We start from the raw sequence: 112,803 nt of genomic DNA, 5'->3' as shown, positions 1-112,803 counted from the left end.
CCGCCGCGGTTGCGCTAGATCGCATGGGCGGCAAGGCGCGGGCTGAAGGCGTGACTGCCAAGCGCCGGAAAGAAATCGCAAAGAAAGCGGCTTCGAAACGGTAGGGAAAGTAGCGACCCTGCTTGTAATGTCGATTTTTTATCCCTACAAGTAGGTAAAGAAAATCGACATTGAGATGATTCATGGAATTTGTTCATACCACCTTGCTGAAAGAGCCGTGGGATGTAGACCGGCGGCTCAACGCGATGACGCTCGTTCACTCGAAGCTGCTGCAAATCCGCGACGTTGCTGTCAATGAGGCTGCAAACGCCACGCCATTTCATGCTGCCAACGCCGCTGGGACCTTCTCGTACCATCACGGCACATGGGCCTTGCGTGATCAGTTCGCTGGCCCGGATTGGGTCGTTGACCGTTCCGAAGGCGTCGAAGCAATCCGGAACGATAAGGCCAAGATAAAGGTGGCGTTCTGTAACGTCGATTTGGCGTGCGATGAGTTTCATATTCCTCAGCCACGGACCAAGAAAGGTGCTGGCGTGGAGCGCGCAACCAGCGGCAGTCTCTTCGATGATCTCCCTCAAATCGCGCCTAAGCCGACGGGAGAGTGGCAGTTCTATTATTTGATGGTCGATGAATGCGGCGCGGCGGAATTGACCAGACCGATCGTAAAAGGCGGAACCTTCACCGATCCGTTGGAACGGATTTTTCTCTCAAATGGTGTGGACGATGACAGCGGCAAACCGCTCGAAGATACAACCGATACCGCCATTGAGTTTGAGCCACAGATCGCGCGTAAGTAAGTAGAAGTCGACATGTTTAACCCACGAAGGCTTAGCCTTGCGCGGATGCGACGGCGCAAGACCGCTAGAGCGCTTGCTGAAGAAACCGGGCTGGCCGCGGATACGATTTCGCGGCTTGAGGCGGGCAGTAATGCGCCTGACGAAACGACAATTGAAAAGCTCTCTAAAGCTCTTGGTTTCCCTGTTGCGTTTTTCATGGACGCCGATCCGGAAGACATAGATACGGGTGCCGTCAGTTTCCGCAGCTTTTCCAAAATGAGCGCGCGGGAGCGAGATGCGGCGATCTCGGCTGGTTCGCTTGGGTTGCAGTTGAGTTTCTGGGTTGAGGCGAAATTTAGCCTGCCAAAGCCGAATTTGCTGGACCTTAGCTATGAAACAAACCCAGAAGCTGCGGCTATCTCTCTCAGACAGTATTGGGGATTAGGCGAGCGACCAATTGGTAACATGTTGGCATTGCTGGAAACCCAAGGTGTGCGCCTTTTCTCTCTTTCGGAAGATACGGCTTCGGTGAATGCGTTTTCCTTCTGGAGAGACGATAAGCCGTTTGTCTTCTTGAACAACTTCAAAACCGCCGAAAGCAGCATCTACGACTCGGCTCACGAGCTTGGCCATCTCGTTTTGCATAAGCACGGCGACCCAAAGGAGACGCGTTCAGCAGAAAGGGAGGCTAACGCTTTTGCGTCAGCATTTTTGATGCCCGCAAAGGACGTTAAGGCAAGGGTGCGGCGGCCGACTATCGAAACGGTTTTGACCGATAAAGCCCGCTGGCGCGTGTCAGCGATGGCGTTCGCTTATCGTTTAAACAAGCTCGGTCTTCTCTCCGAGTGGCACTACAAATCGACGTGTATTGAACTCGGTAAGAGGGGCTATCGGCTAGGCGAGCCAGTTGGAATTGAGCGCGAAACCTCAATCATTTGGAAGAAAGTTCTATCGCAACTTTGGTCCGAGCGAACCACGAAAAATGACATCGCTCTTAGCCTAAATCTCCCATTGGATGAGTTGGAAGGCCTTATTTGGAATCTAGCTGGTCCGGAAGTCAGACCGAAAATCGGCGGAGAACTGCGGGCGATTAAGTAATGAACTTTTGCTTGACGCTAAGTATAAAAGCTCAGTGCCAAATAACCCCGCTCCGGCGGGGTTTTCTATTCCGGGAGCTACAGCTCTTTCGACTTTGCCCATCGATCGATATCGGCCGTCTCGTCGGCCTGACTTGGGCGCTTGCGACCGACGTCACCTATCGACGTTTACGATCGCGCCGGTGCGCGCATCAACATCGACTTCCATATAGCTTCCGGCAATGTCATAGCCCTCGACCTGCCACTCGTTGCCCCATTTGTTCGTGTTTGACACGGAAACCAGCCCGATCCCGTTGGCGATATCGACTGCCGCCTGAAGCGGCAGCGGTCCAGCCCGGGTGTAGATCTCGGACACCGGTTCCTGAACGTAGCCGATGTCGGCTGCCGACGCGGGAACAGTGAATCCGATCACGACCAAAGCGACGGCGGGAATCAGATTATTTCGCATGATCGTTCTCCAAATCGCGTTCAGACATTGTTGACAGACCTCAGCAAAACGCATGTGGCGGAAAGCCGTTCCGCATTCATCGCTTCCCGGGTCGAGGGGCGGTTCCGGATAGCTGATGAGATTGATCTGGGTTGGCCGCGGCTCAGCACAGAATCCCGCTCCGGCGGGGTTTTCTATGTGAGCTATCGAATTACCGAATTCGCCGCGTCTGTCAGGATCGGCTGGCCGTTATCCATCGTGATCAAACCGCGCTGTCCGAGCAGAGCCAGATCGTCGCTAGCCGGTGCCGTCAGCTTTACGCGCCCCGCACGAATGTCCCGCAGCACCCAACGAAGCCTGATCGCGGTGTCAAGGTTCAAGTCGTGGAGCGGGTTTGAATCGCTTCGACTTTCTCTTTGGCTGCCGTCCTCATCCATTAAATCCCCCTGCGCCGCAGCTTCATCTATCATCATCCGGCGCCTGCCGACTTCACCCCAGCAAATCCCGCGGCTTCAGCACCCGGTAGATTTCCTTCACTTCCCCGGTATCGAATTCCAACTCTTTCGGCGGGTTTAGCTGGCTGCACGTCACGCGCCGCCCGGTGCGACGAACTAGTTTCTTCAAAAAGCTCTTGCCGGCCTGACCTTCTATTTCCGGGTACAGTTCCACCACAACATAGTCGCCGATGACAGGGTTCGCCCGCTGCACATAGATCGGCTCTCCCGGCTCGTATCTCGGCATCATGCTATCGCCCGCGACATTGAGGGCAAAAACATTTTTCGCCCGCAGAATCCCCGGTGGCCGCCGAAGATGGTCGATCACGTCGCCATTGAAGTAAAACTCATCATCGCCCCCGCCGACGCTTATGCCGCGGACTTCGACGTCAAAATCGCCGAACTCGGAAAGGCGAGGGGCGTTCGGGGCGTCAACGACGGTTGACCGTTCGGGGCCGGCAGGCCGAATAACCTGAGGTTTCCCTGGCTCGCCAGACCCACTCATAAGCCAATCAAGCGGGACCTGTAGGTATTCCGCCAAGGCCGACAGCGTCTTACCGGAAGCCCCCTTCAGTTTGATTTCGCCCTTTGCGCCCCGCTGGAGATTGCGGATCGCGCCCGGACTTAAGCCAGCCGCCCGTGATGCTGCGGCGGGGTTGGTCCCCATTTCTTCCAGCCTAGCTTCAATGCGGGCGACGATCGTTTTGAGGTCATCCATCACCGGTAATTTGACCGGTCAACGCTCAACAACAAACCGGTAAGATTACTCTTGACGTAAGCAGTAAAATTACCGATTGTGCTCAATATGAGCAGCATCGACCATCTCCTTTCCGTAGCTCGCGCTTACGCCTGTGCAGAAGACCTTGATCTTTCGACGGTGAGCTGGCGTGCGCTGGGTGACACCAAAAAGCTTCCGGCGATCGAGCAGGGCAGGGACATTCAGGTTCGTCGTCTTGAAAAGACGATGCAGTGGTTCTCCGACAACTGGCCAACCGGAGCCGTCTGGCCGTCTAGCGTTCTCCGCCCCGCTCCCTCCAAGACAGGGGAAGCGGCATGACCGAGTTGCTTCAATCCTTTGCGGCCTTGGTCGCGGCCGGAAGCTCCCTGACGATATCTATCGTCGTTCTCCGCTGGTCCGCCTCGCTTGAGGCGAGGCTTAAGCGGATGGACAGCCTCTTGGGAAACGCCCAGCGCGGCAGCGAGACCAAGAGGGTTTCGGAATGACGATCTCCAGACCCATTCATCAGTCCTCGCGCTTCCTTTCCCGCCGGAGCGACTCGCAGGTACATCTTCGCGCGTCGCGCAAGGGTGACATTCCCGATCGCCGCAACGTCGGTTCCCGAGTTGCCGTAGCCGTCGTCGACCTTCGGCATATCGAACTCGCTTATGAGTTTTGCTCCGAGTGGAAGGCGTGCCGTTGCCTGCTCGGCGCCCCATCCGCACGGCGAACGGTTGGTCATCGTCACGTCCACGAAACAGACAGAACGCTCGCCGCGAACCACCACCTCTACAGCCGGCATCTCGGCCTGAGCCTGTCTGGCAAGGACGCGGTAGGCAATGATTGCACTCGCAATGGATGCCAACGCGCTCAGCGCGGAAATGATTATCGCGATCTCTGCCATCTAGCCCGGCCCCAAAAAAACTCAATCATATCGGCGGCTCCCGGCCCCGGCCAGCGCCCCTCCAAGACTGGAGAGGCGGCATGATGGCGGCATCCATCAATGCACCGTGTATCCCATCTTCCGATGATACAGCGGCCCATAGCGGCGGATCATCGACTCATCCCATTCGCGAAACCGGCGAACCGCGCGGTTGCGGACGGAAGCGGGAAGCGGGGGTCGCGCAGTGATCTTCGCCAGCATCAATTCCTTCCTTTCCTGTGACAGGCAAACCCGTTTTTCATTTTCCATTTTTGTATCCAGCCGCCGCCGTGGTTCTGCGTCGACGGCGGCTGCTTGTTCAGTAGCGTAACCGCGTAGACCGGCGCCGCTCCTGCTCCATCAAAGGAGCACGGGTAGTGTCGGAAATCCGGGAAAATCAGTCGGAAGCCATGAGTACGGCATCATTGGACGAGGCGGCGGACCTGCTGCGTGAATTGGCAGGCAACCGCCGCGCAGATGAAAGCATGAAAGCCGTTCTGCGCCGCGTGCGCCGAAGGCTTGCGGACTGGAAGCCCTCCCGTGTTCGGGACATTTGGTACCGCGATCCTCGGGTCAAGCTGCGAGCAGGTGAAATCGAACAACTCCGGTCGCTGGTCGACCGAAAGGCGGAAACCAAGGCTGCTGTTGATGAACTCGCCGAACTACGAAACCGAATCTCAAGGCTCGAAACGCTCCTGGAGCGCAGCGATCCGACGTTCCATCGCGAGGCGATTGATACGCTTCGGAGCCAAAGGCGGGCGCTGGGCTGAAGCGCTCGCGCTCTGGATCGACCCGACGATTACCGGAGAAACGCCATGATGCTCGTTGCAGAGCAAGTGAAGCGTCTCGAGACACGCGTGGAACGGCTTTGGTCGGAGTGGTTGGCCGCGCGCGCGAAAGCGCTCGAAACACTGAACATCGACGACGGTATCGCCGCCGGGCGCGCATGGTCAGCGTTCTTGGCGGAATTCGTTGAGGACCGAGACGTCAGACGGTCCGTGCATGGACACGTCGGGAGTATTCGATGAGTGAGCGCGGGTCGATCTTCATTAGCCAGGACATCACCGATGGCGTGGCGGCAGGGCGCGCCTGGTCGCGGTGGCTAGCCGAGTTCGAGCCGGCCGGTAGCAACCACTCATCAGTGCGGGAGGCCTCGCTTTGACCGAGCCCCTGACGCCGCCGGACCTCGACCTGCGCGATTTTCAGTACATGCCGATCGAAATCACGCGGCTTTTTGGTTCGCAGTTTCACTCGCTTGCGACGGACGCGGAGTGGCGCGCAGGGATGATCCTCTGGCTCAAGAGCTTTCATCAGGTGCCGGCAGCCAGCATTCCGGATGACGATGCCGCGCTGGCGCGCCTGGCAGAATTTGGCCGCGACGTTCGTGGCTGGCACAAGGTGCGAGACGTTGCGCTCCGCGGCTGGATCAAATGTTCGGACGGGCGTCTGTATCATCCGGTGGTCGCGGACAAGGCACTGATTGCTTGGATAGAAAAGCTCGGGAAACGCAAATCGAGTGAGGCCGGCAACGCCAAGCGGTGGGGGACGACATTCGATAGCACCCTGATCGATAACGCAATCTCGCATGCAGCAGGACTGCTGTCGGCGCTCAATCCTCAATCCCGAACGCTTTCGAAGAAGTTTGTTGTTGCATCCCGATGCGATCCCGGTGGGACAAAAAATGATCCCGGTGGGACTCCCGCCGACAGTCCCGGTGGGAATCCAGAAATCATCCTCGTGGGATCGCAAGAGAAAGATAAGGGTAATGGTAATGGTAAGGGTAAGGGAGTAAATATAGCTAGAGGCGCTCCTGCGGAGCGCCCCGCCCGAGCCGAGGCTTCGAAGCCCAAGCGGAGCAAGCCGGCGACGGCGCCGATGCCGGATCGTGCCAGTCCCGAGTTCGCGGCGCTCAAGGCGGCGTTTTGCGACTACGGGCGCACCAAGCAGCTTCCCGATCAGATTATCGCTGACGAGTTCGAAGGCTTCACCGGGCACCATCAGGCGAAGGGCAGCGTTTTCGCGGATTGGGCGGCGGCCGGGCAAAACTGGTTGCGGCGCGCGCGGCAGTTCAGTCAGCCCCGTAGCGGCGCTCCGAACGGGAGGCCGCAGATTTGAGAACGGCGTCCGACATCCTGCGCGAGTTCGGCATCCGGCTTCGCACCGAGCGGCACGGCAATCAGAAAACCGTCTGCCCGAACTGTTCTCATCTGCGCAAACACAAGCGCGACCCTTGCCTGTCGGTGCTGATCGACGGCGAGGGTGTTTTCTTCAATTGCAAGAACTGCAGCTGGAAAGGCGGCAAAAGCTATGACGCTCAGTCGAAGGGCGGAGGAATGGTTCGCGGCGCGGGCGATCGATCTGGAGATCGTGTCTCGTATGGGGATCTACAGCGCGAAGCGCGACGCCACTGGCGATAGCGGCGCGGTCATTCCAGATCCGAGCGGCGACATCCTTGTCTTTCCCTATCTCGAAAACGAAACCGAGATTGCTGCCAAGTATCGCGGAAAACCAAGGCCGGACGGCTCAAAAGTCATATGGCAGCGCGCCAACGGACGGCGAACATTCTACAACGCCGACGTTCTCGATGATCCGAAACTCTCCGATGGCTCGGCCGCGCTCGTCATCACCGAGGGCGAGCCGGATTGTCTTGCGGTGCTCTCGGCGGGTTATCCGTTTGCGGTATCGGTCCCGGATGGAGCGCCGCCGGACAAGGATGCCCACGGCAATAAGCTCCCACCGGTGCCTGAGACCGCGGACGACGTCGACCCGAATAACGACGACAAGTATCGCTTCCTCGTCAACAACTGGGAGCGTTTGAAGAAGATCAAGCGGTTTATCCTGATGACGGATGACGACGGCCCAGGTCATCGCTTGCGAGATGAGCTTGCGCGACGGCTGGGCCGCGTCCGCTGCTCATTCGTGAGTTATCCGGACTGCGGCGACAGGAAGCCCGACGCAAACGAGGTGTTGATCCGTCACGGCGCATCGACAGTCGTCGATATGATCGCCAATGCCACACCGTATCCGGTGAAGGGCATCTATCGGATGAGTGAATTTCCCGACCCGCCGGCAATGCAACCGGTAACGACTGGTTGGGGTCGGCTCGACCTGCCGGTGCAGGAGGGTATGGCGGGACTGATGATGGAACTGGGGCTGTTTATGACGGTCCTTGGTATTCCGGGGTCGGGTAAGTCTACCTGGACGACTCAGCTTGCCGCCAACATAGCCCGCGTTCATGGCTGGAATATCGGGATCGCGACCTTCGAAATGAAGGTCAAGCCTTACATGCAGAAATTGCTTCGTAACGCATACCTCGGACAGCCAGCATCCGAGGTACATCCGCTCGACCCTCGTCTCAAGGCGGCAGATCAGTTCATCGAGCAACGCTTCATGTTCATGAGCTGTGAGATCGATGATGACGCTGAAGATCCGACCATCGATTGGGTTCTCGACCGCGCCAGCGATGCCGTGATCCGCTTTGGTCTCAATGTTCTGATCATCGATCCATGGAATGAACTGGAACACCACCGACGGCGAGATGAAAGCCTGACGGAATACGTCGGCCGCGCCATCAAGAAGCTGAAACGGTTCGCGCGGGTAAACAACGTGCTGGTGATCGTCGTCATCCACCCGACGAAGGAAGGCGGTCTGAAAGGTGCTGGGTCGCTTTCGCTCTACGACGCGGCGGACAGTTCTCATTGGGTTAACAAGGCGGATTACGGAATCAAGATCGAGAGCGATCATCAGAACCAGCAGTTGACCGTTGAAGTCGGGAAAATTCGGCATCGGCCAACTGGCCGGCGTGGCCGCACGATCTTTCAATACATCCCCGAGATGGAATTGATCAGCGAATGAGGTTTGCCATGAACGATTACGAGGCTCGTTTGGGAAACGCCCTTGCAGCCCTTCTGGCTGCGATTGAGCGTCACGATGCCCAACCATCGATGAAGGTCGATCTGCCCGCCAGGTTCAGCGGCGCGATGAATCTGCCAACCTTCGAGGAATACATCGACACCGGCCACTGTTTTATGGCCAACCCCATACGAAATGCGCTTTGCAACGGTGTTCGAGAGATTGGGAAAATCATGGCGCGAAACGGACTTAGTTCCGATGACGCGATGCGCGTGGTGGATATCGCCACCCGCAATAGCCCAAACAACTCCATCTATTGGGAGGTCATCTGCGACAAGCACTTCGACGGCATCAAGTTCGCGAACGAGGAGTGGGTGGCGTGACCCATCGACCTATTGCTCCCATCGACGTCTCCTGTGTTGATTGCGCCTACGGATGCATGAAGGCGGTGCGCGCATGAATAATATCGTTCTTTTTCCACGTCGTCAGATCGTTATTCAGGTGACGCGGGCATGGGTGCATCCGCCGGGGGAGCCTCTCAATCGGGAGCGATCCCTTGTCGTTGTGCTGGCCGAGCCAGACGGTGGTGAAATCTGCGTTTGGTCGGGCCATGACTGGCGAGAAGCTATCGAAGCCGCGGAGGTGTGGCGGCAGGATTATTCCGGTTCGCGCGTCGTCGTTTCCTGTGATCCCGACGATGATGATGACCCGGACGACCCGGGTGATGGTGAGCGGATGGCGGCATGAGCGTGCAGAATTGTGCTCTGACTGAGAAGCAACAGAGCGTTTGCGACCTGATCGCGCTCGGGCTTTCCAGCAAAGCAATCTCGGCGCGTCTCGGCATCAGTCATAGGACCGTAGAAGCTCACCGGGCTGAGATATTCCGGAAGATGGGCGTTCGAAACGCGGTTGAACTGGTCCGAACCTTACTTTCAAACGAAGAGGCTAAAGCTCATGGCTGAGCGATATTGGGGTGCGTGTCGGACATTTACCGGGCGCGAGCACTTGGTCCGGGCCAAGATCGAAGAGATGGACCGTGGCGCGTTCCTGCCGACCTTTGTGCGGTCGTGGATCGCGGGTGGCAAATTGTCAGTTGCCGAGCGGCCGGCTGTGCCTGGCTATGTATTCTTTCGGGCCAGCCAGGATGATTGGTCTCCGGTGCAGGACATTGATGGCGTTATCGGCGTTCTGGCGAACGGAGGTCGTGCGATGCGCATTTCGAATGATGACATGGCCAGTTTGGTGATTGGTCATGCCGCCGGCGCTCACAATCGGTTCGAAGATTGCATATCGAGCCCGAGCCGTGGCTCGCGTAGGAAAAGCCGCAAGCCCCGTCCAAGTAAGCGCGCAAGGTTGCGTAGTTTTACGGTACCGTAGTGTTACGAATATACAGCAAGGCAAATCGTGGTCATTGTGTCGCTCCAACAGCGACGTGGTTCATCCTTCCCGCTGGGCAACAAAACGGTGTTGCCACAATGGATAACTATGCCCGGAATTCCTTACCCACTGCGTTGAGCAGCGTAAGCGCCGACGCCGCTAGTTTAGCGCCATCGGAATACACTGATCATCACCGGTGAACTTCATTTCACGTTTTAGCTGGAACCTAATAGTTCTGCGGCGGTTGAAACATCCCAATTCACCGCACGGATCGGATGCGATGTTGAGTAACGACGAGCGCCAACCAAAGCAATCTGGCCGTGCGGCCAAGATTTTCGGCAATATTGCAAATCGGGCGTCATGGGCGGCCGGACGGGCCTCAACGTTCATGATCGCGGCTGCTGTTGTAGTAGTCTGGGCTGTGACGGGGCCGATATTCAAGTTCTCAGATACGTGGCAACTCGTGATTAACACGGGCACCACCATCGTGACTTTTCTCATGGTGTTCTTGATTCAGAATTCTCAAAACCGTGATGGTGCAGCCATCCAGGTGAAGCTCGATGAGCTTATCCGGGTAAGTAAGGCTCATAATTCGTTTGTAGGCATTGAGCATTTGACCGATGAAGAGCTCGAAGATATCCGCGAGAAGTGTGAACTCCGTGCGGAGGCCGAAAAGGCCGGCGAGCAGTCCGTCGCGCGAACCGGGAAAGAAGCTAAGTTAGCGGCCGGCAAAGCGGTAGCGTGAAGCTACGACCAGTTTCCACCTCGTTGAGGAATCTCGCCACGCCAAGCCGCCGGTTGCAATTCCGGCTGGGCTCCAGTTCCGTCAGTCCTTTTTCTTTGCAAGCGCGTCCCGTTTGCTGGCCAACAGTTCCAGTTCTTCCGATTGTTGAGCAATCCTGTCCGACACCAAGGCGTCGATTTCAGCCCCCGACGCCGCTGCGGCGTGCTCGATCAATTGCCGGATATTGCCCCGAATGATTCTCATCCGGGCCTCGATCTCTGCGATGGCATGCGTTCTGACCATCGGCGTCTCGAATCGTCCACGATATCGCTAAACGGAGCTACTTAATTCTAAGCGCGGATGACCCTTGCGCCCCCGATAAGAATGCACGCTCCGATAAAGCCGGCAATGAGATAGCCGAGCCATCCGCCAAACGAAACGCCGACCAAGCCTAACAATCCGCTGGCGATGGCAGCGCCAACGATGCCGAGAAGGACATTCATAAGGATGCCCGTATCGCTCTTCATGAAGTTAGAAGCGATCCAACCAGCCAAGCCGCCAATTATAACGGCCCCGATCCAACCAATACTCGCGCTATCCATTTCCGCAATCTCCGCCTGTTAAAGTTGTAGGTGCCGCAATGGTCAGCGGGAATCTGGAAACCGTTTTGGCTTGCTTCGGTTCCACCCCGCCGCAGCAAAAGAAATCGTAAATGGGCCGAATAGCTCAACAGGTAGAGCAGCCGATCTGTAATGGTGATTGCGTCCGATGACCGCCAGTGTCGTTAAGGTCCGTTGGGCTGACCAAAACCTGAAGCACTTCGGCAAGAAGCTGGTCGATCTCAACACGCGGTTTCCGAAGGTGTTACCGCGCATCGTCAACCAGGTCGGCGACCGCGCCAAGACGCAGGTCATTCGCAACCTGACGCGCCAGACCGGGTTGCCGCGCAAGACGATCGTAAATGCGGTCGGCGATCCGGGTAGGGCGCATGCCCGCCGGCTGTCCTACGAGATGGTCACGCGCGGCGGAAACATTCGCCTAAAATTCCTCGCACCGCGCGAAACGCGGCCCGGTGTGACGGCAAAGCCTTGGGGCAAGCGCCAGCTCTTTCCCGGCACCTTCATGAAGGGTGGTCGGTTTCCCCACCGCAAGGTGGTCGAGAAGTTCAACGGTCATGTCTATCGACGGCTCAACACGTCAGGCACCAGGATCACGCAGGCGAGATCAGGAATGTTCATTCCGACCGAGATGACGACGGGCGCGACCAAGGCCGCATTCGAACGCATTGCCGGACCGCTGCTGAAGCAGCGTCGAGGCCGCGATCCACAAGCTGCTCGGATGACGTGATGGATCGGCAACATCGTTGCTGATGGGCAATGGTGCCCCCCGGTTGGGTCCTTCCTGGGTCCGGTGGGGTTAGCGGGGACGGGTACCTGCGGGATTTCAGCCTATGCAAAAAATCCTAATGGGGCTCCGCCGCCATTGATAAATAAGGGGAATTTCGACGGTCTATTTTGGGTCGTCGATTGAGCGTTCGAAATGGTCAAAACTCAGTCGTTGAAAGGCGAGGTTTCAGCGAAGGAACTGGCTGAATTATTTGGGATTTCTGACCGTTCCGTCCGCGAGTTGTACGACCGCGGGATCGCCAAGAAGTCGGGCCGCGGGCGCTATCTGCTCACCGAGAGCGTCCAGCTTTACACGGCGCATCTGCGCGGCGTTGCGGCGGGGCGCGGTGGTGAGGACGGTGTCCTTGATCTGACGGCGGAGCGTGCGCGGCTTGCGAAGGAGCAGGCCGACGGTCAGGCGCTCAAGAATGCAGTTCAGCGCGATGAAATGGTCCCGGCGGTCGAGGTAGAGCGCGGCTGGACGACCGTGTGTCGGCGTGTTCGAAACGCCATGCTGGCGGTGCCGTCCCGTGTTCGCCAATCGCTGCCGCATCTCACAGCCTACGACGCAGGTGTCATCGACCGTGAGGTTCGCGACGCGCTTTCAGAATTAGGAACCGATGACGGCGATCGCGAAACTGATCTCGGCGGCGTGGGGCAGCATGGTCCCGCCTCCGAGGATGAAGCTGTCGGAATGGATTGAGCGTGAGCTTGTTCTGCCTTCCGATGTCGCTGCTCTAGCCGGGAAGGTTCGTCTCTACCCGTTTCAGCGCGAGATTGCTGACGCCATCGGCGACCCCACGATCGAGCGGGTCACGCTGGTCAAGCCGGTGCGCGTCGGATTCACGACGCTGCTCACCGGCGCCATGGCCGGGTTCTGCGCCAACGATCCGGCGCCGATCCTTTCGCTGCTGCCAACGGAATCGGACTGCCGCGATTATATGGTTTCCGACGTCGAGCCGATTTTCGCGGCGTCGCCGTCGATCAGCAATCTGCTCTCGGGCGATCTGGATGAGGCCGGCCGCAACACGCTGGTGTCGCGGAGATTTCCCGGCGGCTCGTTAAAGGTGGTCGCGGCGAAAGCGCCGCGCAATCTGCGTCGGCACAACGTTCGGGTGCTTTTCATCGACGAAGCCGATGCGATGGAGCCGACGGCGGACGGCTCGCCGGTCGTTCTCGCTGAAGACCGCACGATCTCTTTCCCGGATCGCAAGATCATCATGGGGTCGACGCCGCGCTTCATGGAGACGAGCTACGTTCTTGCGGCTTACGCAAAATCGGATCAGCGCATCTACGAGGTGCGATGTCCGGAGTGCGATGAGTTTCACGAAATCCAGTGGAAGGACATCCACTGGCCGGAAAACGAGCCGGACAAAGCGGCGTGGTGCTGTCCTGGCTGCGGTGTTGAGATCGGGGAAAAACACAAGGCCGCGATGGTTGCCGCCGGGCGCTGGCGGGCATTGGCGCCGGAGGTTAAAGGCCACGCCGGTTTCAAGCTGAATGCGCTGATCTCGCCGCTGTCGAATGTGGCATGGGGTGCGCTGGCGGCGCGCTTCGTCCAGGATAAAAATGATCCGGCTACCTTGCAGCCCTTCGTCAACACCGTGCTGGCCGAGGGTTGGCGTGAGGAGGGCGAGGAACTCGACGAAGCAGAACTCTCAACCCGAGCGGAGCCGTTCAGTCTGGTTGCCAACGAAGAAGCCGGCACCACGGGCATCCCCGATCTGGTGATGGTCATCACCGCCGGCGTCGACGTGCAGCGCAAGGATCGACTGGAGGTTACCTTCATCGGCTGGGATGAGGCGGGCAACGCTTACATCCTCGGCCACACCGTCATCTGGGGCATGTGGGATGACGACACGACCTGGGCCGAACTCGATGCGGTTCTTGCAACAAAATGGGATCACCCGTTTGGCGGCAAGATCGGGATCGACGCGGCCTGCGTCGACAGTTCGGACGGCGTGACCATGGAGACGGTCTACCGGTTTGCCTTCCCGCGCTTCCGCAGGAAGGTGCTGGCAATCAAGGGTGTTCAAGGGACGCGGCCGTGGATCGAAAAATCGAAGTCGAAGACGAAGGGCGGCTCGCTCTGGATCGTCGGCATCGACGGCATCAAGGGTACGATCTATTCGCGTCTGAGGCGCTCGAACATGATCCGGTTCTCGATGGACTTGCCGGTCGATTGGTACGAGCAGCTCGCCTCGGAGCGTGTCGTCATCAAGTACAACCGCGGCCAACCGACACGCCGTTTTGAACGCATCACAGGCCGACTCGCCGAGGCGCTCGACTGTACGGTCTACGCCTTCGCCGCAAGGCAAGAGGTCGTATGGACGACCGGCGCGTCCGTTCGCCGCCGGGATTGGCGCACCGGCGTCTATTACAACGAGATTCTGGATCTGCGGCAGGGCGCCGTCCTGCTGGATCGCCTCAATGCCGGAGCGCCGCTGCTCGACACACATGACGATTGGTCACTGCGATCGGTGATCGGAAACGTAGTGCCGGGCTCTGCGAAGATCGAAGGCGGCAAGGGTCTTGCTCGGGTCCGGCTTTCGAATGCGCCAGGTGACGCCGACACGGTGATCAAGATTCGCGATGGCAACATTCGAAACATCAGTGTCGGCTACGCGATCCACAAAGTCGAGAAGACCGATAACGGCGAGGGCGCCGACGAAGATTGGCGCGTGGTCGATTGGGAGCCTTTGGAAATATCCGCTGTTCCCATACCCGCCGACCCCGGATCCGGCTTTCGCAGTGCCGACAAGGCCGAGCAGTTCCCATGCGTTTTCGTTTCAACCCGCTCGAACAAGGAGGCTTCCATGCCCGAGAGCACCACTGTCGTAGCGGGAGATGACCCCGCGACCATCGAAACGCGTCAGCGGCCTGATCCGGCTCCTGCTCCAGTCCAGCAGCGCCAGGCGCCGTCCCCGACGGAAGCGGCCGATGCCGCTGTGCGTGCCGAGCGCGAACGCGTTTCCACGATCACCGATCTTGCGCGTCGCGCCGCGGCGGTCGACCTGGGCGAGCAGCACGTCCGCTCCGGCACTGCCGTGGATGCATTCCGCACTGCGCTGCTCGACCACATGGTCAGCAGGGAAGCCGCAACCCCGACCGACAGCAATGTCCGGGCGCACGTAGGGACCGAGGAATCGGAAACGCGCCGCGGCCTGATGATCGAGGCGCTGGCCTATGGCCTCGGCGCTCCGCTTCCGCAGGCCGGCCCGAGCGAGGGCGCGCGCCAATATATGGGGCGCGGCCTGGTCGATCTCGCCGCCGACAGCGTGAACTTCCGCGGTGGCCGCATGCTCAATGCCCGCCAGATCGACGATATCTTCACCCGTGCATCGCACACCACGTCCGACTTCCCGATTATCTTCGAGGGCGCCATCAACCGCACCCTGGAACAGCGCTTTGCCCTGGCACAGCCGACGTTCCGGCGTTTTGCCCGCAAGCGGAATTTCCGTGACTTCCGGCCGGACACGACCGTGAAGATCGGCGACTTCCCGATGCTGCAGAAGGTGCTGCAAAGCGGCGAGATCAAGTACGGCAGCTTCGTCGAAGGCAAGGAGCAGGTGCAGGCATTCAGCTACGCCATCGCTCTGCGCGTTACCCGGCAAATGCTGATCAACGACGATCTCGGTGCAATCTCCGAGTTGCTGTCGAGCTATGGCTCGTCTGTCGCGCTGTTCGAAGAGGTCACATTCTACTCCACCGCGTTCAACAGCAAGCTGGCCGATGGGAAGACCGTGTTCCACGCCGATCACGCCAACCTTGCTGCGGCGGGCACCGGGATCGATGTCGACAACGTCGGCAAGGCGCGAGCGGCCATGTCCAAGCAAAAGAGCACCGAAGGCAACCCTCTGCTGGCGAATTCGCCGAAGATCCTGCTCGTTGGTCCCGACAAGCTGACCGATGCCGAAAAGCTGCTGGCCTCGATCACGCCGGCCACGGTCTCCAACGTCAACATCTTCTCCGGCCGGCTGGAGCCGCTGGAAAGCTCGCAGCTGTCGGGCAACGCCTGGCATCTGCTGACCGACCCGGCGGCCGGCTCGAATTATCGCTGGGGCTATCTGGAAGGCTACGAGGCTCCTCGCGTTCGCATGGACGAGCCGTTCGGCCAGCAGGGCTTTGCGATGTCGGTCGAGCACGACTTCGGCTGCGGCGCGACCGACTTCCGCTTCGGCTACAAAAACCCCGGCGCGTAACAGCGCCGGACCTTCCTCGCCGTTCCCTGAAATTATAGGAGGCCACCATGGCCAAGAACTTCATTCAGCCCGGTGATACAATCACCGTTCCGGCACCCGCCGATGTGGTTTCGGGCGCCGTCGTGCTCGTCGGCAAGTTGTTCGGCGTTGCCAACTTCGACGCCAAGAGCGGCGAGGATGTCGAGATTTCGACCAAGGGCGTGTTCACCCTGCCGAAGACCAGCGCCCAGGCATGGACCGTTGGCGCCGCCGTCTATTGGGACGCTACGAATAGCGAGGTCACGACTACCTCGACGAGCAACACCTTGATCGGTCATGCCGTTGCCGCCGCCGCCAATCCATCGGCGACCGGCACCGTGCGGCTGTCGATCTAAGGAGCGTGACAGGTGGTCCGGTGGCAGGATTTGGAAGCGCGGGTGGACCGCATCGAAGCACGCCGCTTCGGTGAATCTGTCCGTCTGTCGTTCCTGAAAAATGGGACAGCCGATCCAGCCCGACCTCTGATCAACATCGTCGCCATCCTGCACTCGGGTGGCGATGACAGCTTCGCGGCCGGCACCGGGATGCGCACGCGGCTATCTGCGTCGCAGTCCGAGCTTCTCATCGATCGCTCGACATACACCGGCTCAATGCCGCGGCAAGGGGACAAGGTGCGGGCGAATGATCGGACCGGCCTGCCATGGTTCGAGGTCTTGGCGGTGTCGGATCGCTATTCCAACCTGATCGTGCTGACATTGGGTGAAGTCTGATGCTCGGGCGGACCGCATTGCGCATGGCGGCGATCGAGGCGCTGAAGGGCAACACGCTGGTTGGCGGCAACGTGCTGGACAGCGAGATCGGCGCGCTTGACGTCGGCGCCGATGGCAACCTGCGCACCGACCAGGAAAAGCCGTTCATCTCGGTCTACGTCGAGGGAGCGAAGCTCGAAGGCGGCGCAGATATCCGCGCGCTGCACAGGTCCGGGCCAACCGAGCTGGTTATCGAAATCGGCATTACCGCCGCGATGGTCGAGACCAATGCCGAGACCGGCGAGTCGTCGATCGTCGGGCTTCAGATCCCGCCGACCGATCCCGCATTCGAATTCTTTCTCGAATGCACGGCGCGGCAGGTGGTCAACGCGCTGACCGATCCCGGCAATGCCTGGGCGGAAATCTGGCGTGGTTTGTCCTCTGGTGTCGCCAGGATCGAGCGCCGCCGCACCGCTGACGCGACCCATGGCGTGCGCATCGCCGCACATCAGATCATCATCACCGTCGATCTGTTGCCCGATCCGGTCTACGGCGAGCCGGTGGCGGCGACGTCGATCTGGCAGAAATTCTTCGACAAGCTCGCGACCTCGACCGATCCGGTCACCGTCAAGAAGCGCGCCGCGATGCTGGCGCTGCTCGGCGACCCGGACGCGACCTTGAATAGCGAGGCGCGCGGCGACGGTTCGGCATGACGCTGGAAGAGGTGCGGGCGCTGTTCGATAGCGCGGTGCCCGCGGCTGAGGCGACGGAGCCCAATATCGCGTCGGTCTCGATCGAGGGCTGAACCGTGTCCAGCAGCATCGTTGATCACGTCGTCGAGCTGGGGCGGCGGATCGCGGATCTCGAGCGACGCAATCGGAACCGGCGTCGCACCGGGGTCGTTACCGAAGTCGATCACGCCAAGGGCCTGGCACGGGTCAAATTCTCGGAAAAGCCGAAGCCGTATCTTTCGCCATGGGTGCCCTGGCAGGAGATCGCCGCCGGAGGCATCAAAACACACATTCCGCCGACCGTGGGCGAGCAGGTCGATGTCGTCTCGGAAAGCGGGGACCTGACGGACGGCATCATCGAGATGTCGACGCCGTCCGACAAAAACCCGCGCCCGCATGACGGTCCGGAGCTGGTCATCGTCAGGGGCGATGCCCGTTTTGAAATGGGCGATACGTTCGTCCGCGGCAAATTCAAGGATGCCCGGTTCGTTGCCTCCGACAAGGCCGCGAAGATTCGCAAAGGCGACTCGTGGGTCGTGGCCGACGGAAACGGGGTGATCGTGTCTCACGAGCCTGTCGTCGGCGCCGATCCCGATCCAAACTGAAGGAAAACGACATGAAGGTTATCGTCAAGGTTTCTGGCTTCTACGCTGGCACGTGGCACGAGGCCGGGTCGCGTGAGGTCGAGATGGCCGACCGCGTCGCCAAGCCGTTCCTGCCGCCCTATGGCGACCAGCTCGCTCGGCCGCCGGAGAAGGCGGCCGACAAGCCATCCGTCAAGAAGGCCGTCTGATTTGTCCTCAACCGGCATCGACCGCGTCACCGGCAAGCTGCTGCGCGACTTCGACCACGTGCGGCAGTCGATCGGCGTCATTCTGACGACGCCAATTGGCTCGCGCGTGATGCGTCGCGACTTCGGCTCCGAGCTGTTCGACTTAATCGACCGGCCGATGACCGATCGTGTCATTCTCGCGATCTATGCGGCTGCGGTAATCGCTATTGCGCGATGGGAGCCGCGTTATGCGGTGACCGGGTGCCGAGTGCTGGCGGCAGATGCCGGCGGCGGTTTGTCGCTCGAGTTCACCGGCACCTATTTTCCGCGCGGCCATCTCGGCGACTTCACGCCGGACGCGGCGAACGCGCGCGTCATCATCCCGATTCGAGGAACTGCCTGATGCGCGGCCTGCCGTCAATCAATCTGGCTGATCTACCGCTGCCGCCGGTATTGCAGCCGCTCGATTATGAAGCGCTGCTGGCCGACATTATCGCCGAGTTCAAGACGCGGTGGGAAGCGGTGCGGGCGCTGCATCCGGAACTGCCGTCCTACGATCAGCAGATGCTGGAAACGGACCCGGCCAAGATCGTGCTGGAAAGCGCGGCCTATATCTACATGCTGACGCTGGCGCGCGTGAATGACGCTGCAAAGGCGCTGATGTTGGCGACGACGTCCGGCGGCGATCTCGACAGCTTCGCCGCCGACTTCGACCTGCCGCGCCTGGTCGTGACACCAGCGACGGACGATGCGCCGGCTGTGATGGAGTCAGACGCCGACTATCGCCGACGACGATGGTTGGCAACCGAGGGTTATGCGGCCGCCGGCCCAGAGGATGCCTATCGGTTCTTTGCAATGTCAGCCGATCCTTCGATCAAGGAGGCATTGGCCATCAAGGGCGACGACAATCGCGTGGATCTGGTGCTGCTGTCCCGGGACGGCAATGGCGCGGTTTCGGGCCAGATTGTCAGCAAGGTGCATGCGGCGCTGTCGCCGTTGAAAACCCGACCGCTGACCGATTCGCTTTATACGCGATCAGCCTCGATCATTGCGCAACCGATCAGCGTGCTGATCACGGTGCCATATGGGCCGGATCGCGAGACGGTCCGCGCCAAGGCGCTTTCGAATATCGCCGCCTATGCCGGCAGCCGCAACGCGCTCGGCATGGTGTTGCGCGTCGACGGCATCATCGGTGCGGCCCGCGAGGGTAACGCGGTCGAGACCATGCAGGTCGTTTCGCCGGCGGCTGATGTCGATCCGGGTCCGTTCGGCGCGGTTTACGTCGACGGCATCACCGTGGCTGTCGCGACATGATTCCGTCGATCCTGCCATCGCTGCGCCCGGATTATGAGCGCGAGACGGAACGGCTGCTGCACCTGGTCGGTGCGACCGACGTGGATGCACTGCGGCGCATGCGCGACCCGTTTCAGTGTTCGCTTTCGCATCTACCCTTCCTCGCCTGGGGCCGCGGTGTCGATCTCTGGTACGACGACTGGCCGGAATGGAAGATGCGCCGGATCACCGCCGAGATTTACGGCATGAAGGGCCTCAAAGGCACTCGGCCCGGCATGGCGAAGTATCTCAGCTTCGTCGACGCCGAGATCATCGAAAGCTTCATCCCGCCGCGTGGCGTGATCGCACGGCAGCAAGACGCCTCGCTGTTGACCGCGTGGCGCGAGCGCTTCGCCGAAATCCGGCTCTATCCGTTCGCAATTCGCGGCCGGCGGGCGGGCTACATGGCGACAGGGCAGGGCAAGACGACTCTGACGATCGCTGGCCGCATGGCGGCGCTGCCCGATCTGGCACACCTTTATTATGGTCGTCGCGCCGTGCTGGTCGACGACGGCGTCGAGACCACGCTGCGATCGTTGGATCAGATCCAGATCGACGGCGGCGATATCGCTGTTCCGACGACGACCTTTGCCATCACGGCGACCGGCCGCAGTTATGATGCTTCGGTCGGGCGCGCGGCAGTCGGCTTGATGGCGGCGACCGCGAAAGGCCGTGGCCGGCTGATCGTGATCAATGCCGCAGGTAACATTGGCGGCGCTGTAATTCCTGCCGGCTTCGAAGGCGTCGCGCCGCTCGATATGGCGCCCCAGCGGATCTATCAGCGGCATCCGGCGCGCATGCGGGAAGCGACGGTTGCCGTCCGATATCGCGCCGCGGTTGGCAGGATGGTGGCTTATTCCTCGCAGGCGTCGCGTTTCATCTACGACAGTTGGCGATTGATGGACGAGGCGCGCGCGGGTAGCGACACTCACCGCGCGATCGGCCCGATCGTCGGCCGCATGATGCCATTACTTCTGCCGTTCAATGCGCTGTTGCGCATCAATGCGCGGTTTCGCGCCACCGGGAGGCCGGCGGTCGCTGGAATGTGGGGCGTCGGCCATATGACGGCGGGCCGGGCATCTGATCGCATCGATCGCGTCGGCGCTGCGATCTACCGTTCGCGGTCGGTGCGCGACACCGTGAAATTCACGACCGCAACTTACCGGCCCCGTACCGTGGCCGATCTCTCTTTCGATCATCCCGTCGAATGGGGCGGCATGGTTCCAATTAACCGGAGCACACTATGACCAAGATCGCGCGCATTTCGGATAACCAAACGGTTACGCTGGGTGACTTCGACAATCTGGCGAAGCTGCCGCGCGCGGCGCAAGATGCGCTGATCGCAAGCGCGATCAATGGCGGCGTCTCTTCCTGCTACTTCGGCGCCGATGTGACGAAGACCGGAACGACGCAGGTGACGGCCGCAAGCCCATGGCTACTCTACAAGGACGGCAAGCTGTTCGGTGACGATACCGGCGCGGCTGTGCTGGATCTGCTGCCACATATGCCGACCAGTGGCAACCGCCGCATCATTGCCGTACTGTTGCAGGCACAGACCGTTGATGATTCGACGCAGCCGCGCGACTTCGTTGTCGATGGTTCAGTTTATCCGCCGGTGATGGACCCACAGGGCACCGCAACGATTACGTGGCGCCACGCCTCGGTGAACATCCAGATCGGCGATCAGGCGCCGTCGCCGGTCAAGCCGGTTGTCGATCTCGCCAACACCGTTGTCGCCTGGGTGACGCTGTCCTCGACCGAAGTCGTGCTGGTTGAGCAATCGATCACCAACCGCATCAATTCGCTGCGGGTTGTCGACGGCCGTCTGGTGCTGGTTGAGGAGTGGCGCAAGACGGCAGAGCCGGCGATCGAGGGCTTGAAGACGGATGTATCGAAGTTGCTCGCGTCCGGCAGCCAGAAGCTGGACCGCAATATGTTCGGCTACGTCATGGAGCAGCTTGCGCGGCTCAATGAGAAGACCGGCATGGCGGAAGGCTATTCCTACTCGAAGACCGATTACTTCCTTGACCTCACGGACAGCGACACCGATCACATCAACTACGTCGCCAACGTCGAGGAAGGCATTCGGTTCGCGGCGGACAATACCGACACCAAGGCGCTATCGCTGCTGACGCCGGGCGATACGCTGATCCAGACTTCGCCCGCCGGCGTGGTGCTGCCGAAGTATGATAGCAAGGCGCTTTTGTCGGTTGTTGGCCGCGACAGTGAGGTTGCGCTGTCGAATGGCGGATCGCAGACAATCAATTACACCCTCAAAACGATCAGCAAGACGCGCATCCGTTACGGCAACGCATTTTTGGTCTGCACAAACGCTCAATGGTGGCAGACCGGGCGCTACGACAGCGTCGAAGGCGTATTCTACAAGGATGGCGTTGGCTACAGCGTCGAGTTCGCGGAGCAGCATCCGAGTGGCGCTCCGAACCATTCGATCAAGCGCCTTCGCCAGATCTTCATCGACACATATCAGGAGCCCTACTGGGATGCATCGGTAGTTGCCGCTTCTTACACCGGGCAAGTCGGCGGCAACACGTTCATGATGCCGAGATCCGGCTGGGTCACGGCAGTAAACCTCGGCTTCTCGCGCATCGACGCCGGCGGCGGCGATATCCGCCTTGCCTTGTGCGAACTGTTCGAAAACGGCGAGCCGAACTATCAGAAGTGCCTCGCCGCCACGACTATTGCCCACGCCAACCTGAAAGTCTGGCCGGATCTGACGACGTTCTTGATCGAGCCAACATATCTTGAGGGCGGCAAGCGTTACGGCTGGTTCGTTATCACGGCGGGCAATCACTGGCTGGCGATGGTCGAAGGCAACAAGTACGCGCAAGGCTCGTTCTTTGTTTCGACCGATGGAGTCTGGTCGCAGGGCAACATTGCGCTAGACGCCTGCTTTGAGGTGCTGGTCGCCGACTTCATCACCTCGCGCATGGTGGTCAACCTCAATAACTGGAACCTGTCGGGCGGCATCACAGACATCGATCTGCTGACGAAGCAGGTTGTGCCGATGGGCACCAGCATCACCTATGAGGTGCAGATCGGCTCTGCATGGGTGGCACTGGCAGAAGTGGCGAGCGGCAACTCGCCGCTGTTTGGGCTGCCGGCGGCACTGAATGCGCGGATGGTGCTGAATGGCACCACGGACCTGATGCCGGCGATCAAGCTCAATGAAAGCCACGTCACGGTATCGCGGCCGCGCACCAACGGCGTCCACATCACCGAGGCCCGCACCGCGCCGGCCAACGTCGATGAGGTCCACGCGATCCTGGTGCTGGAGCACTACATTGAAGCCAATCACGACCTGTCCTGCACCCTGTTGGTAGGCGTCGATTATGCCACGGAAGTCGCGGCAACATCGGTTTCCGATGAATTGCTGCCAGACGGCTCGGTGCGTCGTACCTTCGTCTGGACCGGGCTGACGCCGACTACGACGTGGAAGCGCAAGACGTCGTTCTTAACTTCATCGGCACTGTCCATTTTCCTTGTGTCGTCGGCGACCGACGTTTCCTTCCCGGCACTCTAATCCCCCGCGCGTTGTGCGCTCGTCCGCTATGCGCGGGCGTTACCCGTTGGAGAATATTATGGCAAAGCAGATCACGATCAAGGATGAGGCGGCCTACAAGGTCGCGTTAACCAAGTCGATCCGGGTGGGTCGATCCGTGGTCAATCCGGGACCGAACACCCGGCTGCGAGGCGACCTGTTGAAGAAATTGCAGGCCGATGATCCTGTCGCCGTTGCGAGTTACGAGGCCGTCTAAATGAGCAGTTTGAGCCGGTTCAAATCCAGCGTCGCTAACGGCTGGAGCAAAACGCTTTGGGACGGCCTGATCGACGCGATGGAAGGTCGGCTGGCACCGCTTGAGGAAAACCTGGGGCTTGATAGGACAACCCGCGATGCGATTATTGCGCGCGGGCTGACTGTAATTGAGTTGCAGATCGCGCCTGTCGTTCAGCAGGCCGAAGATAAGCTGTCCACGATCGAGCAGATGCGGGTTGATTCCATCGCCGCTTATGCCGTTATCCAAGCGCTCGCGGATCAAGACTTGGGCGCTGTTATTGAGCCGCTGTTGATTGAATCGCGAAGCACGCTTGATGATATCAATCAGTTGCTTTCCGATATCGAGGCGGCTGTTGCGGATATACAGCGCAAGTCTGAAAAAGACGCGCCGGCCGGTTACGCTGGCTTAGATGCTAGCGGCAAGCTACCATTCGACAAGTTGAGCGGCGTCCCGGCCGCGGCCGAAGGGACGGCTGGCGTTGCGAAGTTGGCGACAGGCGCAGAAGTAAATACTGGATCGGATGCGGCGAAGGTTATTACGCCGGCGGCCCTGATTTCGAGGACGGCAACGACAGATCGCACGGGCCTTGTTGAGTTGGCGACGGGCACTGAGGCGGCCGCCGGTATCGATACCGATCGGGCTGTTACTGCGGCTGGCTTGAGGGCTACCCTGGACGGTCAAGCTGTGCGGATCGATGCAGCGCAGATGTTATTGGCGAGCCAAAAAGGACGGGCGCGCGCCAACATTGACGCCGGTATCCTCTCCGGCTTCCGCAACAAGATCATCAACGGTAACTTTGATGTGTGGCAACGAGGCACCACACAAACTTCGTTGGGTTATGGCTCAGATGATAGGTGGCTCAACGACGTATTCGAGTCAACCCAGTCGCACTCCCAACAAAATTTCACGCTGGGCCAGACGGACGTTCCGGGCAACCCGAAATACTTCTCCCGCACAGTCGTAACCAGCGGTGTTACTAGCACGTGTGCTGTGGTTAAAAAGCAAAGAATTGAAGATGTTCGGACTCTATCTGGCCGCGTCGCGACTCTTACATTTTATGCGAAGGCTGATGCCTCAAAGAGTATAGCGTTCTCGATAGAGCAAGGATTTGGAACCGGCGGGGCACCATCAAGCAATGTCAATCCCGCAGGAACAAAGGTCAACTTAACCACGTCTTGGCAGAAGTTTACGCAAACCGTCAGCATTCCATCTATCTCAGGCAAAACGCTCGGGACGGATGAGAATAGTTGGTTGCAGGTATCATTCTGGTTTAACGCGGGATCGTCTTTTGATAGCCGAACTGGCGCTTTAGGCCTGCAATCGGGGACGTTTGATATTGCTCGCGTGTCCCTTGTAGAAGGCGACGCAACTGCCGAAGCTGACCCGTTTTCGCCTCGTCATATTCAACAAGAAGTTGCGCTTTGTCAGAGATATTTTTGCATTCAGGACGCAAGCGTGCGTGGCTATAGTCGATCAGGGGTCATGACCGAAACACCGGTGTACTGGCCGGTTATGATGCGGGCCAGTCCAACTGTTTCCCTTGTCAGCGCTGGCACGGTCTCAAATTGCACAGCCGTCGTCGCTGCAAAAGTTACGCCAACGAGTGCCAGATTCGGCGCGCAAGCTAACAGTGACGGTGAATTTTATGCAATTAACGCGATTCTCACAGCAGACGCGGAGCTTTGATTGTGCATAAATATCAACTCACCACAACCGACGCTGTTATCCGTATCGTAGACGGCGCGCAAATACCAAACGATCCAGCCAACCGCGACCGCGCTGAATACGAGGCATGGCTTGCTGCTGGCGGCGTTCCTGACGCCTATGTAGCGCCGCAGATCGATTTAGTCGCCTATGCGGCTGACCAGCGCTGGCGAAAAGAGACGAGAGGCATCGAGATCGCCGGCGTGCCGGTAGCGACCGATGACCGCTCAAAGCAGATGATCATCGGCGCACGGTTGGCTGCGAATTATGACCCGGATTGGTCCACGCAATGGGTCGGCGCCGACGGTTCAATCTACCCGATCGACGCCACTGCCATCGTTGCGATCAGCGACACCGTGCAAGCGCACGTCAACGATTGCTTCACAACGTATGCAGTGGTGAAGGCCGATATCGACGCCGGCACCATAACCACGACCGCCGAAATCGACGCAGCGTTCGCCGCGTAAAAATCTCCGCAACATCCAGTCCCCAACCCAAGGAGAGCCGATATGGCTTCTGTGTCCTTTCACCACGGCGCGCGCGTCTTCCAGTCCGGCGAAACCCCGGTGCTGGTGCGCACCGCGCAGACCGCCGTCATCGGCCTGATCGGCACCGCCGAAGATGCCGATGCGGTCAAGTTCCCGCTCAACAAGCCGATCCAGCTGTTGCGGCCTTCCGATGCCGAAGGACTCGGGGCTGACGGCACCTTGATGGAGGCGATCGACTCGATTTTCGATCAGGTCGGTTGCCCGATCATCCTGGTGCGGGTCGAGGAGGGCGCGACCACGCCGGAGTCATGGGCTAACGCGGTCGGCAATCAGGTGGCCTTCACCGGGGTCCATGCCTTCCGCCGCGCCAAGCCGGATGGCCTCTACAAGCCGAAGCTGTTGCTGGCGCCGGGCCTGACCCAGACCAGTCCGGCCGATGGCATCGCGTCGGTTGCGGTCACCGTCGGCGGCGCCGGCTATGTCGCCGACACCACGACGGTCACGATCGCGGGCACTGGCGGCGTCGGGTCGGGCGCCGAGGCCAAGGCTGTGGTTGAGGCGGGTATCATCACCTCGATCCTCGTGACCAAGCCGGGTTATGGCTACACCGGCGCCGTCACCGTCACCATCACTGGCGACGGCGCGGATGCGACCGCGACCGCCGCCAAGGGCTCGGTGATCAACCCCGTCGTCGCCGAGCTGATGGGCGTGGCCGAAACCTTGAAGGCGATGGCCTATGTCGATGCTCCGGATACCACCGACCAGGCGGCGGTGCAGTATCGCGGCCTGATCAACTCCGGCCGTATCTTCGTGTGCGACCCGAAGGTGTTGAAATTCGACACCGCCCAAGCGCTCAACGTGCCGCAGCCGTCGTCGCCGATCTTCGCCGCGCGCCAGGCCAAGATGGATCTGGAGCAGGGCTTCTGGTGGGCGGGCTCGAATACCGAGATCGCCGGCATCGTCGGCACCAACCGGCCGATCGAATACGGGCCGCAGTCGAACTATCTCAACGAAAACCGCGTCAACACCATCGTCAACATCGACAACACCGGGTTCCGGCTGTGGGGTGTGTGGACCTGCGATAGCGAACTGCTCTGGCAGTTTGTATCGGTGCGGCGCACCGCCGACGCGATCAACGAGGCGCTCGAGGTGGCCTATCTCGAATTTGTCGACCGGCCGTTCTCGAAGGCTAACCTCAAGTTCATGATCGAGGCCGGCCGTGCCTTCCTGCGCACCATGGAATTGGAAGGCGCGATTCTGCCCGGTCATGACGTCTGGCTGCTCGACAGTAACACCGACAACGATCTGGCGCAGGGCATCGTCAAGCTCGGCGTCAAGTTCGAGCCGCCGGCGCCGATGGTCGATATCCGCATCACCAGCTATCGCAACATCGCCAGCTACACCCTGCTGCTCAATCAGGTGGCGCAGGAAATCAGCTCCGGGTCGCTGGCCGCGTAAGCGCGGCCTTCGCTCCCGCATCCATTCATCAGCGAGCTTTTAAGGAGGGCATCAAATGCCGTCGAGTTCCGATATGCCGCGCTACATCCTGCGCAACTGCACCATCTTCGCCGATCGGGTGTCCAAGATCGGTCAGGCCAGCGAGATCACGCTGCCGGTCCCGACCGAGAAGGTCGAGGAAATGCGCAACGCCGGCATGGTGATGCCGATCGACGTCCCGATGGGCTATGAGAAGGCCGAGTCCTCGTTCAAGCTCACCGGCTTCGATCCGCAGGTGATCACGTTGTTCGGCCTCGCCGTCGGTCAGGAGCGCGAATTCATGGTCACTGGCGCCCTGGCGCACGAGGACGGCACCATCATCAACGCCACGGCCTACATCCGCGGCCGGCTGATCAAGAATGACCATGGCTCGTGGAAGCCGGGCGAGGCCGGCGAAAACGACTTCCAGATCACGCTGCGGTATTACCGCCTCGAGGTCGACGGCCGCACGCTGATTGAAATGACGCCGTTTGACGTCTCGATCGGCGGGCAATCGCAAACCAGCAGCATCCGCGCAGCGTTGCTGGCGTAACGGCCTAGTAGCGCATCAGTGCGCCATCCACCGCAGACGGTCCTGCCTGGATTGACGGCGTCCCTCAACCTCTTCGCAGGCTGCTTCATTGCTTTGCCTGCAAGCAGGTGATCGATAATCAGGCTGGAGGCTTTTTGCATGTCCAAAGAGAACCGCGTTTCCATCGATCCCCCTCCCGCATTTCACCCTTTATCGGAGCGGCGATGGCGGACGGAGTCAAGGTTTCTGTTCGTTCGCATGGCTACAGCAGCGGAGGCATGGCGACCGGATGATGATGCCGAGGAAAAGATCGAACTTGAATTCAGCGCCGGTCGCGGCGGCGTCTATTCCGCGACGGTAGACCTTATCCCAAGCGACTATGCCCGCGAGATGGCCGAAGCCGTCGCCGGCACTATCAACGAAATAAACCGTCGCTGGGGTCTGCCACAGAGCGCCATCGACGGGACATTCACCGGAAATAAGGAAGTAGCGCAATGACCAACCAGACCACCACATTCACGCCGACCGAACCGATCGCCTATAACGACAAGACCTATCCGGCGCTGACGCTGCACAAGATGAAAGCCAAGGACCTGGTCGCCGCCGATCTCGTCACCGGCGAGACGCGTAAATCATTCGCCATCATCGCGTCGATGGCCGGCGTGCCGATAGGCGTGGTCGAGGATCTCGATATCGACGACTTCGAGCGGTTGAGCGAGGTCGCTGCGCCGCTGATGGGAAAGTCGGCGAGGGCCGCGATCAAGGCGGCCAAGGAAAAGACCGCGGAGTAGATGAGGGCGGCAGCGTCATAGTCGCTGTCGCGGCCCTTGCGCGGCACCTGCACACGCCGATCAGCGAGATCGAAGAGATGGAGATGGATCGGTTCAACGCTTATTCTGACGCGTTGAACGTCCTTCTCCAGGCTGAGGCCGGCAGGCCGACACAGCGGAAACTCAATCGTCGCGGAGGCCGCCAAACCGTTGCAGAGCAGGCCGCCGCCGCACTGGACGATGCGTTCGCGCAGCAGCGTGAGAGGGGATAAGTTAAGTGGCAACTCTCACCTCCAAGCTCATCGTTGAGCTGATCGACCGGGCGTCGGCGCCATCGCGCGCCATCGCCGGGGCGGTCAATCGGTTGACAGCGATGCAGTCGCGCAACGCCGCGGCGCTGGCGTCGGCGCAGACGCAGATGTTTGGCGCGGTGGCCGTTGCCTATGGCTTGGCGAAGGCGATCGGAGCGCCAATCAAGGCGGCGGTCGATTTCGAGACCAAGCTGGAAGACATCGGGCAGAAGATCAACGCACCGGTCTCCGAGCTTCCAAAACTGGGCGAGGAGCTGCGCGCCGTGGCGCGTCAGACGACGCAGACGGCGTCGCAGATGGCCGAAGGCATGGACGTGCTCGCCGGCATGGGTGCGAACCGTGAAGATGCGCTCGGCCTGCTGCCGGCGATCGGCAGGGCCGCGACGGCGTATAATGCGGACGTGAAGGAATTGTCACAGGCCGGCTATGCCGCGCTCGATAATCTGAAAGTGCCGGCCGATCAGTTCGCGCGCGCGCTTGACGCCATGGCGCAAGCCGGCAAGGCTGGTGCCTTCGAACTGAAGGATATGGCGAGATATTTTCCGGGGCTCGGCGCTGCCTATCAGGGCCTCAAGCAATCCGGCGTGCCGGCCGTCGCCGATCTGGCGGCCGCGCTGCAGATCGTGCGGAAGGGCACCGGCGAAAGCGCAGAGGCCGCGACGAATCTGCAGAACGTTCTGCAAAAGATCAACTCACCGCTGACCCGCAAGAATTTCGAGAAAATGGGCGTTAATCTCGAAAAGGAGATGGCGCGAGCGGCGAAGGCCGGCGCCACGCCGATCGAGGCGATCGCGGTGCTGACGAATAAAGTGCTGAAGGGCAACCTCGGGCGGCTTGGTGATCTGTTCAACGATTCTGAAGTTCAGAAGGCGTTGCGACCGTTGATTCAGAACATCGATGAGTATCGGCGCATTCGGAAAGAGGCACTGGCGGCGCAGGGTGTGGTCGAGGAAGATTATCAGCGGCGGCTGAAAACGGGCGCGGCGGCGGTCCAGCGGTTTCGGATCGCGATTGAAAATATCAACCTGGCGGTCGGCGCAGCGCTGTTGCCCGGCCTAACCACGTTGGCCGATGCCCTGGTGCCGATCTCCAACCGCATGGCAGCGTTCGGCGAGAAACACCCGGCAGTGACGCGCGCTGTGGTGGCGACCGCTGCGGGGCTGATCGGACTGCGCATCGCCGGCTTCGCGGCCGCGTTCGGTCTCCGGTGGATGTGGGGCGGAGCATTGGCCGTTGGCATTGCCAGCATGAAGGCGCTGGGCGTCGCGGTAAAGGTGGCGTCGGTCGCGCTCTGGCCCTTCGGCGCAGCCTTCCGGGCTGCGCGTTCTGCGATACTGGCGACACGCGCAGCCATTCTGGCATTTGCGGTATCCGCAGCGATGCTGGGCACTGGCGGCGCTCTTAGGGCTGCAGCGGCGTCCATTTTCAGCATGGCGACTGCCATGCGGGTGCTCAAGTTCGCCGTGATCGGTACCGGAATCGGCGCCGCTTTGGTTGGCCTCGCCGCAATCGGAATGGCCGTCTACAATAATTGGGCGGGCATAAAGGCGCTATTTGTCGGCATTGGCGAGGGCCTTATGGCTGGACTTGCGCCGGTGATGCCGACAATCCAGCCCATCATCGATGGCTTCAATTGGTTGTCAAACACCCTGTCGTCGATATTCGAGCCGATCGATGCATCGAAGGAAGGCTGGCGGTCGCTTGGCGTCACGATCGGCACCAGTATTGGCGGCGCGATCACCAGCGTGATCGAGAAAATCAAATCGTTGATCGGGTGGATCACGTCGGTGCCCGGCAAGATTGCCGGCATGTTGGGCTTTGGCGGCTCTGGTAAGACGCCTGCTGGTGCGGCCGCGACCGTGGCCGCACCCGTCATCGCCGGCACTCGTGCGGCCGGCGGGCCGGTGAGGGCGGGCAGCACCTATCTCGTCGGCGAGAACGGTCCCGAGCTTTTCCGGGCGCGGGCAAGTGGCGCGATCTCCAACACGCTCGACACCGTGCGGGCCATCAAGGCGCAGGCCATGGCTGGCGCGGTGAAGGCAGGCGGTGGCGGTGCGACGGTCACCAACACCGTCACAATCCATGTGCAGGCAGCGCCGGGTCAGTCGCCCGAGGCAATCGCCTCAGCCGTCGAGAAACAGCTTAGTTCAAAGCTGAATGCGCTCTCGCGTGGCGCCTATAGCGACGGGGTGTATTGATGCCGACGCCGATGGCTCTTGGACCGTTCGGGTTTGAATCGTTGCGCTTCGGCTACGATGGCGTTTCGCGCGACCTGTCCACGTCGTGGGCGGATATCCAGACGGTTGGCGGTCTGGATCGCCTGCAATGGCTGGGCGGCGAATCCGACCGGGTGAAGATCGAGGGCGTCGTTTTCCCGGAAGAGTTCGGCGGGCTCGAAAGCCTCGAGGGTGTTCGCTCGGCCGCACGCGACGGCGCTGTCCTGCCGCTGGTGACCCTCGGCGGTAATGTCTTCGGCATGTACGTGATCGAGGTCGTCTCGGAATCGCAGCGTTTTCACGATGCGGCAGGCCGGCCGCGCAAAGATGTCTACATAATTGGGCTAAAGCGGTACGTCGGCAACGACTTCTCGCCGATCTCGATCATTCAATCGTTGTTCGGGTGAAGCGCGATGGCGACGGTCTACACCACAATGCAGGGCGAGATGGTCGACATGATCTGCCGACGTGTCTACGGCGACGAAAGCGGCTATGTCGAACTGGTGCTCGATCTCAACCCCGGCCTCGCGGCAGCGGCGATTCCGCTACCGATCGGCACAACGATCATGCTGCCGGATCTGCCGCGTGCGGCTCCGGAGCGGAAGATCGTCAGCCTTTGGGATTAGCGCGAGCCGATCTTTGCAATCAATCTAGCGGACTGTGCCGCGGCTGCTTGTCGATCTATGTCGTCCAATTTACCGCAGTCGCGCTTCATGTTGAGTGTGTCGCTTTGGTCCACATCTTTCGATCCTGTCGCGACGATCAATAATCGCCAAGCGCATCCGGCGAGAGGGCGCATAGTCACAGCACCATCACAGCCGGTGCTAAGGCAGAATGCCACGTTACGTTGTCCCTGGTAGTCGCCGCGCATCGCACGGGGAAACCATTTTTTGAACTGCGCGAGAGACGCTCGGCAATCGTCGGCCCCATCGTCACACTGGTTTGTGTAATCGCTTGCGGTTTGCGCGCTGGCGGACGTTGTCATGCCAGTAAAAACAAAAGCAAGAAATAGGACGATCGTTCGCATGTGCCCCTCCCGTAACCCTGCTCAGCAAGCTACCTCCGGTTCCCGCCCATGAAAACCCCCCGCGCTGAAATCTCGGTCAATGGCCGGCCGGTCGCCTCGATCTTCAACGAGCGGCTGATCTCGGTGACGATCGTCGACAAGGAAGGCGTCACCAGCGACACCATTTCCTGCGAACTGAACGATGGCAACCCCTTCGCCGAGATCCCGCGCAAGGGCGACATCATCACCGCGAAGCTGGGCTATCTCGAAACGGGAGTGCTCGATTTCGGCCGCTACGTCGCCGACGATCCCGAGGTGCAATGCCTGCCTTACAAGCTATCGGTCAACGGCAAGGGCACCGACATGCGCGAGAAGCTGAAGCAGCACGGCGCGCGCCATTGGGACAAGAAGACGGTCAAGGATATCGTCTCGGACATCGCCAAGGATCAGGGGCTCACCGCCAAGGTGGATGGCAAGGTCGGCGGCTACACCTATGAGTGGTTCGGGCAGGAAGATGAAAGCGACATCCACGTCGTCGAGCGCCTGGCACGACGTCACGATGCTCTGTTTTCCATCAAAAATGGCAACCTGATCTTCGCCGCGAAGGGCAGCGGACAATCGGCCAGCGGGGCTGCGCTGACGCCGGTGATCGCGACGCCCGACAATATTGTCGCGGAAACCTGCAAGACGACGTTCGCGCACCGCAACAGCTTCGCCAAGGTCAAAGCACACGCGCAGAATCGCAAGACGGCCGCGCGCGATGAGGTCGAGGAAGACAGCGACAGTAATGGCGAGGCCGATTTCACGCTGCCGGAGCCCTATGCCGACAAGGATGAGGCCCAGCGCGCGGCCGGCGCCAAGGCCAAGGACCTGAAAGCCGAGACGATCAGGACCTCGGTGACGCTGTTCGGCGATCCGGCGATCCGCGCCGGCGCACCGCTGGTCTATGCCGGTGTGCGGCCTGAGATCGACGGCATCGAGTTCATCATCGAGACCGCAACGCATACGCTGTCCAAGAGCGGCTACACGACGCAGGTCGAAGCCAAGCTCGGCGGCAAGGGCGAGGCTGGCGCGAAGGGTGGCACCGGAAAGGGTGAAGCCGGCGGCGATGGCGGCGGCGCAGATATCGACTGGCAGAAAGAATTGGGCAGTTAGCCCGATTCAAAGGACCAATCCAATGCCCGCCTCATGCCTGCGTAAAATGACACGATGATCTGATCGGCGTCAGTCCCGGTTTTGGCCTGCACAGCTGTATATTGCTGGTATCAGTGGCGAACGCAAACTGGCAGGCGCTCAAGAGCTGAGAGCTACAAAGATATCAACTTGTTCACCATCGCCAGTGCCGCTCGGAGGTTAAGGCCCCTAAGAAAGCCATGCCACTGGTCCGGGCCCATAAAGCCAGTTCTCCCGCCGCCCGCGTCCCAAACTGCAACAGCATGTCCGGCAAGTCCGGCCGCGTGCGCTTGATACTCTAGCGCTGCCAGCTCCTCTTCTTGGGCTGCCACAGGCTGGCTTCCAAAGTTGCTGCTCAGTGGGAAAATGATCATGTCCTGCCCCTGATGACGGATATGAGCCGCGGCCTTGAAACTCGGCATTATGTCCTCCCAGTGTTTAGCCGGGATCGTTTCAGGCCATAGGCGCCGAGTCCAGTAATCCTGAATTTCCAAATGCCCAACCTCGATTTCGGGAACGCTGGCGTGAGGCCCGGGCATTGATCATCCGTCGCGGCGCGTAGCCGACCGCAATTCCACAAAAACCTGAACCGACCCACCCAGCTTCCGGGAGCGCGAACCTATGACCAAGTGGCCGAAAGACAATCAAGCCGATCTGCTGGCGTTTTACGGGACACCAGGTCCCGATGTGGAGAGGCAGCTTGTCGACGTCATTCCGCCGTTCCAGATGTATTACGACGGCAAGCCGGTCGCTCGCATTCGGTTTCACCGCAAGGCGGCAGGTGCGCTCACGGCGGCGCTGAACGAAATCTGGGAGCACTACGGCCGCGATCAAAAGAAGATCGATGCCCTCGGCATCTCGAAATATGCCGGGGCCTATAACCCACGCAAGGTGAGGGGCAGCGCCACCAAGTGGTCCAACCATGCCTATGCCGCGGCGATCGATTTGAACGCCGCGGAAAACGGTTTCGGAGCGGGCCACGGCACCATGCCGCAGCCCGTCATCGATGCCTTCAAGCGACAGGGCGCGCGCTGGGGTGGCGACTATCGCGGCCGCACCGACCCCATGCATTTCGAGTTCTGCGATGCCTCGGGCTATCCAGGCCCGGTCGCATTGATGGACGTGCCACAGGTCGATGGCGACAGCGATCAGGGTGGCGGCAACACCGACTTCAGCGCCCAGAGCAAGCCATCATTCGGCAAGCGGGTTCGCAACTGGCTGGTCGGCCTCACCTCAAGCGGCGGCGGTCTCGGCTTCCTCGGCTATCTGACGAGCTGGGAGGTGGTCGCCATTCTGTGCGGCTTCTCACTGCTCATGACCGTGCTGATCGTCTGGTTTTTCGGACCGGACAGGGTGCGGGCTTGGGTCGCACGGCAGGTGAACTGATGGTCGATCTGTTCTGGTCGGTCGCGACCTCCTACGCCGTTCTTTCGATCGTCGGCATCGTCCTCGCCGCCGCGTTGGTTGTTGGCCATTTGCCGCTGATCGGCCGTATCCCGGCCGTCGCCCCTTATGTCGTGGCGGCCCGGCTCTTGGCCTATCCGATGCTAGCCCTGCTGGCCTTTCTAATCGGCGTAAGGATCACAGACGAGCGGGCCGATCTGAAACAGGCCCAGCGCGATCTAGCGTTCTCGCAACTCCAACTCGACGCCCAAAAGCAATCCACAGAAGCGGCGCAGCGGCTTCGCGCCGAGGCCGAAGCCAAGGCTGATCAAGCAAATCAGAAGGTATCCGACTATGAGAAACGGCTTGCGAAACAGCCTGCGGGCGACGGCTGCAATCTCGATGACGCTGACGTGCGCAGCCTGCGCGACATCGCCAGGTAGCCCAACGGTGGCGTCGGTGCAGATTCCGCGCGACTGCGAGTTGCTGGCGGCGACGGTGCCGTATCCGGCCGTCACCAAGGGTCAACCGGCCAGGTGGCCGTAGCGCGTCACAGGGCGGCGCTGGGGCAGGCCAACGGCAATCTCGTTGCAACGCGCACCTGTCAGGAACAGCAGCGTCAGCGCTTCGCGGGAGGCCGGTAATGAGCGAAGCCCACAGATTCGACGACCTCCCGACCCGCACCAAAGACTTCCTAACCAATCTCCGGGACGACGAAATCGACACGCTCAATGACGGCATCCGTCTCGTCGGGGCGATTCGCACGGTCGGCACGTTCATGAAATGGCTGATCGTCGGCCTGATCGGCATCCTTGCCGGCTTCGTGATGGTCGGGGAATCGATCGTCAAGATCGCCGCCTGGATACGCGGCTAGATCCCACCGCGCCGATAGGGACTGCCGGTCCTCTTGTAGTGGGGGGGGGGGGGCCGAAAGACCGGCAGTCCCGCGCCGGGCGTATCCACCCCAGCACCCTGACTTATATCCGAAAGTACCCCGGAGAATCCATGATCAGAACCGTCCTTCTGGCGGCGCTTTGCGCTGTCCTGTTCGCGTCGAATGCCGATGCAAGGCCACGACATCCTTCTTTGCAGAAAATGCAAAGAACGCTTCATATTCCCGACGCCGGGAAGATGGTCGGCTGCTCCGATCCGGTCATGCGGCCGTGCGGCAGGGGTGTGAATCCACTCGATGTTTTTGGAGAGGGAATCAACAGGAAGTCGCTGCGGCACAGGCATTTCTTACGTGTGAATCGGCATAAGGAAATCACCCACTCCAATACCGTCAAGCCCGTGCCCACCGACCTCCGCCGCGTCATGGCCGAAGGAGCGGGGAGGGTGGTCAACTGGGCCAAGCCTCGCGCTTGGTGCGGCTGGTGGATGCGCCACCATCTCGGGGTTGCCAACCCTGCCGGCAATCGTGCGCGCTGGTGGGCCGGTTACGGTAGGCCTGCGCATGGCCCGCATGTCGGCGCAATCGTCGTTTGGCGTCATCACGTCGGGAAGATCACCGGACGGACAAAGGATGGCCGCTGGATCGTCAAATCCGGCAATGATGGGCATCGGGTGAGAGAGCGTCCGCGCTCCGTTGCCGGCACCATCGCGTTCAGGTGGCCAGCATGAAACTCGTCCTCAAGCTCATCTTCGCGCTCTACATCACAGGCACGCTAAGCATCTTCGCTCTTCACACGGTGAGCCCAGTAACGCTCGGTTTGGCCGCCGCCCGATCCGTCTTATGGCCGCTCTGGGTTACGACGGGCCACCCGCAAGGCGAACCGACGTGGAGAGATTGATAACCTCGTTCGCCTCCATCCTCCAACCACTAGGCGCCATGACCGCCTTGCTGGCGATCTGGATCGCGCTCTTGGATATCCACAACGAGTTTCTGCCCGTGCTGTTCGTTGCTGCGCTGTTGCTGCTGGGAGTTGGCTTGGTGGTGGAATGAAGCGCGCCCAAAAAGGCCCGCCGGGGAGAAGCCATATGCGGGCCTGATCGGGTTCGGCAAAGCGGCGCGAAAAAGCGCTCCAGCGCCGTTATGCGACCTCGTTTTCCTGTTTCACGACCTTGAGACCGCTATATCCCGCCTGTATCCGCTGGGCAGCGCGGACGGCATCAGCCTTGTCCATGACTAGCAACAGGTCTTCCACCAGTCCCGGGTTCCTGCTCTTGCCCACGCAATTCAACTCGTCCGTCAGCACCTTCTCGATATCCAGGATTGCCTTGATATCCATGATCACCTTGGCGAGGATTTCGGCGTTGTTGCTCATGGTTCTTCTCCCGCTATGTCTGCCCTCCCTACGCAACTGTCAGTAATAACCGACGCAATCGGCCGACGTTCCTGGCAAAAGGCATGCCCTTAACATTTGAAAACCGAATTTAGTTGCATAAGACGCGCGGCAAGTTCAGTCGCCGGTTATCCATACCCGGCAATGCTCGGCCCTATCAGGTGCCACCGCTATAATCAGTATCTTGTTGGCCCTGAGGATGTTTCGGGTCGATCATATCTGCTCTTACGGCCTTCCTGATTTCGGCCTTCCTGATTTCGTCCTCCTTCCTAGTATCGGCTTGCTGGCCCGGCTTTTGATTTTGGTTCTGCTGCTGCTGGTTCGGTTTTTTTTGGTTCTGATTGGACATCAGGACCTCCTTTGTTGTCCCTACGATTGAACGTATGGGGACAACCGGTACGCTCTCGATGCGTTCCGATGACAGCAGCGTCGGCCCTTTTTTGGCCCTCGCCAGCTTCGAGAGAGCGCCGCCAAAAGGCCCGCCGGAAGGGGCGCCACGGCGGGCCTAATCGGGTTTGAGAAATTGGACCTGCGGGAGTTAACTTCCGTTCCGGTCGGATAATGCGGGGAGCGGCGGGGCTGGAGCATTTCACCGCTCCTCTCTCAATATGGCCGTTTTCGCACCAATTGATCGCGCGCGGCTCGAATCAAGTACTTCAGCGCCTCGGGCGTCACCGCTCGCACATGATCCAACCAATCCACACGCTCTATCGAGCGATCGTCCTCGGGACGGGCGGCCCAATAGCGGGTTCGGCGTTCACCCGCTACTGCGGGCCGGCGTTCCTTGGTATAGTAATACGAGGCGACCGACAGACGCATTCGATCTGGAGGGCAAGTCACAGGATCGGGCAGGCCATGCAGTGTCGCGCCGTGGGTTTCCCATAGGACAATGGTGTTAAATCGCGGAAAGATGCGACGGCCGATGGCAGACATGTCCGATGGCCATAGTTCGAGGCTGCCGCCATACGAGTCAGGCCAGTCACGATTCAGGTAGACTAATAGGTTCACCCGATGAAACAGACCTGTGGCCGGGTGCACCTCAAAGTCGCGGTGGATTTTAGTGAAGCCGCCGGATGGCGTCCTGTGGGCGCCCGCAAATTTGTGCGTTGGATCCGACAGCAGGTTGTCAACTCCTGTCACGGTCGAGATGAACTCGCGGAAGCGGGCACTATCGACGAGTTCCAAAAAGTATTGGGTGGCTGGTCCTAAGCCGTCTGAGGCTTCCTGCTTGATTTGACGATCATCGAGGCTCGAGATGAGGTGCGCTGGATCGATCTTGGCGATTTCAGCCGCAATCGCATCCAAAAGCTCTTCGGAAAAGCCGTTGTCGATAACGACGTGGGGCCAAGGCTTGGCGTTGAGATAGTCGTGTCGCAACGCCTGAGCTCGACTGAAAAGATCAGTTGCAGGTGGGAGCCTATTCACCAAGACCCTCAGCGACTGAGCGGCTGTTCCCTAGTAGCCCGTACAACGCGTAGGGCGCCGGGAGGTTCCGGGCGCCAAGACCCCGCTGGTTCCTTTGATGTCGCGCTTCGGCTTGCCGGTCCAGTACCACAATGAGGATGCAGGTTTCTTCCGCCATGGTTTTCGGCCGGTCATAGCCCGAATTTAGGAGCGGCTGGCAGGAATCCTAGTCCCTCCGTTTCACCGGCCTACGTTTCGACCCATGCTCTGCCACGAAGCCAATGCGGCGCTCGTTGAGGATCTTGGAAGGGAGGGGAGGGAGCGGAACATCTCTCCATCCTAGCCTGACTGCCGAAGGGCGGCCGGGCTTTTCCGTTTGCCGTTAGTGGATCGCAGCGGAAGGTCGAGAGGATGGAATGCTTCCGAACTCACGCAGGAAACTCAACACTGGACGATTCGCGTCCGTAGCGGGGAAGCCGGGAAGATTTCGAATGAGGGCTCCAGCCGCGTCTGCTGGGGGTAAATTCCCTCGCCACATCCGCCAACGGAGCGCATCGAATTTGTCAGCATCGGCGCCTCGGGGAACGTTTCGATCCACCTGCCACTTCGAAACGAAGGCGCGTTCTTCCTCGGTCAGATCGTCGAAATAGTGGTCGGTTATCCGACCATCCGCATCGAGGCGATACCGATGGGGCAGAATATTGTAGAGCGTCCCGTCATTGTCGACGATGCAAACGACAAAATAGTGATCACCGGATTTCACCCCGTTTAAGGGCCGAAAGTCGCCGCGGAGCGCTCGGAAATGCATCCATGCGTCCCAGAGGATCGGGGCCCATTCGGACGTCGCGGGGTTCCAGTGAAAGACCATCGGCCCGTCGTCATCTTTGTATAGGATGTGCTCCACCACTATGGTCCTTTTCAACCACCGAATAACCACCGGTACAGCGTGAACGAAGCTGGAAGATCGTCTATGATCGGTGACGAAAAACCCAAGTATTATGAGGTTTTCTAGGATAGGCAAGGCCGCTCATAACGGTCTGGTTGGGGGTTCGAGTCCCTCCGGGCCCACCAATAAAATCAGTTACTTCCAGTGTTATCTATTTCCTGAACGGCACAACCGCACCAGTTACCGCACCAGAAACGTCCTTCTTCTGTTCATCCTTTGGATCGCGCGCGGCGATCTTCTTCACCGCGTCCTCGAGGTAATCGGGGTGATGGTGGCCGTAAGTGTCCATCAGCATCTTGAACGACATGCCGAGGTAGCCAGACGCTTGCCACGGATCGGCTCCGCGCTGCATCAGCCAGGTCGCGGCGGTGTGTCGTAGTGTGTGGGGCGACACGTTACCGTCCTCCACCGACAGCTTCGCGAGAGTCGCGGCGCGCTTGAAGCCGGTCTTGACCGACGTCACCGGCTTTCCGTTGAACTCAACGAAGTGCTTCGAGTCCGGATCGATGCGGTGCCAGCGCCGCATATGGGCCAGTAAGCGCTCGGGGAGGGGTACGGTCGGCTGACGTTTGTTGGTCGCTATGGCGCCGCGTGGCAGACGATAGAAACGACCGCGCTCAAGGTCGACATAGGACCGCCCGATTGCCGGGATCGGTGAGGCCGCCGCGATCGATGCTGCGCGCGTACCGGTGTAGACGCCTATCAGGATGAAGCGAGTTACGTGCCTCAGCGGGCCACGGTGGACCGTCTGAATTTCGCGGTAACGCCAGCAGGTCCAGATCATCTTGGCCGCCTCGGAGCGCGTCAGCCAACGATCCCGGGCCTTGCCCTTTGCCGGCAGCGTCACCTTGACGACGCCGCGGTGATAGCCTTCGCCAGCGTGATGGTTGATCGCAGCGCGCAGGTCTTCAAGGTCGCGGCGGGCACCGCCCTTGTTCCCACGGTGCTTGGCATAGGACCGGCATTCCTCGCCATCGACTGCCGAGAGCATCTTGGCTCCCCACCAGTCGTTCAACCTGCCGATGCGGGTCTTGAACTTGCGGATCTGCGCAATCGTATCCTCGTCAGCCTCAGTGACCTTGAAGCGTTCACGGAGCGCTGCCAACTCGGCATCGAGGTAAATCGATAGAACGTCTCCGATCGGTAATTTCTCGATATCCTGGACCTTGCGCTTCGGCGCGTACTTGCTGGCTATGTATTCTGCGAGAGCCCGCTCAGCCTTTGCAGTTTCCTCCTCAGCGCATCCTGTGAAGAAGTCCCGTCCATTGTCGCGGATGATCCAGGTTGCCCGGTGGGTGATACTCCCGGTTTCATCTCGCCGGGCAGCTTTAAGATGGAGTCGGGCACCTTTGGACTTGCGCGGCATAGCTCTCGCATCCGTTCGATGTGGGCCAGCGAGGTATACTCCTTGCCGGCGATGATTTCAGTGACCAATCGGCCACGGTCGCGCTCCCGCCGCAAGCCCGGCACGGTCATAGAGCCGTCAGGAAACGCGATCCTGGCAGCCTCCGCAAGGCGGAGAGGGGCCTCGGGGTCGACCGCGTGGCCGCGCACGCTCATCGTCGGTCCGCCACCTGGAATCGATACTCGGGACTCTCAAGCCCCGAATATCGATCGATGCTTCGCTGGTCAGTCCCAGAGACCATGAGCCACCGTGTCGACCAGCCGCATCGGGCCGTCGTCGTAGACCTGCTGGTCGAGCGACTGCATCACGCCGCCGCCGTGCGGGACGTATTTCGAGTACTGGCGATTGTGCGCGGCGATAAACTCGCGGACGCGTGACGCGGCGGCGCCGGGGTTCAAACGTCCTTCCGCGACCGCGAGGAACATTGCTGATCGCACGTCGTCTCGAATATGATCAGGGAGGCCCGCCGTCGCCATGGTGATTGCCGCAAACCCGAAAGCATTTCGGTACCCCAGAGGGGTAGGCTAATGCTCAGCCGCTTTTGAGGCTCACCGTATCCGCAGGAATTGGTCTTGGGTTGACCACCCAACAACAGCCTTAGCGGGCTGATTGCTTGATCAGCGATAAAGGCCCGGTTGATCACCGGGCTTTTTTGTTGCCTGATTCAAATTAGGCCACTCCCATTTTCTAACTAGGCCGACTGAGGTCGGAAACAGGCCAGTACCAAAGCCGTAGACGTCTGCGGCGATCTTTCCTTGGCTTTGCGAGCGCTGAATCAGCCGTACATGTAAACGAGCGCTATAACGAGAACTGTAGCGGCGATCAGTATATTTCTAGTGAGAGGCGTCATGACAAATCGCTCCTCCGAAAGGAGCCCCCTCTCTCTCCATCCTAGTCCGAAGCGGAGGCGGTGTCAGGGGGCTGGATAATCGCCTCAGGAGGGCGCGGGGTGAGATTGCGAGACTGCCAACCTGAGTTCTGGCCTGCCAAGTACGGGCGGAGATAAGGCGAGGGAGCAAGCACCCTAATTCGACCCCAACACGGGGCCGTCACGAATCATCAGTAAGCCGCTGCCTGGACGCTAGGCCCGCCCTGGACTAGCTCCGCTCCTCAACTTGCCCGGCGCTTCATGGCGTCGGGCCTTTTCGTTTGTCTCTCGCCAGCTTCCGTTTCGCCCAGCCGAGGGCGCTAATGCGCGAGCCCTTTTGCCGCATAGCGTGATCGACGTAGGGTACCACATAAGCTAGGCCCCATTGGGCAAACCTCAGACCGGCCCGACATCGAACGATGTCGAGCCTTTTTCTTGTCACGGAGGGGATATGTCGAGAAACGCGAAGCCAATGCGGCTTGCCTATATTGTCGGTTGGGGACTGGTTTTGGCGGCCCTTTGCGGTGTCCTTGTTTTGAAGGTGGCCATCTGATGGTGGCGACGCAGCCCGTCACCAGTCGGCCCGAAGGCCCTCGACAAGAACCCGCCGGAGCCTGAGGACCATGAGCCGCCGGCGGATCCGGCCGGAGACCGCAATCCATCGGACGCTAAAACATGGATTGGGCTACAGACCCGTCCCGGGCGGTAACGCATAGAGGCGGAGGCGCGTTCCGGCGGCGGCGGCTACACCAAAAAGGCCCGCTGGAACGGAGACGCAGCGGACCTAATCGGGGGTTCGGGGAATCAGGGCTGGGGGATCAACCCGTCCCGGCGGGGCTTCCTATTGGTCAGCACCAGCCTGGCCGCCGCGGGCATGACGCCCCGCTACAGACATAGCGATGAGAGAGACCTTCGCCGATCAGAACGTCGCCAACACGCGATGCGTGGCGGAAAGGCTTCCCACGTAATGTCGAACCGCTCCGTGGATCAGCGAAACCCGCCGGGAAATCCCGGCGGGTACCAACTATCAGTGCTTAGCCTGGATGTACCACGAACTCGTTATTGCGGGGGTGGAGCGTGGCATATCGAGCGTTCAAGTCAAAGATGGTCTCCATGCCGTGCTTCGGACGGCCTTTCAACCGGCTCTCACTGATGTCGGAGCTGTACGCGCCAAGATCGGCATCGTATCTCAGCACGTTCCAAGGCACCATGTAGTGAGCGCCGCCGCCAAAGAATCCGCCGATACCCAGTACGGCGTGGGCAATCTTTCCCTTCTTCTCGTCAACCAACACGTGCTTGATTGAACCAATCTTCTTCCCCTTGGCTCCATAGACAGCCTTTCCAGACAGTTTCCTACTAGGGCTCAGGTGCGAAGTTTTTCTTTTCACAGCCATTAGCTTATCCTTTCCTGGTTAAACGACCCGCGCACGGAACGCGTCCCGCCGAATTGCGGTTCGCGACGCGAGTCAGGGTTTTGGGACAGATTTGAGCGAGGCCGGCATGAGCCCGCCGCCGATGAGATGCAGCGGTCTGCGGCGTCATGATTTCGCGAAAGCTAGCGATTTAGAATCGCACCGCTCGAGCGACGCAGCCTCGCTGGTGAGCGCGCGACAGTCAGTACATCCGTGATCTGCCGCGTCGCTCGTCAGATGAGCAATATTCGGTTAGGGGACGCGATCATTCGCAACAACGCCGCCCTCACATTCGAGCCGCGCTATCTGCGCTGCCTCGACATTATTGAATTTCAACCTCACGCCGCAACCGAATCCATTCTCCGGGATGAAAACTGCGCCAAGTTCTTCCAAAGCAAGTCGAACTGCCTCGATCTCGTCACGCTTGAGAGATCTAGAAATATTCTCGAAATGCTCAATAGCGCCAAGGTCGACTCCGGAGCGTCTGGCCAGCATGGGGCGTGAAATCTCAACAAGGGCACGGGCAGCCCGACATTGTGGTCCAGTTATCATCGATCGATCTCCTAGTAATATCTCCATTCTTCGTCAGTACGCGACGGCGGGTGTCCATGTGAGCGCTTACGAATGCCGTCAGGGTCGTACAGCCAAATGAAGGCCACCCAAACCAAGAGAATTGCTCCCACGCTAATCAGCATCATTCTGTACACCTCGCAGAATCTTGTGCTGTCCCCGACGCAATTTAAGCGTCGGAACGGCGATCCAGTTTCAAAAAAGGGGATTCGGCTCTTTGTCTTCGCAAAATCGAAGATCGTCGCAAATTAGAGAATTTGACGTTGCCAGAGCATGGCTCTTATGTAGTGGCGAGTCGCCAAAATTCAATCGACTGTGACAAAAGGTCGGGTAGGTAGGCTCGCCGCTGCGGCTGGGCTTTTTGTTTCCAGAAACTGTCGTGCGGAGGAGAACTCAATTTTGAGGGCTTCGATTTCGACAGAGAGCATCATCGAAAAGCCCAATAGAAATGGGCATAAGTCGCGCGTTTGGCTCGTTTTGAGCATCACCCACCAAAATGCCATCATCGGTGCCCGCCCGCCCGGTTGCCCTCGCGCCTACTGCGGCTGCGGTGCGTCGCTCTACCTGTTCGGCAAGATCATTCCGAAGCTCAATCTGGCGGCGAACTGGCTGCGGAGATTCCCCCGCGCGGTCAGTCATTCGAGCCGATCAATGACGCTGTTCGGGAGATTACGCGTCTACTACTCGCTTCACCGAGGGCCTGCATCCGGCGGCCATTTTTTATAAGCAATGATCCAGAGGTAGAGGATCGAAACGAAAGGCACGATGGCAAAGACCGAAAGAATGCGCGGGATACGAAGTCGCCCGAATATTTTCCAGAACGGCGTCACGATTGCGATGGTCAGTAAAATCGCGATGAGCCAATGCCAGAGACTGAATGTTCCCATATTCAACGGTGCTCATCGGGATTGAGGTCGATGATTTTCTGCGCTTTCTGCATTAGGAGGTCATATGGAGCCTGGGATTAACGGCTTCATTGAGGTCGGAATCGAAGGCCACTTTGCAGAAAATGCAAATCGCTCAGGACAAGGGCTCCTGATTCAGCCGTGCTTTGACTGACTGTACCTGACTTCATACGGTAGTGAAGGTAAGTGTGACAATTTGCAATGAGGGTTTCTATGCGAGGGATGGTAGCGGCAATCGCTGTCGCAATGGTTTTTCTCGGCTTCACGCTTGAGGCGCACTCGGAGACAGAAAAACATTTCCACCAGCAAGCTGGTGACGCCGCTCCTTCATTTTCTGACAGCACGAGCGATGCGCTCAAGGTGGCAGGCCCGTTCCGCTTGCTCTCAGAAGACACCCGGACTTCCGTTTTTATGACGTCGGGATCTCTCCCCAGAATGCGCCCCGATACGCCGGTCGAACACTGGATGTGGGTTTTTATGAAGAAGCCGCGAGAGGATGAAGGGATACGACACGACACGGTCGCAGTTCTATCCCGGATCGATTGCAGCGCTTCCAGCGCAAAGGTGCTGAGGAGAGAAATGTTTCGGAGTGGGCAGTTCCAGAAAACTATATCGGTGTCAGATCCGGCATACCAAAGCGAGGAAGGCACGATTGGTAACGCCTTTATCAAATCTGTCTGCGATCCGGAGTATGGAGCGAATTTGCGCCACTTCACGAGCCTTTCCGCTGCCAGCGGGGCCGCTATTGAAATCTTTTCTCGTGGCACCAAGGCGACGAGCGCTCGCGAAAAACCACTGACGCCGGATCTGAGTTCCAGCCGTGAAAAGCTTCCGATTAGGCTAACCGACTCCGGTTTCAAAGAGAACACCTTCATGGTGATGATGACCGAGGGGCCCGCGCCGAAGCAGAGGCCGAATGGGGCTGTCGATGTATGGGAATGGTTGTTTCTAGGCCGCCCGTTGACTACCGTAGGCAAGACAGTTTTGGTTGCTAGGGCAACGCTTCAACGGGTGGATTGTGATAAGCAGACCAGCCAGCCGCTAGCCGTGGAACACTATGCGGGTGATAAACTTACGTCGACCAAAAAGTCCTCGGAAGAACCGGCTGCTGCGAAGCCTGCAGTCAAGCGGTTGCTCGATTCTGCGTGCGATCCGACTTACAAGCCGGATGCGCCAACCTTTCCCGATTTTCGAGCCGCGCAGGCTGAAGCTGTCAAGATCCTAGCTGATCGAAAGAAGAAATTAGCCGATCGTAAGAAAGACAGTTCCGAAGCAAGTTCGGGCAAGAGAGAAGGCTTGGCCTCCACGGATTCAAATTCAGCGACTTCCGGTGAGGCGGAACGTGTTGTTGCCCCCCTTCGTCTGGTTGCTCTGAACAGGAAAACGAGATCCTTCCATATGGCAGCTAATGCTGCACCCAAAGATCGTCCTGCCCAGCCTCTCGAAATCTGGATCTGGGAGTTTACTCAAAAGGCTCGTCAGCTCGACGGAGAGCCTTCATACGATACCTGGGCCACGCGCATGAGGGTTGATTGCCGTGCGGAGACGGTTCGACCTCAGTTGCGAGAGGGGTATCGGGATGGCCGTTTCGACAAGTCGTGGGAACTGATGGGGAAAGCGCGTAAAGCGGTACGAGGCTCATTGGATGACGCTGCCTTGCGCGCGGCCTGCGATCCCCACTACAGAACAGAGGGACAACGCTTCAACAATCATCGAGCCGCACGTAGAGCTGCGTTGAACACCGCGATCACGCCGGGTCGCAAGTAGCTTGGGGGGCCTTGTCTTGTTCCAGCAACTTCGCCAGTTCTGCAATATCCTGCTCATCGTCAGGCCGCGCCAGGTAGGCTGCTAATTCATCCGTGCGGGTATCGACGCCACGCAGCTCGCGAACGTAGTGCCTACGGTCGCCGCCTGAGAGCGGAAGCTGGATCACGCGCGGCGACATCACTCACCTGTCAGCAGCTTACCGATACGCTCCAGATCCTCGGGAGTCGGATCGTCCTTTTTCATCAGTCCCGCGAGTTCGTCGATCGGGTCGGACTCGATAATTCCTGTCTGCTCGACCACGCGCTCAAACCCATCCACGGCTTTGTCATCGGCATACTTGGACTTGGTGCGGCGGTGGGTGAACTGTGTCTCGGCGAGGGTAGCGTACTTCGCACGCTGTATCGCTCGATTGGTGATCGATGCTCGGGCCTGATTTAGGATTGCCACTCAACCTTCGCCGCGTCTGCCCGCTCCAGGACTTGCCTCTCCTCGATCGTGAGGAAGTCCCGCCACGGCCATTTGGTCTTGCGCGCCCATCCGCCTGCCATCACTTCACCTCCTGAATCGGCCGATCTCTCGACCCATGCTCTGCCACAAAGCCAAGGCGACGCTCGTCGATGATTTTGGAGGAGGTGAGGTCATGGTAGCGGCCTCAGAAATCCGATGCGGGTTTCGCTGCCAAGTTCGACGTCGACATTTCGGTGTGGCGGCGCGTCCTCTTCCCGGGGGGGGGGGGGCAACACTGTCATCTTGCACCACGGCATCGTGTCCTGATCGACGTCGCTTATAGCAGGCGGGGACTACCGCCCCAGTTTCGCACCAGAAACGATGTGAATAGTGGGGGGCAGACAGCAATGGAGCAGAACGGAAATGCTGAAAAATCAAATAGATAAATCGAACCCCCGCCGCTCATAACGGTCTGGTTGGGGGTTCGAGTCCCTCCGGGCCCACCATGTGATCACTATAATAGTTGCGTATTTTAATTCATACTCGCAATAGTCGCACTATCTCAAAGGCTTGCTCGTCGGACTGCCTCGTTTGCGCATCATGCTGGACCGGCAGGGCATCGTGATGAACCAGAAGAAGCTGGGGCGCCAGATCGCGTTTTCACAGTGCGGGGGTCCATCTGTTACGATGGCGGTAAAGTTTTGACAGGCTGAAGTTTCCGACCTCTTGTCCGCCCTTGCGAAAAATGGCGATCGCCTTTTGAACACTCATTTCTGATATGATATCGGGCCTGCTCCCACAGAGCATGACGAGCTCGAAAATAAGGTTGGTAAGTGCCGGCATATCAGCCCAGAGCTGCGTCTGATAGGGCTCCTCCCAATGAGCCCAGGCCCAATCTTCTATGAGATAGAGACCTTCATTCTTGAGATAATGGAAGGACGCCTCAAAGCTTGCTCGGGAGAGTTCGTATTGATGAGAGGCGTCGTCGATAATCATATCTATTCGTTTTCCGGGAAACTCCGTCTTAATGATTGTCTGGACACGCGCGGTGTCGCCTTGTGATGTATTATAATATAACTTTATGCGGTCCGTTAGACCATGGTCCCGTATTAGTCCAAGGACCGCCGGGCTGGGGGGTCTAATATCGATACCAACGAATTTGACACGTTCGTCGATTGCGGCAAGAAGCAAAGCTGAGCCACCTTCGAAGATGCCAAATTCCAGGATATTGGTAACCGCGTTCTCGCGAATTAGGCTCTTATATCGGTCAATCATCCCGCGGTTCTTGATGATCGCTATGGAGTCCTTTGTCGTCCTGGCGTCATTGAAGTTCTGCCTGATCAGACAAAACTTCATACCGTTCATCACGAAGGTATTCTCATCACTCCAAACTTCATCCATTGGATCCCCCTATCGATATAGAATCGTCGCTGTTATCTGCCCTGTGGAGCACAAAGCCTTTCTTGCCAGATAAGCGATATTTTCCCCCCTTCCTCTGAAGGTCCTTTGCGCAATTTCTCTCCGGCGATCTGCATGCCTGGCGGACATGGCCACGCACTCGTCATCGAATCATTGGCCGATTTGCATCCAGCATCTGCCGTTGTAGTTGATATGGATGACGAACCAACGGGGCACGTCTTTGGATCGATCCGGGTCGGCCATACGAGCTTGAAGGGCGGAATTGTCGGGTGTCGGCCCACCGCGTTAGCTATCACTTTGAGCCGTCGCACGCCTTCAGATAGCGTTGGCTGAATCCAGCCACCTTCGGAGCTTTCATTCCAAGCATATATCACAACGCTCTGGAAGCGATCGTTGCGCGGATTGTTAGCCGCCTCATTGATTGCACCACGGATTTGCCGTGTCCATTCCTCATCGGTGGCAGGTTGACACCAATCAGGATTCGGCTTGCGATTTTTCTTCTCCTGAGGATCGCGCAAAGCCGGACGATAATCCCACCCAAGCGTAACGGTTGGTAGAAAGCCTCCCGAGCCATCTTTGGCTTCCACTCGCCATGCGTTCTGTGCAAGGGCGGCGCAACTGCCATACGACAGAGATTTTCCATTCGACCCAAGGGCGGTCGCATATGTACTAACCGCATCAAATCCCAGCCTGTGAGCAACTGGCTCTGTCTCTGACAGGTTAAAGAGTAAGGCAACCAGATAGAGATCTCGGCCAGTAGCGGCCTTAACACGGTTCCTCATATCGTTCAGGGCTGCTTTTGCGCCCTGCTCGCCTCCCAGACCTTTTAACCAGGTAGCCATTGTATTAACTAAAAAAAACACAGGGGCCGAGCCGTCGCTCGTACGCATGTAATCGGGCCCAAGTAGCGCCTTGGTGATTGCAGCACTAACCATCGGCACATCACGAGAGGGGAATGATAGGTTAAAGTTTAGAGCGTACTTGATGCCAAGTTTGTCCGGAAGGAGAACAAAATTTGTTAGCGCCCGATTGAGCGCTGCGGCATGACTTGGATTACGTCCCCAAGCAGCACTCTCCAGATAATAGCCAAATATGAAATAATCCAAGCCTGCAGCCTTCGCGTAGTGTACGTCCGCATTAAGTGCTCTTTTGGTGTTTCCGGGAAAACCCAGTTTTCCATTCGGCAGACGTTCTGTGTAATATGGAACGCGCTCTCGCAATCCAGGGTCGGCCAGGACCTGCCCATAGGGACTGTCGAGACTCCAATTATCCCACCGAATGGCACCTAACGTGACCTTAGTTGACGCGGCGGGTGCCGCGGCGGACGGACTTCTTTTGCTCACCTGAGCAGTGGCAGGGAACGAGGAGACTGCCGTCGCGAGCACAACAAGCAGACGTATTGACCGGTATGGAGCTGTCCACATCGTCGCTTTCCCTTAGTCCTCAGCCACCATTATGCGGCTCGAGATCCGGCCGCGGTCTCGACCCCATTCAAGGAGTAACTGAGGGCGCTTATGTGGCGGCGGACTGCAATCGTAACCGTTTTGCTTGTGGCGGTGACCTCGGCGTAACAGCGCGACTTCAGACCGTCTCCTGCAAACATCGTGCAGGAGGTCCGTGTCGCCTGAAAGCCGCGCATGCGCCAAGCGATGTTGGCTTTTCAACGTCGACGCTGGCGAGTTCAACGAGGAGCGCAGTGGCCTGTGGACGCGCGGCCTGCTGATCCGGCGGCGCCATATCGCTGATGGCGAACTCGCCTACTTCACCACCCGGTGTCCCGCCGGAACTTCCATCAAGCAACTGGTCGATGTTGAAGGACGTCGCTGGCTGACGCTACGTCGATCATGCCGAGATCTACAAGTGTGCGGTGGAAACGGCGTTTCCGTTCCGAAGACGATATGAAGTAAGCGTCACCGCAATGTTCAATAAGGCTCGCGCGCGTGGCAAAGATCTCATCTAGTGGCAGGCCCGCCTGCTGCAAAGCGACGGTCCCAAGAAAAGCAATATCCAAGTCTTGGCCCCGCCCAGAGATAAGTCGATCAGAACAGTCATTTAGAGTTTCTATGGCATAGAACGTACGGAACTGGCGCCGCGGGTCTATGGGGAGCTTCAGTTTTGCCTCGATTCGCCGTGTCATTACGGGTTGATGATCTCCGTAGTGTACAATCAGTACCGGACGGCTCGGAAAACGGGTTGAAAGCTCGGACTTGAGTCGATTCCAGGTGACAGCGGTCTCTACGAGGCGGGCGTAGTATTCAGCATAGTAGGCATCGGGGAGGCTTGCGGCAGCGAAGGCGCGCTCTCTCTCAAAACGTCCAGGCGCGACCAGCCTTCGGTTATGAGGGCCATGATTGAAGTTGGTTAGTGCATATAGAAAACGAGGCGCGGCATCGCCACTCATACTTTCCATATGAGCACCGAATGCTGCGTCCAGAAACAATGCATCGGAATTTGTCGCTTCGAATTGACCAACATCGAAGGGTGGATGAAAATCCTCAGTAAAAATACGTTCGTCGATGCCGATTGAACGGTAAAACTCATCGTAGTGGAGAAAACTGCGACGGCAACTCGACGCGAGCATTGTTCTATATCCAATTGCAGTCAGCGCATTTGGAAGGCTATTGTGGAATCGCCCAACGCCTCTCTTAAAAAGAAAATAGGCGTTTGAACCAAAGCTTGCGCTGGACAGGCCTGTTAATAAGCTAAATTCGGATTGCCACGATCCTCCGCCAAAAATATCGACGTTAAGGCTTCCAAACAGACCATTTTTCGGAGACAAAAATGCTTCGACAATTGGCTCAACCGGAAGTCCAAACACGCGCGGATCGAAGATCGATTCGTGTTGGATGACTATAATGTCAGGATAGTCGAGAGTACGCGCTGGTATGGCCGGCATCAGCTGCAACGAGTCTTCAGCGATATCGCTTAAAACGAGCCCGCTGAACTGTCGCCAGGAAAGCGGATTGAGAAGCGAGCCTATGAAGGTCGAAAAAAAGCACCGCCGCTGAGCCGCAATGCGATGAAGAGATTCGGCTCCGCCGTCTGCCCTGTACGCCGCGATTAAACCAATGAATGCAAAGAAAAACAGAATACTCTGGAGCTCTAAAGAAACCGGCAGCCCGGGCACATAGAGCAGAGTCGCAACTGTGGCCAGAATGAGTCCTATGCCCCCGGCGAGAACCGCCATTACTGCGAGCGGGTATTGCACAATGAAAAACGGAACTGTTCCTGCAAACGCTAGCGGCAAATCCGTTACTGTCAGTTTCAGCCCGCTATGATTGTATTTGACGCTTGACGCTCCGAAGATTGCCGCCACCACGATGGACGATAGCAGAATGGCTCTCTCGAGAGAGGTAACGACGAACAGCAGCGCCGCAGCAATAAAACACAGCGCGGCAATAGCCAATTTAAGGTGCCCAACGCTGCGCTCTGCCAACCAAACGACGGTGACGGCGGCCACAATTATCAAGGTCAATTTCATATAAGTAGGATGACCGAAATACGGATGAATTCCTACAATTGCTACATCATCAGGATACGCTATGACAGCTGACGTTCCAATCGTCGAATAAAGGTGCCCCCCATGCTGTACTGCGCAGTATCAAGGCCCGGGTTGCCCTTGTTCGCTCCGATGCCGCGTGGCGGACCAAAGCCAAGCCGCCAATACCTTCAGGCAAGGTGGGAATCGGGAAACCGGCTTCTCGCTGCCGTTTCCGTATAACTGGCGATCACCGACGTTCAGGCCGCCGGGCCGCTTTCCGAACCGCCGTCATTGCGTCGAATCGGCCCGCTCGGACTTCTTGCGGCGCGCATAAGACCGCGGTTTTTTCGGATGGGGATCATCTACATCCCCCTCACGCATGCCATCGCGCAAACGTGAAGTCTTATTTCGCGGCCAGCTTAAAATCCGAAATCGGCAATTTTCCATCCGACGGTTGTCGTTGCGGCCGCGGCCTTCCCGGGTACGCTCGCCGTTCGATAGTTCGCGCGCGCTGATCATCACCGAAATGATTCATTGGTCATCGCGCCCCCGTGGTGGTAGCGCAGAGTCTTCCAACTACGAAGATGAGGTTTTACGATGCAGAAAGAAATTCGTGGCCCACAGAAACTGGGGCCGCTGACGCCGCTGGTCGGTGAATGGGAAGGCGATGAAGGGGTTGACCTCTCATACCACAACAAGGATGACCAGACGAGTGAAACCACTTATTTCGAGAAAGCCTGGTTCAAGCCGATTCCGCTCCAGGAGAACGGGCGTCAGGAATTGTGGGGCCTCAACTACGGCATGACCGCGTGGCGCCATGGCGAGGAGGCGATGGATCCGTTCCACGATGAACTCGGCTTCCTGCTGTGGGATAAGGCGCACGGCGAAATCATGCGCACGGTCGTGTTCGGGCGCGGAATCGCGATCCTTGCTGGCAGCAGTGCCAAGCCACATGACAAGACCCTGACGTTCAATGCTACGCCGGGAGCGCCGCATTATGGGGTCTTGCAGAACAAGTATCTGCTCGAGCGCGCAGAAATCCGCGATTTCAAGAGCGCCTTCGAGATCAACGACGACGGCACCGTCAGCTACACGTCCGATTTGCTCCTTAAACTCGCCGCCACAGGCGAGGAAATGCATCACACGGACAGGAACACGCTGCATCGCGTCAGGCGCTACCATCCCGGCACCGAGCATAACTGATTGTCGCGGCAGGGGTCGCGGCAGGAACGTACGCTCCAACCGCGTTCGCCAGTCCAAAGGGACTGTGGATGCAACCGCGGCGGTGAGCCGGCCGAGCTATGGGCCGCGTGCCCCATCACCGCAGGTTGGCACTTCTCCGATGCTCCGAAGTGATGTGGAAATGGCCACGCTGCGTGGCCTCGACCCGGTCCGGACAAATCCGGGCTGGTCGAGGCTCATGCAGCGACCGCGGCTATTAAAGGGATTGATCGGGTTTGCTGTGACCATCCCTGTTCCACCAGCCCCCCCCAAGAGCCTGAAACAGCGCGACCGTATTGGCTAGTTGCGCGGCCTGGGCATCGAGGCGTGCAAGCGATGTCTGCAGATACGCCTGCTGTGCGGCCAGAAGAAGCGGCACGCTGATCTGCCCTTGATCCACCTGTTTGCGCACCAACGCAATGCTCTCGGATGCAGATCGTTCCGCATCTGTGGCGGCGCTGATCGCGCGCGTGCCGGCCTGAAGAGCTCGCAATACGTCCGCGACATTCTGAAACGCTGCGAGAACCGTGCTGCGATACTGAGCGAGAGACTGATTGGTTTCCTCTTCCGCCGCGCGCTGCTTGTTTTCCAGTGCTCCCGCATCGAAAATGGTCTGCGCAGCGTTTCCGGCCAACATCCAGAGCCCCGCTCCCGGCGTAGCGAGTTCGGTAAATCGGGTGGCGGCAGCACCGACATTACCGGTCAGGGAAATCTGCGGCAGACGATTGGCGATCGCGACCCCTATCGTTGCATTGGTGGCATGGAGATTGGCTTCAGCGGCACGAATATCGGGGCGCTGTCTTACGAGATCAGCCGGCAGACTAAGAGGAAGACGGCGTGGCATCCGAAACGAACCGAGATTGAAAGTCTCTCCCGGAGCGTCGCTCGACAGGCGTCCGGTCAAAAACGACAACAGATGACGCTGCTGCGCGAGCTGTTTTTCCAGTGGCGGCAACAGAAGCCTGGTCTGCGCAACCGCGGTTTCCTGCGCGGCAACATCGGTCAGGGCGATCTGCCCTTGCTCTTGTTGCCGCTTCAATAGCCTCAAGACCTCGGACTGCAAACCAATGACCCGACGGGTCGCCGCGATCTGTCCGCGCAGCCGGCCTTCCTCGATCGCAGCGAGCGCGATGTTGCTTGCCAGCGTCAGATAGACCCCTTCGCGCTGGAACGCGCGCATTTCGGCCTGTGCATCTGCGGACTCGACCATGCGACGTGTCCCGCCCCACACGTCGGCGATGTAAGAAACGGTCACCTGGCCGGTATGGAGATTGAAGATGTTTGCGCCCGACTCGAGAGGAGACGATAGTTGGACCGCCACCTGCTGACGCGTCGAATCGAAATTTCCCGCAACGCTGGGAAAAAGCGCGCCGCGTTGAACCAGCGCGTTAGCCTGCGCGACTCTGACTGCGGCTTCCGCGGCAGCGAGGTCCGAATTGTGCTCGATACCATCTTCCACGATGCGGTTCAGCGCGGGAGAACGAAACAACTCCCACCACTGGGGAGGGATTTCCGCGTTGTGCACAATCGGATGCCCCGGCACGCGATCCCCGGCCGGGTCGGAAAGATAGCGGCTGGTATCCGGCGGCGCTTGAGGCTTGAAATCGGGCCCGACCGCACAACCTGTCAGCGCCTGCGAGACGAACAGTAATCCGGACACGATCAGGAGACGGGCATGGGACCGCGCCTGAGCCCGTCCGCTTCCCCGAGAACCGGACGCCAATGCTCTCTGCCAGTCTCCCCCCACAACTTGTCCTTTTCTACGATCGCCCCGCCGGAGCCATTTTCTATTCTGCCGGTTCAAGTGCCGATTCGGTAGCTTCAGCCACCATTTTTCGACGAGAAAATAGCGAGATCAGAGCGGGCAATACGATGAGGATGACAAGCGGAGCAACCGTCATTCCGCCGACCACCACGACCGCCAGCGGCTTCTGCACCTGCGATCCGATTCCAGTGGACATCGCGGCCGGCAACAGGCCGATTCCCGCAATGACGCACGTCATCAGGACCGGGCGCATTTGAGCCTCACCCGCCTGCACGATCGCGTCGATCCGCTGCCGACCCGACTCGATGAGCTGGTTGTACTGCGACAGGATCAAGATGCCGTTCATCACCGAAATGCCGAACAGCGCAATGAAGCCGATAGCCGCCGAGACGCTGAACGGAATCTGGGTCACGAACAGCGCAAAGATGCCGCCGATCACGGCCATCGGAATGACGCTCATTGCAAGCAGCATGTCGCGCACGGATGTGAAATTGATCCAAAGCAACAGCCCGATAATGGCAAGACTGAACGGCACGACAATCTGCAGCCGTCCGATCGCCTCCTGCAGATTGCGGAATTCGCCGACCCACTGGAGATGGGTTCCGGCAGGCAATTGCACTTCCTGTGCGATCCGCTGTTCAGCCTCCTTGATGGTGCTGCCCAGATCGCGATCACGGACACTGAACTTGATCGGCAAGTAGCGCTGTTGCTGTTCCCGGTAGATATATGACGGGCCTGTGACGAGCCGGATGCTTGCAACCTCGCTCAACGGGATCTGCGTCACTCCTTTCGGACCCGACGCGCCGATCGTCAACTTGCTGATGGCTTCCGCGCTTTGACGATATTGCGGCGCCAGCCGTACGACGATCGGGAAGTGCCGATCACTTCCCGATTCGTAGACGTCGCCGGCAGATTCACCGCCGACAGCGGTGCGGATCGTCGAATTGATATCGCCGGGCGACAACCCGTAGCGCGCGGCGCGCTCGCGGTCGATATCGATCTGTATGGTTGGCTGACCGAGCGATGTGAATACGCCGAGGTCCGTTATCCCCGGCACCGTGGCCAGCACCGCCTTGATTTTGTCGGCCGTATCGGTCAGTTCCTGCAAGTCGTTGCCGAAAATCTTGATCGAGTTTTCGCCTTTCACGCCTGACACCTGCTCGGCGACATTGTCCTGCAGGTACTGCGAGAAATTGAACTCGATTCCCGGAAACTCCGCTTCGAGCCGGGCCTGGATTTCCTCCGTCAGCTTTTCCTTGTTCAATCCGGGGCGCCACTGGCTGATCGGCTTCAGCGGCGTGAAGAATTCGACATTGAAGAAGCCCGTGGCGTCCGTTCCGTCATCCGGGCGGCCGTGCTGGGTGACGACCGTTTCCACTTCGGGGAAACTGCGGATCACCTTGCGCATGCGGTTGGCGTAGCCATTTCCTTCCTGAAGCGAGATCGTCGCCGGCATCGTGGCCCGCACCCAGAGATTGCCTTCCTCCAGCTTGGGGAGAAATTCCAGTCCCAGAAAGCGCATAGCGACGACCGCCAGAATAAACACCGCCAGCGCCAGAACGGCCGTCAGCCTCCGGTTCGCGACAGCAAGCCGCAGAACCGGGCTGTAAAAGCGATGAAGCGTCCGCACCAGCCAGGTTTCAGTTTCCTGGACACGCTCAGGCAGCAGCAGTGCACTGAGCGCGGGAGTCACGGTGAATGTCGCGATCAATCCTCCGGCAATCGCGTAAGCATAAGTCTTCGCCATCGGGCCGAAGATATGCCCCTCCACACCGCTCATGGTGAACAGCGGAATAAACCCTGCGATAATGATTCCGGTCGCGAACATGATCGAGCGATTGACGCTGATGCTCGCTGTGTAAATGGCGAGCAGCCGTCCGCTGAACCCGGATGATTCGTCGCTCACCGATGACGGAGCGGGAGCATCATGCCCGAGCTGCCGGAATATCCGCTCCACCATGATGACTGTCGCATCGACGATCAGGCCGAAATCGATTGCTCCGACGGATAATAGATTGGCGGACTCTCCGCGTAGAACCATAATGCCGATGGCGAAAAACAGCGCGAACGGAATCGTTGCGCCTACGATCAGGGCGCTGCGAAGATTGCCGAGAAACAGCCACTGCAACGCGAAGATCAGCAGAATGCCGAACACCATATTGTGCAGGACAGTATGGGTCGTCGTGTCGATCAGGTCCTGACGGTCGTAGATGCGCTCGATTCGAACACCCGGTGGCAGAATGCCGGAGGTGTTGATGTGCTCGACCTCCGCCTTCACCCGCTCGATCGTGGGGGTGCTTTGCTGGCCGCGGCGCATCAGAACGATACCCTCGACGATATCGTCGTCGTTGTCCTGGCCTGCAATACCGAGGCGGGGTTGATGGCCGACGATCACCGTGGCGACATCGCGGATCAGCACCGGATTGCCGCCGGCCTGGGTCAGCATGGTATTGTTGATGTCGTCGATCGACCGAATCAGGCCAACACCGCGAACGACCGCCGACTGCGTGCCGAGATCGACGATGTTTCCGCCGACATTCAGGTTGCTGCTACGCAACGTCTGCAGCAATTGCGACAGCGTGAGGTTGTGGGCGATGAGCTTGTCGAGGTCGACCTGCAATTCGTAGGTCTTGGTCTTTCCTCCCCAGCCAACGACATCCACAATACCGGGAACGGCGCGGAAACGGCGCTGCAGAACCCAATCCTGAAGGGTCTTCAGATCGAGCACGCTGTAGCCCGGCGGGCCGACCAGCCTGTAGCGATAGATTTCACCAATCGGACTGACCGGACTGATCCCGGGCTGAACACCATCCGGCAACCCGGAGAGCTGCGACAGACGGTTGAGCACATGCTGGAGCGCCTCGTCGTAGGTATAGGCATAGGTGAACTGCAGCTTGACGTCCGACAGGCCGTAAAGAGAGATGGTTCTCATCACATGGAGGTTCGGCACGCCGGAGAGCTGCGTTTCGATCGGAATCGTGATGTAACGTTCGATTTCTTCGGCCGAAAGCCCCGCGCTTTGAGTGATCACATCCACCATCGGGGGAACGGGATCGGGATAGGCCTCGATATTCAGGACCCTGAACGCAGCGATCCCGCCGGCCAGCGTCATGATGAACATGACCAGCATCAGAACGCGCTGCCTCAACGCAAACGCGACGATCGGATTGATCATTTGCGAACGACCTGTATTTGTCAGGTTTGTTTGGAAGCCGTCATCCGGTCGATGAACAGGCTGCCGCGGGTGACGATCTTCTCGCCCGGATTGAGCCCATCCAGCACCTGGATCAGCCGACCGTCTGATTCTCCAAGCCTGATCTGACGCAATTCGACCGAACGGTCGTCACTGGCAACCCAGACCCGCGCGTTGCTGCCTTCATAGATCACCGCCTCGCGAGGCACTGTTGGCGTTGGCCTCCCCTCGCTGGTGACGATCGTGACGCTCGCAAACATCTCGGGTTTGAGCAGCCCGTCGACATTATCGATGCTGGCGCGGACCAGAAGCCGCCGGCTATCCGGATCAATTCCCGGAGCAACGTAGTCGATCCGCGTCTCGAACAAACGGTCCGGCTCGGTCAGCACCGTGAACGTCAGGCGCTCGCCGATCCGCACTTTGGCGACGTCGGTCTCGCGCACATAGGCCGTGATCCAGACCTTCGACGTATCTCCGATCAGGAAAACGGGATCGCCATCGCCCGCGCCGGCGCTGACATACTGTCCGGGGCCGACCTTGCGTTGCAGAACGGTTCCGGCCAGCGGCGCATACACGGGTGCGTCGGGCGTGAGTGCGCCCGTTTTCTCGAACGCTTCAATTTCCGCATCGGTTTTGCCAACCAGCCGCAACCGGTTGCGCGCGGCCTGAAGGGCAATCTCCGCCGAACGGGAATCGTTCTCCGCGGCGGTGAGATTGGCCTGGGCCTCCTGCCATTCTCGCTGCGACGCTGCCTTGTCCTTGGCCAGGGTCGACATTCTCCGCTCGACGATCTGCGCGAGGTGGACTTGGGAAACCGCCTTGTTCCGGGTCGTCAGGGCGACAACGAAATCCTTCTGGGCATCGACGGAGTCTGCCGCCGCGATCACAAAAAGAAGCTGTCCTTTCTGAACATTGTCGCCGGGCGCAACCATCAATTTTGTCACCCGGCCCGTATATGGCGCGAAGATACGGGTCGACAGGTTCTGATCGATTGCGATCTTGCCTTCGGTACGAAATTCAGAGCGAAATGCATGTTGCTCGACGGGCTGCACCGTCACGGTGCCCCATTGCGCCGCCGTCAGACGCAGCTTTCCGTCGGCCCGCTTGATTTCGCCGTCCAGCGCTGAATTGCGGGTGGCGCTGCCACGGTCGATATTCAGAACGGTCGCGGCCGCCGCAATCATGACCGATGCGGTCATCAGGCCGATAACGGTCCGTGGAATTGTCCACGCTCGCCAGAGTGACGCCAGACGAAGCATGACTTCGTATCTCCACTTCCTCATAATCTGCCGGATATCTCCGGGCAGCCTGCCTCGTCAGGAACCGACGATTTTTGTTGGCTCAAGAGCTTGCCGGCTCAAGCGATTTTGCGGACGAGCATGATCCCGATGCACGGCATATCTGCTATAGGAGTTGCGTCTTACGGCAGCCTTACAGCAACGGTTATGACAGCTACCTTACACACAGCTTACAATCGGAGCCCTGCGAGGTCGGAATGACGCCAGCATCCGCCCGGCTGCTCCCGATCACCGTAACAGGCGGGTCAAAGGGGCAGCCATGAGAGTCCTGATTGTGGAGGACAGCGAAGAACTGGCTGACCTTCTGGCGAAGGGGTTGCAGGCGGCCGGCTACGAGATCGACGTTCTGGCCAACGTGTCGGACGCATACAGCGGGCTTGGAACGACCCGCTATGCCGCGTTAATTCTGGATCTGGGTTTGCCCGACGGCGACGGGCTTTCGATCCTGCGCGAGCTGCGGCATCGCAAAGACCCTATCCCGATCCTGGTGCTCACTGCACGCGGCGGCGTGGAGGATCGGGTTAACGGCCTCCGGAGCGGGGCAGACGACTATCTCGTCAAGCCTTTCGCCTTTGACGAACTGGTGGCCCGGCTCGAGGCGCTCCTCAGGCGCCCGGGACAGTTGCTCGGCAGTTCATTGCGGCTTTCGAACGTAACTTTCGACACCGAAGGCCGACAGGTGTTTGTCGACATGAAGCCCCAAAATCTCTCCGCTCGGGAAATCGCGGTACTCGAACTGCTGATGCGCCGGAAGGGTAGCGTCGTCTCCAAAAAACTTCTCGAAGACCAGATCTTCGGCCTCACCGGAGATGTCGCCTCCAATGCAGTCGAGGTCTATGTGCATCGCCTGCGCAAGCAGCTTCTGGATATCGGCGCAAAGGTAAGGATCACCACCATTCGAGGAGTTGGATATGTGATGATGGAGAGCGACTAGGTGGCGCTGCGAAAATCCATCCTGTCCCGCATCGTCGCCCTTCATGTCGTCGCGGTGATTGTTGCGGCGGTTCTCCTGCGGTTCGTGCTGCACTGGTCGCTGGCGTCGGATGTCGCAAAGCTACAGTTGAGCACGATGGCGGCTCAGACCGAGATTTTTGCCCGCCACCTGAAGCCGCTATCGACGGGGGGATGGTCTCTGCGCCTCCCGGATGGCGTGCGCGATCAGTATTCCGAGACGTACGGTCGCTACGCTTATGCGATCATCGACGGCGCGGGCACGGTGATTTTCTCATCGCGCGCGAATAAGCGACCGCTCTTCGCCATCGATCCGAACGAGGCCGGAATTGTCCCCCACAAAGCGCGAACCCCCGGCGGAGCAAAGACGATCGCCGGAGCCAGCACCCGCGAAGATATTGACGGCCATCCTGTCTGGATACAGGTCGCGGAGGAATTGTCGCATCGGGACGTGATCGTCGACGATGTGCTCGCCAGCTTCCTGCAACAGGTCGTCTGGATAATTGTTCCCGTTCTGCTTCTCCTGCTCGGCGCCGACATCATCATTTTCCGCCTGGCGATCGGGCCGCTACATAGGGCCTCCGACCGCGCGAAGCATATCAGCCCGACGCGCCTTGACGTCCGCTTGCCAACCGACGACATGCCTCCCGAGATCCTGCCTCTCGTGGAAGCCGTCAATCAGGCCCTCGATCGACTGGAGCAGGGTTTCCGCAGCCAGCGTGAGTTTTCCGCCGATGCCGCACATGAACTTCGGACGCCGCTTGCCATTCTCCGCACGCGAATCGAGACTCTCCCCCATAGCGAGGCGAGCCGTGCCTTGGGGCGCGACGTCGAGAATATGAGCAGGGTTGTCGGACAGTTGCTCGATGCGACGGAGCTTGAGACAGCGGTTGTCGATCCGGAAGCCGTTGCGGATCTTCACGAGGTCTGCGTTGAGGTCGCCGAGTTCATCGCGCCGCTGGCATTGAAGCGAGGAAAGAGCATCGAATTGACGTGCGCCGATGAGCCCGTTCTCGTTAAGGGAAACGCGGAGATGATCCGGCGTGCGACGCGAAACCTCGTCGAAAACGCTCTTCATCACACCCCTGAGGGTACCGCCATCGAAATCATCGTCGGCCCTGACGGATCTATCAGTGTTATCGACAATGGCGACGGTGTACCACTGGCGGACCGTGAAGCGATTTTCCAGCGGTTCTGGCGACGATCCTCGCGTGCGAGTGGAGGCGCGGGATTAGGATTGTCTATCGTCAAGAAGATTGTAGAAGCCCATTTCGGGAGCATCGCTGTCGAGGATGGCCCCGGTCGCGGCGCCAGCTTCATCATGCGCTTTCCCCTCGCCGGCGGCGCTTCAGGCCAAACGATCATGCCTGCGGAAATATGATTGTCGCGATCGTACCGATCTGATCTGCCCGGTTTGCATGACGCAACTGCAGGTCGTGGCGATCCGCGGTGGTTTTCGCAATTGCCAATCCGAGGCCAGTGCCTTCGATTTCCTGCGGCGCAGCACGGAAAAAGCGGTCGTAGATGAAAGGCATTGCCTCGTCGGCAATTCCTGGACCGCTATCCAGAATGTCTATCTTCGGTCGATTGTCGGCGAGCAAAAGTCTGACCGTAATCAGCCCGTTCCGCGGGGAATAACGAACCGCGTTGTCGAGAAGGATCGATACCAGCTTCCGGATCGCGGTCTCGTCGCCCTTGACGGAAGCCGCCGCGACAATCTCCCGTTCGAACTGAATGTCGCTCGCCTCGGCAACGGAGACGAAGTCTGCCAGTATCGAGGTGATGAGTGCAGCGAGGTCGATCATCCGATGTTCCGGAGACGTGGCGCCTTCGGTCCTCGCCATTTCCAGGAGCTGACTCGCCAAATAGGAAGACCTCCTGACACCTTCGCCGAGTTCGTTTGCCATCTCCCGGGATTGATCGCTGAGATCCGATGCGAGCAGATTGTCCGCCTGGATCTGCAGCGCCGCAAGCGGCGTCCGAAGTTCGTGTGCGGCATCGGCAACGAAGCGTCTTTGAGCTTCCAATTCCCGACGATAGCGTTCGACCAATTCGTCGATAGCTACGATCAGAGGAGCTATCTCTTTCGGCACTCCCGCAGGTCCCAGAGGTTCGCGCGCGTCCACACTGCGGCGGCCGATGTCGCTTGACAGGCGGTGAAGACCGCGAAGGGTTCGATTGATCGATCGGCGTATGATGAACCAGGCAAGAGGGATTGACAGAAGCAGTGGAAGTGCCGCACCGGCCGCCGCGAACCTCGCAATTTCCCGGCGCGCGCTCCAGGCTTGTGCGATCTGTATGTTATGCTGCGCGTGGCTCCACCGATAGACACGCCATTCCTGTCCTTCGGCCACGACATCGGTAAGCCCCGGTTGAGAGCGCCAAGGAATGTCGACCGGCGGGCCTGCACGATGAACAAGGTTGCCGGAGCGATCCCAGATGCGAACGACGAGTTGGTCCTCGTGCTCCGCGTCCAACAGCGGATCGGCGTCGCGGCGTTCCCCCGGGGCGACATTGATCGCTATCTCCTGAAGCTGCGCATCGAGAAACTTGTTCATCTCGAAGGCTACAAGGAAGAACGACATTGTTGATGCAGCCAGACAGAATGCCGCCAGCAATGATGTAACCGGAGTGATGATAGCCTTGCTAAGCGATCTCATATGCCGGCCTTGGTGACCATCCAGCCTGCGCCCCGTATGTTTCGAATGATATCCTTGCCGTATTTCTTGCGCAGCCCATGAATGACAACGTCGACGGCATTGCTCTGGACCTCCTCGCTCCAGCCGTAGATACGGCTCTCGATCTGGGAACGCGAGAGGATCGTTCCCGGGCGCTCCATAAGCGCGTGCAGGACCGAGAATTCGCGTGCCGAAAGAACAGACTCGATGCCGCGGAACGTCGCGATGTAAGTGGAAGGGTCCAGGGTAATTTCCTTGCTCGTCACCACGGAATTGGATCGAGCATTGACCCGCCGTACGATGGCCCGAATGCGAGCGAGGAGAGCCCGAAGTTCAAACGGTTTGACGATGTAGTCATCAGCTCCGAGATCAAGGCCGGTCACCATGTCTTCGACCTGGTCGCGCGCCGTGATGATGAGAATGGGCGGGGCCTTGCTGGTTCCGCGCATAGCCTTGAGGACATCAAAACCCGACATCTCCGGAAGTCCGACGTCGAGTAGAGCAATAGCATGTTCCGCACGTTTCAATGCGGCAAAGCCGTCCGGGCCATTGCGAACCCAATCGATGGTCATGCCGTTTTGCTTGAGTCCTCGTACGAGCGCCTTGCCGAACATTGCGTCGTCTTCGATCAACAGGAGGCGCATGGCATCACTCGGGTGATCTACTTGGCTGGACTGGACAGCTAATACGTTGCTCGGACGTCGATTGACTGTCAGGGGACCTTCGGCCGGTCAAGCTATTGTCCGTCGCCAAATTTAGAACGATTAAAAATGGCCGCCCGGAAGCTGGCGCCGACGTTCAAGCGAATATTGATCTATTCTAAACGGGATTTAATCCTCACCTAATTCTGTCCCGGCAGATGCGTCCTGTATTTGGGCACGCGGCCGCTGCTTTGAATCAGTGCGGCGCGCGGAATTCGGGGCATTTTATGACGAACATCGGGTCAGGGGTTGAGCGTCACGGTTGGCGCTGCTTATTGTTGTCGACCAGTGCAGCGGTGGTGCTTGGCGCCGGATTGTTGCTCGATTGTACCCCGGCGCTGGCTCAACAGGAACAGTCATCTGCAAATCCGTTGCCGCCGATTCACGTATCGCCGCCGCAACAGAGAACCCGTCGAGCCCGATCGACGCCCAACACATCGAGAGCGGCGCGACCGAGAGGGCGGACCGTCGTTGCCGCGCCTTCGGAGAAGAAGTTTCCGAGCGTGAGCAGCCAGGACGCGAGGACCGGACAGACAGGTTACGTCACACAGAGCACGAGCAGCGGAACGCGAACGAACACCGCTTTGATCAATGTCCCTCAGTCAATCTCCGTTCTTACGAAAGACTTCATCAAGGACCAGTCTTTCACCTCGATCGGCGAAGCGACCCGGTATGTGCCCGGCGTCATCTATCATCAGGGCGAGTCCCATCGGGACGACCTGGTGATCCGCGGGCAGCGAAGCAATGCGGACTTCTACACGAACGGAATCCGGGACGACGTGCAGTATTTTCGCGATTTCTACAATTTGCAGAGGCTCGAAGTCTTGAAGGGCCCCAACGCCATGATCTTCGGGCGTGGCGGCGGCGGCGGCGTGATCAATCGTGTGCTGAAGGAGGCCGATGGCACGACCGTGCGCGAGGTGACAGTCGGCGGCAACTCCTATCCGGGCGCGCGCGTGACGACCGATATCGGGCAGGCCGTCAACGAGAACTGGGCGGCGCGCTTCAATGCTATGTATGAAAATACAGAGAGCTATCGGGATTTCGTCAATCTCGAGCGCTGGGCCGTCAATCCAACCGTCACGTTTGCGCCAAACGATACCACGACGGTCAAGTTGAGCTACGAGCATCTGCACGATCGCCGCACCGTCGATCGTGGTATTCCCTCGCAGATCCTCCCGGGCAACGCGTTGCCGAGGCCTCCGTACGATACGTCGGCATCGACATTCTTCGGCAATCCAAATCTGAACTATGCGCTCGCTGATGTCGACATCGGCACTGCCGTTATCGAGCATGATTTCGAAAACGGGTTCACGGTCCGCAATGCGACCCAGGCGGCGCGCTACGACAAATTCTACCAGAACATTTATCCTGGCGGCGGAGCGAACTCGGGCGCAGTGAATGTTGCCGGTACTTCGAGTAATTTGTCCGCCTACAACAACGAGACGGATCGTACCAACCTCTTCAATCAAACGGACCTGACATACAAGTTCGACGCCGGGATCACGCGCCATACTGTTGTATTTGGAGGCGAGGTCGGTCGTCAAAGCGGCCTGAACTTTCGCCATAGCGGTTTCTTCAACGGCGTGTCGGACACCATCGCCGTTGATCCGAGGAATCCGGTCTCCTATGTCCCGGTGACGTTCGTAAACACTGCAAAGGACTCGAACAACACCTATAATCTTAACCTTGGCGCGGTCTATGTGCAGGACCAAGTCGAGATAACCCGCTATCTGCAGTTGATCGGCGGCGTGCGGTTCGATCATTTCGATCTTCAGTCGCGAGACAGGCGCACTAACGTCGTGATGGGTCGTGTCGACGATCTGGTGTCACCTCGCGCCGGGGTCATCTTCAAGCCAATCGATAATCTTTCGATCTACGGCAGCTATAGCGTGTCGTATCTGCCGAGCGCGGGCGATCAATTCAGCTCGCTCAATCCCGGGCTGGTGATCGCAGAGCCGGAGAAGTTCGTGAACAAGGAAGTTGGGGTCAAATACGACATTCTGCCTCGCCTTCAGTTTGCCGCGGCATTGTATGACCTCGATCGGACCAACCAGCGTCTTGCGGATCCGAACAATTCTGGCTTCTTCCTCCTCAGCGGAGCGACCAAGACTCGCGGCTTCGAGGCGTCACTTGCTGGTTATGTCACGGATTCCTGGCAGATTACCGCAGGGTATGCCTATACGGATGCACGGATCGCAAGCAATACGTCGCCGACGGTCGTGGCGGGCAACAGGGTGGCGCTGGTGCCGTACAATACGATTTCCGTTTGGAACAAATACCAATTCAATCCAATGTGGGCAGCGGCCATCGGGGTGATTCACTATTCGAATTTCTTTGCGTCGTCCGACGATACCGTCCGCATTCCGGATTTTACGCGCGTGGATGGTGCAGTCTTCCTGACCTTGAATGAAACATGGCGTGCTCAGTTGAACATCGAAAATCTGTTCGATCGGAAATACTACGCAACGGCTGACGGAAACAACAACATCACGCCAGGGTCACCGCGGGTATTCCGATTGTCGGCTACCGCCAAGTTCTGATGCGCTTGAAGGTCAGGCGTGGCGCGGAGCCTCATACGGAGCGCGACGAGTGGCGTGACGGGCGCCCCCCGTCGGAGGAGGGTGAAAGCGATGCTGCTTCGGGGCGCTATTTCACATTGGAAATCGATGGCAGGGCGGTCCTGGTGTTCTCGGCCCCCTCATTGAGATCAGCCAAAACGCGCGTGAGAGAGAATTGGTTCGTTCAGGAACTGAGCCAGATGAGAACTGGTGGAAAGCCTTTGTGCGTGTCGGAGAGTACCTTTGTTGTACGAGCCGCATCCCTTCAAGAGAAGAGCGAGGCGGAGGTCTGGTTTTTTCTCGACCGGTTTCGTGGCGACGACGTCAAGTATCATTTTACTTTTCTAGTGCCGATGGACGCACAACCGCATTAGACGCCGATGCGCGATCAGGGATTGTTCGTGGCAAAGAAAGGCCCGCCAGGAGGAAAGAGCGGGCCAAGTCAGGAACTAAGGCGGACGGCACCCGGCCAAAGGCCCGTCCGCGTGGTTAATGTGCAGGGTCAGGAAGGGGTTCCTGGACGCCGGTTTGATCACGGTCATTTGACGGCGGGCGAAAGGCAGATGAACTTTGACGACGTTGCTACGGCGGATCATCACTGGGAAATTTCAGGCACAGTCGTCAGGCACAGCGCTACCGGTGAACCTATTCCGCGAGGCGGCGCTGTGCGTTTTGTGAGATCACGAAAAAGGCCCCCACCGTTTTCACGGCAGGGGCTCACGGATGGGGGATTGACTTTTATGTGGGATGCCTGACCGGTGGCTTCAAGTCGGCGGTGGGTCCCCCCGATGCGAAACAAGAGAAAGCCCGCCGGGGAGGCGGGCCAAGTCGGGTCGGGAATTGCGGGGCGCGGGTCTCCCGTTCCGGCAGATCAATGCGCGGGAAGGGGAGGGAGTTCCAGATGTACGACTTAACTCCTATCGAGCTGCCGGCACTCCGCCGGCGGGTGTGATGGCGCAAGGCGGCACGACGGTGAGAACGCCATTGTGCCGGCCCTGATTGTCAGGCATCCGATGTGTGCAGTGAAGGAATAGAGCGCCAATCTCTAGCAGGCTGTTGAAGAAGTTTCCCACGGAGACGGATATGGAATGGAGTCAGCGTGATCTGCGGGCGGCGCCACCATCAGGGTCCTGATCGAGCATCTTGACGGTGCACGACTTGTGTTTCACGCGGCGGCTGCCAGGAGTTTGGGCAAGCGGATCAGGTTGTAGGCCGCCAGCGCCAGGGTGAAGGTGGCGTTGACGCGGTCGCGGCCTCGCAGCTTGATCTTGGCAAGTCCGGCGGAGGCCTTGATCCAGCCGAACACCTCCTCGATGCGCTTGCGACAGCGTTGGCTGACGGCATATCCGGCATGACGGAGAGTCCTCTGGTCGATCGCGGTCTTGCGCGGCTTTCCGGTCTTGCTCAAATGCCCGTCGATGGCGATGTGCGGCGTGACCGAACGCCGTCTTAAGTCCTCGACGAATGCGGTGACGTCATAGGCCTTGTCGGCGCCCAGCGTGATCCGCCGCTCGCTTTGGCCGCGGTGGCAGTCGATCAGCGCCAACGCCTGATCCCGCTCCGCCGTTCCGGTCGCCCGGCTCACGCCACCCAGCACCGCCAGTCCGTTGCGGTTCTCCATCAGGGCATGGCCGATGTAGCAAAGCTTCGCCGGCTGGCCGCCGCCCTTCTTATAGAGCCGTGCCTCGGGATCGGTCGTGCTCTGATGCGTCTCGTTGCAGCGCTTCTCGTTGTGGAAACTGCGCTCGGCGTTGCGTCCCGGTCCATCACTGTCCTGGTCACCGCCGTCCTTGCGCCGGAAGCTCTTGATCGATGCCCACGCCTCGATCAGCGTGCCGTCGACCGAAAAATGCTCGCTTGATAACAGCCGCTTGACCTGGTGCTGCCCCATCAGCGCGTTCAAGAACTTCGCGGCGATCTCACCTTCAAGCAATCGGTCGCGGTTCTTCGAGAAGGTCGAGTGGTCCCACACCGGGTCGTCCACGCCCAAGCCCACGAACCAGCGCAACAGCAGGTCGAACTCCAGCCGCTCCATCAACTGCCGTTCCGAGCGGATCCCGTAGAATGCCTGCAGCAGCATTGCCCGAAGCAGCTTCTCCGGTGCGATCGAGGGACGGCCGAACGCCGTGTAGAGCTTGTCAAAGTCCCTCGACAGATCATTCAACGCCGCGTTCGCGATCTGTCGGATCGTTCGCAGCGGATGGTCGGAGCGAATCCGAGCCTCCAAGTCCACATAGCTGAACAGCGAGCCTGACCGTTCGTCGCTTCCCCGCATCGCTCCCCCCTCGACGCATCCGCATCAAGAGAATCATGCCCAGAACCGCTGCGCCAGAGACTTCTTCAACAGCCTGCTAGGCCACATGATGGTCGAGCGCGGTTTTGTGGGATCCCGATGCGGCCGATAACGATAAAGGATTATCGCGTCGGTCGATGATAAGGCACTCAGCTCGTTCGCACCAACTTGGGGCCACGAGTATAATCCGTTAGCTCCATGTCGCCGTGGCGGCTGCGCGAGACAGGTTCGAGTTTCCAAGTTCGACCGCTGTCTCGCGCCCGCATCGTGACAAGAAGAAGCCTATGGTCCTCTCGCCGGGTCGGTGTGGAAGCCGACGCCGACCTCGCCTCTGCGAACCGGGTAGTTGCGCGACACCGGATCGAGCTGCGGGAACAGCGCATCGACCGATTCCTCACGCTCCATCGGCGGAACCACAAAGCGTTCCTCGAAGGTCGGCAACGAGGTGAGCCGCCAGATCGCCTCGACCTCGGCCGCAGTGGTCTTGCCTTCGGCGAGCGCCCTTTGCACCTCTTCCTCCGGGATGTCCTTGACCTTCTTCGAGCGCATATAGACACGCACAGCGACAAGCTTCTTGTAGACGTCGCGGATGATGTCCTCATTACCGCCCGACAACAGGCTCGCCATATAGCGAAGCGATATGCGCGACCTTTCGAGCGAACTCATCAACGGTCCCAGTCTCGCTTCCGAGGCAATGTTGTCGTACACGCCGTTTTCCACCTTGGCGAGCACCGGCCCCAGCGGCGGTACGTAGAACAGCATCGGCAGCGTGCGGAACTCCGGATGCAGCGGCAGCGCAATGCCCCACTTCTTGACGAACTGGTAGACCGGCGACTTCTGCGCAGCGTCGATCTTCGAATCGGGGATACCGTTGGCCCTGGCGGCCTCGATGATCTTCGGATCGAACGGATCCTTGATGATGTTGCGCTGTGCCGCCACCAACTGGTCTTGCGGCGCCTTGGCGGTTTCCTCGATCGCATCGGCATCGTAGAGCACGAGGCCGATATACCGGATGCGTCCCACGCACGAGTGGAAGCAGGCCGGAGGCTGGCCGCTCTCGAGGCGCGGATAGCACAGGATGCACTTTTCGGCCTTGCCGGTCGACCAGTTGAAGTAGGTCTTCTTGTACGGGCAGCCGGAGACGCACATGCGCCAGGCGCGGCAGCGCTCCTGGCTGACCAGCACCACGCCGTCCTCGCCGCGCTTGTAGATCGCTCCCTGCGGGCAGGCCGCTACGCAGCCCGGATTGAGACAATGGTTGCAGATGCGCGGCAGGTAGAAAAAGACCGTGCTGTTGATCTCGTTGATCTGGCGCATTTCCTCGTCGGAGGCACCATCGTAGTTCGGATCGTTGTTGGCGTAGACCTGCGAGCCGCCAAGATCGTCGTCCCAGTTCGGTCCCGCCTCGATCGTGTCCATGTACTTGCCGGTCACCATCGAGATGGCGCGCGCGGTCGGTTGCTCGTCGGCCAGGGGCGCGTTGATCAGGTTTTGATAGTCGTAGGTCCAGGGCTCGAAATAGTCGTCGAGCGTCGGCAGATAGGGATTGTAGAAGATATTGGTCAGCGTTCCCCATTTGCCCTGCAGCCGCAGCCGCAGGCTCTTCTGCCTCGTCCCGTCGACCACCCAGCCGCCCCGATACTTGGTCTGGTCTTCCCAACGTGTCGGGTATCCGGTACCCGGCTTGGTCTCCACGTTGTTCCAGTACATGTACTCGGTGCCCTTGCGATCGGTCCAGATGTTCTTGCACGCGATGCTGCAGGTGTGGCAGCCGATGCACTTATCCAGGTGAAAGACCATCGAAACTTGAGATCGGATGTCCATGTGTCGTGCTCCCTTCGTTCGTATAGCTCGTTCCTATGGCTTCTGGTTGCCTTATCGCTAACGCCGCGTGCTTATGCGTTTCGTGCTTATGCCTGATGCAATGCCGATCGTGCCGTCTTGTCCCGAACACTGACGGGTCCGGCTTCACTGAAGCCAGACCACCCATCCAGCAGCGCCATGGGCGGCTTGCGTCGCCGATGCCTTACCTTGTCGTGCTCGGCGTGGGCATCTTCAGGCGGCGGGATCTCACCAGAGAGAACTCGCCGCCTGGGCCCTCACGAGCGCTGAATCCGGTTTCTTAACGCTGACTAAGCAGCTTAAGATCAGCTAAGCAGCGGACTTGACTTTCGTCTTCTTTGCCGGCGTCCGAGCCGCGGGCTTCCTCGGCAATGTTCCCACGGGCATGCCGTTCTGGAAGCCTGCTTCGATCTCGCCGGCAACGACACCTGCAGGCAATGCGGCCTCACGCTGTTGCTTGTGAGCAATCACACGCTGGAATGACCGCGCCAACGCCACCCGGAGTCTGGTGGCTGTGCTACGGACAGTGTCCCACAACATCACCGCGCCTTCGCTCGGTACCAGAACCGAAGCCATTCCCGATCCGACCGACGTCCGGTTCAAAACGAGAGGCGAATCATGCGAGCGGGCCACTGAACCAGCATCAACGTGCTCGTGCTCGTGCTCATTGTCATCGTGCGATATCGCGACCGGCAATTGCAGCACCGTAACAGTTTGGCCCGGTATCAGCCGGTTGACCTTCAGAATTTGCCCATTGGGGAATTCCAACGCATCGTGCTGAACATATGGATCGTTCACATCGATCTGCCGAAAGCTTGCGACCCTGTGATTCACACGGCCCATGCCAAAGCTGGCGCCAAAGAAGTTGAAACTGAAAGCGCTGTCGTATTGGACATCGTCGTCGAACGCGAGCTCCGTTCCGGGCCGCAGGCAGACTGCCAACTCGGGTGGGCTGTCATGGACGACTAGCTTGGTGCCAAGCTCTCCCACGGCGGCAAAGCCGCGCGCTTTTGACCGCGCAAGTTCCATCGTCACCAACTTGTCGGCCACCTTGGCAGGCCGCGAGGAGACGAGATGCAAGCTATAGTCGCACATGAGGTCCTCCTCCAATTCGAACGATCCATTTGCGGCCTCAACATCAACGTGGGCACTTGGTTCCGACAATTTCCTCCCGTCGCGTCACGGACGCCGATCACTTTTCCGGCATTCGTAAAATCTATCGTGTGAAGCCGATTGTTGCGGCGCGAATGACCGCCAACCCGCCTCTAACGGCCGTCTGCTGGTCAACGTCGTGACCGGAGGGGAACCGGACGAAAAAAAGACGACGGCATCCATCTCAATGCGGCAGCAACTGGAACCGGCAAGGCCCATTCGACCATAGCCATCGCGCGCCAACTGCACAGCGCGTTGCTGTGTTCGTCGCGCGGCAAATCAAACGCCGCCGCGACGGGAGGCTCGCTTCCCAACATGCACCGATCAATCAAGCGTACCCCGATCAATTAAACGGAAGGGGCAGCCCTTTCCAATTGGCAGGCATAGGCGCGTAAGGGAAAAGACCCGCTGATGGGATCATAAAACGCGTTACTGATCAGCTTGCTGAAATTCCGGGACATGCCGTCTGCGCCCGCTGCGTTGTCGGTCTGGTCGGCCCAGCCATATTGAGCGCAAACGACGTCTTTTTCGAGAGTGCGGTTGAACCTTGCACGCGCCCGGATAGCACCTTGGGGGGTACGGATGACGACCCAGTCATGTTCATCGATGTCGCGTGTTCTCGCCGTATCGGGATGCACCTCGATGAGCGGATCCGGCATTTTGTCACGCAGACTGGGGAGATTTCGAAACTGGCTATGGCAAAAGTAGGTCCATTTGGCCGATGTCAGTCGTAATGGGAAGTGTCTTTGCCATTCCGGGTGTTGTTCGACGCTGGCGGCGGGCGCGACATAATCCGGCAAAGCCGACTGGCCGATATCGTGCAAGGCCTGCGAATAGATTTCGACACGGCCGGTAGGGGTGGCAAAGCCATGCTGCGTGTATTTTCGATATTCGGTCGAGAGAGGAAGCGCGATGCCTTCCGGATGAGCCCGCAGCGTCTCCAGCGTCACGCGCGACGGTTCCAGCATGGACTCAATGCCTGCGTCGATATTGCCATCGAAGAATTGGTCCTTCAGACCCAGACGCTGCGCCAGCTCAAAAACAATCCACGTATCCGAGCGGGACTCGCCGCGCGCTGGTACGACCGCCGTCCGTAGTTGCAAGAGCGCGTCGGCTTCCTGGTTGACGCGAAACCCATCCGCGATTCCCTCTCGCTCCCACGCCGACGATACCGGCAACACCACGTCGGCTTCGGCGGCCATCGGGGTGAGGAACAAATCGCAGTGGACATAGAAATCAAGTTTTCGGAGCGCGCGCACGCCCTCCTCGGGGCTGGGGCGACTATGCAGAAGACTGGATCCGAAGGCCACCAGACCTTTCACCGGGTACGGCTGTTCCTCGAGAATGGCCCGATACAGCTCACGCGTCGTGATCCAGCCGCTTTTCGCCGGACCGAGGGGACGTTCCATTAATCCGAGGGTTTTGGCGGGCTGCGCGACAGGGATGAGGTTGCGACCGAATACGTTGCTCAGTTTCGGCCTGGCAAAATAGACGTTCCCTCCCGGTGCATCGATGGCGCCGGTGAGGGCATACAAAAGGCACATCGCGCGGCTGGTCTGCGTCGCATTGGTACTCTGCCCGACCCCGGACCATGCGTAGTAGGCCACCGGCCCGTGCGCGTAGAGCATTTCCGCGACGAGTCGAATCTGTTCGGCCGGAACACCCGTAATCTGCTGGGTTCTCTCCGGGGAATAGGCCCGGCACAAGCTCGCATATAATTCGAACGCCGGCCGGCAGGTGGTCCGGCCGTGCAATGTGTCGAGTTCAAACGTGCCGGCCAGGGAAAGCTGATGCGACGATGCGTCGTGTTGCGGTCCACGACCGCAGACCACGGGGCGTCCGGCCGACCCATCCCATGCCACGTAGTTGTCTGCCCTGCCGCCTTCTTTCAAATCGGATTCGACGAGATGACGTCCATTGTCGTCACGAATCAGAAACGGGCCGTTGCTCCAGGTGGAGATGAAATCACGATCGTACCATCCGCGTTCGATCATGACGCCGGCGATGCCCAATGCCAGCGCGCCATCGGTGCCCTGCCGCACGCGCAACCACTGATCGGCCTTATGCGCCAGTCCCACTTGCCGTGGATCGATGACAATGAGTTTCATGCCGCGCTTCTTCGCTTCGGCGATTGCCGAGGCTTGTGCCAGCCAGCAGTTGGTCGGGTTGAATCCCCACAACACCAGGCACCCGGTGCGTTTGAAGTCCGGCATGCCGCTATCGGCGCCAAAGGTGAAGGCGGTAGCGAAATCCTTGTGCCAGTTGCAGACATGGGCCGTCGAAACCGCGTTGGGGCTGCCGAAGCCGTTGATCAGGCGGTAGATCCACGGCATTGCGTCGCTGATGGCGGTGCCGCTGGACGTGGTGACGCTGAAGGCGACGGCCTCGGGTCCGAACTGCTTCGCCGCTTCTTTCATGCGGCTGGCGGTGAAACTCAGCGCCTCGTCCCACGAGATAGCTTGCCACCCCGGGTCCGGATCGCCCTTCGGGCGGGTTCTTTTAACGGGTGTCAACAGGCGATCCGGGCTGTTAACGAGCTCGGGTGCCGCCTTGCCCTTGATGCAGAAATTCCCGCCGGTCGGATGGTCCGGATCCGGCTCGACCTTGGTCAGGACACCATTTTCGACTGTGGAAATGCACCCGCAATGCGAGATGCACAGTGCGCAATATCCGCGGATTCGTTGCAGAGTCATAGGGAGCCGTCCGTATAGATAATCCCGGAGGAAAAAGCAGAGGCCTTTGTCGAGGCGATCCAGTCGTCGGTGCCAGGCAACACGGGAGGGATACCCTTCCTCGCAGGAGAGCCGGTTCTGTCGATCACAACATCATGAATTTCACAGGAGACCGACTGGACTTACCCTCGAACAGGATTGCGATCGCTGTCCAGACCTGCCTGCGTGGAACTGGTATGCGTCGCCGCAGGCGTTTCCACAATGAAGACGACGTCATGACGGTTCATCACGGCACGCGCTCTGCCGGATAGCGGTCCGGACCCCGATGCATGGCTCGACCGCATGGACACTTGCTAAAGACACCAGACAAGCACATCTTTCCTCAGACGAGTTCATCCTTCCTCGACCTGCTCACATCTTGGCCACGCGACTTGCCGGCGGCGGAACTCCAATGCGATTGACAAGTTTTTTCGACTACACGCTTCGCTTGCTGATGTATGCGGCCACGCACAGTGATCGGTTGATCACGATCGAAGAGACCGCGGGCGTTTACGGCATCTCGCGTACCCATCTCATGAAAGTCGCAAATCAGCTCACGCGCGCGGGCTATCTCAAAGCCGTGCGTGGCAGGTCGGGCGGGCTTGCGCTTGCCAAGCGGCCGAACCGGATCAAGCTCGGTGATGTTTTGTGCGCGACCGAGCCGGATTTCGCGCTAGTGGAATGCTTTTCAGCGAACAACCACTGTCCGATCTCGTCAAGCTGTCGCCTGCGCGCACCATTGAGGGAAGCGCTGGCTGCGTTCACAGCGACGCTTGATCGTTATACCCTCGCCGATCTTATCCTCAGTCCGAAAGACTTCGGGATCCCGCCTGCCGCATGATGAGCCCGTGATCCGGCGTTGCCGCAGGATATATCGACAAACAGCAACAGCATGACGGCTTGGCTCACAGCTTGGTTGAGGCTGCGGTGCAGAGCGATGTTTTCAGACTTGAAATCCTGTCGAATGCCGCGCGGATCGCCGCGCATCGTTGCTTTCGCGTGATGCGGTTGCGCAAGGACGCTTCCGGTTGAAGCGTGAGACGCGCCTGCATTCGATCAGTCGATGTCATCGCGTGGTCGCTTCGGCGCTGTGTCCATCACGCAGCAGCTCGAAAAAGCCTACCTCAAACTAGAGCCTTTCCGCTTCTGATGGAATCAGAAGCGAGGCTCTATGATTTTGATTTGACGCGTTTTCTTCACGCGAACCGGTACCCACTTCGCTCGAAAACGCTCTAAGAATAACGATAGCGTTGGGGTTCGGGTCCTGTTGTCGGCACGGCACTCCTGCACAGGAATTTTGCTTTCACCGATTTTGGGTCTATACAAAACATATATTTATAGTACATGTTTGCGCCGCGTTGCACGAGAACTCAGAAAACTTGATCTATCCGCGGCGTCGGGGGCATGAGGGAAGCACTTATCAATCAAAAGCAGCCTTCAAGGGGCTGGTTAAGGCTGTACATCGCTTCCTCCGTCGCCGGAGTTGCGATCGGTATAGCCGTCGCGGTTTGGTTCACGCATGTGTCGCCGCTCACCACGCACCATGTCACCGTTCCGCTGAATAGCGCGGCCACTACAGCGCCGGTGCCGCTCGAAGGTTTGTTCGATTTGCCGAAGCTTGTAGCTGCGACGGATGCGAGCCGGCCCTGGGCGATCGTAGGTGGTGCATTGCTGCAGGTCGGTCTTGCCCGTTTCAGTGTTCCGATGCTCGAGCGGGCGATTGAGAATGACCCGGACAATAGCGTGCTTCATGTTGCCTTGGGGGAAGCGCTCACGCTGGCGGGTAGCGGTCTGATTTCAGATCGCGCCAAGGCGGAATTCGAATTCGCGCTCCGGGCCGACCCCAACGATCTGGTCGCACGATTCTATATGGGGCAGTGGCTGCTGCAAAACGGCAAGCCAAAGCCGGCCTTGGTCAAATGGGTGGGCTTGATGCGCACGGTGGGAAGCGATCAGACCTGGAATGACCGGCTATGGACGGTGATGCCGATAGCGGCGCAGGAGGTCGGCATCAACCAGCTTGCGCTGCAAGCTCTCTGTGTCGCGGGGATGTAATCGTGTTGCATGGTGAGGCATCATCGCTCAATTTCGGCGCAAATTGTTCGAGAAACCCAGGCGGAATTGATGTCGTGATGGATTTTTTATCGTCAGCGATTTCGGTGATAAAGATGTATTTTAGATATTGCTTTATGGCTCCGAAGATGGCACGAAGCGATTGTTGTCAGTTTGCGGGTAGGGGCTTCCGCTCATGATCATCAGGACCGTTCAGCACTTTCGGCGCCAGCACAATTGGACGCCCGACGGATAAGCGGGCCGCCTGTTTCGAATCGCGCTTGATAGCGGCTTATCATAAATCATCAATCTGAAATGCATGTTATTCCCATGATCCTGCAACGCTGTGCGCTGCGCGCACCTCTCGTCGCCTCCATCTTCGCCGCAAGTGCCGCATTATGCGTCGCCAGTCCGCCCACGGCATCCGCGGAGACCCGTCATTTCTCGATGACCGTCGAGGACACGATCCTCAAGCTGGTCGACAAACAGACCTTCCACACCTTCTCCTTTAACAACCAGACGCCTGGCCCGCTGATCCATGTGCAGGAGGGCGATGATGTCGAGATCGAAGTCGAAAACAACACGACGCTGCCGCACACGATTCATTGGCACGGCATGTTTCAACGCGGCACCTGGAAAAACGACGGCGTTCCCGACACGACGCAGCCGGCGATTCCGCCCGGCGAGACCTTTACCTATCGCTTCAAGGCCGAGCCGTCCGGCACCATGTGGTACCACTGTCATGTCAACGTCAACGAGCATGTCGCCATGCGCGGCATGTGGGGTCCGTTGATCGTCGATCCGAAGGATCCGCCGCCGGTCGAAAAGGAAGTCACCAAAGATTACATCATGATGTTCTCCAGTTGGTCTTCTGCCTGGGCCAAGAAGCCCGGCTATGGCGGCATCCCCGGTGACGTGCAGGATTTCTTCACCATCAACGGCAAGGCTTATCCCGACACCCAGCCATTGCGGATCAAGGAGGGCGATGTCGTTCGCATCCGCCTGATCGGCGCCGGTGACGAAATGCATTCCGTCCACATCCACGGCCATGACTTCGAGGTCTATGCCAAGGATGGCCGGCCGCTCGCTAATCCTTACCTCGCCGACACAATCCTGTTCGGACCAGGTGAGCGCTACGACCTGATTCTGCGCGCCGACAATCCCGGCATCTGGATGGTGCACGATCACATCGACAGGCACACGGTGAACGGCACGTCGCCGATGGGCGGCATGATGACCACCATCGAATACGAGGAAATCCCGGTGAAGGAGCAGGCTTTCTATAAATGGAAAAACAAAGAGTTCGTGCCCGATTTTTATTATGAAGAATCGATGAAAAAGCCGTTCGGCATGTACGAGAGCCCTGCCCTCAAGGGCGATCCCGCGCCCTAATGCCATCGAAAGGAGAATAGATATGAAAGGGCTTTTACTCGCCGTCGCGGGCTTGACCGCGGCATTCCTGAGCAGCGCCAGCGCTGCGGACAAGCTGGACCCGAGCTGCGGCGGTTGTCACGCACTGGTCAAGCCGACCGACACGTCGCTGGATCGGCTGCTGACCCGTAAGGGGCCCGACCTTTGGTACGCCGGCAGCAAGTTCAACAAGGACTGGCTGGTCTCCTGGTTGCAGGATCCCAAACCCATTCGTCCTGCCGGCTATCCGTATTTCAAGAACATCAAGAAGGGCGACAAACATGATGAGATCGATCAGTCCAAGATCGCCGCTCATCCGAAGCTGAAAAAGGCGGATGCCGAAGCGGCCGCTGCGGCGTTGATGGATTTGAAAGCCCCCCCCGACCTCGTTCCGGCAGGCGCCTTCAAGGGCGATATGAAGGGTGCGCGCATGGGTGCGCTCGCGTTCGTCAAGTTTCGTGGCTGTGCCGCGTGCCATCAGGGCGAGAAAGGCGAAGGTGGCCTTTCCGGACCGCGATTGACCGATGCAGGAGTGCGGCTGCAGCCAGATTTCATCGCCGCTTACACGGCCGATCCGCAGCGTTTCGATCCGCATATCTGGATGCCGACGTCGAACTTGAAGGATAAGGATATCCAGCGGCTGACCGCGTTTCTGGTGGAACTGAGCCAGGGAGACAAGTGATGAAAACGCAAATGGTGGCGGCTATGGCCGGTCTGGTCGTGTTGCTCGCGTCATCGACAAGCCAGGCCGACCAGTCGATCGAGCAGATCTACGGTGTCTATTGCGTGCAGTGTCACGGCCTCCAGCGCAACGGCACCGGCATCAACGTGCCCGCGCTTTCGGTGAAGCCGCGCGATCACACCGATGCCAAGAGTATGGGCGACACTTCCGATGACGAACTGGTCAAAGCCATCACAGAAGGGGGGTTAGCCGTCAACAAGTCGGTGCTGATGCCGACTTGGGGTCACGTCCTGTCGAAAGACCAGATCAACGGTCTGGCCAAGTATCTGAGGCAGGTCTGCAAATGCGGGAAATGAATCCAACAAGAAAGTTATATCAAACCATGAAGCGGAGAGCGATTGTGAAGGGGAGATCGATTTCGATGACGACTGCAGGTTTGAGGAAGAGCGCGATAACGGGGGGCATCGCGACCGCTCTGATTCTGGCCGGCGCCGCGATCACCGCGGCCCAGGCCAAGACCGTCAAGGTCGAACTGACGGCCAAAGAGGTCACTGTGCCGGTTGATAACGAGGGCCACACAATGGCGGCCTGGACCTACAACGGCCACGTTCCCGGCCCGTTGATCCGGGCGACCGAAGGCGACACGATCGAATTCACATTGAAGAACGATGCAGCCAACAAGAAATCGCATTCTATCGATATGCACTCCGCGAGCGCCGATGTTCTGACGGAGTTTGCATCGATCAAACCCGGCGAGACCAAGACCTTCTCATACGTTCCCGAGCACGCCGGCGTGTTCTTCTATCATTGCGGTTCTGATCCAATGATCCAGCACATTGCCCGCGGTATGATCGGGGCTGTCATCATCGATCCCAAGGATCCCAATGCGATGCCCAAGGCAGATCGCGAATACGTCCTGATCGAGCATCAGATCTTCGAGAACCCCGAAGACGTCGATAGCATGATGGCGAACAAGTGGAAGCGCGATGCCTTCAACGCCGTTCCGTTCCAGTATGACCCGGTGCATGACGAACACGCCACGCAGACTCTTGAGGCCAAACCCGGTGAGCGTGTGCGCATCTATATGGTCAATGCCGGTCCCAACGAGTTTTCCGGGTTTCATCCGATCGCAGGTATCTGGGACAGGATCTATCCGTCCGGTAACCCGAAGAACGTGATGGTGGGGATGCAGAATTACACCCTGGCGCCGGGCGACGCCGCGACGTTCGACCTCATCTCGCCGAAGGAAGGCGCCTATGCGTTGGTGAACCATTCCATGCGCGCCGCGCTTTCCGGCGCGATCGCGATCATTATGTTTAGTGAGAAAGCCGATCCCACGATGGGGCATGGGGACAAGATTCTGGTACGCTGACGCCAGGCTCGACGTGGAGCGTCGCTGACGCTCCACGTCAAAAATCGAAGGATTGAAGCCGTCAATGCCACGAGCTTGGTCGTGGGCTATCCAGGATGGATATAGACGATCCCGATGATGAGGTTGGGGTCGCCCAGATCTGCTGCAGGAAAGCCTGCAGCGGGGCAGCTGGCGTTGCCGGCTATAGCGTTTTCGAGCGAAGCATGTCCTCGCGCTTGACCCGAGGATGGATGCCGGTTCGCATAAAGAAAGCGCGTCAAAACAAATCGTCAAAACAAATCATGGAGCCCCGTTACTGATTCCATCAGAAGCGGGAAAACTCCAGTCAAGCGTTGGGATTCATCAGCCGCTGATGATCGGCGCTGTGCTGCGCCAGCAGATCGATAAACATTCGCACTTTCGCCGACAGGTGATGGCGATGCGGATAAACCACGTTCATGGCGAATTCGACGGGTGTGTAGTCCGGCAGCAGCGGCACCAGGCGCCCCGAGGGGAGATCGTCCGTGACCAGGAATCCCGCCGCCAGAAAAACGCCGACGCCACGCAAGGCTGCGGCGCGAAGCGTTTCGCCGCTGTTCGTGATAAGGTTTCCGGAGACCCGAACCGAGACCGTCTTGCCGGTGGTGTCGGTAAAGTGCCAGTCGTTTTCATAAGGGTAGAGCGCATGGCGAAGGCAGTTGTGCCCGGCGAGATCGGCTAGTTGCAGCAACGGTCCATGCTCCGTCAGATACTCCGGCGAGCAGCAGAGCACGTGCCGCCAGGTCGCGAGGCTGCGTACAATCAGGCTGGAGTCCGGCGGCGGAGTCAGGCGGACTGAAAGATCGAAGCCTTCGGCGATGACATCGACGGCGTGTTCGGCGATCGTCAGATTGGCCGTCACATCCGGATACGATTTCAGATAATCCGCAAGAATGGGCGCGACGAATTGCACGATATGAGTGGCGCAATGGATACGGAGCGTGCCCCGCGGCTTCGTCTGCAAAGCGCCTGCGATGTCGTCGGCCTGTTCGATGTCGGCGAGAATCTGCACGCAGCGCTCGTAATAGGTTTTCCCGACCTCGGTCAGGCTGACCTTGCGCGTGGTGCGGTTGAAGAGTCGAACGCCGAGACGGTCCTCGAGCGCCTGAATGTGGTTGCTGACCATGGTCGTCGACATGTTCAGCCGCCGTCCGGCGGCCGAGAAGCCTCCGGTTTCCACCACCCGTACGAACGCGGTCAGTCCGGTCAGCCGGTCCACCAGAACCTCCGATTATCCCGTTTCGGTGGACAATCATTTCCTTTCTTGGCGGATTATCCAAGGCGCAACTGAGGTGCATCTTCCGTGGCATCGCGATGGCGAAGGTTCGGTGATCGAACGGCCATCGCCTAAGGCTCAGGAGATCGAGCGATGACCGCCATATCGTATGTTGTTGATTTACCGGCAAAAACCACGCTCCGGCTATCCCGGCAGGCGATCAGGCGGGCAGCCCTGGCCGTCGCCGCCGCCGTGGGGGTCGCCGGTATCGTTCATTTCGGGTACGATTACTGGACCGTCGGGCGCTATCTCGAATCCACCGACGACGCCTATGTCAAGGCAGACTCGACGATCATCGCGCCGAAAGTATCAGGCTACATCGACAGGGTGCTGGTCAGCGACAATCAGCCGGTGAAGGCCGGGCAGGTTCTCGCCCGGATCGACGATCGCGATTTCAGGACTGCGCTGGATCAGGCCCACGCCGATGTCGTAGCCGCGGAGGCGGCGGTCAGTAACCTCGATGCCCAGATCGCGCTTCAGCAGCCGATGATCGCGCAGCAGACGGCGGATGTCGCCGCGGCGGAAGCGGGTTTGAAATTCGCGAGCGAAGAGCAGGCTCGCTATGACGGCCTGATGAAAACCGGCTCGGGCACCGTTCAGCGGGCCCAGCAGACCGATGCAGCGCTTCACGAAAAGACCGCTCAACTGCAACATGGTCAATCCGCACTGCTGGCGGCGCATAAAAAAGTCGATGTGCTCACGACCGAGCGCAGCAAGGCCGTGGCGCAGGTCGCTCGCGCCCATGCGGTCGAGCGGCAGATGGCGCTCAATCTGTCCTATACGACCATCACCGCGCCGGTCGACGGCACGGTCGGCGCGCGCGCCTTGCGGGTCGGACAATACGTGACGGCCGGCACGCCGTTGATGGCGGTGGTGCCGCTCGATGCGGTCTATATCGTCGCCAATTTCAAGGAGACGCAACTGACGCATGTCCGTCAGGGCCAGCCGGTCGACGTGCGCATCGACAGCTTCCATGATGTCCGCCTGAAGGGGCATGTCGACAGCCTGTCGCCAGCCAGCGGCCTCGAATTCGCACTGCTGCCGCCCGACAACGCCACCGGCAACTTCACCAAGATCGTGCAGCGCGTGCCGGTGAAGATCGTGCTCGACGATCATCGCCTCGCCGGGCTGCTGCGTCCGGGCATGTCGGCGGAGCCGACGGTGAACACCAAGTCGGAAGCTGTCGCCGCACATGGTCCGGATAGCATCGCCAGACACCTTGTCGCCAATCCGGAGCAGCCGGGATCCTGAGCCCTCGGATGCCCCCCGCCCGGTGGGGCTTTATCCAGCCTCGCCGGACAGTCATTCCACCGCTTCACCGATTATCGATCCATCCGTTCCGATGCATTCTGCGCGTGAGCAGGAGGAACAGGCCATGGCTGCGATCCCGATCATTTCCTTGCCCGCCGCACTCCGCAGCACGCCTGCGGCACGCTCCTCTCAGGCGCCGTCGGCGCCGTCGTTCAGAACCTGGATCGCAGTGTTCGGCGCGACGCTCGGCGCCTTCATGGCGGTGCTGAACATTCAGATCGTCAACGCGTCGCTGGCCGACATTCAGGGCGCGATCGGCGCCGGCATCGACGACGGCGGCTGGATTTCGACCTCTTATCTGATCGCGGAGATCGTCGTCATTCCACTGAGCGGCTGGCTGGCGCAGGTCTTTTCCGTTCGCGTCTACCTGCTGACCAATGCCGTCCTGTTCCTGGTGCTGTCCGTGGCGTGCGCCTTCGCGCAAACCCTGCCGCAGATGATCGTGCTGCGCGCGATCCAGGGGTTCACCGGCGGCGTGCTGATCCCGATGGCCTTCACATTGATCATCACGCTGCTGCCGAAGGTGAAGCAGCCGATCGGGCTGGCGCTGTTCGCGCTGTCGGCGACCTTTGCGCCGGCGATCGGCCCGACGATCGGCGGCTATCTCACCGAGAACTGGGGCTGGCAGTTCATTTTCTACGTCAACCTCGTTCCCGGTCTGTTGATGCTGGGCATGCTCTGGTTCTCGCTGGATCGCAAGCCGATGCAACTGTCGTTGCTGCGTCAGGGTGATTGGGCCGGCATCGTGACCATGGCTGTCGGCCTTGGCGCGCTGCAAACGGTGCTCGAAGAAGGCAACAAGGACGACTGGTTCGGTTCGCCTTTCATCCTCCGGCTGTCGGTGATCGCCGCGATCTCGTTGTCGCTGTTCCTGTGGATCGAACTGACGGGCGACAAACCGCTCTTGAACCTTCGCCTGCTGTTCCGTCGCAACTTCGGCTTCGGCATTCTCGCCAATTTCCTTCTGGGCGTTGCGCTCTACGGATCGGTCTTCATCCTGCCGGTTTATCTGTCCCGCATTCAGGGCTACAATGCCGAGCAGATCGGAATGGTGCTGGCCTGGACCGGCCTGCCGCAATTGCTGCTGATTCCGCTGGTGCCGCGATTGATGAAGCGCTTCGATCCCCGTCTCCTGATCGGGGTCGGCTTCGCACTGTTTGCAGCGAGCAACTTCATGAACATCGACATGACGGCGGACTATGCCTCCGATCAACTGCTGTGGCCCAACGTGGTTCGCGCGGTCGGGCAGGCGTTGATCCTGACGCCGCTGTCGGTGGTCGCCACCGCAGGCATCGAGACGGAAAACGCCGGCTCGGCTTCCGGTCTGTTCAATATGATGCGCAATCTGGGCGGCGCCGTCGGCATCGCGATCCTGCAAACGTTCTTGACCAAGCGCGAGCAGTTTCACTCCAACGTGTTGATGCAGTCGGTCTCGACTTTGGAACAGGCGACGCGGACCCGGATTGAGCTGTTGACCAACTACTTCATGAACCACGGTGTCGCCGATCCAGCGGCCGCTTCACATCAGGCCGTGGTCGCCATCGGTCGCGTCGTGCAGAAGCAGGCTTATGTAATGGCATTCAGCGATACCTTTTTTCTGCTCGGAGCGGCGCTGATCGTCGCGCTTGCCGCATCGCTTTTGCTGAGGAAGCCCGCCCATCCCGATGCGGGCGGCGCGCACTAGAGTCGCATTGTTTCAACCAGAGGAGAACGATCATGAAAGCCAGATTGAATCCGTATCAAGCCGCGCCTCAGACCATGAAGGCGCTTCAGGCGCTCGAGACGCAGCTTCAGGCCAGCGGGCTCGAGAAGCCGCTGATCGAACTGGTCAAGACCCGGGCGTCACAGATCAACGGTTGTGCGTTTTGCATCGACATGCACACCCAGGACGCACGCAAGCAGGGCGAGACCGAACAACGGCTCTATCTGCTCAACGCCTGGCGCGAGTCGCCGCTCTACACGGATCGCGAGCGCGCGGCACTGGCCTGGACCGAGGCTGTGACGCTGGTGTCGGAAACCCATGTGCCGGACGACGTTTACGACGACGTTCGCCGTCACTTCTCCGAAGCCGAAACGGTCAATCTGACCATGCTGGTCGCGGCGATCAACGCGTGGAATCGCATTGCCATCAGTTTCCGGTCCATTCATCCGGTCAAGGCCGCTCACGCCGCATGATGTGTTGAGGAGCGCGGCGCCGAGCGCCCCGGCAGCGGAACGGTGGATGGTGATATATCCGGCGTCGCGTTCAGGTATTGGTAACAATAATCCGGAATCGAACGGGCGTCGCGGCGCCCGGTGTGGAAAGTACGGCCATGTTTGCGCGTCCGATTTAACCAAACCTACAACGTGCTGGAGCTACCGTTCCTCTTTGCAGGGCAGACGGCGTCGCAGTGTGACCGCGACGAGTTGTTTGCTGTCCGCAAGAGCCTGAAAGTCCGGAAATTTCCCCTTTCAGAACGTGGTGAAGGTTGGGAAGTTCATGTCCGGTGTCCTTGAGCGAAGCGAAATTTCTGTTGTCGCGAGCGAGGGCCGACCGGTAACACCGGATGGTTCGCAAACCGATCGAAAAGGCGCCCGTTTCGACGACAGCGTATCCTCGCGGCTGAATTTCTTGAGCGAAGTCGTCAGGTCGCTTCCGGCAGGGGTGACGGTTCAGGACGAGCAGGGAAATTTCGTTCTCGTGAATGCCGCCGCCGCGGCGCAGTTCAACGTGCCGGCACGTGACATGGTCGGAACGTCAGGCGCACCGTTTCGCTCAAGAGAATTGAACGATCGCAGGCATCTTGCTCGCGGGGTACTGCAATCGGGCGGGACCAGGATATCCGAAGAACTCATTCGGACGGATCATGCGACAACGGTCTATCTCACCACGCATGAGCCCGTCCTGATTTCGAACAGAAAGCTTGTGCTGTCGAGTTCGGTCGATATCAGTCAACAAAAGGCCATCGAGGAGGAGCTTTTTCGTTGTGCATACTATGACGAGTTGACGGGTTTGCCGACCCGGCGGGTCATCGAGCAGCATGCCAACAGTCTGATCCGTGAGGGAGGATATCCGGTCCGATTTGCCGTGGCATTTCTCGATATCGACAATTTCAAGCACATCAACGACTACTACGGCCATGCATCCGGCGACGAGCTCCTCATCGAGGTTGCCAGACGCCTGGGTGTCGGACTGCGCACCACCGATATGTTGTCCCGGATCAGCGGCGACGAGTTCCTGCTGCTGCTGAACCCGGTCGAGAGCGACGCCGAGGTCGCCGAATACATCGAATTCCTGTTGCAGCGGCTGAAGGCGCCGTTTTTCATTGACGGATCGGAGCTGTTTGCGTCCGCATCGATCGGGGTGAGCATTTATCCGGATCACGGCGGCAGTTACGAGGTGCTGCGCCAGAACGCCGACACCGCGATGTATCGCATCAAGAACGAAACCAAGGGCGCGGCCGCCATTTTCGATTCCGGAATGCAGCGCGAGGCGCTGGCCCGGATGGAAATCGAACAGTCGCTGCGGCTTGCGATTCTCGACAAACGTTTCTGTTGTGCCTTCCAGCCCAAGGTCGACATCAGGACCCAGCAAATAAAAGGCATCGAGGCGCTGGTCCGGTTGCGCGATGACGAAGGTATTATTCAGGCGCCTGGAACGTTCATCGATCTCGCAGTCGAACTCGGGCTGATCGACGAACTGACGCATCTGGTGCTGGCCGAGATCATGAGGTCCATCGATCTCATCGATGATACTTTCGGCACTGGCGTCGGCATCAGCATCAACGTTGCCGCCAAGCAGGCCGGCAATGTGGCATTCATGACATCCTTTGCACGGGCGCTCGAGAAGACCGGCTGTCCGACGCGGTTCATCGTCGAGGTCACGGAAGACGCGTTCGTGGCGAAAGCCCGTTTCCAGGCGGAAATCCTCCCGATCCTGCGAAGGCTCGGCGTCGGAATCTCGATCGACGACTTCGGAAGCGGGTATTCGTCCCTGTCGGCTCTCGCCGATATCACGGCCGATGAAATCAAGATCGATCGGTCGTTCATCGTCGATATCCACAAGCGCCCGCGCAGCCAGGGCATCCTGAAGGCGATCGAATCGCTCAGCGAGGCCTTGGGAATGACGGTGATCGCGGAGGGTGTCGAGACGTTCGAGGAACTGGCTTATTTGCAGGCCGCGACCCGGATCAAATACGCGCAGGGCTTCTATTTCTCCGAGCCTGTCTTCCTCGAAGAACACCAACCGGGCAGCCGGGCGGTCAGCGACAACCGCACGAGTTCGATCAATCGGCCCGTGCAGGAAAGTCGTCCGGCATATTCCCGCGCCAACGGCTACGGCCGCTAGAGCATGATCCCAAAAAGTGGAAACCGGTTTTCGGATAAGATCATGCTCAATCAAAAGGATAAAGCTAGAGTCTGATTCAACGCAGTTGAATCAGACTCTAGAGTGCTTTCGAGCAAAGCATGTCCTCGGGCTTGATCCGAGGATGGATACCGGTTCGCGTGAAGAAAAGGCTTTCGGTCAATAGCTTGCGCGTATTCTGATCGCAAAACCGATATCCGCTTTTGCGGAATACGCACGTGTTTCATACTTGGACAGGCGCGGATCGCGATGCTCCGTCGGCAACGCCGACCGGCCCATTTCCATTCACACGAAATTGTTTCCCAAATAAAATTGACTTCGCGGGATGGCCAACAGCCCGCCGATGGATAAGATGAATAACACTGGCCATTCTTCCAGCTTGTCCCGCCGAGTCCGCCATTGCCCAGCAATATTGAAGACTACGGAATCATCGGTGATGGCGAGACTGTCGCGCTCGTCGATCGCACGGGCTCGCTCGATTGGCTCTGCTGGCCGAACTTCGATTCCGATGCCTGCTTTGCAGCCCTTCTGGGCGATGAGCGCCATGGCCATTGGCAGATCGCTCCCGCGGACGAGATCGAGCGCTCGACCCGCGGCTATCGCGGAGACGGCCTCATCCTCGAGACCCGGTTCGAAACCGCCGATGGCGCCGTGACCCTGATCGATTTCATGCCGCCGCGCGGTACGGCGTCCGACGTCGTCCGTCTTGTTCGGTGCGACCGCGGCCGTGTGAAAATGCACATGGATATGGCGATCCGGTTTGGCTTCGGGAAGGACATCCCATGGGTCCGCCGCACGGAGGACAGGGCGCTGCTCGCCGTTTGCGGACCGGACATGCTGGTGTTGCGCACGCCCATCGAAACTCGCGGCAAGGATATGACGACGGTTGCCGACTTCGAGGTGAGCGCCGGGCAGATGATTCCGTTCGTCATGACCTACGGCGCGTCGCACCTTGGCATTCCGAGGCCGATCGAAGCCGCCGCCGCTCTGAAGGAGACGGAGGCATTCTGGCAGGATTGGTGCGGAAAGTGCGAATATGACGGGCCGTATCGCGATCTCGCGATGCGCTCGCTGGTCGTCCTGAAGGCGATGATCTACGCGCCCTCGGGCGGCATCGTCGCCGCGCCGACGACCTCGCTTCCGGAAAAGCTCGGCGGCGCGCGCAACTGGGACTACCGGTTCTGCTGGCTGCGCGACGCGACGTTCACGCTGCTGGCGCTGATGAACGGCGGTTATTACGACGAGGCCTCGGACTGGCACGGCTGGCTGCTGCGCTCCGTCGCGGGCTCGCCCGCCGACATGCAGATCATGTACGGCATTCTCGGGCAGCGTCGGCTGACGGAGTGGGAGGCCGACTGGCTGCCCGGCTACGAAGGTGCGCGTCCGGTCAGGATCGGCAACGCGGCGCATGCCCAGTCGCAACTCGACGTCTACGGCGAGTTGATGGACGTGTTTCACCAGTCGAGGGAGGCGAACCTCAAGCTGAGCGAGGCGACCTGGGCGCTGGAATGCACGCTGCTCGAGCATCTCGCCGGGATATGGAATGAGCCGGATGCCGGCATCTGGGAGATCAGGGGGCCGGGCAGACATTACGTGTCGTCGAAGGTGCTGGTCTGGGTGGCGTTCGATCGCGGCGTCAAGAGTGTGGAACATTTCGGCTTCGATGCGCCGGTCGAGCGCTGGCGCGAACTGCGCGATACCATCCATCGCGACGTCTGCGAGAAGGGCTTCGATCGCGAGCAAAACACTTTCGTTGAATCCTACGGCTCAAAGGTGCTCGACGCCAGCACGCTTCTTATTCCGTCGGTCGGCTTCCTGCCGGCGTCCGATCCGCGCGTGGCCGGAACGCTGGCGGCGGTCGAGAAACATCTGATGCCGGGCGGTTTCGTGCTCCGGCACGATCCGCGCGCGGCATCGGACGAACAGCCGCCGATCGAGGGAGCCTTTCTGGCCTGCACGCTCTGGCTCGCCGATGCCTATGTGCTGAGCGGTGATATCGAACGCGCCAAGGTGCTGCTTCAGCGGGTCGCCGCGGTGGCGAACGATCTCGGTTTACTGTCGGAGGAATACGATACGGTTGCCCGTCGCCTGACCGGCAATTTTCCGCAGGCGCTGACGCACATTGCGCTCCTCAACACGATCCACAATCTCAACGCGGCGCGAAAACCCGCGATGCAGCGGTCGAAAACATAGAGCTTTCCGCTTTTCTTGACGCGAACCGGTTCGCTCGAAGACGCGATAGCGGCTTATCCGAGGCCGATAATCCGGTCGACCGCCTTGGCGAAACCATCGTTTTCATTGCTGTCGGTGACGCAGGTGGCTTGCGCCTTCACCTCGTCGTTGGCATTGCCCATGGCAAAGGACAGGCCGCTTTTGCCGAACATGGCCAGATCGTTTTGCATGTCTCCGATGGTGGCGATGTTGCGCGGCGCGATACCGAGGCGCTTCGCCATCGTTTCCACGAATGTCCCCTTGTCCTGCCCGGCGGGCGTGATGTCGAGATAATAGCTTTGCGAGCAGATAGCCGACGCTTGCCCGGCGAGCGCCGCCTGCATTGCGATCTCGCAACGCGCGAGCTTCTCGGGATCGGCGCTGACGCCGACGATCTTGCAGGCCTCGTTCACGAAATCATCAAAGCTTGAAACGATAACGGCGTCGGCCAGGATCGTGGCCTGCTCGTGCGGGACGTAGCGCCCGTCGTCGTGCGTGATCAGCCAGCGGTCGGCCGTGAACAGCCAGATGTCGACCCCTGATGCCTTCAGCGTGTCGATCGCGATCCGCGCCGCCGACGCGGAAATGACGGTCCTTTGAAGCACGTTGAGGGCAGGATCGACGATCAGGCTGCCGTTGAAGGCGCCGAACGGTAGCTTGAGACCGAGCGGTTCGATCAGCATCCGCATTCCGAACGCGGGACGGCTGCTGGTGATCGTGAAGCCGATATCCCTGTCGGCGAGGTCTTTCACGGCCTTGATCGCGGCCTCCGTCAGTCGCTTGTCGGGCGTCACCAGACTGCCGTCGACATCGGAGATCACAAGGGAGATAGGATTCATGAAACTGTTTGGCTCCGCTCGAGCATGGTCAAGATACGATCGGCGATATCATTCACTGTCGCGCCGATGTCGACGACGATAGGTCGCTCATCCTCGGTCGGCTCCTCCAGTGTTTTGAACTGGCTTTCGAGCAGTTCCGGCGGCATGAAGTGAGCGTCCCTGGCCCTGAGGCGCTCGGCGATCAGGTCCTTGTCGCCGCGCAGGTAGACGATGCGGGTGTCGCGGCGATCGTGCATGAGAATAGCTCGATAGGCACGCTTGAGCGCGGAGCACGCCATGATGATGCTCGTACCGCTTGCGCGCTTGCGTCCGATCTCGGCGGCAACGGCGTGCAGCCACGACCACCGGTCGTCGTCGGTCAGCGCAATGCCGGCGCTCATTTTCTCGACGTTGCTCACGGGGTGAAACCGGTCGGCATCCTCCACGATCCACCCCAGCCGTCGTCCGAGCGCGTTCGCGATAGTGCTCTTGCCTGATCCGGACACGCCCATGACGATCAGCGCGCAAAAGCCGGCGTCGCGGTCCGCGCTCATGCCGTTCGCCCCGCGGCCGCCGCATCAGTCAGCCACGTCGTGACGCCATTGGAACGGGCGCGCGTGCCGGGCAGGTCCGCGCCAGCCATGACTTTGGACAGGATATCGCGCTTGGCTTCGCCGCTGACGAGAAACAGCATCTCGCGTGAGCAAGCCAGCGCCGGAAGCGTCAAGGTGACACGGGGAACGAAGGGCTCGACGTGCGCATGATCGACGCCGATGACCCAGCGTTCGGTTTCGGTCAGCGCTGTGTCTCCGGGAAACAGCGAGGCGGTGTGACCGTCCGGTCCGAGCCCCATCAGCACGAGGTCGAACAGCGGCCGACCCGCATCCAGACGGCGCGCGCCGTAAAAGGCTTGAAGGTCGCGCTCGTAAAGCCGGGCCGCCGCATCCGGATCGCGTGCATCGGTCGGAATCGGATGGATATTGTCTGGCGGGGCGCAGCGGTCGAGGAAAATCTCCCTGGCCGCCGCCATGTTGTTGCGTGGGTCGTCTGCGCTCACGAAACGCTCGTCCCCGATGAACCAATGAACGCGATCCCAGGCAATGCGCGAACGATAGCCCGAATTTCCCAGCAGTGCGTAGAGTGCTTTCGGGCCGGAGCCACCGGTGAGGCATATCGCTGGCCGCGTTTGGTTTCCGGCGATCCGGGCGATCAGATGCGCCGCGGCTTCCGCCGCGACCGTCTGTGCATCCGGCAGCATCTGAAACCTGCGCTCTGCCGCGTCTGCGGACGTCATGTCAGCTTGCGCCAATTGTGGCCATCCCGCGCCAGCAACGCGTCGGCCTCAGCGGGGCCTTCGCTGCCTGCCTCGTAGCCGACCAGCCCGTCGGCGCCGGCCTTCTTCCAGGCGTCGAGGAACGGCTGCACGGCCTGCCAGCCGGCCTCCACGCCGTCGGCCCGCTGAAACAGGATGTTGTCACCGATCATGCAGTCGTAGATCAGCGTCTCGTAGCCCGTGCTCGGCGCGGCCTTGAAGTAATCCTTGTAGCGGAATTTCATCTCGACGCCGTCGATCGAAATCGTGGGACCGGGCACCTTGGTGTTGAATTGCAGCGTGATGCCTTCGGCCGGCTCGATGCCGATGACGAGATAGTTTTGCGAGAGCTGATCAACGGGCGTGGCGCGAAACATCGCGAACGGCGCCTGCTTGAACTTGATCGCGACTTCGGTGCGCTTGAGGCCGAGCGCCTTGCCGGTGCGCAGGTAGAAGGGGACACCGGCCCATCGCCAGTTGTCGATTGTCAGCTTGAGCGCCGCATAGGTTTCGGTGGTGCTGTCGGGCTTCACGTCGGGGGTTTTGCGATAATCGCCGACCGCCTGGTCGCCGATTTTACCGGCGTGGTATTGCCCGCGTACGGAGTTTCTGAGTGCCTCCTCCGGGCGCTGGGTCTGGATCGCGGCAAGCACCTCCGCCTTTTCCGAGCGCACCGCGCGGGCATCGAACCGCGTTGGCGGCTCCATCGTCACCAGCGACAGCAACTGGAACAGATGATTCGGCACCATGTCCCGCAGCGCTCCGGTCGCGTCGTAGAAACTGCCGCGATGTCCCACCGCCAGCTTTTCGTCGACGGTGATCTGGATATGGTCGATGTGGTTGCGATTCCAGATCGGCTCGAACATGCCGTTGGCGAAGCGAAGGACGAGAATGTTCTGGACGGTTTCCTTGCCGAGATAGTGATCGATCCGGTAGATCTGATGCTCATCGGCGATCTTGAGCAGCTTGCCATTGAGCGCTTTTGCCGACGCCAGATCGGTGCCGAACGGTTTTTCGACCACCAGCCTGCGCCACGCGCCATTGGCCTCGCGCAGCAGGCCGACCCGGCCGAGTTGTTCGGTGATCGGCGCAAAGGCTGTCGGCGGCACGGCAAGATAGAACAGGCGGTTGCCGCAGGTTCCCTTGGCTGTCTCGAGCTTTTCGAAAGCCTTGCTCAAGGTATCGAACGAGGCCGGATCGGACGGATCGGCTTCGAGACACGTCAGGCAGCCAAGCACCTTTTGGGCAACTTCCGTTTTGACCGGCCGGGTGGCGTGCTTGTTCAATCCGTCCATCAGGCTTTGCCGGAGATCATCTTCCGACATCTGCTTGCGGACGATGCCGACGATGCAAAACTGCTCCGGCAGCAGGCCGGATTCGGCAAGATTGTAGAGTGCGGGAATGACGAGGCGATGGGTGAGATCGCCGGTGACGCCAAAGATGACGAAGCAGCAGGGCTCCGGTTTGTGCGGCTTGTTGCTTGCGTCCGCCATCAACTCGCGGCCCTCCCCTTTGTGGATGAATCGCCTTCCCCGGACTCCTTGTGGCCGCCGAATCCCTCGCGCATCGCGGACAGGATTTTTTCCGCGAACGTGTGCTGCCGGCGCGAGCGGAATCGCGCGAACAGCGCCGCCGTCAGGACTTCGGCCGGGACGGCTTCGTCAATCGCGGCATTGATGGTCCAGCGGCCCTCGCCGGAATCCGCGACGAATCCCGAATAGGCTTCGAGCGTCTCGCTTCGGGCCAGCGCCGACGCCGTGAGATCGAGCAGCCAGGAGGGAATGACGCTGCCGCGACGCCAGACCTCGGCGATGTCGGCGAGATCGAGCTTGAAACGATGATCGTCCGGCAGGGCATCGATGTTCGCGTTCTTCAGAATGTCGAAACCTTCGGCATAAGCCTGCATCAGGCCGTACTCGATGCCGTTATGCACCATCTTGACGAAATGGCCGGCGCCGACCGGACCGGCGTGAAGATAGCCCTGCTCGACGCGCGGATCGCGACCGTCCCGGCTCGGCGTTCTCGGAATGTCGCCGCGGCCAGGCGCCATCGCCGCGAAAATCGGGTCGAGCCGATCGACGACGGCCTTGTCGCCGCCGATCATCATGCAATAGCCGCGCTCAAAGCCCCAGACTCCGCCACTGGTGCCGACATCGACGTAATGGATGCCTTTCTCGCGCAGCGTCCTGGCCCGCCGGATATCGTCCTGCCAGAAAGTGTTGCCGCCATCGATGACGACGTCATCGCGGTCGAGCAGCCTCGCGATGGTATCGATGGTGGATTCCGTGATCGCGCCGGCCGGCAGCATGATCCAGACAGTGCGAGGTTTTTCGAGCTTGCTGACGAAGTCTTCGAGATCGCTCGCGCCCGCTGCTCCCTCTCCGACAACCGCGGCGACAACCTTATCGCTTTTGTCGTAGACGACGGCCTGATGGCCTCCATTTTTCATCAGCCGACGAACGATGTTGGCCCCCATTCGCCCCAGGCCGATCATACCTATCTGCATTCGTCCGATCCTCCATCCGAGCGCCGGCAAGCGGTATGGACAGTCCACGTGCTGTCTGACGGTTCAATGATGCTTGCGTTTCAGGGTGTGGCGCGACACCGCCTCGAAATATGTTCAGGGAGCTTTTGACGCCGCTGGAGACGACGATCGTCGAATGAGCCGACGACAGGGACAAGGTACAGGACTTACGCATCAGGGGAACATTTGTTCCCCTGGAGTTTATCGCATTTACGTGAGCGCGCAGGGCTCGCCGCCACCGTGAGAGCGCCGAGAGATACGGATCAATTCAGAGCCCCGGTGATCGCGTCGCCGAGCTGCGACAGGCCGGATCGGAGATCGCCCTTGAGATGCACGCGAAGCGCCCGTCGTCCGCGCCTGGTGAGCACATCGAAGTCGCCGCGCGCCTGCGCCGCCTTGATGACACTGAAGCTGATTTTCCGGCCGGGGATTGTCAGATCCCTTGCGTCATCAGTGGTGATCTGAAGAAAGACGCCGCTGTCGGGGCCACCCTTGTAGGCTTGTCCGGTCGAATGCTGGAAGCGCGGACCGAACTCGGCGCAGGTGGCGACTTTTTCCCGGTCGCGAACGGCGAGACGCATCCTCTGCAGATCACTGATGTGTTTGTCGTCGCGTGCGATGTACGCCAGCAGCGCGACGTAGTCGCCGGGCTCTGTGCGCGCGAAGTGCGCCTTGAGCCACGATGACAGGTCGCCGTCTGCGCCCTTTTCACGCAACGCGCGTGCATTGACATCGTCGGTGTAGAGATCGAAGCGGGCGGTGGAAAGCGCTGGCTCCTCATTCGGAAGCCTGCCGGTTTTCTCGAACGCGGCCGTCAACTCGCGGGTTCTGATCTTGGCGGCTTCGACGTCCGGCTGATCGAACGGATTGATGCCGAGAATCGCGCCGGCGACCGCGACTGCCATCTCGAACCGGAAAAACTCCTGGCCGATCTGATCGATCGAATTCATCACGATCCGGACCACCGGATGACCGGCGTTCTCGAGCGCTCGCAATTTTTCGTCATGAGCGGCATCGTCTTCGCCCGCGGTGCGGATATCGACGAAGAAACGATCGTTGCCGTAAAGGCTTGCATCGCCGAGCGATTCGCCATCGATCGGGATCAGGCCCTTGCCTTCCTTGCCGGTGGATTCCGCGATGAGCTGCTCCGCCCATGCGCCGAAATCGGCGATCTTCCGCGACGACAGGATCGTGACCTTGTCGCGGCCTTCGCGTCCGGCGAGACCCATGGCAAGACCAAGCTGGACGCCGGGGTTGTCATGCGGCGGCACTTCAGCGCCGCAGGATCGCACCATGGCGAGGGCGTTCCGGAGCAATCCTGTCACATTGATTCCCGCCGTCGCTGCCGGGACCAGGCCGAAGGGCGAGAGCACCGAGTAGCGGCCACCGATCGCGGGGTCACCGTGGAAGGTGCGCGCATAGCCGAGCTTTGTCGCTTCCTTGTCGAGCGAGGAGCCGGGGTCGGTGACCGCGATGAAGCGATGGCCGGCCTTGTCGGCGCCGATGGCCTTGGCGACGCGCGCATGAAAATAGTCCTTCAGCGCATTCGGCTCGGTGGTGCCGCCGGATTTGCTGGACACGATGAAGACGGTCCTTGCAACATCGATCGCGGCTTCCAGCGCACGGATCTGGGCGGGATCGGTTGAGTCCAGCACATGCAGTTTCGGAAAACCCGCCGTCTTCGCAAAGGTCGTCGCCAGCACCTCCGGGCCGAGGCTCGATCCGCCCATGCCGAGAACCACAGCATCGGTGAATTTCTGCTTCTTCACCCGCCGCGCGTAGTCTTCGTAGTCGGCGGCCCGGTCGAATTCCGCGGCTGGGCTTGCAAGCCAGCCCAGCCATTTGTCTTCGTCCGCGCCGGTCCACACGGATTTATCGTGCTGCCACAGTTTGCGGATCGTGCCGGCGGCCCGCCAGTCTTCCGCCTGTGCCGCGACGGATTTCGCCATGGCGGGGTCGAGCGACAATGTCTGCTGGCCGATGGCGGAACCGAGAATTTTCGCACGTTTGCGAGCCACGGCGCCGAGCAGCTTGTCGGCCGCATCGTCGAATAACTGCACGCCTTGCTTCACGAGGTCCCGGGTGATCGCATCGAGCGAAATTCCCGCTTCCGCGAGCGAGGCGAGCGCTTGCCGTGCCTCGTCCAGGTTTTCCTGAAGGCTGTCGCGCAGCCTGCCATGATCGCGGAAGGCTTCAAGGGTTGCCGGGGGAATGGTGTTGACGGTATCCCTGCCGATCAACTCCTCCACATAGAGAACGTCGCTGTAGTCCTTGTTCTTGGTCCCGGTCGAGGCCCACAGCAGCCGTTGCGGCCTGGCACCCTGTGCCTCCAGCCTCTTCCAGTCGTCGCTAGAAAACAGCCGCTTGTAATCCTGATAAGCGAGCCTGGCATTGGCGATCGCGATTCTGCCCTTGAGCGTGGTAAGACGCGCTTTCTCCGCGGGATCGTTGGCCTGCGCAATCTTTTCGTCGAGCTGCTTGTCGACGGCGGTGTCGATGCGACTGACGAAGAAGCTGGCGACGCTCGCGACATGCGAGGGATCGCCGCCATGTCGTACATACTCCTGAAGCCCGGACAAAAAGGCCTCGGCAACCTCGACGTAAACCTTCTGGGAGAACAGCAGCGTGATGTTGATGCTGATACCCTCGGAAATCAGGTGGCGGATCGCGGGCAGGCCCTCCGGCGTCGCCGGTACCTTGATCATCAGGTTCTTGCGGTCGACGGATTTCCAGAGCCTTTTGGCCTCGACGATCGTCGCCTTGGTGTCGTTGGCGAGATAGGGCGAGACCTCGAGGCTCACGAAGCCGTCGGCGCCATGGAGCCGATCGTAGACCGGCCGCAGCACGTCGGCGGCGTGCTGGATGTCCTCGACCGCGAGCTGCTCGTAAAGACCGGCGACCGACCGATCGCCCTTATCGAGAATACGAGCTATTGCGCTGTCATATTCGTCTGAACTTCCGATGGCCTTCTCGAAAATCGACGGATTGGAGGTGACCCCGCGCACCCCGTCATTGTCGACGAGGTGTTTCAAATCGCCCCTGGCGATGAAGCCGCGCGCAAGGAAATCGAGCCAGACCGCCTGGCCGTGGTTCTGGAGTTCTCTGACAGGATTCATGATGTTCTTCTGTGTTCTGACGCCGCGCCGCGCGGAGGGGTTGTCCGGCCCGCCGGCGAGGGTTGTCAACTTGGCCGGGAAAAAATGGCCTCATCAAGGGGCTTGCCACTCTAATAACGCTTTTGGCGGGATATTGATCCCGCCCCGGAGAGTCGGAGAGTGCTGGACCGGCTCGCCGTGTCATGGCAAATCGATTTCGTCGAATTCGCAGCGTCGGCCCGCTTCGCGCATCCATTCTGCCGGAAGGCTTCTTATGCAGAGGATTCTTATCAGGAGTTCAGGAACGAGTCGGCCGCAACTTTGCGACAAGATACGACAAGATCGGGCCCATGAGGGCGTGGGTCTTGTCGTCCGATCCTGGTCTCCGATAAAGAATTTGTGAAGCAGTCGGCTAACCGGCTTCACGCTCGGCCGTTAAGGTTCGTTCATGCCCCGATATTTTTTCAACACCCGCATCGGTAGCGACCTGATCCTCGATCCGGAGGGTGAGGAGTTGCGCGATCCCGACCACGCCTGGCGCGCCGCGCGGACGACGATCCGGGAAATTCTCAAGACGGACGGCGAACAACGCGCCATTCTCAACGCCGTGCTGGAGGTCACCGACGCTGCCGGTGACATCGTCCTCGAATTTCCGTTCACCGAAGCCATCCTTGATTCGGTCGATCGGTCCTCGACGCGGCATTGATCGGCCCGGAATGGTCGGCCCCGTCATCGCCTGATCGAGAGGTTGTCATGTCTGGTGTCTTTGATTTCTCCGCGAACACGCTGGCCGGCGAGCCCTGCGCATTGAAGCTGTTCGAGGGACAGGTCCTTCTGATCGTGAATACCGCGAGCGCCTGCGGGTTCACACCGCAATACAAGGACCTCGAGGAGCTCTATCGCGCCATGAAGCCGCGCGGGTTTTCCGTGCTCGGCTTCCCCTGCAATCAGTTTGGCAAGCAGGAGCCGGGATCACCGGCGGATATCCAGCAGTTCTGTGAGAGCAAATACGATGTAACGTTTCCGATGTTTGCGAAGATCGAGGTCAACGGCGATAATGCTCACCCGCTTTACAAATACCTGAAGCGCGAGAAGTCCGGATTGCTCGGCGCTTCGATCAAGTGGAATTTCACGAAGTTTCTGGTTGATCGGCAGGGCAACGTCGTTGCCCGTCACGCTCCGACCACCAAACCCAAAACGCTCACGCAAGAGATCGAGGCCCTGCTTTGACTTACGAGAATGAAATCACCAACGACCAGTTGCCCGACCGTCTGTCGACAAACCCGCAAAGCCCTTATTACAACGCCGAGATTCTTTCGCGCGATATCGGCGTCCGTTTCAAGGGGGTCGAGAAGAACAACGTCGAGGAGTATTGCGTCAGCGAGGGATGGGTTCGCGTCACTGCCGGCGCGGCCAGGGATCGCCGCGGCAATCCGCTGACCATCAAGCTCAGCGGCACGGTCGAGCCGTACTTCCGGGCCGGGGGTTAAGCCTTGTCGGGCACTCACGGCCTCGGCATTTAAGGAGTTCGTGCAACACGGCTGCCTCTCGCTTGACACGGATACCCGCTGTGAGCAGTCGCCGCCTTCCTCCGGCCATGTCCGAAAGTCCAGCCATGCCTGTCACGATCCCGTCGTCGGTCTTGCCGATCCTGATGCTGTTCTGTTCGAACGTTTTCATGACCTTCGCCTGGTACGGGCATCTGAAATTCAAGGAGAGCCCGCTTCCGCTGGTCATCGCGATCAGTTGGGGCATCGCGTTCTTCGAATACTGGCTCGCCGTGCCGGCCAATCGCTGGGGCAGCGCGGTTTATTCGGCGGCACAGCTCAAGACCATTCAGGAAGTGATTACGCTCGTTGTCTTCGCCGGCTTCTCCGTGCTGTATCTGAAACAGCCGCTGGGCTGGAATCATGCCCTGGGCTTTGCGTTCATCGCACTCGGCGCGTTCTTCATTTTCCACAAGTGGTCGTGAAGCAAAAAGCGGGAGCCCGGCTTCGATTCCTCGACACCGATAACGGAGATCGCCATCGAGGCCCAAAGCGATCGGCCACCGGGATCGCGCCGCGGTCCCGGATAGCGCCAATGGTCATGCATCAATATTTGGCTCGGTCAGGCAGTTTTCGGAATTCCAGCCATACTTTCTGGGCTTCCTCCTGCATCATCTGTTGGGGATGCAGCATACGCTGAGGGTACGGCTTCTTCATGTCGATGCTGATATTTGAATCATCGAACAAGTCCGCATAGTCTGTCCACGCGGCAGCATAGTAGATCTTGCTGATACGCGCCCAATAAGCTGTGGCGTAGCACATCGGGCAGCATTCGCAGCTCGTGAACAGCGTTGCGCCGCGCAAGTTGGGGGCACCGATCTTTTTACACGCAATGCGGATGGCATTGACCTCGGCATGAGCGGATGGATCGTTGTCACGCAATACGCTATTGCCGCTTGCCGCGAGAACCTCGCCGTCACGCACCACAACGGCTCCGAACGGTCCACCGGTTTTGTCGACAACGCCAGCTTGCCGCATGGTCAGGATCGCCAACGACATATGTTTACGATCCTGCTCCGTAATTACCGACTTCGCGCGAGCCGTCGAATTTGCAGGCTTGGCTACAGTTTCACCGCCAGCCAAGGTTACCGCAGCCAGGCCCGCACCCACTGTCAGAAAATTCCGGCGGTGCACCACGCGCACCGATGAGAACAATGCATCAAGCGATTTGTCGATATTCATTTCCCCTCCAGCACTTCGAGCTCCGTCACCCGCATTGCTGCTTGGTGGAGCGTTCTCAATTTTACGAGCCTTAGTTCAATTAAAGGTGAATCTGACGTGCCGCTACGAGAGCTTTTCGCTTCTGATGGAATCAGAAGCGAGCTCTATGATTTTGATTTGACGCGTTTTCTTCACGCGAACCGGTATCCGTCCCCGGGGCGAGCCCGAGGACATGCTTCGCTCGAAACGCTTTAGGCTCAGGACCCATTAATTTTCTTGTGGAGAGGTGTTTGGACTGATTCATTGGCGTTGCTGGGAGACGCCGCGATGTCCGATTTGTTTCTGCTCACTGAGGCGCAGATGCGCCGGATCGAACCGTATTTTCCGTTGTCGCACGGGATTGCGAGGGTTGACGATCGGCGGGTGATCAGCGGCATCATCTTCGTTATCAGGAATGGTCTGCGCTGGCGCGATGCACCGCCGGGCTATGGTCCGTACAAGACGATCTATAACCGGTTCGTGCGCTGGAGCCGGCTTGGCGTCTTCAACAAGATATTTGCTGAACTGGCTCGTAAGGGCGGCGCTCCGAAGCGATTAATGATCGACGCCACGCATTTGAAGGCGCACCGTACCGCCGCCAGCCTTTTAAAAAAGGGCCTGTTTCCCGATGTATTGGGCGCACCAAGGGCGGCCTGAACTCCAAACTGCACGCCGTATGCGACGGTCAAGGCCGCCCCATCATCATGCTGCTCAGCGAGGGCCAGATGAGCGATTACAAAGGCGCGGCCCTGATGATCGATGCGCTGCCGCCCGCCAGGCAGTTGCTCGCCGACAAGGGTTACGACGCCGACTGGTTCCGTCAGGCTCTCGCCGCGCGCAGCATCACCGCATGCATCCCATCAAAGTCAAACCGCAAAGAGAAAATCGAATATGATCGGGTGCTCTATCGCCAGCGGCACAAAATCGAGAATATGTTCGGAAGGCTCAAGGACTGGCGACGTATCCATACCCGCTACGATCGGTGTGCTCACACATTCATGTCCGCTATCTGCATCGCAGCAACCATCATCTTCTGGCTCTGATCAATGAGTCCTGAGCCTAGATCAATCGGATCCGTTGCAATTCCCTGACCTCCGCACTCTCGCCCTCCGCACTGTTGACGAACCCGCGCACCCGCTGCTCGCAGCGCCAGGCGTCGCCGTCGCGCGTGATCGAAAACAGGTTGTAGGCGGCGGCCGGATAGTGTCGGTAAGGCACCGCGGATGCCGACGGCACGCCGACGGCGGGAATGCGGCCATGCGGTCCTTCGAACCACATGGTGGAATGGATGTGATCGTGGCCGTGCAGGATCAGATCGACGCCATGCCGTCCCAGTATCGTCAAGAGCGCATCCGCATCGGTCAGCCGCTTGTACGACGATTTTGAAGACAGTGGATGATGGACCAGCAGCACGCGAAAGTTCGGATCGCTCGCAAGCTGTGAAAATCCGCGGTCGAGCGCGTCGAGCTGCGCGCGCCCCAAGGTGCCGGTCGCCATGAACGGCGCGGTCGGCACCGCCGACGACACGCCGATCAGTGTCAGTGGCCCTCTGCGGCGTAGAAACGGAAACGCAAGCGGCGCTCCTGCCTCGGCGCCATCGCCGTGCAAATATCCGGCCCATTCCGAGGTCTGTTTTTTCGTCACGCGAACATAGGCATCGTGATTGCCGGGAACGACGGTGACATCGGCGGGCGCGCCGACGCTTTCAAGCCATGCGCGCGCGCGCGTGAATTCGTCGGGCAGCGCGAGGTTGACGAGATCGCCGGTGATCGCGATGTGGTCGGGAGCCTGCGCCCTGACATCGGCAACCAGAGCGTCCAGCACATCGCGCCGATGGATGGCGTGCCTGCTGCGTTTCCAGTTCAGATAGCCGAGCGCGCGCTTGCCCGCGAGCTGATGCAGATTTGGTGCCGGCAGCGGAGCGAGATGCGGATCGGACAGATGTGCGAGTGTGAATGCGGTCATTTTGGTGACACTATTATCGAAAGGGCTAATGTCGGGATTTTCTTGTCGCATGATCTCTCCGGAAAACCGGTTCCCACTTTTCCGGATCATGCGCTTAGCGTTTTCAAGCGAAGTGGATGCCGGTTCGCGTCAAGAAAACGCGTCAAAACAATAATCTAGAACGTTTCGCTTCTGATACAATCAGAAGCGAAGCGCTCTAGGCGCTCCCAATCAGGATTCCGGCGGCAAAAACCAGCGCGCCGCCGACCGCGATCTGGAATGTCGCCTGCAGCCATGGCGTATCCATGAAGCGATGGCGCACCCAGGAAATGACGCCGAGTTCTACGATCACGACGGCGACCGCGAGCACGGTAGCCACATAAAAATCCGGGATCAGATAGGGCAGGGTGTGGCCAAGGCCGCCGACCGCCGTCATCAGGCCGCACACGCCGCCGCGGATCCACGGCGAGCCGCGGCCGCTTAAGCTGCCGTCGTCCGACAGCGCCTCGGCAAACCCCATGGAAATGCCGGCGCCGACGGACGCCGCGAGGCCGACCAGAAATGTCTCGAACGGTTTGTGGGTGGCGAAGGCGGCGGCGAACAGCGGCGCCAGCGTCGAGACCGAGCCGTCCATCAGCCCGACAAGGCCCGGCTGCACATACTGTAAAACGAACGCGCGGCGCTCGCTGTCGGCTTCGCCGGCCTTGACCCTCTCTGTGAGATGTTTCGCGGTGAGTTGCCCGGCCAGCGAATCGTGCCTGTCCTCCTCCTCGGCGAGGCTGATCAGCAATTCGCGGATCGATGCATCGCGCGTGGTTTCGGCGGCTTTGCGATAGAACCGCGCCGCCTCCTTCTCCATGCCGAGGACGTATTTGCGGACCTCTTCGAGGCCGAGCGGCCGCGTCAGCCACAGCGGCTTGCGCTTGATGAAACCCGTGACGTCGTGGCGGCGGATCAGCGGCAGGTAGTCGCCGAACTTTTCGCGGTAGAGATCGAACAGTCTGCCGCGATGGCGAACCTCTTCCTCCGCCATGCCGGAGAGGACGGCGGCGGAGGCCGGAAACGGTTCGGCCAGCCCTTCGGCGAATCCGTGATAGATGCGGCTGTCCTCTTCCTCGCTTGAGATGGCGAGCGCCAGAATCTCGCGTTCCGTCAAATCGGCAAATTGCTTCACTGCTGCCTCGTGCCCCGGAATGTTCTCAAGTTTTGGCAAGAGGACCGCTATGATGCAAGGAGTCATGCGAGAACGATTTGCGAAATCGCTGTTGCCGGGGGCTTGCGCGCCGTGACTTTCCAGCGTCTGCGCCGCAGTTTCGAGCCTGCGCTGCGCCGGTTGCTTCACCTGTACTGGCGGTTGGCCCGCGGCATGACGCTGGGCGTGCGGGGGGTGGTGCTCGACGGCGACAGCCGCGTGTTTCTGGTCAGGCACAGTTATGTGGCGGGCTGGCATCTGCCCGGCGGCGGCGTCGAGGTCGGCGAGGCGTTCCGGACGGCGCTGCAGCGCGAATTGATGGAGGAGGGACGAATCGAGATATCCGGCGAACCGGCGTTGCACGGCATTTTTCTCAACAGCCATGTCTCGCCGCGCGATCACGTCGCGGTCTACGTCGTCAGGGACTTCCGGCAGGATCGCAAGCCCGAACCCAATCACGAGATCATCGATCGCGGCTTTTTCGCCGCCGACGCGCTGCCGCCGGAGACCACGGCCGGCACGCGGTTGCGGATCGCGGAAGTTCTCGATCATGCGCCGCCGATACTCACCTGGCGTCGCTGTCCGGACCGGTCACCATAATCGGCGGCAGGCAATGGACCACGCCCGTGGCAGATGCTATCTCGCCTCTCCCATGTCCGATCTGTCCCTCACCATCCTGACCGAGACCGCCAACGACGCGCAGGCCATCGAGCGTCTGCACGAACGCACCTTCGGCCCCGGCCGTTTCGTGCTCAGCGCATACCGGCTGCGCGAGCATGTCGATCATCTGCTCGACCTCTCCCTGACCGCCCGCATCGGCACGCTGCTGGTCGGCTCGGTCAGGCTGTTGCCGGTCTGCATCGGCGACACGCCGGCCCTGCTGCTCGGTCCGCTGACGGTCGAGCCGCCGTTCCGCGGCCGCGGGATCGGTCGCGCGATGCTCGATCGCGCGCTCAGTGACGCGAGGGCGAAGGGACATCGTCTGGTGGTGCTGGTCGGTGACGAACCTTATTACAGCCGCGTCGGTTTCAAGGCGATTCCGAAAGGGCAGGTCGATATGCCGGGCCCGGTCGATCGGGCCCGGCTATTGGTGTGCGAACTCGTGCCCGGTGCGTTCGAGGGCGTGTCCGGCATGGTCCGGCCCGACTGGACGTTCGCGCGGGAGGCGACGCGCCAGGGCGAATGAATTGAAATCAATTCAAACGTCATGGCCGGACTTGTTCCGGCCATCTACGTCTTTGATCCAAATCGATAACAGGAAGACGTGATGCCCGGCATGAAGCCGGGCCTGACGAAGACCCGCTCAGTATTTGACGTTCGCGAACAGCCGCACGTTTAGCCCTGGCAGCAACACCTGATCCTTGTTGTAGGCGACGGCGTTGCGGATGTCCTCGTTCAGCAGATTGTCGCCGACGAGACCGACCGTCACCTTCTGTGCTCCCCACCAATCGTTCTTCGGCAGAGTGGTCGTGTAGCTGACCTCGGCCCGCAGCCGGTTGTAGCCGGGAGTTGTCGTCTCGACACCGCTCACGTCGTTCTGCGCGAAGGCATGGAGCAGGTTGACGCGCGCCAGCCAGTTGGCGTCGTGGTAGTAGACGCCTCCGCCTGCGCGCTGCGGCGGAATTCGCGGCACGTTGGTGCCGTCCGTGAAGGTCGCGCGGACGATGTCGTACTGTCCCTCGATGCCGAACAGGCCGTTCCAGATCGGCAAGACATCATATTGAAACTGGAATTCGCCGCCGCGGAAAGTGGCATCGGTCTGGGAGTAGATGGCCTGGTTCAATTCCAGACCCGGGCCGGCTGCGCACGCCGTTTCGTCGCAGGTGTTGCCGGTCAGACGCCGGTAGATGAAGCCGTTGAACCGCGTGTAGTAGCCGGTCAGTTCGAATCGCAGCGGTCCGGTCGCACGGCGCAATCCCGCCTCGACCGACTTTGCGGTCTCGATGCCGAGGTTCGGACTGCCGATGTCGAAGGTTTCCGTCGCATCATGCGCACCGCGCGAGAACAATTCGGCCGGCTTTGGCGCGCGTTCGACGTATTGCCCGGTCAGGCTGGCCACGAGATTCCAGGGCAGATTCTGAATCAGACCGACACTGGCGCTTGCCGGCGTGAAGTTCAGGGCCCGCGGCGTTGCGACGCCGATCGCGCCCGGATCGGCGGCGAGGTCGAACAGTTCGGGGATGACGCTGGGAGTCGAACCGTTGAGGTTCACGTGTTCGATCCGGCCGGCGACTTGTGCCTTGGTCGTATCGCTGAACTTGAACTCGTTGAAGATATAGCCGGCGAGCCGGCCGTTGCTGTTCGGATCCCATAGACCGTTGAGCGGGCTGAATGGATCGGACGGGCCCGGAGCCGTCAGTTCCTGATGCGACGCCTGGACGCCGATCGCGGTCGTCAGGGCAGCGAAGCGCAGGTTGAACGGGGCGAGCTGGACCTCCATCCGGCCTTCCTGCTCCTTGTTGGTGAAGGTCTGGCGAACGCCGTCGCTGGATAGATCGGCCGCGTCGGCGAGGCCGAGTTCATTGTGCTTGTAGTCGGTCGCGCCGAGCCAGAACCGGATGGCGTCGATCGCCGCCGCGTCGGGGCGGTACTCGCCCTTTGCCGTGAACTTGGTCTGATGCGCGTCGATCCGGGTGCCGAACTCTTCGCCTTCCTTTCCGGGGATGTGGTACAGGCTGTTGTTCTGGGTGATCGCCGCGCCGACGAACCCGCCGTCGAACAGGTAGGAGCCGCCGACCGAGCCGCCGTTCGAGTCGGTCGCGGTATTTTTCTGCACGCCGCCGGGGATCGCATAGTCCTCGGTCCGCCGCGCGAAGGCGTCAGCATGGATGGCGAAACCGCCGCCGCCGGCATCGAGCAGAACCCCGCCTTCACGGCCATTGTCCACGCTCGACAATGCTCCACGGGTTTCGAAGTTCACGCAGCCGGGGGGCGTCGACAGTTGCGGCGCCTTGACGGCGTAGCCGTAGGTCTGCGTCGTCAGCGGCGGCGCGCACGGCGAGGTTTCGGGAATGCGGTTGTTGCTGGCGCTGACGACGCCGCCGATCGCCGTCGAGCCGTAGCGCAGCGTGGCCGGGCCGCGGATGACCTCGACCTGGTTGGTCGAAAGCGGATCGATCGGCACGAAATGGTCCTCGCCGAGATCGGACGCGCCATTGCTCCCGATGCCGTTCTCCACGATGCCGACGCGATTGACGTCGAGCCCGCGAATGATGGGTCGGCTCGAAGCGCCCGGCGCGAACGAGGAGCCGGTGATGCCCGGCTTGTTGTTGAGCAGGTCGCCCAGCGTCGCTGCCCCGTTGCGCCGAATCTCGTCGCTGGGGACCACGGTCACGGTCGCGAATTGATCGGTCACGATGGGTAACGTGCCGGGCAAGTTGGCGGGGGGCGGCGATGGCGGCGTCGGCGCGCTGGCTACCTCGGGCTGCGGGGCGGCGGATGGGCGTGTCGTCGTGCCGCGGCGGACTGTGCGCGCAGGCCTCGCCTGATGAGGCCGTGCGCGGTGCACGATCGGACTGGGCGCGTTGACCACAATCCCGGGCAGGGCGGTCTGAGCCGAAATTTCATCGGGCATCGCCATGACGCCAAGGACTGGAAGCGACACGACGCCGAGGCGCGCGATTGCGAGAAAACGATTGGAAGGAACGGACATCTGGCTGGCCCTGACATGGCCGACGTTGACCCGTAGCGGGTTGGGCGGCCGTCGAAGTCGATGGATAGGTTTGCGAAGTCGGCAACGGCTGCGCTAGCCGCGCGGGCGTCGCCGAGTGATCGACGTCAGGAGGCGGGAGGCGCGCGCGGCTGGAATACGACGCGCCGCGATTCGAGGTGATTGAATTCGGCGTCGGTGGCCCGGTAGAGGAAATGATACGCCTCGGGCAGCAGCAAAACCGGAGGCTCGGTGAACAGCACCGTGCTTGCGAGCGCCATGACGGCGCAAACGGCGCAGTAGTCGCTGTCCTGATCGTGACCTGATGCCGGCCCGGCCGGACTCGTGGCCGCCGCCTTGGCGAAATTCCTGACGGCTGCGTCTTTGGTCGCAAGGGGCTTGGTCTGGGTTTTGCCGGTGTCGCTCGCCTGCGCCGAGACGGCGGGTGCAGCGAGCGCAGCAGCGCCGTGATGATGTCCGAACGACAACACAAACTGGATCGCAAGCGCGAGCAGCGCAATCCGCGATCCGTGTTTGATGTTCGACCGGAACCACTTCATCGCAACAGAAGCCCCCGCAGCGGAGGCTCGCCACGCCTACCGCCAAGATGTTATAATATAACATCGGTATTTCGGGCCGATGTCAACGGCGACCTGCTGCGGCCTCACGATGTGTCCGCCAAATCCGGAGACTGTGGGTTTTGTGCAACGGATTGCGGGATCGGCGGGACCTTTAGAGCCTTCTCGCTTCTGATGGAATCAGAAGCGAGGCTCTATGATTTTGAATTGACGCGTTTTCTTCACGCGAACCGGTATCCATCCTCGGGTCAAGCCCGAGGACATGCTTCGCTCGAAAACGCTTTAAGGCCGGATCGACATTCAGGATTCCCAAGCGGTCTGATCGCTGATTTCATAGGGTTCCGTGATTCTGGCACGGAGCTGCACGATGGGGATCAAGCGGTATGAGCTGAGCGATCGGCAGTGGGCAACGATTGCACCGTTGCTGCCAGGCAAGGCGGGTGATCCAGGGCGGACGGGAGCGGACAATCGGCTGTTCGTGAACGGCTGTCTGTGGGTGCTGCGCTCCGGCGCGCACTGGTGTGACTTGCCGGAGCGTTATGGCAAGTGGAAGACGGTGCATCGGCGGTTCAGCCGGTGGTGCCATGCCGACGTGTGGGAACGGGTGTTCGCCACCCTGACCGCCGACCGCGACAACCAATACCTGATGCTCGACAGCACCATCGTTCGCGCCCATCAGCAGGCGGCCACCGGAAAAGGGGGGCCAAGGATCAGGCGCTGGGGCGGTCCCGAGGTGGACTGACCACCAAGGTCCACATGCTCGCCGATGCGCTGGGCCGCCCCTTGCGTGTCATCGTGACCGCCGGGCAGGTCGGAGACATCACGCAAGCCCCCGTGCTGCTCGAAGGCCAGGCCGGGGACGCCGTGCTCGCCGACAAGGCTTACGATAGCAACGCCTTGCGGGCCCTCATCGCCGGCATGGGCGCCGAAGCCGTGATCCCGTCAAACAGGACGCGCAAAGTCGTCATCCCGCATGACGCCGACCTCTACAAACACCGCAACCGGATCGAGCGCTGCTTCAATCGTCTCAAGCACTTTCGCCGCTTCGCCACCAGATACGACAGGCGCACCGTTCATTTCACAGGCTTCATCCACCTCGCCGCAGCCATGATCTGGCTGCGCTGAATGTCGATCCGGCCTAGCGTCCCTCGCGCAGCCAGGTCGCGGCAAAGGCGCCGAGCAGCAGCAACAGGCCGATCAGCCCGGCGAACACCGGCAGAACGCCGACGCCGCGCACCACGCTGGCGTCGCGCATCCGCACGCCCATCCAGCCGTCGCCGCGAAACACGCTGGAGGAATGCACCGGAACAATGCGCGGAACGTCGACGTTCGAGCCGTCCGCGATCCGCCGGGCATCGCCGCCGCTGGCCTGCGCGAGCGGCTTGAGTTCGTCGACGGTCGACGTCACCTCGGAGAATTCCTTCGGATTGACCGGGCCGACATTGACCAGCGCTTTCAGCGTGCCATCGCTCGCCTGCCATAATCCGAGTTCGTCGGCGGTCAGCGTCGCTTTCCAGAGGCCGGGTTCGCTGGCGCCGAGCGTCAGTTCGCGGGTCTTGCCGGACGGCGACGTCACGACGACCGGCGTGACGCTGTCGGCCATGGTCTGGCGCTGCACGACGAGGTCCTTGCCGTGGACTTCGAGCCGCAGCGCCTCTTCGTCGAGTTCGGGCTGTTTCATCAGCCAGTGCGACATCCGCCGCAGCAGGTCGAGATACGGGCCGCCGCCCTCGTAGCCGCGCGCCCACAGCCAGATGTGATCCGACAGCAGCAGCGCGACGCGGCCTTCGTCATAACGCGACAGCAACAGCAGCGGCTCGCCGTCGGCGCCGGTCATGACTGGCGGCACCGAAGCGTTGCGGGTGTCGACCTCGCGGAAAAACCGGCTCCAGTGCGGCGGGTCGCTCGCGGAGCCTTCAAGCCCGCGGGTGACCGGGTGGCGCTTGCCGGCCTCGCTCAGGCGCGCGTGGAACGGCTTGTCGGTGACGCCGGCCGGTTCGGCGGGCAGCACCGAATCCAGCGGCGTCCGCCAGATGCTGGTGGTCGAGGCGTAGTCGGGGCCGGCCGAGACCAGCACCGCGCCGCCTGCGCGCACGTAACGCGCGATATTGTCGAAATAGGCGATCGGCAGCACGCCCTGGCGGGCGTAGCGGTCGAAGATGATGAGCTGGAATTCGTTGATCTTCTGCTGGAACAGCTCGCGGGTCGGGAAGGCGATCAGCGACAGTTCGTTGAGCGGCGTGCCGTCCTGCTTCTCGGGCGGACGCAGGATCGTGAAGTGAACCAGATCGACGCTGGGGTCCGACTTCAAGAGGTTGCGCCAGGTGCGTTCGCCCGAATGCGGCTCGCCCGATACCAGCAGCACGCGCAGCTTGTCGCGGACGCCGTCGATCGGCACCACGGCGCGATTGTTGACCGGCGTCAGTTCGTTCGTTAGCGGCGAGGCCTCGATCTCGACGATGTTCTGCCCGGCGTGCTTGATGTCGACATCGACGTTGACGGTCTCCCCGCTCAGCACCGTGCGCTCGTTGATGACCTCGCCGTCGCGGCGCACGACCACTTTCGCGTGCTCGCCGCTGACGCCCTGATCGTCGAGCCGGTAGGTGATGGTCTGGGTCTGGCCGACGATGCCGAAACGGGGTGCTGCGACGATCGCGACGCGGCGGTCGCGTTCGTCGTTGTGGCCGGTGATCAGAGCATGGACCGGCGCCTTGAATCCGAGGGCGGCGACGTTGTCCGGAATATCGTGAACGCGCCCGTCGGTGATCAGGAACGCGCCGGCGACGCGGTCGGTCGGCACGTCGGACAGGGTCGAGGAAAGCGCCGAGAACAGCTTCGTGCCGTCGGTCTCGCCGTCCGCCTGGCCGGCATCGACGACGCGGACTTCAAGGCCCTTGATCTGCTTGAGGCGGTCGACCAGCGCCTCGCGCGCCTTCGCTGTCTGGTCGGTGCGGTCGCCGAAATTCTGGCTCGGGCTCTTGTCGACGATGACGGCGGCCACCGAGGACAGCGGTTCGCGCTCCTCGCGGGTGAACGACGGGTTGGCGAGCGCGAGCAGGATCAGCGCCAGCGCCGCCACCCGCACCGCCGCGCCCCGCGCGCGGCCGACCACGAGCAGCACCGCGATCACGACGATCGCAGCGAGCGCGGTCCACAGCACGACCACGGGAACCAGCGGAGCGAAGGCGATGCCGTAGGTCATGCGCTAACTCACACCGCAGCTTCCGTCATTGCGAGGAGCGTAAGCGACGAAGCAATCCAGTCCTGCATGTATCGCGCTGGATTGCTTCGCTTCGCTCGCAATGACGAATAAACGGTTCATGTTGGCCTTTATTGCCCCAGCCGTTCGATCAGCGCCGGCGCGTGGACCTGGTCGGCCTTGTAGTTGCCTGTCAGCGTATACATCACGATGTTGACGCCGGCGCGGAAGGCGAATTCGCGCTGACGCGGTTCGCCCGGCGAGAGCGGCAGCATCGGCTGGCCGTCGGGTCGCATCGCCCATGCGCCCGCGAGATCGTTCGAGGTGATGATGATCGGCGAGACGCCGTCGCCGCCGCGCGCCGGCCGCGTCGCCGCCTCGTCATCCTCGTTGCGCGGTAGCGCCTCGACCCAGGTCTGGCCGGTGGTGAAGCGGCCCGGAAAATCGTGCAGCAGATAGAACGTCTTGGTCAGCACATGCTCGTGCGGCACCGGCTCGAGTTCGGGGACGTCGAGCGATGAAAGGATGATGCGCAGTGCCTGCATCCCCGGCGTCCTGGATTCGCCGCCCTCGCCCGGCAGCGCGTCGATCGCATCGCGGGTATCGAACAAAACGGTGCCGCCGTGCTTCATGTAGGCGTCGATCTTGTCGAGGGCGCTTTGCGACGGCTTCGGCACGCCGGGCACGATCGGCCAGTAGATCAGCGGGAAGAACGCCAGTTCGTCGCGCGCCGGGTCGACGCCGACCGGCTCGCCGGCTTCAAGCGCCGTGCGTTGCGCCAGAAACAATGTGAGCCCGCTCAACCCGGCCTTGACGATGGTGTCGACGTCGGCGTTGCCGGTCACGACATAGGCCAGCCGTGTCTGCGAGGTGGCTTTCATCGCGAACTCGTCGCTTGCGCTGTCGGCGCGCGACGGTGAGGGTGCCAAGACAACCGCTGGCAGCGCCAGCGCGAGCAGCAGCGCGGCATGGGCGGTGCGGCGACGCAGCAATGCGGCGAGGCCGCCACCAAGCAGCGCCACGATGATGGCGTCGATCAGAAACAATGCGAGCGACGAGGACAGCAGGATGCCCCGGAGATCGTGCGGTTCGGCATTGGTGAAGCTCGCCCGCCGCGCCGTCAATGCAGAGGTATCGAGCGGAACGATCCGGTCGGATGCCGCAAGCGTGTTGACGGCAACCGGCCCGTCGGCGGGTCCGTAGAATCCGGGCGGGTGCTCGATCGTGCCGCGGCCGCGGTAGTCGACCGGCAAGGGTTTGGCCGTGGAGGGAGGCGGTCCGAAAGCGCCGAAGCCGTCGAGCGTCCGCAGGGGGGCGACGGTTTCCGCCTTGGCGTCAGTGTTGGCGGTCTTGCCGGTGTTTGCGGTGTAGCCGGAGGCATCGACGATCCGCCGCAGCATCTCGACGAAGGTGCCGGACATCGGCAGATCGGACCAGCGCATGTCGGCGCTGATGTGGAACAGCACCAGGAGGCCCTTGCCGCGACGCTCGCCGGTCACGAGCGGCGTTCCGTCGACGAGGGACGCCCAGCTCTTCGCCGCCAGCGCCGCGTCCGGTTCAGCCAGCACCTGCCGGCTGACGGTGACGTCTTTCGGCACCGCAAGGCCCGCGAACGGCCCGTTCGCGGCGAAGGCGGCGAGGTGCTGCGGTTTCTCCCATGTCAGGCTGCCGCCGAGACTGCGGCCGCCGTGCCGTAATTTCACCGGCACCAGGTCGTCTTCGGCCTGCGCCAGACGCGGCCCCGCGAACCGCACCAGCACGCCGCCGTGGTCGAGCCAGGTGTCGATGCGCTGGCGCAGTTCCGGCGACAGCGCGCCGACGTCGGCCATCACGATCATCGGCAGTTTCTGATTCAGAAACTGGGTGACGACCTCCTGCGGGGCGCCCTTGTCGCCGAGCCGCACATCGGCGAACGGCGCCAGCGCGCGCGTCAGATAGAACGTCGAGGCGAGCAACGGCTGCGCCGTATCCGTGCTCGATCCGCTGACCACGCCGATGGCGCGGCGGCGCCAGCGCTTGTCGAGCAGTTGCACCGCGCCCGCGGAGCGTTCGCCCGCGATCTCCAGCCGGGCGATATCGTTGCGCAACTCCAGCGGCAGGTCGAACGCGGCTTCGGTTTCGCGGCCCTGCGGCGGAAACACATAGCGCGTCTCGCCGATCGGCGACCCCTTCTGATCGAGCGCCCGGACGACGCCTGTCGTCGGGCCGTTCGCGGTGGCGCGCAGCACCTTCACGGTCATCCTGGCCGCGGCATTTTCCGCTGCGATCAGCGCATGCGCCGGCGGCGCGCCGCCCTCGAAGATGGTCAGGGAACGGTCGCCGATCACCTTGCGAAGGCCGTCGACGAATTCCGCCCCGCGCCCGCTGTCGATGCCGTCGGACAGCCACACGATGTCGCTGTCGCCGGCCGTCTTCAGGAAGCGTTCGAGTGTCGGCAGCGTCTCGACGCGCTCAACCGCGTAGGGCTTCGGCGCAAGCTGCCGCAGCGCCACGCGCGCGGTTCCGGCCGGCATCAGCGTGATGTCGCGCGCCGGCTCCGACAAGGGCACGATGGCGACGCCGCGCCGGTCGCTGTCGGCTTCAGTGATCAGTTCGTCCGCGGCTCTGATTCGCGTCTCCCAGCTCGATGCGGCGCTCCAGCCGTCGTCGAGCAGGATTGTCAGTGGCGCGGTGCTGCGGGCCGCGCCGGCCTTTGGATTCCAGACCGGTCCGGCGGCCGCGAAGATCACCAGCGCCGCTGCCGCAAGCCGCAACGCCGTCAGCCACCACGGGGTGCGCGAGGGCGTTTCCTCCTTCGGCGCGATGTCGAACAGCAGTCGGGTCGGCGGAAAATCGATCCGCCGCGGGCGAGGCGGTACCACCCGCAAGAGCCACCAGAGCAGTGGCAGGCTGAGCAGGCCGAGCAGCATCAGCGGTTGCAGGAACGACAGCGGAAGCGCCGACATCATGCGGTGTGCTCCGCTTTGACCGACGTGGAACCGCCGCCCTTGCTCGCCATCATGCCGCCGTGGAGGAACAGCAGCAGTTCGGCTGCGGAGCGGTCGGTGGTGTGGGTCGAGAACAGCCAGTCGAGCGTCTTGGTCTCGCTGCGGATCTGGTCGCGATGCAGCGCGACGCGGGCCACGTAGTCGCGGGCCCATCGTTCGGCGCGGCCCGCGGTGATCACGCTGCCGTCCTCTGGTTCGACGAACTCGACGCGGCCCGAATAGGGGAACGTCTCCTCGGCGGGATCGACCACCTGCAGCAACGTGCCGTGCGCGCCGGACGCCGACAGCCCGGCGAGCATGGTGGTTATCTCCGCGATCGGCGACCAGAAGTCCGACAGCACCACGATCTGCGATCGCGCCGGCGGTACGAACGACGGCGGCAGGCTGGCGCGCGCAAGATCATCGTGCAGCATCGC

The 112,803-nt window shown here is 60.2% G+C and carries 113 protein-coding genes and 1 pseudogene (1 of these 114 only partly in view); 67 read left to right on the top strand and 47 right to left on the bottom strand.

Features of this window, described 5'->3' with window-relative positions; all coding sequences use genetic code 11:
- The first annotated feature begins 182 nt into the window (after positions 1 to 182).
- Together NHAM_RS17225 and NHAM_RS17220 are read left to right on the top strand one after the other, a co-directional pair.
- Positions 183 to 797 carry a hypothetical protein gene (locus tag NHAM_RS17225; protein ID WP_011511740.1) on the top strand — a complete coding sequence of 205 codons (615 nt, stop codon included), beginning with the start codon at positions 183 to 185 and terminating at the stop codon, positions 795 to 797.
- Between the two features lie 12 nt (positions 798 to 809).
- Positions 810 to 1,874, top strand: coding sequence for a helix-turn-helix domain-containing protein (locus NHAM_RS17220; RefSeq protein ID WP_011511739.1), 1,065 nt, complete (start codon positions 810 to 812; stop codon positions 1,872 to 1,874).
- Between the two features lie 153 nt (positions 1,875 to 2,027).
- On the opposite strand, the gene NHAM_RS17215 is transcribed toward NHAM_RS17220, so the two are convergent.
- From NHAM_RS17215 to NHAM_RS24130, 3 genes are all read right to left on the bottom strand, one after another.
- Positions 2,028 to 2,321 carry a hypothetical protein gene (locus tag NHAM_RS17215; protein ID WP_011511738.1) on the bottom strand — a complete coding sequence of 98 codons (294 nt, stop codon included), beginning with the start codon at positions 2,319 to 2,321 and terminating at the stop codon, positions 2,028 to 2,030.
- A gap of 182 nt (positions 2,322 to 2,503) precedes the next feature.
- Positions 2,504 to 2,773, bottom strand: coding sequence for a hypothetical protein (locus NHAM_RS17210; RefSeq protein ID WP_011511737.1), 270 nt, complete (start codon positions 2,771 to 2,773; stop codon positions 2,504 to 2,506).
- 16 nt (positions 2,774 to 2,789) lie between these two features.
- A complete protein-coding gene (locus NHAM_RS24130) occupies positions 2,790 to 3,512 on the bottom strand; it encodes an XRE family transcriptional regulator (RefSeq protein WP_011511736.1) in 723 nt (240 codons plus the stop codon).
- 87 nt (positions 3,513 to 3,599) lie between these two features.
- Here NHAM_RS24130 and NHAM_RS17200 point away from each other — a divergent pair, with 87 nt between their 5' ends.
- Positions 3,600 to 3,851: a hypothetical protein gene (locus NHAM_RS17200; protein ID WP_041358299.1), complete on the top strand. Its 252-nt coding sequence runs from the start codon at positions 3,600 to 3,602 to the stop codon at positions 3,849 to 3,851.
- Between the two features lie 10 nt (positions 3,852 to 3,861).
- Here NHAM_RS17200 and NHAM_RS17195 read toward each other — a convergent pair whose 3' ends face one another.
- Positions 3,862 to 4,416, bottom strand: a complete 555-nt coding sequence (locus NHAM_RS17195; protein WP_011511734.1) for a hypothetical protein — start codon at positions 4,414 to 4,416, stop codon at positions 3,862 to 3,864.
- A gap of 96 nt (positions 4,417 to 4,512) precedes the next feature.
- Positions 4,513 to 4,656: a hypothetical protein gene (locus NHAM_RS17190; RefSeq protein ID WP_157043668.1), complete on the bottom strand. Its 144-nt coding sequence runs from the start codon at positions 4,654 to 4,656 to the stop codon at positions 4,513 to 4,515.
- 203 nt (positions 4,657 to 4,859) lie between these two features.
- Here NHAM_RS17190 and NHAM_RS17185 point away from each other — a divergent pair, with 203 nt between their 5' ends.
- The 9 genes from NHAM_RS17185 to NHAM_RS17150 all read left to right on the top strand — a co-directional run bounded on the left by NHAM_RS17185 (position 4,860) and on the right by NHAM_RS17150 (position 10,408).
- The gene (locus NHAM_RS17185) at positions 4,860 to 5,204 is read left to right on the top strand and encodes a hypothetical protein (RefSeq protein WP_198136951.1); all 345 of its coding nucleotides are present in this window, start codon (positions 4,860 to 4,862) and stop codon (positions 5,202 to 5,204) included.
- A 45-nt stretch (positions 5,205 to 5,249) separates the two neighbouring features.
- Positions 5,250 to 5,462 carry a hypothetical protein gene (locus tag NHAM_RS17180; protein ID WP_041358296.1) on the top strand — a complete coding sequence of 71 codons (213 nt, stop codon included), beginning with the start codon at positions 5,250 to 5,252 and terminating at the stop codon, positions 5,460 to 5,462.
- Positions 5,463 to 5,592: 130 nt separating this feature from the next.
- Positions 5,593 to 6,549, top strand: coding sequence for a DUF1376 domain-containing protein (locus tag NHAM_RS24125; protein WP_011511732.1), 957 nt, complete (start codon positions 5,593 to 5,595; stop codon positions 6,547 to 6,549).
- Positions 6,550 to 6,741: 192 nt separating this feature from the next.
- On the top strand, positions 6,742 to 8,289 hold the full coding sequence (locus NHAM_RS17170) for an AAA family ATPase (RefSeq protein ID WP_011511731.1): 1,548 nt from the start codon (positions 6,742 to 6,744) through the stop codon (positions 8,287 to 8,289).
- Between the two features lie 8 nt (positions 8,290 to 8,297).
- Positions 8,298 to 8,669, top strand: coding sequence for a hypothetical protein (locus NHAM_RS17165; RefSeq protein WP_011511730.1), 372 nt, complete (start codon positions 8,298 to 8,300; stop codon positions 8,667 to 8,669).
- A gap of 73 nt (positions 8,670 to 8,742) precedes the next feature.
- Positions 8,743 to 9,033 (top strand): hypothetical protein, encoded by a 291-nt coding sequence (locus tag NHAM_RS17160; protein ID WP_157043667.1) that lies wholly within the window; start codon positions 8,743 to 8,745, stop codon positions 9,031 to 9,033.
- Entirely contained in the window at positions 9,030 to 9,248 is a 219-nt protein-coding gene (locus NHAM_RS17155; protein ID WP_041358294.1) for a LuxR C-terminal-related transcriptional regulator, read from the top strand. The genes NHAM_RS17160 and NHAM_RS17155 overlap by 4 nt, the downstream gene beginning before the upstream one ends.
- A complete protein-coding gene (gene nusG / locus NHAM_RS25190) occupies positions 9,241 to 9,663 on the top strand; it encodes a transcription termination/antitermination protein NusG (RefSeq protein WP_011511728.1) in 423 nt (140 codons plus the stop codon). Before NHAM_RS17155 ends, nusG begins: the two co-directional genes overlap by 8 nt.
- Positions 9,664 to 9,943: 280 nt before the next feature.
- Positions 9,944 to 10,408 carry a low affinity iron permease family protein gene (locus NHAM_RS17150; RefSeq protein WP_011511727.1) on the top strand — a complete coding sequence of 155 codons (465 nt, stop codon included), beginning with the start codon at positions 9,944 to 9,946 and terminating at the stop codon, positions 10,406 to 10,408.
- Positions 10,409 to 10,489: 81 nt separating this feature from the next.
- On the opposite strand, the gene NHAM_RS17145 is transcribed toward NHAM_RS17150, so the two are convergent.
- A complete protein-coding gene (locus tag NHAM_RS17145; RefSeq protein ID WP_347336416.1) occupies positions 10,490 to 10,651 on the bottom strand; it encodes a hypothetical protein in 162 nt (53 codons plus the stop codon).
- An 86-nt stretch (positions 10,652 to 10,737) separates the two neighbouring features.
- Positions 10,738 to 10,989, bottom strand: coding sequence for a GlsB/YeaQ/YmgE family stress response membrane protein (locus NHAM_RS17140; RefSeq protein ID WP_011511725.1), 252 nt, complete (start codon positions 10,987 to 10,989; stop codon positions 10,738 to 10,740).
- A gap of 166 nt (positions 10,990 to 11,155) precedes the next feature.
- Here NHAM_RS17140 and NHAM_RS17135 point away from each other — a divergent pair, with 166 nt between their 5' ends.
- From NHAM_RS17135 to NHAM_RS17035, 22 genes are all read left to right on the top strand, one after another.
- A complete protein-coding gene (locus NHAM_RS17135; protein WP_011511724.1) occupies positions 11,156 to 11,734 on the top strand; it encodes a hypothetical protein in 579 nt (192 codons plus the stop codon).
- Positions 11,735 to 11,926: 192 nt separating this feature from the next.
- Positions 11,927 to 12,475: a terminase small subunit gene (locus NHAM_RS17130; RefSeq protein WP_011511723.1), complete on the top strand. Its 549-nt coding sequence runs from the start codon at positions 11,927 to 11,929 to the stop codon at positions 12,473 to 12,475.
- A complete protein-coding gene (locus tag NHAM_RS29075) occupies positions 12,393 to 15,974 on the top strand; it encodes a prohead protease/major capsid protein fusion protein (RefSeq protein ID WP_081435028.1) in 3,582 nt (1,193 codons plus the stop codon). Before NHAM_RS17130 ends, NHAM_RS29075 begins: the two co-directional genes overlap by 83 nt.
- Positions 15,975 to 16,021: 47 nt before the next feature.
- Positions 16,022 to 16,348 carry a DUF2190 family protein gene (locus NHAM_RS17120; protein ID WP_011511721.1) on the top strand — a complete coding sequence of 109 codons (327 nt, stop codon included), beginning with the start codon at positions 16,022 to 16,024 and terminating at the stop codon, positions 16,346 to 16,348.
- 12 nt (positions 16,349 to 16,360) lie between these two features.
- Positions 16,361 to 16,723, top strand: coding sequence for a hypothetical protein (locus NHAM_RS17115; protein ID WP_011511720.1), 363 nt, complete (start codon positions 16,361 to 16,363; stop codon positions 16,721 to 16,723).
- Entirely contained in the window at positions 16,723 to 17,415 is a 693-nt protein-coding gene (locus tag NHAM_RS17110; protein WP_011511719.1) for a hypothetical protein, read from the top strand. Before NHAM_RS17115 ends, NHAM_RS17110 begins: the two co-directional genes overlap by 1 nt.
- 95 nt (positions 17,416 to 17,510) lie before the next feature.
- Complete coding sequence (locus NHAM_RS24120; protein WP_011511718.1) at positions 17,511 to 18,038, top strand: phage baseplate assembly protein V; 528 nt, start codon at positions 17,511 to 17,513, stop codon at positions 18,036 to 18,038.
- An 11-nt stretch (positions 18,039 to 18,049) separates the two neighbouring features.
- Positions 18,050 to 18,226 (top strand): hypothetical protein, encoded by a 177-nt coding sequence (locus NHAM_RS26880; RefSeq protein WP_157043666.1) that lies wholly within the window; start codon positions 18,050 to 18,052, stop codon positions 18,224 to 18,226.
- A 1-nt stretch (position 18,227) separates the two neighbouring features.
- Entirely contained in the window at positions 18,228 to 18,608 is a 381-nt protein-coding gene (locus NHAM_RS17100) for a GPW/gp25 family protein (protein ID WP_041358291.1), read from the top strand.
- Positions 18,608 to 19,519, top strand: a complete 912-nt coding sequence (locus NHAM_RS17095) for a baseplate assembly protein (RefSeq protein WP_011511716.1) — start codon at positions 18,608 to 18,610, stop codon at positions 19,517 to 19,519. The genes NHAM_RS17100 and NHAM_RS17095 overlap by 1 nt, the downstream gene beginning before the upstream one ends.
- Complete coding sequence (locus NHAM_RS24115; protein WP_011511715.1) at positions 19,516 to 20,784, top strand: phage tail protein I; 1,269 nt, start codon at positions 19,516 to 19,518, stop codon at positions 20,782 to 20,784. The genes NHAM_RS17095 and NHAM_RS24115 overlap by 4 nt, the downstream gene beginning before the upstream one ends.
- Entirely contained in the window at positions 20,781 to 23,078 is a 2,298-nt protein-coding gene (locus tag NHAM_RS17085) for a hypothetical protein (protein WP_011511714.1), read from the top strand. Before NHAM_RS24115 ends, NHAM_RS17085 begins: the two co-directional genes overlap by 4 nt.
- A gap of 58 nt (positions 23,079 to 23,136) precedes the next feature.
- A complete protein-coding gene (locus NHAM_RS17080) occupies positions 23,137 to 23,313 on the top strand; it encodes a hypothetical protein (protein ID WP_157043665.1) in 177 nt (58 codons plus the stop codon).
- The gene (locus NHAM_RS24110; RefSeq protein WP_011511713.1) at positions 23,314 to 25,020 is read left to right on the top strand and encodes a hypothetical protein; all 1,707 of its coding nucleotides are present in this window, start codon (positions 23,314 to 23,316) and stop codon (positions 25,018 to 25,020) included.
- A gap of 2 nt (positions 25,021 to 25,022) precedes the next feature.
- Positions 25,023 to 25,505, top strand: coding sequence for a DUF4376 domain-containing protein (locus NHAM_RS17070; protein WP_011511712.1), 483 nt, complete (start codon positions 25,023 to 25,025; stop codon positions 25,503 to 25,505).
- Positions 25,506 to 25,547: 42 nt separating this feature from the next.
- The gene (locus NHAM_RS17065) at positions 25,548 to 26,984 is read left to right on the top strand and encodes a phage tail sheath subtilisin-like domain-containing protein (RefSeq protein ID WP_011511711.1); all 1,437 of its coding nucleotides are present in this window, start codon (positions 25,548 to 25,550) and stop codon (positions 26,982 to 26,984) included.
- Between the two features lie 55 nt (positions 26,985 to 27,039).
- The gene (locus NHAM_RS17060) at positions 27,040 to 27,555 is read left to right on the top strand and encodes a phage major tail tube protein (protein ID WP_011511710.1); all 516 of its coding nucleotides are present in this window, start codon (positions 27,040 to 27,042) and stop codon (positions 27,553 to 27,555) included.
- A 138-nt stretch (positions 27,556 to 27,693) separates the two neighbouring features.
- Positions 27,694 to 28,032 carry a hypothetical protein gene (locus tag NHAM_RS17055; RefSeq protein ID WP_011511709.1) on the top strand — a complete coding sequence of 113 codons (339 nt, stop codon included), beginning with the start codon at positions 27,694 to 27,696 and terminating at the stop codon, positions 28,030 to 28,032.
- Positions 28,029 to 28,325 (top strand): phage tail assembly protein, encoded by a 297-nt coding sequence (locus tag NHAM_RS17050; protein WP_011511708.1) that lies wholly within the window; start codon positions 28,029 to 28,031, stop codon positions 28,323 to 28,325. Before NHAM_RS17055 ends, NHAM_RS17050 begins: the two co-directional genes overlap by 4 nt.
- A 256-nt stretch (positions 28,326 to 28,581) precedes the next feature.
- Positions 28,582 to 30,813 (top strand): phage tail tape measure protein, encoded by a 2,232-nt coding sequence (locus tag NHAM_RS17045; RefSeq protein WP_011511707.1) that lies wholly within the window; start codon positions 28,582 to 28,584, stop codon positions 30,811 to 30,813.
- Positions 30,813 to 31,238, top strand: coding sequence for a phage tail protein (locus NHAM_RS17040; protein ID WP_011511706.1), 426 nt, complete (start codon positions 30,813 to 30,815; stop codon positions 31,236 to 31,238). The genes NHAM_RS17045 and NHAM_RS17040 overlap by 1 nt, the downstream gene beginning before the upstream one ends.
- Before the next feature lie 6 nt (positions 31,239 to 31,244).
- The gene (locus NHAM_RS17035) at positions 31,245 to 31,457 is read left to right on the top strand and encodes a tail protein X (RefSeq protein ID WP_011511705.1); all 213 of its coding nucleotides are present in this window, start codon (positions 31,245 to 31,247) and stop codon (positions 31,455 to 31,457) included.
- Here the strand turns inward: NHAM_RS17035 and NHAM_RS17030 are convergent.
- Positions 31,454 to 31,858 carry a hypothetical protein gene (locus NHAM_RS17030; protein ID WP_011511704.1) on the bottom strand — a complete coding sequence of 135 codons (405 nt, stop codon included), beginning with the start codon at positions 31,856 to 31,858 and terminating at the stop codon, positions 31,454 to 31,456. The two genes, NHAM_RS17035 and NHAM_RS17030, sit on opposite strands and share 4 nt — an antisense overlap.
- A 48-nt stretch (positions 31,859 to 31,906) precedes the next feature.
- Between NHAM_RS17030 and NHAM_RS17025 the strand changes: the two genes are divergently transcribed.
- Positions 31,907 to 32,992: a phage late control D family protein gene (locus tag NHAM_RS17025; protein WP_011511703.1), complete on the top strand. Its 1,086-nt coding sequence runs from the start codon at positions 31,907 to 31,909 to the stop codon at positions 32,990 to 32,992.
- A 152-nt stretch (positions 32,993 to 33,144) separates the two neighbouring features.
- Here NHAM_RS17025 and NHAM_RS17020 read toward each other — a convergent pair whose 3' ends face one another.
- The gene (locus tag NHAM_RS17020; protein ID WP_041359193.1) at positions 33,145 to 33,432 is read right to left on the bottom strand and encodes a hypothetical protein; all 288 of its coding nucleotides are present in this window, start codon (positions 33,430 to 33,432) and stop codon (positions 33,145 to 33,147) included.
- A gap of 199 nt (positions 33,433 to 33,631) precedes the next feature.
- Here NHAM_RS17020 and NHAM_RS17015 point away from each other — a divergent pair, with 199 nt between their 5' ends.
- The 5 genes from NHAM_RS17015 to NHAM_RS26875 all read left to right on the top strand — a co-directional run bounded on the left by NHAM_RS17015 (position 33,632) and on the right by NHAM_RS26875 (position 36,335).
- Positions 33,632 to 34,396: a M15 family metallopeptidase gene (locus NHAM_RS17015; RefSeq protein ID WP_011511702.1), complete on the top strand. Its 765-nt coding sequence runs from the start codon at positions 33,632 to 33,634 to the stop codon at positions 34,394 to 34,396.
- Positions 34,372 to 34,836, top strand: a complete 465-nt coding sequence (locus NHAM_RS17010; protein ID WP_245269929.1) for a hypothetical protein — start codon at positions 34,372 to 34,374, stop codon at positions 34,834 to 34,836. The genes NHAM_RS17015 and NHAM_RS17010 overlap by 25 nt, the downstream gene beginning before the upstream one ends.
- 200 nt (positions 34,837 to 35,036) lie before the next feature.
- A complete protein-coding gene (locus NHAM_RS17005) occupies positions 35,037 to 35,267 on the top strand; it encodes a hypothetical protein (protein ID WP_011511700.1) in 231 nt (76 codons plus the stop codon).
- 371 nt (positions 35,268 to 35,638) lie between these two features.
- Positions 35,639 to 36,013 (top strand): hypothetical protein, encoded by a 375-nt coding sequence (locus NHAM_RS28380; RefSeq protein WP_245269928.1) that lies wholly within the window; start codon positions 35,639 to 35,641, stop codon positions 36,011 to 36,013.
- A 157-nt stretch (positions 36,014 to 36,170) separates the two neighbouring features.
- A complete protein-coding gene (locus NHAM_RS26875) occupies positions 36,171 to 36,335 on the top strand; it encodes a hypothetical protein (protein WP_157043663.1) in 165 nt (54 codons plus the stop codon).
- 88 nt (positions 36,336 to 36,423) lie between these two features.
- Here NHAM_RS26875 and NHAM_RS16995 read toward each other — a convergent pair whose 3' ends face one another.
- From NHAM_RS16995 to NHAM_RS16955, 7 genes are all read right to left on the bottom strand, one after another.
- Positions 36,424 to 36,657 carry a hypothetical protein gene (locus NHAM_RS16995; protein ID WP_011511699.1) on the bottom strand — a complete coding sequence of 78 codons (234 nt, stop codon included), beginning with the start codon at positions 36,655 to 36,657 and terminating at the stop codon, positions 36,424 to 36,426.
- Between the two features lie 175 nt (positions 36,658 to 36,832).
- Positions 36,833 to 37,024: a hypothetical protein gene (locus tag NHAM_RS16990; protein ID WP_041358286.1), complete on the bottom strand. Its 192-nt coding sequence runs from the start codon at positions 37,022 to 37,024 to the stop codon at positions 36,833 to 36,835.
- A 254-nt stretch (positions 37,025 to 37,278) separates the two neighbouring features.
- Complete coding sequence (locus NHAM_RS16985; RefSeq protein WP_049769364.1) at positions 37,279 to 38,052, bottom strand: 2OG-Fe(II) oxygenase; 774 nt, start codon at positions 38,050 to 38,052, stop codon at positions 37,279 to 37,281.
- A 409-nt stretch (positions 38,053 to 38,461) separates the two neighbouring features.
- Positions 38,462 to 38,983: a hypothetical protein gene (locus tag NHAM_RS16980; protein ID WP_157043662.1), complete on the bottom strand. Its 522-nt coding sequence runs from the start codon at positions 38,981 to 38,983 to the stop codon at positions 38,462 to 38,464.
- Positions 38,984 to 39,176: 193 nt separating this feature from the next.
- Positions 39,177 to 40,391: a tyrosine-type recombinase/integrase gene (locus NHAM_RS16970; RefSeq protein ID WP_011511696.1), complete on the bottom strand. Its 1,215-nt coding sequence runs from the start codon at positions 40,389 to 40,391 to the stop codon at positions 39,177 to 39,179.
- Between the two features lie 263 nt (positions 40,392 to 40,654).
- Positions 40,655 to 40,867 (bottom strand): hypothetical protein, encoded by a 213-nt coding sequence (locus NHAM_RS16960; protein WP_157043661.1) that lies wholly within the window; start codon positions 40,865 to 40,867, stop codon positions 40,655 to 40,657.
- A gap of 1,465 nt (positions 40,868 to 42,332) precedes the next feature.
- Positions 42,333 to 42,692: a PRC-barrel domain-containing protein gene (locus tag NHAM_RS16955; RefSeq protein WP_011511694.1), complete on the bottom strand. Its 360-nt coding sequence runs from the start codon at positions 42,690 to 42,692 to the stop codon at positions 42,333 to 42,335.
- A gap of 255 nt (positions 42,693 to 42,947) precedes the next feature.
- On the opposite strand from NHAM_RS16955, the gene NHAM_RS29070 reads away from it, so the two are divergent.
- A complete protein-coding gene (locus NHAM_RS29070) occupies positions 42,948 to 43,214 on the top strand; it encodes a hypothetical protein (RefSeq protein ID WP_041358282.1) in 267 nt (88 codons plus the stop codon).
- A gap of 755 nt (positions 43,215 to 43,969) precedes the next feature.
- Here NHAM_RS29070 and NHAM_RS16945 read toward each other — a convergent pair.
- Positions 43,970 to 44,167, bottom strand: a complete 198-nt coding sequence (locus NHAM_RS16945; RefSeq protein WP_041358281.1) for a hypothetical protein — start codon at positions 44,165 to 44,167, stop codon at positions 43,970 to 43,972.
- A 240-nt stretch (positions 44,168 to 44,407) separates the two neighbouring features.
- Between NHAM_RS16945 and NHAM_RS16940 the strand changes: the two genes are divergently transcribed.
- On the top strand, positions 44,408 to 45,952 hold the full coding sequence (locus NHAM_RS16940) for a hypothetical protein (RefSeq protein ID WP_157043660.1): 1,545 nt from the start codon (positions 44,408 to 44,410) through the stop codon (positions 45,950 to 45,952).
- Here the strand turns inward: NHAM_RS16940 and NHAM_RS16935 are convergent.
- The 4 genes from NHAM_RS16935 to NHAM_RS26865 all read right to left on the bottom strand — a co-directional run bounded on the left by NHAM_RS16935 (position 45,933) and on the right by NHAM_RS26865 (position 48,924).
- Positions 45,933 to 46,133 carry a hypothetical protein gene (locus NHAM_RS16935; protein ID WP_157043659.1) on the bottom strand — a complete coding sequence of 67 codons (201 nt, stop codon included), beginning with the start codon at positions 46,131 to 46,133 and terminating at the stop codon, positions 45,933 to 45,935. The genes NHAM_RS16940 and NHAM_RS16935 overlap by 20 nt on opposite strands.
- Positions 46,130 to 46,399 (bottom strand): hypothetical protein, encoded by a 270-nt coding sequence (locus NHAM_RS16930; protein ID WP_011511691.1) that lies wholly within the window; start codon positions 46,397 to 46,399, stop codon positions 46,130 to 46,132. The genes NHAM_RS16935 and NHAM_RS16930 overlap by 4 nt, the downstream gene beginning before the upstream one ends.
- A gap of 660 nt (positions 46,400 to 47,059) precedes the next feature.
- Complete coding sequence (locus NHAM_RS16925; RefSeq protein WP_011511690.1) at positions 47,060 to 47,800, bottom strand: class I SAM-dependent methyltransferase; 741 nt, start codon at positions 47,798 to 47,800, stop codon at positions 47,060 to 47,062.
- A 32-nt stretch (positions 47,801 to 47,832) separates the two neighbouring features.
- Complete coding sequence (locus tag NHAM_RS26865; RefSeq protein ID WP_157043658.1) at positions 47,833 to 48,924, bottom strand: hypothetical protein; 1,092 nt, start codon at positions 48,922 to 48,924, stop codon at positions 47,833 to 47,835.
- A gap of 592 nt (positions 48,925 to 49,516) precedes the next feature.
- Between NHAM_RS26865 and NHAM_RS26860 the strand changes: the two are divergent.
- Positions 49,517 to 49,645: pseudogene (locus tag NHAM_RS26860) on the top strand (IS701 family transposase); the annotation flags it as partial.
- On the opposite strand, the gene NHAM_RS16915 reads toward NHAM_RS26860, so the two are convergent.
- A complete protein-coding gene (locus tag NHAM_RS16915; RefSeq protein WP_245270075.1) occupies positions 49,611 to 50,714 on the bottom strand; it encodes a sulfatase-like hydrolase/transferase in 1,104 nt (367 codons plus the stop codon). The pseudogene NHAM_RS26860 and the gene NHAM_RS16915 sit on opposite strands and share 35 nt — an antisense overlap.
- Before the next feature lie 873 nt (positions 50,715 to 51,587).
- Positions 51,588 to 51,821, bottom strand: coding sequence for a hypothetical protein (locus NHAM_RS16910; protein ID WP_157043657.1), 234 nt, complete (start codon positions 51,819 to 51,821; stop codon positions 51,588 to 51,590).
- A 75-nt stretch (positions 51,822 to 51,896) separates the two neighbouring features.
- Between NHAM_RS16910 and NHAM_RS16905 the strand changes: the two genes are divergently transcribed.
- Positions 51,897 to 52,502: an FABP family protein gene (locus NHAM_RS16905; RefSeq protein WP_011511687.1), complete on the top strand. Its 606-nt coding sequence runs from the start codon at positions 51,897 to 51,899 to the stop codon at positions 52,500 to 52,502.
- Positions 52,503 to 52,737: 235 nt separating this feature from the next.
- Here the strand turns inward: NHAM_RS16905 and NHAM_RS16900 are convergent, their stop codons facing one another.
- From NHAM_RS16900 to NHAM_RS16890, 3 genes are all read right to left on the bottom strand, one after another.
- Positions 52,738 to 54,180 (bottom strand): efflux transporter outer membrane subunit, encoded by a 1,443-nt coding sequence (locus NHAM_RS16900; RefSeq protein WP_049769361.1) that lies wholly within the window; start codon positions 54,178 to 54,180, stop codon positions 52,738 to 52,740.
- Positions 54,181 to 54,307: 127 nt separating this feature from the next.
- A complete protein-coding gene (locus NHAM_RS16895) occupies positions 54,308 to 57,460 on the bottom strand; it encodes an efflux RND transporter permease subunit (protein WP_011511685.1) in 3,153 nt (1,050 codons plus the stop codon).
- 20 nt (positions 57,461 to 57,480) lie between these two features.
- Entirely contained in the window at positions 57,481 to 58,737 is a 1,257-nt protein-coding gene (locus NHAM_RS16890; RefSeq protein ID WP_011511684.1) for an efflux RND transporter periplasmic adaptor subunit, read from the bottom strand.
- A 298-nt stretch (positions 58,738 to 59,035) separates the two neighbouring features.
- Between NHAM_RS16890 and NHAM_RS16885 the strand changes: the two genes are divergently transcribed.
- Together NHAM_RS16885 and NHAM_RS16880 are read left to right on the top strand one after the other, a co-directional pair.
- The gene (locus NHAM_RS16885) at positions 59,036 to 59,710 is read left to right on the top strand and encodes a response regulator (protein WP_011511683.1); all 675 of its coding nucleotides are present in this window, start codon (positions 59,036 to 59,038) and stop codon (positions 59,708 to 59,710) included.
- A complete protein-coding gene (locus NHAM_RS16880) occupies positions 59,711 to 61,108 on the top strand; it encodes an ATP-binding protein (RefSeq protein WP_011511682.1) in 1,398 nt (465 codons plus the stop codon). It abuts the gene before it with no gap.
- Here NHAM_RS16880 and NHAM_RS28370 read toward each other — a convergent pair.
- Positions 61,089 to 61,820 (bottom strand): sensor histidine kinase, encoded by a 732-nt coding sequence (locus NHAM_RS28370; RefSeq protein WP_245269927.1) that lies wholly within the window; start codon positions 61,818 to 61,820, stop codon positions 61,089 to 61,091. The two genes, NHAM_RS16880 and NHAM_RS28370, sit on opposite strands and share 20 nt — an antisense overlap.
- Before the next feature lie 210 nt (positions 61,821 to 62,030).
- On the opposite strand from NHAM_RS28370, the gene NHAM_RS28365 reads away from it, so the two are divergent.
- A complete protein-coding gene (locus tag NHAM_RS28365) occupies positions 62,031 to 62,318 on the top strand; it encodes a hypothetical protein (RefSeq protein ID WP_245269926.1) in 288 nt (95 codons plus the stop codon).
- A 65-nt stretch (positions 62,319 to 62,383) separates the two neighbouring features.
- Here NHAM_RS28365 and NHAM_RS16870 read toward each other — a convergent pair whose 3' ends face one another.
- Positions 62,384 to 63,049 carry a response regulator transcription factor gene (locus NHAM_RS16870; protein ID WP_011511680.1) on the bottom strand — a complete coding sequence of 222 codons (666 nt, stop codon included), beginning with the start codon at positions 63,047 to 63,049 and terminating at the stop codon, positions 62,384 to 62,386.
- A 284-nt stretch (positions 63,050 to 63,333) separates the two neighbouring features.
- Here NHAM_RS16870 and NHAM_RS16865 point away from each other — a divergent pair, with 284 nt between their 5' ends.
- Positions 63,334 to 65,649: a TonB-dependent receptor gene (locus NHAM_RS16865; RefSeq protein WP_011511679.1), complete on the top strand. Its 2,316-nt coding sequence runs from the start codon at positions 63,334 to 63,336 to the stop codon at positions 65,647 to 65,649.
- A 1,183-nt stretch (positions 65,650 to 66,832) separates the two neighbouring features.
- Here the strand turns inward: NHAM_RS16865 and NHAM_RS16855 are convergent.
- The 4 genes from NHAM_RS16855 to NHAM_RS16840 form a co-directional block, all read right to left on the bottom strand.
- A complete protein-coding gene (locus NHAM_RS16855; RefSeq protein ID WP_011509106.1) occupies positions 66,833 to 67,942 on the bottom strand; it encodes an IS5-like element ISNha7 family transposase in 1,110 nt (369 codons plus the stop codon).
- A gap of 300 nt (positions 67,943 to 68,242) precedes the next feature.
- Entirely contained in the window at positions 68,243 to 69,784 is a 1,542-nt protein-coding gene (gene narH / locus NHAM_RS16850) for a nitrate reductase subunit beta (RefSeq protein ID WP_011511677.1), read from the bottom strand.
- 327 nt (positions 69,785 to 70,111) lie between these two features.
- Positions 70,112 to 70,912, bottom strand: coding sequence for a hypothetical protein (locus NHAM_RS16845; protein ID WP_245269924.1), 801 nt, complete (start codon positions 70,910 to 70,912; stop codon positions 70,112 to 70,114).
- Between the two features lie 389 nt (positions 70,913 to 71,301).
- Positions 71,302 to 73,647: a molybdopterin-containing oxidoreductase family protein gene (locus tag NHAM_RS16840; protein WP_011511675.1), complete on the bottom strand. Its 2,346-nt coding sequence runs from the start codon at positions 73,645 to 73,647 to the stop codon at positions 71,302 to 71,304.
- A 430-nt stretch (positions 73,648 to 74,077) separates the two neighbouring features.
- On the opposite strand from NHAM_RS16840, the gene NHAM_RS16835 reads away from it, so the two are divergent.
- The 6 genes from NHAM_RS16835 to NHAM_RS16810 all read left to right on the top strand — a co-directional run bounded on the left by NHAM_RS16835 (position 74,078) and on the right by NHAM_RS16810 (position 79,181).
- The gene (locus NHAM_RS16835; RefSeq protein WP_011511674.1) at positions 74,078 to 74,506 is read left to right on the top strand and encodes an RrF2 family transcriptional regulator; all 429 of its coding nucleotides are present in this window, start codon (positions 74,078 to 74,080) and stop codon (positions 74,504 to 74,506) included.
- 563 nt (positions 74,507 to 75,069) lie between these two features.
- Positions 75,070 to 75,720: a tetratricopeptide repeat protein gene (locus NHAM_RS16830; protein WP_011511673.1), complete on the top strand. Its 651-nt coding sequence runs from the start codon at positions 75,070 to 75,072 to the stop codon at positions 75,718 to 75,720.
- 312 nt (positions 75,721 to 76,032) lie between these two features.
- Positions 76,033 to 77,109 carry a multicopper oxidase domain-containing protein gene (locus tag NHAM_RS16825; protein ID WP_011511672.1) on the top strand — a complete coding sequence of 359 codons (1,077 nt, stop codon included), beginning with the start codon at positions 76,033 to 76,035 and terminating at the stop codon, positions 77,107 to 77,109.
- Between the two features lie 22 nt (positions 77,110 to 77,131).
- The gene (locus NHAM_RS16820) at positions 77,132 to 77,809 is read left to right on the top strand and encodes a c-type cytochrome (RefSeq protein ID WP_011511671.1); all 678 of its coding nucleotides are present in this window, start codon (positions 77,132 to 77,134) and stop codon (positions 77,807 to 77,809) included.
- Positions 77,809 to 78,165: a c-type cytochrome gene (locus NHAM_RS16815; RefSeq protein WP_011511670.1), complete on the top strand. Its 357-nt coding sequence runs from the start codon at positions 77,809 to 77,811 to the stop codon at positions 78,163 to 78,165. The genes NHAM_RS16820 and NHAM_RS16815 overlap by 1 nt, the downstream gene beginning before the upstream one ends.
- Before the next feature lie 65 nt (positions 78,166 to 78,230).
- Positions 78,231 to 79,181, top strand: a complete 951-nt coding sequence (locus NHAM_RS16810) for a multicopper oxidase domain-containing protein (protein ID WP_011511669.1) — start codon at positions 78,231 to 78,233, stop codon at positions 79,179 to 79,181.
- Positions 79,182 to 79,506: 325 nt separating this feature from the next.
- Here NHAM_RS16810 and NHAM_RS16805 read toward each other — a convergent pair whose 3' ends face one another.
- Positions 79,507 to 80,418 carry a LysR family transcriptional regulator gene (locus NHAM_RS16805; RefSeq protein ID WP_011511668.1) on the bottom strand — a complete coding sequence of 304 codons (912 nt, stop codon included), beginning with the start codon at positions 80,416 to 80,418 and terminating at the stop codon, positions 79,507 to 79,509.
- 150 nt (positions 80,419 to 80,568) lie between these two features.
- On the opposite strand from NHAM_RS16805, the gene NHAM_RS16800 reads away from it, so the two are divergent.
- From NHAM_RS16800 to NHAM_RS16780, 5 genes are all read left to right on the top strand, one after another.
- Positions 80,569 to 81,726, top strand: coding sequence for an HlyD family secretion protein (locus NHAM_RS16800; RefSeq protein WP_011511667.1), 1,158 nt, complete (start codon positions 80,569 to 80,571; stop codon positions 81,724 to 81,726).
- 124 nt (positions 81,727 to 81,850) lie between these two features.
- Positions 81,851 to 83,470, top strand: a complete 1,620-nt coding sequence (locus tag NHAM_RS16795) for an MDR family MFS transporter (RefSeq protein ID WP_011511666.1) — start codon at positions 81,851 to 81,853, stop codon at positions 83,468 to 83,470.
- Positions 83,471 to 83,502: 32 nt separating this feature from the next.
- Positions 83,503 to 83,961 (top strand): carboxymuconolactone decarboxylase family protein, encoded by a 459-nt coding sequence (locus NHAM_RS16790; RefSeq protein WP_011511665.1) that lies wholly within the window; start codon positions 83,503 to 83,505, stop codon positions 83,959 to 83,961.
- Positions 83,962 to 84,265: 304 nt separating this feature from the next.
- Positions 84,266 to 86,113 (top strand): putative bifunctional diguanylate cyclase/phosphodiesterase, encoded by a 1,848-nt coding sequence (locus tag NHAM_RS16785; protein ID WP_011511664.1) that lies wholly within the window; start codon positions 84,266 to 84,268, stop codon positions 86,111 to 86,113.
- A gap of 417 nt (positions 86,114 to 86,530) precedes the next feature.
- Positions 86,531 to 88,324, top strand: a complete 1,794-nt coding sequence (locus NHAM_RS16780) for a glycoside hydrolase family 15 protein (RefSeq protein ID WP_011511663.1) — start codon at positions 86,531 to 86,533, stop codon at positions 88,322 to 88,324.
- A 53-nt stretch (positions 88,325 to 88,377) separates the two neighbouring features.
- Here the strand turns inward: NHAM_RS16780 and NHAM_RS16775 are convergent, their stop codons facing one another.
- The 6 genes from NHAM_RS16775 to NHAM_RS16750 form a co-directional block, all read right to left on the bottom strand.
- Positions 88,378 to 89,181 (bottom strand): Cof-type HAD-IIB family hydrolase, encoded by an 804-nt coding sequence (locus tag NHAM_RS16775; RefSeq protein WP_011511662.1) that lies wholly within the window; start codon positions 89,179 to 89,181, stop codon positions 88,378 to 88,380.
- Complete coding sequence (locus tag NHAM_RS16770; RefSeq protein ID WP_011511661.1) at positions 89,178 to 89,714, bottom strand: gluconokinase; 537 nt, start codon at positions 89,712 to 89,714, stop codon at positions 89,178 to 89,180. The genes NHAM_RS16775 and NHAM_RS16770 overlap by 4 nt, the downstream gene beginning before the upstream one ends.
- The gene (gene pgl / locus NHAM_RS16765) at positions 89,711 to 90,454 is read right to left on the bottom strand and encodes a 6-phosphogluconolactonase (protein WP_041358273.1); all 744 of its coding nucleotides are present in this window, start codon (positions 90,452 to 90,454) and stop codon (positions 89,711 to 89,713) included. Before pgl ends, NHAM_RS16770 begins: the two co-directional genes overlap by 4 nt.
- Positions 90,451 to 91,965 (bottom strand): glucose-6-phosphate dehydrogenase, encoded by a 1,515-nt coding sequence (zwf, locus tag NHAM_RS16760; RefSeq protein ID WP_011511659.1) that lies wholly within the window; start codon positions 91,963 to 91,965, stop codon positions 90,451 to 90,453. The genes pgl and zwf overlap by 4 nt, the downstream gene beginning before the upstream one ends.
- Entirely contained in the window at positions 91,965 to 92,978 is a 1,014-nt protein-coding gene (gnd, locus tag NHAM_RS16755) for a phosphogluconate dehydrogenase (NAD(+)-dependent, decarboxylating) (RefSeq protein ID WP_011511658.1), read from the bottom strand. Before gnd ends, zwf begins: the two co-directional genes overlap by 1 nt.
- 281 nt (positions 92,979 to 93,259) lie before the next feature.
- Entirely contained in the window at positions 93,260 to 96,112 is a 2,853-nt protein-coding gene (locus tag NHAM_RS16750; protein ID WP_011511657.1) for a bifunctional transaldolase/phosoglucose isomerase, read from the bottom strand.
- A 427-nt stretch (positions 96,113 to 96,539) separates the two neighbouring features.
- On the opposite strand from NHAM_RS16750, the gene NHAM_RS16745 reads away from it, so the two are divergent.
- The 4 genes from NHAM_RS16745 (at position 96,540) to NHAM_RS16730 (ending at position 98,063) form a co-directional block, all read left to right on the top strand.
- Positions 96,540 to 96,797: a DUF6894 family protein gene (locus NHAM_RS16745; protein WP_011511656.1), complete on the top strand. Its 258-nt coding sequence runs from the start codon at positions 96,540 to 96,542 to the stop codon at positions 96,795 to 96,797.
- A 47-nt stretch (positions 96,798 to 96,844) separates the two neighbouring features.
- Positions 96,845 to 97,321: a glutathione peroxidase gene (locus NHAM_RS16740; RefSeq protein ID WP_011511655.1), complete on the top strand. Its 477-nt coding sequence runs from the start codon at positions 96,845 to 96,847 to the stop codon at positions 97,319 to 97,321.
- Positions 97,318 to 97,581 carry a DUF3297 family protein gene (locus NHAM_RS16735; RefSeq protein ID WP_011511654.1) on the top strand — a complete coding sequence of 88 codons (264 nt, stop codon included), beginning with the start codon at positions 97,318 to 97,320 and terminating at the stop codon, positions 97,579 to 97,581. Before NHAM_RS16740 ends, NHAM_RS16735 begins: the two co-directional genes overlap by 4 nt.
- 125 nt (positions 97,582 to 97,706) lie before the next feature.
- Positions 97,707 to 98,063: a DMT family protein gene (locus NHAM_RS16730; RefSeq protein WP_041358270.1), complete on the top strand. Its 357-nt coding sequence runs from the start codon at positions 97,707 to 97,709 to the stop codon at positions 98,061 to 98,063.
- A 121-nt stretch (positions 98,064 to 98,184) separates the two neighbouring features.
- On the opposite strand, the gene NHAM_RS16725 is transcribed toward NHAM_RS16730, so the two are convergent.
- Positions 98,185 to 98,820 carry a nucleoside deaminase gene (locus NHAM_RS16725; RefSeq protein WP_011511652.1) on the bottom strand — a complete coding sequence of 212 codons (636 nt, stop codon included), beginning with the start codon at positions 98,818 to 98,820 and terminating at the stop codon, positions 98,185 to 98,187.
- 306 nt (positions 98,821 to 99,126) lie between these two features.
- Here NHAM_RS16725 and NHAM_RS25170 point away from each other — a divergent pair.
- Positions 99,127 to 99,881 (top strand): IS5 family transposase gene (locus tag NHAM_RS25170; RefSeq protein WP_086008349.1). Its coding sequence is split into 2 segments (ribosomal slippage): positions 99,127 to 99,460 and positions 99,460 to 99,881, totalling 756 coding nucleotides; the frame shifts between segments, so codons are not numbered across the junction.
- A gap of 16 nt (positions 99,882 to 99,897) precedes the next feature.
- Here the strand turns inward: NHAM_RS25170 and NHAM_RS16710 are convergent.
- Both NHAM_RS16710 and mbfA read right to left on the bottom strand, forming a co-directional pair.
- Entirely contained in the window at positions 99,898 to 100,803 is a 906-nt protein-coding gene (locus NHAM_RS16710) for a metallophosphoesterase family protein (protein ID WP_041358269.1), read from the bottom strand.
- Between the two features lie 196 nt (positions 100,804 to 100,999).
- Complete coding sequence (mbfA, locus tag NHAM_RS16705) at positions 101,000 to 101,956, bottom strand: iron exporter MbfA (protein WP_011511650.1); 957 nt, start codon at positions 101,954 to 101,956, stop codon at positions 101,000 to 101,002.
- Positions 101,957 to 102,067: 111 nt separating this feature from the next.
- Between mbfA and NHAM_RS16700 the strand changes: the two genes are divergently transcribed.
- Positions 102,068 to 102,574 carry an NUDIX domain-containing protein gene (locus NHAM_RS16700; RefSeq protein WP_011511649.1) on the top strand — a complete coding sequence of 169 codons (507 nt, stop codon included), beginning with the start codon at positions 102,068 to 102,070 and terminating at the stop codon, positions 102,572 to 102,574.
- Between the two features lie 52 nt (positions 102,575 to 102,626).
- Positions 102,627 to 103,160, top strand: a complete 534-nt coding sequence (locus tag NHAM_RS16695) for a GNAT family N-acetyltransferase (RefSeq protein WP_041358267.1) — start codon at positions 102,627 to 102,629, stop codon at positions 103,158 to 103,160.
- A 117-nt stretch (positions 103,161 to 103,277) separates the two neighbouring features.
- Here the strand turns inward: NHAM_RS16695 and NHAM_RS16690 are convergent, their stop codons facing one another.
- Positions 103,278 to 105,626, bottom strand: a complete 2,349-nt coding sequence (locus NHAM_RS16690) for a TonB-dependent receptor (RefSeq protein ID WP_011511647.1) — start codon at positions 105,624 to 105,626, stop codon at positions 103,278 to 103,280.
- Between the two features lie 125 nt (positions 105,627 to 105,751).
- Entirely contained in the window at positions 105,752 to 106,183 is a 432-nt protein-coding gene (locus NHAM_RS16685) for a DUF2946 domain-containing protein (protein WP_011511646.1), read from the bottom strand.
- A gap of 391 nt (positions 106,184 to 106,574) precedes the next feature.
- Between NHAM_RS16685 and NHAM_RS25165 the strand changes: the two genes are divergently transcribed.
- A protein-coding gene (locus NHAM_RS25165) for an IS5 family transposase (RefSeq protein WP_157043753.1) occupies positions 106,575 to 107,326 on the top strand; the annotation gives its coding sequence in 2 pieces (ribosomal slippage) (positions 106,575 to 106,905 and positions 106,905 to 107,326; 753 coding nt in all).
- 13 nt (positions 107,327 to 107,339) lie between these two features.
- Here the strand turns inward: NHAM_RS25165 and NHAM_RS16670 are convergent.
- The 3 genes from NHAM_RS16670 to NHAM_RS16660 all read right to left on the bottom strand — a co-directional run.
- Positions 107,340 to 109,403 (bottom strand): membrane protein, encoded by a 2,064-nt coding sequence (locus NHAM_RS16670; protein WP_011511645.1) that lies wholly within the window; start codon positions 109,401 to 109,403, stop codon positions 107,340 to 107,342.
- 128 nt (positions 109,404 to 109,531) lie between these two features.
- Positions 109,532 to 112,345: a DUF4159 domain-containing protein gene (locus NHAM_RS16665; RefSeq protein ID WP_041359183.1), complete on the bottom strand. Its 2,814-nt coding sequence runs from the start codon at positions 112,343 to 112,345 to the stop codon at positions 109,532 to 109,534.
- Positions 112,345 to 112,803 carry the final stretch of a DUF58 domain-containing protein gene (locus NHAM_RS16660; protein ID WP_011511643.1) on the bottom strand. Its footprint extends 483 nt past the window's final position, so only the last 459 of its 942 coding nucleotides appear in the window; the start codon falls outside the window, past its right edge; the stop codon is at positions 112,345 to 112,347. Before NHAM_RS16660 ends, NHAM_RS16665 begins: the two co-directional genes overlap by 1 nt.

Source organism: Nitrobacter hamburgensis X14, assembly GCF_000013885.1.
Taxonomy (GTDB): Bacteria; Pseudomonadota; Alphaproteobacteria; order Rhizobiales; family Xanthobacteraceae; genus Nitrobacter; species Nitrobacter hamburgensis.
Note: the sequence above shows the minus strand (reverse complement) of the source record. Positions and strands in the feature narration are given on the sequence as shown.

Excerpts from the sequence above, each read along its gene's own strand:
- NHAM_RS17225 (WP_011511740.1), top strand. The coding sequence starts at position 183 with ATGGAATTTGTTCATACCACCTTGCTGAAAGAGCCGTGGGATGTAGAC.
- NHAM_RS17220 (WP_011511739.1), top strand. The coding sequence starts at position 810 with ATGTTTAACCCACGAAGGCTTAGCCTTGCGCGGATGCGACGGCGCAAG.
- NHAM_RS17215 (WP_011511738.1), bottom strand. The coding sequence starts at position 2,321 with ATGCGAAATAATCTGATTCCCGCCGTCGCTTTGGTCGTGATCGGATTC.
- NHAM_RS17210 (WP_011511737.1), bottom strand. The coding sequence starts at position 2,773 with ATGATGATAGATGAAGCTGCGGCGCAGGGGGATTTAATGGATGAGGAC.
- NHAM_RS24130 (WP_011511736.1), bottom strand. The coding sequence starts at position 3,512 with ATGGATGACCTCAAAACGATCGTCGCCCGCATTGAAGCTAGGCTGGAA.
- NHAM_RS17200 (WP_041358299.1), top strand. The coding sequence starts at position 3,600 with ATGAGCAGCATCGACCATCTCCTTTCCGTAGCTCGCGCTTACGCCTGT.
- NHAM_RS17195 (WP_011511734.1), bottom strand. The coding sequence starts at position 4,416 with ATGGCAGAGATCGCGATAATCATTTCCGCGCTGAGCGCGTTGGCATCC.
- NHAM_RS17190 (WP_157043668.1), bottom strand. The coding sequence starts at position 4,656 with ATGCTGGCGAAGATCACTGCGCGACCCCCGCTTCCCGCTTCCGTCCGC.
- NHAM_RS17180 (WP_041358296.1), top strand. The coding sequence starts at position 5,250 with ATGATGCTCGTTGCAGAGCAAGTGAAGCGTCTCGAGACACGCGTGGAA.
- NHAM_RS17170 (WP_011511731.1), top strand. The coding sequence starts at position 6,742 with ATGACGCTCAGTCGAAGGGCGGAGGAATGGTTCGCGGCGCGGGCGATC.
- NHAM_RS17165 (WP_011511730.1), top strand. The coding sequence starts at position 8,298 with ATGAACGATTACGAGGCTCGTTTGGGAAACGCCCTTGCAGCCCTTCTG.
- NHAM_RS17160 (WP_157043667.1), top strand. The coding sequence starts at position 8,743 with ATGAATAATATCGTTCTTTTTCCACGTCGTCAGATCGTTATTCAGGTG.
- NHAM_RS17155 (WP_041358294.1), top strand. The coding sequence starts at position 9,030 with ATGAGCGTGCAGAATTGTGCTCTGACTGAGAAGCAACAGAGCGTTTGC.
- nusG (WP_011511728.1), top strand. The coding sequence starts at position 9,241 with ATGGCTGAGCGATATTGGGGTGCGTGTCGGACATTTACCGGGCGCGAG.
- NHAM_RS17150 (WP_011511727.1), top strand. The coding sequence starts at position 9,944 with ATGTTGAGTAACGACGAGCGCCAACCAAAGCAATCTGGCCGTGCGGCC.
- NHAM_RS17145 (WP_347336416.1), bottom strand. The coding sequence starts at position 10,651 with ATGAGAATCATTCGGGGCAATATCCGGCAATTGATCGAGCACGCCGCA.
- NHAM_RS17140 (WP_011511725.1), bottom strand. The coding sequence starts at position 10,989 with ATGGATAGCGCGAGTATTGGTTGGATCGGGGCCGTTATAATTGGCGGC.
- NHAM_RS17135 (WP_011511724.1), top strand. The coding sequence starts at position 11,156 with ATGACCGCCAGTGTCGTTAAGGTCCGTTGGGCTGACCAAAACCTGAAG.
- NHAM_RS17130 (WP_011511723.1), top strand. The coding sequence starts at position 11,927 with ATGGTCAAAACTCAGTCGTTGAAAGGCGAGGTTTCAGCGAAGGAACTG.
- NHAM_RS29075 (WP_081435028.1), top strand. The coding sequence starts at position 12,393 with ATGACGGCGATCGCGAAACTGATCTCGGCGGCGTGGGGCAGCATGGTC.
- NHAM_RS17120 (WP_011511721.1), top strand. The coding sequence starts at position 16,022 with ATGGCCAAGAACTTCATTCAGCCCGGTGATACAATCACCGTTCCGGCA.
- NHAM_RS17110 (WP_011511719.1), top strand. The coding sequence starts at position 16,723 with ATGCTCGGGCGGACCGCATTGCGCATGGCGGCGATCGAGGCGCTGAAG.
- NHAM_RS26880 (WP_157043666.1), top strand. The coding sequence starts at position 18,050 with ATGAAGGTTATCGTCAAGGTTTCTGGCTTCTACGCTGGCACGTGGCAC.
- NHAM_RS17095 (WP_011511716.1), top strand. The coding sequence starts at position 18,608 with ATGCGCGGCCTGCCGTCAATCAATCTGGCTGATCTACCGCTGCCGCCG.
- NHAM_RS24115 (WP_011511715.1), top strand. The coding sequence starts at position 19,516 with ATGATTCCGTCGATCCTGCCATCGCTGCGCCCGGATTATGAGCGCGAG.
- NHAM_RS17085 (WP_011511714.1), top strand. The coding sequence starts at position 20,781 with ATGACCAAGATCGCGCGCATTTCGGATAACCAAACGGTTACGCTGGGT.
- NHAM_RS17080 (WP_157043665.1), top strand. The coding sequence starts at position 23,137 with ATGGCAAAGCAGATCACGATCAAGGATGAGGCGGCCTACAAGGTCGCG.
- NHAM_RS24110 (WP_011511713.1), top strand. The coding sequence starts at position 23,314 with ATGAGCAGTTTGAGCCGGTTCAAATCCAGCGTCGCTAACGGCTGGAGC.
- NHAM_RS17065 (WP_011511711.1), top strand. The coding sequence starts at position 25,548 with ATGGCTTCTGTGTCCTTTCACCACGGCGCGCGCGTCTTCCAGTCCGGC.
- NHAM_RS17060 (WP_011511710.1), top strand. The coding sequence starts at position 27,040 with ATGCCGTCGAGTTCCGATATGCCGCGCTACATCCTGCGCAACTGCACC.
- NHAM_RS17055 (WP_011511709.1), top strand. The coding sequence starts at position 27,694 with ATGTCCAAAGAGAACCGCGTTTCCATCGATCCCCCTCCCGCATTTCAC.
- NHAM_RS17050 (WP_011511708.1), top strand. The coding sequence starts at position 28,029 with ATGACCAACCAGACCACCACATTCACGCCGACCGAACCGATCGCCTAT.
- NHAM_RS17040 (WP_011511706.1), top strand. The coding sequence starts at position 30,813 with ATGCCGACGCCGATGGCTCTTGGACCGTTCGGGTTTGAATCGTTGCGC.
- NHAM_RS17035 (WP_011511705.1), top strand. The coding sequence starts at position 31,245 with ATGGCGACGGTCTACACCACAATGCAGGGCGAGATGGTCGACATGATC.
- NHAM_RS17030 (WP_011511704.1), bottom strand. The coding sequence starts at position 31,858 with ATGCGAACGATCGTCCTATTTCTTGCTTTTGTTTTTACTGGCATGACA.
- NHAM_RS17025 (WP_011511703.1), top strand. The coding sequence starts at position 31,907 with ATGAAAACCCCCCGCGCTGAAATCTCGGTCAATGGCCGGCCGGTCGCC.
- NHAM_RS17020 (WP_041359193.1), bottom strand. The coding sequence starts at position 33,432 with ATGCCGAGTTTCAAGGCCGCGGCTCATATCCGTCATCAGGGGCAGGAC.
- NHAM_RS17015 (WP_011511702.1), top strand. The coding sequence starts at position 33,632 with ATGACCAAGTGGCCGAAAGACAATCAAGCCGATCTGCTGGCGTTTTAC.
- NHAM_RS17005 (WP_011511700.1), top strand. The coding sequence starts at position 35,037 with ATGAGCGAAGCCCACAGATTCGACGACCTCCCGACCCGCACCAAAGAC.
- NHAM_RS16995 (WP_011511699.1), bottom strand. The coding sequence starts at position 36,657 with ATGAGCAACAACGCCGAAATCCTCGCCAAGGTGATCATGGATATCAAG.
- NHAM_RS16990 (WP_041358286.1), bottom strand. The coding sequence starts at position 37,024 with ATGTCCAATCAGAACCAAAAAAAACCGAACCAGCAGCAGCAGAACCAA.
- NHAM_RS16970 (WP_011511696.1), bottom strand. The coding sequence starts at position 40,391 with ATGCCGCGCAAGTCCAAAGGTGCCCGACTCCATCTTAAAGCTGCCCGG.
- NHAM_RS16955 (WP_011511694.1), bottom strand. The coding sequence starts at position 42,692 with ATGGCTGTGAAAAGAAAAACTTCGCACCTGAGCCCTAGTAGGAAACTG.
- NHAM_RS29070 (WP_041358282.1), top strand. The coding sequence starts at position 42,948 with ATGAGCAATATTCGGTTAGGGGACGCGATCATTCGCAACAACGCCGCC.
- NHAM_RS16945 (WP_041358281.1), bottom strand. The coding sequence starts at position 44,167 with ATGGGAACATTCAGTCTCTGGCATTGGCTCATCGCGATTTTACTGACC.
- NHAM_RS16940 (WP_157043660.1), top strand. The coding sequence starts at position 44,408 with ATGGTAGCGGCAATCGCTGTCGCAATGGTTTTTCTCGGCTTCACGCTT.
- NHAM_RS16925 (WP_011511690.1), bottom strand. The coding sequence starts at position 47,800 with ATGGATGAAGTTTGGAGTGATGAGAATACCTTCGTGATGAACGGTATG.
- NHAM_RS16915 (WP_245270075.1), bottom strand. The coding sequence starts at position 50,714 with ATGCCGGCCATACCAGCGCGTACTCTCGACTATCCTGACATTATAGTC.
- NHAM_RS16905 (WP_011511687.1), top strand. The coding sequence starts at position 51,897 with ATGCAGAAAGAAATTCGTGGCCCACAGAAACTGGGGCCGCTGACGCCG.
- NHAM_RS16895 (WP_011511685.1), bottom strand. The coding sequence starts at position 57,460 with ATGATCAATCCGATCGTCGCGTTTGCGTTGAGGCAGCGCGTTCTGATG.
- NHAM_RS16890 (WP_011511684.1), bottom strand. The coding sequence starts at position 58,737 with ATGCTTCGTCTGGCGTCACTCTGGCGAGCGTGGACAATTCCACGGACC.
- NHAM_RS16885 (WP_011511683.1), top strand. The coding sequence starts at position 59,036 with ATGAGAGTCCTGATTGTGGAGGACAGCGAAGAACTGGCTGACCTTCTG.
- NHAM_RS28365 (WP_245269926.1), top strand. The coding sequence starts at position 62,031 with ATGCTGCGCGTGGCTCCACCGATAGACACGCCATTCCTGTCCTTCGGC.
- NHAM_RS16870 (WP_011511680.1), bottom strand. The coding sequence starts at position 63,049 with ATGCGCCTCCTGTTGATCGAAGACGACGCAATGTTCGGCAAGGCGCTC.
- NHAM_RS16865 (WP_011511679.1), top strand. The coding sequence starts at position 63,334 with ATGACGAACATCGGGTCAGGGGTTGAGCGTCACGGTTGGCGCTGCTTA.
- NHAM_RS16855 (WP_011509106.1), bottom strand. The coding sequence starts at position 67,942 with ATGCGGGGAAGCGACGAACGGTCAGGCTCGCTGTTCAGCTATGTGGAC.
- narH (WP_011511677.1), bottom strand. The coding sequence starts at position 69,784 with ATGGACATCCGATCTCAAGTTTCGATGGTCTTTCACCTGGATAAGTGC.
- NHAM_RS16840 (WP_011511675.1), bottom strand. The coding sequence starts at position 73,647 with ATGACTCTGCAACGAATCCGCGGATATTGCGCACTGTGCATCTCGCAT.
- NHAM_RS16835 (WP_011511674.1), top strand. The coding sequence starts at position 74,078 with ATGCGATTGACAAGTTTTTTCGACTACACGCTTCGCTTGCTGATGTAT.
- NHAM_RS16830 (WP_011511673.1), top strand. The coding sequence starts at position 75,070 with ATGAGGGAAGCACTTATCAATCAAAAGCAGCCTTCAAGGGGCTGGTTA.
- NHAM_RS16825 (WP_011511672.1), top strand. The coding sequence starts at position 76,033 with ATGCATGTTATTCCCATGATCCTGCAACGCTGTGCGCTGCGCGCACCT.
- NHAM_RS16820 (WP_011511671.1), top strand. The coding sequence starts at position 77,132 with ATGAAAGGGCTTTTACTCGCCGTCGCGGGCTTGACCGCGGCATTCCTG.
- NHAM_RS16815 (WP_011511670.1), top strand. The coding sequence starts at position 77,809 with ATGAAAACGCAAATGGTGGCGGCTATGGCCGGTCTGGTCGTGTTGCTC.
- NHAM_RS16810 (WP_011511669.1), top strand. The coding sequence starts at position 78,231 with ATGACGACTGCAGGTTTGAGGAAGAGCGCGATAACGGGGGGCATCGCG.
- NHAM_RS16800 (WP_011511667.1), top strand. The coding sequence starts at position 80,569 with ATGACCGCCATATCGTATGTTGTTGATTTACCGGCAAAAACCACGCTC.
- NHAM_RS16795 (WP_011511666.1), top strand. The coding sequence starts at position 81,851 with ATGGCTGCGATCCCGATCATTTCCTTGCCCGCCGCACTCCGCAGCACG.
- NHAM_RS16790 (WP_011511665.1), top strand. The coding sequence starts at position 83,503 with ATGAAAGCCAGATTGAATCCGTATCAAGCCGCGCCTCAGACCATGAAG.
- NHAM_RS16785 (WP_011511664.1), top strand. The coding sequence starts at position 84,266 with ATGTCCGGTGTCCTTGAGCGAAGCGAAATTTCTGTTGTCGCGAGCGAG.
- NHAM_RS16775 (WP_011511662.1), bottom strand. The coding sequence starts at position 89,181 with ATGAATCCTATCTCCCTTGTGATCTCCGATGTCGACGGCAGTCTGGTG.
- NHAM_RS16770 (WP_011511661.1), bottom strand. The coding sequence starts at position 89,714 with ATGAGCGCGGACCGCGACGCCGGCTTTTGCGCGCTGATCGTCATGGGC.
- pgl (WP_041358273.1), bottom strand. The coding sequence starts at position 90,454 with ATGACGTCCGCAGACGCGGCAGAGCGCAGGTTTCAGATGCTGCCGGAT.
- zwf (WP_011511659.1), bottom strand. The coding sequence starts at position 91,965 with ATGGCGGACGCAAGCAACAAGCCGCACAAACCGGAGCCCTGCTGCTTC.
- gnd (WP_011511658.1), bottom strand. The coding sequence starts at position 92,978 with ATGCAGATAGGTATGATCGGCCTGGGGCGAATGGGGGCCAACATCGTT.
- NHAM_RS16750 (WP_011511657.1), bottom strand. The coding sequence starts at position 96,112 with ATGAATCCTGTCAGAGAACTCCAGAACCACGGCCAGGCGGTCTGGCTC.
- NHAM_RS16745 (WP_011511656.1), top strand. The coding sequence starts at position 96,540 with ATGCCCCGATATTTTTTCAACACCCGCATCGGTAGCGACCTGATCCTC.
- NHAM_RS16740 (WP_011511655.1), top strand. The coding sequence starts at position 96,845 with ATGTCTGGTGTCTTTGATTTCTCCGCGAACACGCTGGCCGGCGAGCCC.
- NHAM_RS16730 (WP_041358270.1), top strand. The coding sequence starts at position 97,707 with ATGCCTGTCACGATCCCGTCGTCGGTCTTGCCGATCCTGATGCTGTTC.
- NHAM_RS16725 (WP_011511652.1), bottom strand. The coding sequence starts at position 98,820 with ATGAATATCGACAAATCGCTTGATGCATTGTTCTCATCGGTGCGCGTG.
- NHAM_RS16710 (WP_041358269.1), bottom strand. The coding sequence starts at position 100,803 with ATGACCGCATTCACACTCGCACATCTGTCCGATCCGCATCTCGCTCCG.
- NHAM_RS16695 (WP_041358267.1), top strand. The coding sequence starts at position 102,627 with ATGTCCGATCTGTCCCTCACCATCCTGACCGAGACCGCCAACGACGCG.
- NHAM_RS16690 (WP_011511647.1), bottom strand. The coding sequence starts at position 105,626 with ATGTCCGTTCCTTCCAATCGTTTTCTCGCAATCGCGCGCCTCGGCGTC.
- NHAM_RS16685 (WP_011511646.1), bottom strand. The coding sequence starts at position 106,183 with ATGAAGTGGTTCCGGTCGAACATCAAACACGGATCGCGGATTGCGCTG.
- NHAM_RS16670 (WP_011511645.1), bottom strand. The coding sequence starts at position 109,403 with ATGACCTACGGCATCGCCTTCGCTCCGCTGGTTCCCGTGGTCGTGCTG.
- NHAM_RS16665 (WP_041359183.1), bottom strand. The coding sequence starts at position 112,345 with ATGTCGGCGCTTCCGCTGTCGTTCCTGCAACCGCTGATGCTGCTCGGC.